This window comes from Pygmaiobacter massiliensis (assembly GCF_900199435.1).
GTDB lineage: Bacteria > Bacillota > Clostridia > Oscillospirales > Ruminococcaceae > Pygmaiobacter > Pygmaiobacter massiliensis.
Genome location: NZ_OAML01000003.1, coordinates 115,344 through 230,686, shown reverse-complemented (window position 1 = coordinate 230,686; position 115,343 = coordinate 115,344). Strand labels below are relative to the sequence as shown.

General features: G+C 49.5%; 107 protein-coding genes and 1 tRNA gene (1 of these 108 only partly in view). 51 read left to right on the top strand and 57 right to left on the bottom strand.

Features of this window, described 5'->3' with window-relative positions; genetic code table 11:
* Window positions 1-265: 265 nt before the first annotated feature.
* The 4 genes from C1A11_RS05600 to C1A11_RS05580 all read left to right on the top strand — a co-directional run bounded on the left by C1A11_RS05600 (window position 266) and on the right by C1A11_RS05580 (window position 4,404).
* Window positions 266-2,092, top strand: a complete 1,827-nt coding sequence (locus C1A11_RS05600; RefSeq protein WP_102049521.1) for a glycoside hydrolase family 13 protein — start codon at window positions 266-268, stop codon at window positions 2,090-2,092.
* A gap of 301 nt (window positions 2,093-2,393) precedes the next feature.
* On the top strand, window positions 2,394-2,843 hold the full coding sequence (locus tag C1A11_RS05595) for an NfeD family protein (RefSeq protein WP_102049520.1): 450 nt from the start codon (window positions 2,394-2,396) through the stop codon (window positions 2,841-2,843).
* Window positions 2,834-3,736: an SPFH domain-containing protein gene (locus tag C1A11_RS05590; protein WP_102049519.1), complete on the top strand. Its 903-nt coding sequence runs from the start codon at window positions 2,834-2,836 to the stop codon at window positions 3,734-3,736. The genes C1A11_RS05595 and C1A11_RS05590 overlap by 10 nt, the downstream gene beginning before the upstream one ends.
* A 209-nt stretch (window positions 3,737-3,945) precedes the next feature.
* Window positions 3,946-4,404 carry a nucleotidyltransferase domain-containing protein gene (locus tag C1A11_RS05580; protein ID WP_102049517.1) on the top strand — a complete coding sequence of 153 codons (459 nt, stop codon included), beginning with the start codon at window positions 3,946-3,948 and terminating at the stop codon, window positions 4,402-4,404.
* A 120-nt stretch (window positions 4,405-4,524) separates the two neighbouring features.
* Here the strand turns inward: C1A11_RS05580 and C1A11_RS05575 are convergent, their stop codons facing one another.
* Both C1A11_RS05575 and C1A11_RS05570 read right to left on the bottom strand, forming a co-directional pair.
* Window positions 4,525-4,959, bottom strand: a complete 435-nt coding sequence (locus tag C1A11_RS05575; protein WP_102049516.1) for a hypothetical protein — start codon at window positions 4,957-4,959, stop codon at window positions 4,525-4,527.
* Window positions 4,960-5,037: 78 nt separating this feature from the next.
* Window positions 5,038-7,002, bottom strand: a complete 1,965-nt coding sequence (locus C1A11_RS05570) for a fructose-1,6-bisphosphatase (protein ID WP_102051001.1) — start codon at window positions 7,000-7,002, stop codon at window positions 5,038-5,040.
* Between the two features lie 259 nt (window positions 7,003-7,261).
* Here C1A11_RS05570 and C1A11_RS05565 point away from each other — a divergent pair, with 259 nt between their 5' ends.
* Both C1A11_RS05565 and C1A11_RS05560 read left to right on the top strand, forming a co-directional pair.
* Entirely contained in the window at window positions 7,262-8,119 is an 858-nt protein-coding gene (locus tag C1A11_RS05565) for a YitT family protein (RefSeq protein ID WP_102051000.1), read from the top strand.
* A 44-nt stretch (window positions 8,120-8,163) separates the two neighbouring features.
* Entirely contained in the window at window positions 8,164-8,604 is a 441-nt protein-coding gene (locus tag C1A11_RS05560; RefSeq protein ID WP_102049515.1) for a phosphate-starvation-inducible PsiE family protein, read from the top strand.
* An 87-nt stretch (window positions 8,605-8,691) separates the two neighbouring features.
* Here the strand turns inward: C1A11_RS05560 and C1A11_RS05555 are convergent, their stop codons facing one another.
* Both C1A11_RS05555 and C1A11_RS05550 read right to left on the bottom strand, forming a co-directional pair.
* Window positions 8,692-8,961, bottom strand: a complete 270-nt coding sequence (locus C1A11_RS05555; protein ID WP_242965843.1) for a permease of phosphate ABC transporter — start codon at window positions 8,959-8,961, stop codon at window positions 8,692-8,694.
* 460 nt (window positions 8,962-9,421) lie between these two features.
* Window positions 9,422-10,180, bottom strand: coding sequence for a MerR family transcriptional regulator (locus tag C1A11_RS05550; protein ID WP_102049514.1), 759 nt, complete (start codon window positions 10,178-10,180; stop codon window positions 9,422-9,424).
* A gap of 224 nt (window positions 10,181-10,404) precedes the next feature.
* Between C1A11_RS05550 and C1A11_RS05545 the strand changes: the two genes are divergently transcribed.
* Entirely contained in the window at window positions 10,405-11,607 is a 1,203-nt protein-coding gene (locus C1A11_RS05545; protein ID WP_102049513.1) for an AI-2E family transporter, read from the top strand.
* Between the two features lie 62 nt (window positions 11,608-11,669).
* On the opposite strand, the gene C1A11_RS05540 is transcribed toward C1A11_RS05545, so the two are convergent.
* Window positions 11,670-12,872 (bottom strand): FprA family A-type flavoprotein, encoded by a 1,203-nt coding sequence (locus tag C1A11_RS05540; RefSeq protein WP_102049512.1) that lies wholly within the window; start codon window positions 12,870-12,872, stop codon window positions 11,670-11,672.
* Between the two features lie 125 nt (window positions 12,873-12,997).
* The gene (locus C1A11_RS05535; RefSeq protein ID WP_341458133.1) at window positions 12,998-14,368 is read right to left on the bottom strand and encodes an MATE family efflux transporter; all 1,371 of its coding nucleotides are present in this window, start codon (window positions 14,366-14,368) and stop codon (window positions 12,998-13,000) included.
* A gap of 281 nt (window positions 14,369-14,649) precedes the next feature.
* Between C1A11_RS05535 and C1A11_RS05530 the strand changes: the two genes are divergently transcribed.
* From C1A11_RS05530 to C1A11_RS05495, 8 genes are all read left to right on the top strand, one after another.
* Window positions 14,650-15,135, top strand: coding sequence for a DUF441 domain-containing protein (locus C1A11_RS05530; RefSeq protein ID WP_180950261.1), 486 nt, complete (start codon window positions 14,650-14,652; stop codon window positions 15,133-15,135).
* A gap of 184 nt (window positions 15,136-15,319) precedes the next feature.
* The gene (locus tag C1A11_RS05525; RefSeq protein ID WP_102049510.1) at window positions 15,320-16,063 is read left to right on the top strand and encodes an ABC transporter ATP-binding protein; all 744 of its coding nucleotides are present in this window, start codon (window positions 15,320-15,322) and stop codon (window positions 16,061-16,063) included.
* A 98-nt stretch (window positions 16,064-16,161) separates the two neighbouring features.
* Entirely contained in the window at window positions 16,162-17,082 is a 921-nt protein-coding gene (locus C1A11_RS05520; protein WP_102049509.1) for a SufB/SufD family protein, read from the top strand.
* Window positions 17,083-17,254: 172 nt separating this feature from the next.
* The gene (locus tag C1A11_RS05515) at window positions 17,255-18,466 is read left to right on the top strand and encodes a phosphoglycerate kinase (RefSeq protein WP_102049508.1); all 1,212 of its coding nucleotides are present in this window, start codon (window positions 17,255-17,257) and stop codon (window positions 18,464-18,466) included.
* Window positions 18,467-18,529: 63 nt separating this feature from the next.
* Window positions 18,530-19,297 (top strand): triose-phosphate isomerase, encoded by a 768-nt coding sequence (gene tpiA, locus C1A11_RS05510; RefSeq protein ID WP_102049507.1) that lies wholly within the window; start codon window positions 18,530-18,532, stop codon window positions 19,295-19,297.
* Window positions 19,298-19,471: 174 nt separating this feature from the next.
* The gene (gpmI, locus tag C1A11_RS05505; protein WP_102049506.1) at window positions 19,472-20,989 is read left to right on the top strand and encodes a 2,3-bisphosphoglycerate-independent phosphoglycerate mutase; all 1,518 of its coding nucleotides are present in this window, start codon (window positions 19,472-19,474) and stop codon (window positions 20,987-20,989) included.
* A 245-nt stretch (window positions 20,990-21,234) separates the two neighbouring features.
* A complete protein-coding gene (locus C1A11_RS05500) occupies window positions 21,235-22,239 on the top strand; it encodes a DUF2804 domain-containing protein (RefSeq protein ID WP_102049505.1) in 1,005 nt (334 codons plus the stop codon).
* 340 nt (window positions 22,240-22,579) lie between these two features.
* Window positions 22,580-22,670: transfer RNA gene (locus C1A11_RS05495), tRNA-Ser, on the top strand.
* Window positions 22,671-22,779: 109 nt separating this feature from the next.
* On the opposite strand, the gene C1A11_RS05490 is transcribed toward C1A11_RS05495, so the two are convergent.
* From C1A11_RS05490 to C1A11_RS05470, 5 genes are all read right to left on the bottom strand, one after another.
* Window positions 22,780-23,946, bottom strand: a complete 1,167-nt coding sequence (locus tag C1A11_RS05490) for a site-specific integrase (RefSeq protein WP_102049504.1) — start codon at window positions 23,944-23,946, stop codon at window positions 22,780-22,782.
* A 110-nt stretch (window positions 23,947-24,056) separates the two neighbouring features.
* Complete coding sequence (locus C1A11_RS05485) at window positions 24,057-24,263, bottom strand: helix-turn-helix domain-containing protein (protein ID WP_102049503.1); 207 nt, start codon at window positions 24,261-24,263, stop codon at window positions 24,057-24,059.
* A 26-nt stretch (window positions 24,264-24,289) separates the two neighbouring features.
* A complete protein-coding gene (locus tag C1A11_RS05480) occupies window positions 24,290-25,453 on the bottom strand; it encodes a relaxase/mobilization nuclease domain-containing protein (RefSeq protein WP_180950260.1) in 1,164 nt (387 codons plus the stop codon).
* Window positions 25,431-25,775 carry a plasmid mobilization protein gene (locus C1A11_RS05475; RefSeq protein WP_102049501.1) on the bottom strand — a complete coding sequence of 115 codons (345 nt, stop codon included), beginning with the start codon at window positions 25,773-25,775 and terminating at the stop codon, window positions 25,431-25,433. The genes C1A11_RS05480 and C1A11_RS05475 overlap by 23 nt, the downstream gene beginning before the upstream one ends.
* 196 nt (window positions 25,776-25,971) lie before the next feature.
* Window positions 25,972-26,934 carry an AAA family ATPase gene (locus C1A11_RS05470; protein WP_102049500.1) on the bottom strand — a complete coding sequence of 321 codons (963 nt, stop codon included), beginning with the start codon at window positions 26,932-26,934 and terminating at the stop codon, window positions 25,972-25,974.
* Window positions 26,935-27,067: 133 nt separating this feature from the next.
* Here C1A11_RS05470 and C1A11_RS05465 point away from each other — a divergent pair, with 133 nt between their 5' ends.
* The 13 genes from C1A11_RS05465 to C1A11_RS05405 all read left to right on the top strand — a co-directional run bounded on the left by C1A11_RS05465 (window position 27,068) and on the right by C1A11_RS05405 (window position 41,440).
* Entirely contained in the window at window positions 27,068-28,162 is a 1,095-nt protein-coding gene (locus C1A11_RS05465; RefSeq protein ID WP_102049499.1) for a DUF6076 domain-containing protein, read from the top strand.
* Window positions 28,163-28,308: 146 nt separating this feature from the next.
* Complete coding sequence (locus C1A11_RS05460; protein WP_102049498.1) at window positions 28,309-28,914, top strand: hypothetical protein; 606 nt, start codon at window positions 28,309-28,311, stop codon at window positions 28,912-28,914.
* Window positions 28,915-28,946: 32 nt separating this feature from the next.
* A complete protein-coding gene (gene hsdR, locus C1A11_RS05455; RefSeq protein ID WP_102049497.1) occupies window positions 28,947-32,192 on the top strand; it encodes a type I restriction-modification system endonuclease in 3,246 nt (1,081 codons plus the stop codon).
* Window positions 32,192-33,772 carry a class I SAM-dependent DNA methyltransferase gene (locus tag C1A11_RS05450; RefSeq protein ID WP_102049496.1) on the top strand — a complete coding sequence of 527 codons (1,581 nt, stop codon included), beginning with the start codon at window positions 32,192-32,194 and terminating at the stop codon, window positions 33,770-33,772. Before hsdR ends, C1A11_RS05450 begins: the two co-directional genes overlap by 1 nt.
* A complete protein-coding gene (locus tag C1A11_RS05445) occupies window positions 33,772-35,349 on the top strand; it encodes a restriction endonuclease subunit S (protein ID WP_102049495.1) in 1,578 nt (525 codons plus the stop codon). Before C1A11_RS05450 ends, C1A11_RS05445 begins: the two co-directional genes overlap by 1 nt.
* Complete coding sequence (locus C1A11_RS05440) at window positions 35,339-36,889, top strand: AAA family ATPase (RefSeq protein ID WP_180950259.1); 1,551 nt, start codon at window positions 35,339-35,341, stop codon at window positions 36,887-36,889. The genes C1A11_RS05445 and C1A11_RS05440 overlap by 11 nt, the downstream gene beginning before the upstream one ends.
* Window positions 36,886-37,704 (top strand): HNH endonuclease family protein, encoded by an 819-nt coding sequence (locus C1A11_RS05435; protein ID WP_102049493.1) that lies wholly within the window; start codon window positions 36,886-36,888, stop codon window positions 37,702-37,704. The genes C1A11_RS05440 and C1A11_RS05435 overlap by 4 nt, the downstream gene beginning before the upstream one ends.
* A 142-nt stretch (window positions 37,705-37,846) precedes the next feature.
* Entirely contained in the window at window positions 37,847-38,752 is a 906-nt protein-coding gene (locus C1A11_RS05430; RefSeq protein WP_102049492.1) for a helix-turn-helix transcriptional regulator, read from the top strand.
* Between the two features lie 61 nt (window positions 38,753-38,813).
* Entirely contained in the window at window positions 38,814-39,080 is a 267-nt protein-coding gene (locus C1A11_RS05425; protein WP_102049491.1) for a zinc ribbon domain-containing protein, read from the top strand.
* 15 nt (window positions 39,081-39,095) lie between these two features.
* Window positions 39,096-39,524, top strand: coding sequence for a DUF3795 domain-containing protein (locus C1A11_RS05420; protein WP_102049490.1), 429 nt, complete (start codon window positions 39,096-39,098; stop codon window positions 39,522-39,524).
* Window positions 39,521-39,952 carry a DUF3788 domain-containing protein gene (locus C1A11_RS05415; protein ID WP_102049489.1) on the top strand — a complete coding sequence of 144 codons (432 nt, stop codon included), beginning with the start codon at window positions 39,521-39,523 and terminating at the stop codon, window positions 39,950-39,952. Before C1A11_RS05420 ends, C1A11_RS05415 begins: the two co-directional genes overlap by 4 nt.
* Window positions 39,953-39,958: 6 nt before the next feature.
* A complete protein-coding gene (locus C1A11_RS05410; protein ID WP_102049488.1) occupies window positions 39,959-40,822 on the top strand; it encodes an SPL family radical SAM protein in 864 nt (287 codons plus the stop codon).
* 12 nt (window positions 40,823-40,834) lie between these two features.
* Window positions 40,835-41,440, top strand: coding sequence for a class I SAM-dependent methyltransferase (locus tag C1A11_RS05405; RefSeq protein ID WP_102049487.1), 606 nt, complete (start codon window positions 40,835-40,837; stop codon window positions 41,438-41,440).
* Window positions 41,441-41,613: 173 nt separating this feature from the next.
* Here C1A11_RS05405 and C1A11_RS05400 read toward each other — a convergent pair whose 3' ends face one another.
* The 6 genes from C1A11_RS05400 to C1A11_RS05375 are packed head-to-tail and all read right to left on the bottom strand — an operon-like array spanning window position 41,614 to window position 44,023.
* Entirely contained in the window at window positions 41,614-42,063 is a 450-nt protein-coding gene (locus C1A11_RS05400) for a DUF6550 family protein (protein WP_102049486.1), read from the bottom strand.
* Between the two features lie 13 nt (window positions 42,064-42,076).
* On the bottom strand, window positions 42,077-42,418 hold the full coding sequence (locus C1A11_RS05395; protein ID WP_102049485.1) for a TnpV protein: 342 nt from the start codon (window positions 42,416-42,418) through the stop codon (window positions 42,077-42,079).
* Complete coding sequence (locus tag C1A11_RS05390) at window positions 42,408-42,689, bottom strand: DUF6809 family protein (protein ID WP_102049484.1); 282 nt, start codon at window positions 42,687-42,689, stop codon at window positions 42,408-42,410. Before C1A11_RS05390 ends, C1A11_RS05395 begins: the two co-directional genes overlap by 11 nt.
* Before the next feature lie 9 nt (window positions 42,690-42,698).
* Window positions 42,699-43,274 (bottom strand): hypothetical protein, encoded by a 576-nt coding sequence (locus C1A11_RS05385; protein ID WP_102049483.1) that lies wholly within the window; start codon window positions 43,272-43,274, stop codon window positions 42,699-42,701.
* Window positions 43,267-43,812, bottom strand: coding sequence for a helix-turn-helix domain-containing protein (locus tag C1A11_RS05380; RefSeq protein WP_102049482.1), 546 nt, complete (start codon window positions 43,810-43,812; stop codon window positions 43,267-43,269). Before C1A11_RS05380 ends, C1A11_RS05385 begins: the two co-directional genes overlap by 8 nt.
* The gene (locus tag C1A11_RS05375) at window positions 43,790-44,023 is read right to left on the bottom strand and encodes a hypothetical protein (RefSeq protein WP_102049481.1); all 234 of its coding nucleotides are present in this window, start codon (window positions 44,021-44,023) and stop codon (window positions 43,790-43,792) included. The genes C1A11_RS05380 and C1A11_RS05375 overlap by 23 nt, the downstream gene beginning before the upstream one ends.
* Before the next feature lie 375 nt (window positions 44,024-44,398).
* On the opposite strand from C1A11_RS05375, the gene C1A11_RS05365 reads away from it, so the two are divergent.
* The 4 genes from C1A11_RS05365 to C1A11_RS05350 all read left to right on the top strand — a co-directional run bounded on the left by C1A11_RS05365 (window position 44,399) and on the right by C1A11_RS05350 (window position 48,195).
* On the top strand, window positions 44,399-45,544 hold the full coding sequence (locus tag C1A11_RS05365; protein WP_102049479.1) for a hypothetical protein: 1,146 nt from the start codon (window positions 44,399-44,401) through the stop codon (window positions 45,542-45,544).
* A gap of 244 nt (window positions 45,545-45,788) precedes the next feature.
* Window positions 45,789-47,174, top strand: coding sequence for an MATE family efflux transporter (locus C1A11_RS05360; protein WP_102049478.1), 1,386 nt, complete (start codon window positions 45,789-45,791; stop codon window positions 47,172-47,174).
* Complete coding sequence (locus C1A11_RS05355) at window positions 47,152-47,610, top strand: MarR family winged helix-turn-helix transcriptional regulator (RefSeq protein WP_102049477.1); 459 nt, start codon at window positions 47,152-47,154, stop codon at window positions 47,608-47,610. The genes C1A11_RS05360 and C1A11_RS05355 overlap by 23 nt, the downstream gene beginning before the upstream one ends.
* A 174-nt stretch (window positions 47,611-47,784) precedes the next feature.
* Window positions 47,785-48,195, top strand: a complete 411-nt coding sequence (locus C1A11_RS05350) for a peptide deformylase (protein ID WP_102049476.1) — start codon at window positions 47,785-47,787, stop codon at window positions 48,193-48,195.
* A gap of 108 nt (window positions 48,196-48,303) precedes the next feature.
* Here the strand turns inward: C1A11_RS05350 and C1A11_RS13770 are convergent, their stop codons facing one another.
* Both C1A11_RS13770 and C1A11_RS05340 read right to left on the bottom strand, forming a co-directional pair.
* Complete coding sequence (locus C1A11_RS13770) at window positions 48,304-49,398, bottom strand: anti-sigma-I factor RsgI family protein (RefSeq protein WP_180950258.1); 1,095 nt, start codon at window positions 49,396-49,398, stop codon at window positions 48,304-48,306.
* A gap of 11 nt (window positions 49,399-49,409) precedes the next feature.
* Window positions 49,410-49,961, bottom strand: coding sequence for an RNA polymerase sigma factor (locus tag C1A11_RS05340; RefSeq protein WP_102049475.1), 552 nt, complete (start codon window positions 49,959-49,961; stop codon window positions 49,410-49,412).
* Between the two features lie 434 nt (window positions 49,962-50,395).
* On the opposite strand from C1A11_RS05340, the gene C1A11_RS05330 reads away from it, so the two are divergent.
* The 4 genes from C1A11_RS05330 (at window position 50,396) to C1A11_RS05315 (ending at window position 55,724) form a co-directional block, all read left to right on the top strand.
* Window positions 50,396-52,417, top strand: a complete 2,022-nt coding sequence (locus C1A11_RS05330) for a methyl-accepting chemotaxis protein (RefSeq protein ID WP_180950257.1) — start codon at window positions 50,396-50,398, stop codon at window positions 52,415-52,417.
* A 172-nt stretch (window positions 52,418-52,589) separates the two neighbouring features.
* Window positions 52,590-53,252, top strand: coding sequence for a GNAT family N-acetyltransferase (locus tag C1A11_RS05325; protein WP_102049472.1), 663 nt, complete (start codon window positions 52,590-52,592; stop codon window positions 53,250-53,252).
* Between the two features lie 63 nt (window positions 53,253-53,315).
* Window positions 53,316-54,125, top strand: a complete 810-nt coding sequence (locus C1A11_RS05320; RefSeq protein ID WP_102049471.1) for a MerR family transcriptional regulator — start codon at window positions 53,316-53,318, stop codon at window positions 54,123-54,125.
* Between the two features lie 231 nt (window positions 54,126-54,356).
* On the top strand, window positions 54,357-55,724 hold the full coding sequence (locus C1A11_RS05315) for an MATE family efflux transporter (RefSeq protein WP_102049470.1): 1,368 nt from the start codon (window positions 54,357-54,359) through the stop codon (window positions 55,722-55,724).
* A 53-nt stretch (window positions 55,725-55,777) separates the two neighbouring features.
* Here C1A11_RS05315 and C1A11_RS05310 read toward each other — a convergent pair whose 3' ends face one another.
* Together C1A11_RS05310 and C1A11_RS05305 are read right to left on the bottom strand one after the other, a co-directional pair.
* A complete protein-coding gene (locus tag C1A11_RS05310) occupies window positions 55,778-56,239 on the bottom strand; it encodes a low molecular weight protein-tyrosine-phosphatase (RefSeq protein WP_102049469.1) in 462 nt (153 codons plus the stop codon).
* A gap of 40 nt (window positions 56,240-56,279) precedes the next feature.
* The gene (locus C1A11_RS05305; RefSeq protein ID WP_102049468.1) at window positions 56,280-56,999 is read right to left on the bottom strand and encodes a GntR family transcriptional regulator; all 720 of its coding nucleotides are present in this window, start codon (window positions 56,997-56,999) and stop codon (window positions 56,280-56,282) included.
* Between the two features lie 265 nt (window positions 57,000-57,264).
* Between C1A11_RS05305 and asnA the strand changes: the two genes are divergently transcribed.
* Entirely contained in the window at window positions 57,265-58,272 is a 1,008-nt protein-coding gene (asnA, locus tag C1A11_RS05300) for an aspartate--ammonia ligase (RefSeq protein ID WP_102050997.1), read from the top strand.
* A gap of 150 nt (window positions 58,273-58,422) precedes the next feature.
* Here the strand turns inward: asnA and C1A11_RS05295 are convergent, their stop codons facing one another.
* Together C1A11_RS05295 and C1A11_RS05290 are read right to left on the bottom strand one after the other, a co-directional pair.
* Window positions 58,423-59,199 carry a serine hydrolase gene (locus C1A11_RS05295; RefSeq protein ID WP_102049467.1) on the bottom strand — a complete coding sequence of 259 codons (777 nt, stop codon included), beginning with the start codon at window positions 59,197-59,199 and terminating at the stop codon, window positions 58,423-58,425.
* 337 nt (window positions 59,200-59,536) lie between these two features.
* A complete protein-coding gene (locus C1A11_RS05290; RefSeq protein ID WP_102049466.1) occupies window positions 59,537-60,364 on the bottom strand; it encodes an MBL fold metallo-hydrolase in 828 nt (275 codons plus the stop codon).
* Window positions 60,365-60,692: 328 nt separating this feature from the next.
* Between C1A11_RS05290 and C1A11_RS05285 the strand changes: the two genes are divergently transcribed.
* A complete protein-coding gene (locus tag C1A11_RS05285) occupies window positions 60,693-61,451 on the top strand; it encodes an IclR family transcriptional regulator (protein WP_102049465.1) in 759 nt (252 codons plus the stop codon).
* Window positions 61,452-61,555: 104 nt separating this feature from the next.
* Here C1A11_RS05285 and C1A11_RS05280 read toward each other — a convergent pair whose 3' ends face one another.
* The 13 genes from C1A11_RS05280 to C1A11_RS05220 form a co-directional block, all read right to left on the bottom strand.
* Complete coding sequence (locus C1A11_RS05280; protein ID WP_278335972.1) at window positions 61,556-62,314, bottom strand: amino acid ABC transporter ATP-binding protein; 759 nt, start codon at window positions 62,312-62,314, stop codon at window positions 61,556-61,558.
* 5 nt (window positions 62,315-62,319) lie between these two features.
* On the bottom strand, window positions 62,320-62,973 hold the full coding sequence (locus C1A11_RS05275; protein WP_207653953.1) for an amino acid ABC transporter permease: 654 nt from the start codon (window positions 62,971-62,973) through the stop codon (window positions 62,320-62,322).
* 242 nt (window positions 62,974-63,215) lie between these two features.
* Complete coding sequence (locus tag C1A11_RS05270; protein WP_102049463.1) at window positions 63,216-64,067, bottom strand: amino acid ABC transporter substrate-binding protein; 852 nt, start codon at window positions 64,065-64,067, stop codon at window positions 63,216-63,218.
* Between the two features lie 372 nt (window positions 64,068-64,439).
* Window positions 64,440-65,588: a (R)-2-hydroxyglutaryl-CoA dehydratase subunit beta gene (gene hgdB / locus C1A11_RS05265; protein WP_102049462.1), complete on the bottom strand. Its 1,149-nt coding sequence runs from the start codon at window positions 65,586-65,588 to the stop codon at window positions 64,440-64,442.
* A complete protein-coding gene (locus tag C1A11_RS05260; protein WP_102049461.1) occupies window positions 65,588-66,862 on the bottom strand; it encodes a 2-hydroxyacyl-CoA dehydratase subunit D in 1,275 nt (424 codons plus the stop codon). The genes hgdB and C1A11_RS05260 overlap by 1 nt, the downstream gene beginning before the upstream one ends.
* 92 nt (window positions 66,863-66,954) lie before the next feature.
* Window positions 66,955-67,746, bottom strand: a complete 792-nt coding sequence (gene hgdC / locus C1A11_RS05255; protein WP_102049460.1) for a (R)-2-hydroxyglutaryl-CoA dehydratase activase HgdC — start codon at window positions 67,744-67,746, stop codon at window positions 66,955-66,957.
* Between the two features lie 178 nt (window positions 67,747-67,924).
* Window positions 67,925-69,148, bottom strand: a complete 1,224-nt coding sequence (locus C1A11_RS05250; protein ID WP_207653946.1) for a sodium/glutamate symporter — start codon at window positions 69,146-69,148, stop codon at window positions 67,925-67,927.
* A 393-nt stretch (window positions 69,149-69,541) separates the two neighbouring features.
* Window positions 69,542-71,296, bottom strand: coding sequence for an acyl-CoA carboxylase subunit beta (locus tag C1A11_RS05245; RefSeq protein WP_341458131.1), 1,755 nt, complete (start codon window positions 71,294-71,296; stop codon window positions 69,542-69,544).
* A 73-nt stretch (window positions 71,297-71,369) separates the two neighbouring features.
* Window positions 71,370-72,170: a glutaconate CoA-transferase subunit B gene (gene gctB, locus C1A11_RS05240; protein WP_102049459.1), complete on the bottom strand. Its 801-nt coding sequence runs from the start codon at window positions 72,168-72,170 to the stop codon at window positions 71,370-71,372.
* 20 nt (window positions 72,171-72,190) lie between these two features.
* Window positions 72,191-73,147 carry a glutaconate CoA-transferase subunit A gene (gene gctA, locus C1A11_RS05235; RefSeq protein WP_341458130.1) on the bottom strand — a complete coding sequence of 319 codons (957 nt, stop codon included), beginning with the start codon at window positions 73,145-73,147 and terminating at the stop codon, window positions 72,191-72,193.
* A 228-nt stretch (window positions 73,148-73,375) separates the two neighbouring features.
* Window positions 73,376-74,527, bottom strand: a complete 1,152-nt coding sequence (locus tag C1A11_RS05230) for a sodium ion-translocating decarboxylase subunit beta (protein WP_102049457.1) — start codon at window positions 74,525-74,527, stop codon at window positions 73,376-73,378.
* A 15-nt stretch (window positions 74,528-74,542) separates the two neighbouring features.
* A complete protein-coding gene (locus tag C1A11_RS05225; RefSeq protein WP_102049456.1) occupies window positions 74,543-74,962 on the bottom strand; it encodes a biotin/lipoyl-containing protein in 420 nt (139 codons plus the stop codon).
* Between the two features lie 65 nt (window positions 74,963-75,027).
* Window positions 75,028-75,330 carry an OadG family transporter subunit gene (locus C1A11_RS05220; RefSeq protein WP_102049455.1) on the bottom strand — a complete coding sequence of 101 codons (303 nt, stop codon included), beginning with the start codon at window positions 75,328-75,330 and terminating at the stop codon, window positions 75,028-75,030.
* A gap of 658 nt (window positions 75,331-75,988) precedes the next feature.
* On the opposite strand from C1A11_RS05220, the gene C1A11_RS05215 reads away from it, so the two are divergent.
* Together C1A11_RS05215 and C1A11_RS13930 are read left to right on the top strand one after the other, a co-directional pair.
* Window positions 75,989-77,278, top strand: a complete 1,290-nt coding sequence (locus C1A11_RS05215; RefSeq protein ID WP_102049454.1) for an MFS transporter — start codon at window positions 75,989-75,991, stop codon at window positions 77,276-77,278.
* Window positions 77,279-77,284: 6 nt separating this feature from the next.
* Window positions 77,285-77,719: a DUF4177 domain-containing protein gene (locus tag C1A11_RS13930; RefSeq protein ID WP_242965841.1), complete on the top strand. Its 435-nt coding sequence runs from the start codon at window positions 77,285-77,287 to the stop codon at window positions 77,717-77,719.
* Window positions 77,720-77,826: 107 nt separating this feature from the next.
* Here C1A11_RS13930 and C1A11_RS05205 read toward each other — a convergent pair whose 3' ends face one another.
* The 19 genes from C1A11_RS05205 to C1A11_RS05115 form a co-directional block, all read right to left on the bottom strand.
* Window positions 77,827-78,255: a GNAT family N-acetyltransferase gene (locus C1A11_RS05205; protein WP_102049452.1), complete on the bottom strand. Its 429-nt coding sequence runs from the start codon at window positions 78,253-78,255 to the stop codon at window positions 77,827-77,829.
* A gap of 118 nt (window positions 78,256-78,373) precedes the next feature.
* A complete protein-coding gene (locus tag C1A11_RS05200; protein WP_102049451.1) occupies window positions 78,374-79,558 on the bottom strand; it encodes a putative glycoside hydrolase in 1,185 nt (394 codons plus the stop codon).
* Between the two features lie 23 nt (window positions 79,559-79,581).
* Complete coding sequence (locus C1A11_RS05195) at window positions 79,582-80,199, bottom strand: Rnf-Nqr domain containing protein (RefSeq protein ID WP_102049450.1); 618 nt, start codon at window positions 80,197-80,199, stop codon at window positions 79,582-79,584.
* Window positions 80,196-80,846, bottom strand: coding sequence for an Rnf-Nqr domain containing protein (locus C1A11_RS05190; protein WP_102049449.1), 651 nt, complete (start codon window positions 80,844-80,846; stop codon window positions 80,196-80,198). The genes C1A11_RS05195 and C1A11_RS05190 overlap by 4 nt, the downstream gene beginning before the upstream one ends.
* Entirely contained in the window at window positions 80,836-81,813 is a 978-nt protein-coding gene (locus C1A11_RS05185) for an RnfABCDGE type electron transport complex subunit D (RefSeq protein ID WP_102049448.1), read from the bottom strand. Before C1A11_RS05185 ends, C1A11_RS05190 begins: the two co-directional genes overlap by 11 nt.
* 54 nt (window positions 81,814-81,867) lie before the next feature.
* Window positions 81,868-82,518, bottom strand: a complete 651-nt coding sequence (rpe, locus tag C1A11_RS05180; protein ID WP_102049447.1) for a ribulose-phosphate 3-epimerase — start codon at window positions 82,516-82,518, stop codon at window positions 81,868-81,870.
* 616 nt (window positions 82,519-83,134) lie between these two features.
* Window positions 83,135-85,093: a TRAP transporter permease gene (locus tag C1A11_RS05175; protein ID WP_341458129.1), complete on the bottom strand. Its 1,959-nt coding sequence runs from the start codon at window positions 85,091-85,093 to the stop codon at window positions 83,135-83,137.
* Window positions 85,094-85,116: 23 nt separating this feature from the next.
* Complete coding sequence (locus tag C1A11_RS05170; RefSeq protein ID WP_145995721.1) at window positions 85,117-85,602, bottom strand: DUF1850 domain-containing protein; 486 nt, start codon at window positions 85,600-85,602, stop codon at window positions 85,117-85,119.
* Between the two features lie 9 nt (window positions 85,603-85,611).
* Window positions 85,612-86,646: a TAXI family TRAP transporter solute-binding subunit gene (locus C1A11_RS05165; RefSeq protein ID WP_102049444.1), complete on the bottom strand. Its 1,035-nt coding sequence runs from the start codon at window positions 86,644-86,646 to the stop codon at window positions 85,612-85,614.
* Between the two features lie 306 nt (window positions 86,647-86,952).
* On the bottom strand, window positions 86,953-88,302 hold the full coding sequence (gdhA, locus tag C1A11_RS05160) for an NADP-specific glutamate dehydrogenase (protein ID WP_102049443.1): 1,350 nt from the start codon (window positions 88,300-88,302) through the stop codon (window positions 86,953-86,955).
* 58 nt (window positions 88,303-88,360) lie between these two features.
* Window positions 88,361-89,563: a sodium/glutamate symporter gene (gltS, locus tag C1A11_RS05155; protein WP_102049442.1), complete on the bottom strand. Its 1,203-nt coding sequence runs from the start codon at window positions 89,561-89,563 to the stop codon at window positions 88,361-88,363.
* Between the two features lie 400 nt (window positions 89,564-89,963).
* Window positions 89,964-90,815: a response regulator gene (locus C1A11_RS05150; protein WP_102049441.1), complete on the bottom strand. Its 852-nt coding sequence runs from the start codon at window positions 90,813-90,815 to the stop codon at window positions 89,964-89,966.
* Window positions 90,812-92,092 (bottom strand): sensor histidine kinase, encoded by a 1,281-nt coding sequence (locus tag C1A11_RS05145; RefSeq protein ID WP_242965840.1) that lies wholly within the window; start codon window positions 92,090-92,092, stop codon window positions 90,812-90,814. Before C1A11_RS05145 ends, C1A11_RS05150 begins: the two co-directional genes overlap by 4 nt.
* A gap of 344 nt (window positions 92,093-92,436) precedes the next feature.
* Window positions 92,437-94,095, bottom strand: a complete 1,659-nt coding sequence (locus C1A11_RS05140; protein ID WP_102049439.1) for a peptide ABC transporter substrate-binding protein — start codon at window positions 94,093-94,095, stop codon at window positions 92,437-92,439.
* Between the two features lie 184 nt (window positions 94,096-94,279).
* Entirely contained in the window at window positions 94,280-95,338 is a 1,059-nt protein-coding gene (locus tag C1A11_RS05135; protein ID WP_102049438.1) for an ABC transporter ATP-binding protein, read from the bottom strand.
* Window positions 95,338-96,339, bottom strand: coding sequence for an ABC transporter ATP-binding protein (locus C1A11_RS05130; protein WP_102049437.1), 1,002 nt, complete (start codon window positions 96,337-96,339; stop codon window positions 95,338-95,340). Before C1A11_RS05130 ends, C1A11_RS05135 begins: the two co-directional genes overlap by 1 nt.
* A gap of 17 nt (window positions 96,340-96,356) precedes the next feature.
* Window positions 96,357-97,409: an ABC transporter permease gene (locus C1A11_RS05125; protein WP_341458128.1), complete on the bottom strand. Its 1,053-nt coding sequence runs from the start codon at window positions 97,407-97,409 to the stop codon at window positions 96,357-96,359.
* A 16-nt stretch (window positions 97,410-97,425) separates the two neighbouring features.
* On the bottom strand, window positions 97,426-98,343 hold the full coding sequence (locus C1A11_RS05120) for an ABC transporter permease (RefSeq protein WP_102049436.1): 918 nt from the start codon (window positions 98,341-98,343) through the stop codon (window positions 97,426-97,428).
* Between the two features lie 193 nt (window positions 98,344-98,536).
* Window positions 98,537-98,860: a hypothetical protein gene (locus C1A11_RS05115; protein ID WP_145995720.1), complete on the bottom strand. Its 324-nt coding sequence runs from the start codon at window positions 98,858-98,860 to the stop codon at window positions 98,537-98,539.
* A gap of 46 nt (window positions 98,861-98,906) precedes the next feature.
* Between C1A11_RS05115 and C1A11_RS05110 the strand changes: the two genes are divergently transcribed.
* From C1A11_RS05110 to C1A11_RS05065, 9 genes are all read left to right on the top strand, one after another.
* Complete coding sequence (locus tag C1A11_RS05110) at window positions 98,907-101,297, top strand: glycoside hydrolase family 94 protein (RefSeq protein WP_102049434.1); 2,391 nt, start codon at window positions 98,907-98,909, stop codon at window positions 101,295-101,297.
* A 65-nt stretch (window positions 101,298-101,362) separates the two neighbouring features.
* The gene (locus C1A11_RS05105; protein WP_102049433.1) at window positions 101,363-102,775 is read left to right on the top strand and encodes a phosphoglucomutase/phosphomannomutase family protein; all 1,413 of its coding nucleotides are present in this window, start codon (window positions 101,363-101,365) and stop codon (window positions 102,773-102,775) included.
* 198 nt (window positions 102,776-102,973) lie between these two features.
* Complete coding sequence (locus tag C1A11_RS05100; protein ID WP_102049432.1) at window positions 102,974-104,719, top strand: sensor histidine kinase; 1,746 nt, start codon at window positions 102,974-102,976, stop codon at window positions 104,717-104,719.
* Between the two features lie 159 nt (window positions 104,720-104,878).
* The gene (locus tag C1A11_RS05095) at window positions 104,879-106,219 is read left to right on the top strand and encodes an ABC transporter substrate-binding protein (protein ID WP_180950256.1); all 1,341 of its coding nucleotides are present in this window, start codon (window positions 104,879-104,881) and stop codon (window positions 106,217-106,219) included.
* A gap of 178 nt (window positions 106,220-106,397) precedes the next feature.
* A complete protein-coding gene (locus C1A11_RS05090) occupies window positions 106,398-107,288 on the top strand; it encodes a carbohydrate ABC transporter permease (protein WP_102049431.1) in 891 nt (296 codons plus the stop codon).
* Between the two features lie 13 nt (window positions 107,289-107,301).
* The gene (locus C1A11_RS05085; protein WP_180950255.1) at window positions 107,302-108,168 is read left to right on the top strand and encodes a carbohydrate ABC transporter permease; all 867 of its coding nucleotides are present in this window, start codon (window positions 107,302-107,304) and stop codon (window positions 108,166-108,168) included.
* Between the two features lie 408 nt (window positions 108,169-108,576).
* On the top strand, window positions 108,577-109,350 hold the full coding sequence (locus tag C1A11_RS05080) for a response regulator transcription factor (RefSeq protein WP_180950254.1): 774 nt from the start codon (window positions 108,577-108,579) through the stop codon (window positions 109,348-109,350).
* A gap of 490 nt (window positions 109,351-109,840) precedes the next feature.
* Entirely contained in the window at window positions 109,841-111,925 is a 2,085-nt protein-coding gene (locus tag C1A11_RS05070; protein WP_341458127.1) for a sodium-translocating pyrophosphatase, read from the top strand.
* 86 nt (window positions 111,926-112,011) lie between these two features.
* Window positions 112,012-112,275 (top strand): hypothetical protein, encoded by a 264-nt coding sequence (locus C1A11_RS05065; protein ID WP_102049429.1) that lies wholly within the window; start codon window positions 112,012-112,014, stop codon window positions 112,273-112,275.
* A gap of 37 nt (window positions 112,276-112,312) precedes the next feature.
* On the opposite strand, the gene C1A11_RS05060 is transcribed toward C1A11_RS05065, so the two are convergent.
* Entirely contained in the window at window positions 112,313-113,554 is a 1,242-nt protein-coding gene (locus C1A11_RS05060) for a pyridoxamine 5'-phosphate oxidase family protein (RefSeq protein WP_102049428.1), read from the bottom strand.
* Between the two features lie 197 nt (window positions 113,555-113,751).
* Between C1A11_RS05060 and C1A11_RS05055 the strand changes: the two genes are divergently transcribed.
* Window positions 113,752-114,060, top strand: coding sequence for a hypothetical protein (locus C1A11_RS05055; RefSeq protein WP_102049427.1), 309 nt, complete (start codon window positions 113,752-113,754; stop codon window positions 114,058-114,060).
* A gap of 83 nt (window positions 114,061-114,143) precedes the next feature.
* On the opposite strand, the gene C1A11_RS05050 is transcribed toward C1A11_RS05055, so the two are convergent.
* The gene (locus C1A11_RS05050; protein WP_102049426.1) at window positions 114,144-114,515 is read right to left on the bottom strand and encodes a desulfoferrodoxin family protein; all 372 of its coding nucleotides are present in this window, start codon (window positions 114,513-114,515) and stop codon (window positions 114,144-114,146) included.
* 178 nt (window positions 114,516-114,693) lie between these two features.
* Here C1A11_RS05050 and C1A11_RS05045 point away from each other — a divergent pair, with 178 nt between their 5' ends.
* Window positions 114,694-115,343, top strand: the 5' portion of a protein-coding gene (locus C1A11_RS05045) for a CorA family divalent cation transporter (protein ID WP_102049424.1). It continues 181 nt past the right edge of the window; the window shows 650 of its 831 coding nt (coding positions 1-650); the start codon lies at window positions 114,694-114,696; its stop codon lies beyond the right edge, outside the window.

Here is a 115,343-nt window from a genome sequence, read left to right as displayed (position 1 = left end):
TGAGCAGTGGTGCGCCGCCCCGTTTGGCGCAGTTGGGCTGGCATTTCACTATTTCTTCTTTTTCCCAGGTTTTCCTTACGGTTTACGGTGTTTTTTGCAGTTTGCACACTACTTTTATCAAAGGCAGTAAATTCTCCGGTCCGGCGCGTTGTGTGTTACGGGAGTTTTAAACTATCTTTGCGAAGCTGCGCTTGGGCTTTTGCTCGTAGTCTACCGTGCACCGTTCTTCAGTTTGCCGCCATTTTTTTGATTTGCAGGTGATGCTATGTCTTTTTATAACAGCTACCTTCCCCAGTTTAAAACGCCTTTCGGCGCCGTAAAAAGCGGTGAAGAAATGGTGTTCCAGCTTCGCATTCCCAAAAATATCGGCTGCACAGAGCCGCGCCTTTGCATTGCAAAGGCCGGTGAACAGCCGCAACATCTCCCCTTTGCTCGCAACGGAGAAACGGAAACGGACGCGCTGTTTTTGCTGCGCCGCCCCGCCCCGGCACCGGGAACCTATTTTTATTACTTTGACCTCTGGGTGAATTTCACCAAAATTTTTCGGGACGAGAACAACGAAGGAGTTCTCGGTTGGGAAGACGGAGCAAAATGGCAGCTTACCGTATATGACCCCGCCTTTACTACGCCTGCGCCGATGCGTGGCGGCGTGATGTATCAGATTTTCCCGGACCGTTTCGCCGAGGGACACAAAAACAAACTAATGCCGTTTGCCGACCGCTTTGCCCGTCCGGACAAGAATGGCGAGCCGTTCTTTTGGCCCAACGAGCAAAAAGACGGTTTGCTGAACATGGATTATTATGGCGGCGATTTTCTCGGCATCCAGCAAAAATTGCCCTATCTTGCAGAGCTTGGGGTTACCTGCATTTACCTCAATCCTATTTTTGAAGCGCACTCGAACCACCGCTACAATACCGCCGATTATCTTAAGCCGGATCCGCTGCTGGGCACTATAGAAGAATTTGAGCAGCTTTGCGCCGCGGCAAAAGCAAAGAACATCTCTATTATTCTGGATGGTGTCTTCAGCCACACCGGTTCGGACAGCGTATATTTTGACCGTGAGGGCCGCTACGGCTCTGACGGTGCTTATCACAACCCACTCAGCCGGTATCGCAGCTGGTATGATTTTAGCCCAAAATATCCTTCCGGTTACCGCTGTTGGTGGGGCTTTGAAACTCTGCCTGAAGTCAACGAGCGCGATTTGAGCTATCGCCGGTTTATTTGTGGCGAGGGTGGTGTGATTGACTATTGGCTAAAACATGGCGCCTCCGGTTTTCGACTGGACGTCGCCGACGAACTGCCGGATGATTTTATCGAAGAGATTCGGCGCACCATAAAGCGCCACGGCGAGGATAAACTGCTGCTGGGCGAAGTATGGGAGGATGCCACCAACAAAGAAAGCTATGGCCTTCATCGTACTTATTTGCTCGGCCGCGGCCTCGATACGGTAATGAATTATCCGTTTAAAGATGCGGTGCTGCGATTTTTGCGCAGCGGCAATGCGGGGGTATTACAGCGGGAGGTACTCTCTATTGTAGAGCACTACCCCAAGCCCGCCATGGATGTTGCCATGAACTTTATCTCTACGCATGATACCGTGCGCGCTGTAACGGCCCTTGCGGGCGAAGACTGCGCCGATCACGACCGTTATTGGCAGAGCGGGCGCATGCTCTCGGCCGGGGCACTTGCCTGGGGTAAAAAAATGATGGCACTTGCCTACTGCCTTATTTTCACTTTGCCGGGCGTGCCCTGCGTTTATTACGGTGACGAAATTGCAATGCAGGGCTACCGCGACCCTTTTAATCGTGCCTTTTTCAACTGGGACAGCCGAGACGAAAGCCTGCGCAATGTCATCCGCCGGCTTTCGGCACTGCGGCGCAGCTGCCCTGCGCTGGCAGATGGCACATTGCTGTTCCATGAAGCAGCCGGTGATGTGCTGTGTTATGAACGCCGCAGTGGCAGCAGCCGGGTGCTGGTGCTGGTCAATCGCTCACAGCGGCCTGTTACCCGTTCGATCGGTGGCATTTTAATTTCTGCCGGGCCTCAAAACTTTGCGTTTGAAGTAAAAAATCAAACCGACAACCCGGACTAGATTTAAAGTTGTCTGTTTACCTAGAGTGAGGAGATTTCGCGTATTCGCCTTTTTTGAGGATTTTTGCCCGAAAACAGCAAATTTTGAGCTTTGCGTTTTGTTCTGGGGTATTGTATCATAAGCTTAGTACAAAACAGAGTATCTGTACAGAAAATTACCGCCTGCTTTATGCTGCGTGGTGCAGCCCTACACAGAGGCACTGTTTATAACTGCTTTGCCGGGTTCGGCTTCGCGCGGCAAAGCGAAGAAGGGTTTATACCTTATTTAACGCCGACGCGAAGCGGCAGAATGGAGTTTCACAATGCAATTTTACCTCTCGATTCTGTGGGTCGTACTGATTGTGGTGTTTGCCGTAGTTGAGGTATCCACCGCCCAGCTGGTTTCCATCTGGTTCGTCGGCGGCAGCGTAGCGGCTTTGCTGCTCTCTTTCTTCAACAGCAGCCTCACGCTTCAAATCGTGGCATTTGTGGTGGTCAGCAGTGTGCTGCTTCTCTTTACCCGTCCGGTGCTGGCAAAAAAAGTCAGTCCTAAGCGCACCCCCACCAATGCGGATATGGTGATTGGCAAGGAGGCCACCGTGCTTTCTGCCATCTCTTCCACAGAGCATGGCCGCGTTAATGTGGCGGGCCAAACCTGGGCTGCACGCTGCGATGAGCCTGTCGCAGCCGGTACTGTGTGCCGTGTAGTCGCACTCGAAGGCGTCACCCTCACCATCGTACCTATTAAAGAGGAGGAAGTAGCATGGAATTAATTATTTTTCTGATTTTTGTAGTGCTGGTGCTTTTGCTTTTGGTTACCAACATTTGTGTGGTACCTCAGGCAACAGCATACGTTGTAGAGCGCCTTGGCATCTATCACGACACATGGAACGCCGGCCTTCACTTCAAAATTCCGTTTTTGGAGAGAGTTGCCAAAAAAGTCAGCCTGAAAGAGCAGGTTGTCGATTTTAAACCGCAGCCGGTAATTACCCGCGACAACGTCACTATGCAGATTGACACCGTTGTTTTCTTCCAGGTTACCGATTCGAAGCTGTATACTTACGGCGTCGAGCGTCCGCTTTCTGCCATTGAAAACCTTTCTGCAACCACCCTGCGTAACATCATTGGCGATATGGAGCTGGACCACACCCTTACCAGCCGCGACGTTATCAATACCAAAATCACCACCACACTGGACGAAGCTACCGATAAATGGGGCATCAAAGTCAACCGTGTTGAGGTGAAAAACATCATTCCGCCGCCGGAAATTCAGGACGCAATGGAGAAACAGATGAAAGCGGAGCGTCTGCGTCGTGAAAGCATTCTGCGTGCAGAAGGCGAAAAACGCAGCGCCGTGCTGGTAGCAGAAGGCGAAAAAGAAAGTGCCATCTTGCGTGCTGACGCTGTGCGCGAGCAGCGCATCCGTGAGGCACAGGGCGAGGCACAGGCGATGATGACCGTGCAGCAGGCACTTGCCGATTCCATTAAGCTGCTGAACGAAGCAGCCCCGAACGATAAGGTGCTGACCCTGAAAAGCCTGGAAGCGCTTGCAAAAGTCGCAGACGGCAAAGCAACCAAAATCATCATCCCCAGCGAGCTGCAAAACCTTGGCAGCCTGGTAACCAGCATCAAAGAAATCGCAACCGATCCGAAACCGGAACAATAACGCAGATATTTGCCCCTTGGGCAAGCACTGCAACCCGTTTTATCTGGCAGCGGCAGAATTTTCTGCCGCTGCTTTTGTTTTGCACCCGCTTGCTTGCAGCGTTTGCAGGCAAATGCTATACTGGCAGAAAAGCTGTAGCAAAGCAGCGCCCGGTGCTTACTTTTTTCAGCCCGCAACCCGGGTATTTTTAAGAAATGAGGTGTGCTGATATGAACGAGCAGGAACGTAAACTTTCGGTGCTGGCAGAGATTGCGAAGATTTTAAACGATGCCGGGGTCACGTGGGCAGTAGGCGGTTCGCTGCTGCTCTATCTGCACCAAAAGACGATCACCTTTCACGATATCGATATTATGGTTTGCGAAAAAGACGCAGAAAAGCTAAAAAAGGCTTTGCTTGCTATCGGCACGCTGGCACCACCAAACACGAACGCACAATATAAAACCCGCTGCTTTTATGAATTTACGATTCGCGGTGTCGAAGTAGATGTGATTGCTGGTTTTGTTATTATGCATGACGGGCAGGCGCATAACTGCCCGTTTGGCCCAGCGCAAATTGCGGAATATCGAATCGTGGATGGGGCGCGTGTTCCTCTGCAATACCTTGCAGATTGGAAGCGCTATTACACCCTGATGGGCCGCACCGAAAAAGTAAAAATGATAGAAAGCTAAGGGCTCTTAAAAGGAAAACACAACCACCTTACGGGACGAAATCACCAGATAAATGCATAAACAAAAAAGAAAGGCCGCCGCTATCACTTTCGCGTAGCGGCGGCGCAGAACAGCTTCCTGTTACAAATATTGAGTCAAATCGCCCATCAGCTGCTGCTCCAGATCGATTAACTCTCCGGAGATGTTCTTGGCCTGACTGGAAGCACCCTCATATTTGTTGAGGTACTCATTTACCGATTTAATACCCATATTGCAGCCATCGGTAAGAATGCTGGCAATCTCTTTGTCGTTGGGGTGCATAATCAGTTTGGCACCGATGCTGACATCACTCATCACCTTGGCCATCAGCGGCGGGTCTTCTTCTCGTGCGCCTTCCGCTTCAATCAGGTCATGCAGCTTATTGCCAAGCTCGGAATGGTGCGCTTTGTTGTCGCGCAGCAAATCACGCATTTTGGCACTGTCTACCATCGGCAGCACCTCATCAAGGGCGTTTACTGCCATTTTAGAACCAGAATTGCATTGTTTCAGCAGTTCTACAGTATCGCTACTATTCATAGTTTCACCTCATTTATTTCAGTCCTGTGGCTTACACTATGGATAGTATTTCGCAAAAACAGGCAGCTATGCGCAGGCTTAGCCTTCCTTGATGAGCCCTTGGCGATAAGCGGCAAGCAGCAATTTCAAATCTGCAATCTGCGTTTTCAGCTTGCGGCCCTCATCGGTATCGCCTACCAGCAAACGCATCTGCACCGTTTCAAAAATATCGACGGTAGAAACAATGTCACGGTTTTCGGTAATTGCTTTTTGTGTGGTTTCAAACGGCTCATGTGCACGCAGCGAAAGCCCATGGCTATTGAAGACAAGAGTATAGCCGGCAATGCCGGTTTTTTCGTGGTACGCACGGCAAAACCCGCCGTCAATTACGATAATCTTGCCGTTTGCTTTGACCGGGTGCTCACCGTTGGCCGCCCGCACCGGCACATGTCCATTGATGATATGGCCCTCTTCCGGGTCGCGCACCTCAAACTCTTTTAAAATGGCATTGGCGGTGGCTTCATCGTTCATAAAGTGGTAGTACGGATCTTTTTTCTCTTCGTATACTGCGGGGTTATTTACAAACAGCCGCTCAAAGGTGGTCATGCGGTCACGCCCAAACAAGGGGGAAGACCGCCCGCACCATAAGTACCAGAGAAAATCGCCGCCGCTTTGGCGTTCGGGGCTGCCTTCGGGGGCAAAGTAACCGCGTCGGGCGCGTGCTTCGCAGTAATCCATCAGCGCACGCCCGCTGTAATTTCGGCCCTCAAATTCCATAACTGCAAAGGTACCCTGTTCGGTCATCGGCACTGCGCCATGGAACATCAAGTTGCCGTTTTCGATGCGGTAGATGCTGCCTTTGGCATACAAAAAGCGGATATGTCTGCCCAGTCGCTCGCTTTCGGAGAAGCTTTGGCAAAGTTTTTCCATCACCTGCCGCTCTTCTGCTGTAAGCACAGCACGTGCGCGCGGATCTACGGTGGGTAAGTACGCATCGGCAAGCGGATAAGTTTTGCCCTCGAGCTCGATGGTACCGGTGGAGAAATCAATAAATTTAATCAGAGCCCGGTCACCCATATGAAACTCCGGATTGCGTAAAATGACCTGATACTCAAGCTTTGCAAGAATTACAGCAATGGCTTTGTGCATTCGGGCTGTGCGCAGCAGACCCTCGCGCTCATAAGGCAGAGCCGGACGTCCAAGTTTGGGCAAAAAGCGCGAAACGTCGGAGTTTCCGTAAATCTTCTCTGCAAAGATGGCCAGCGGGCGCAGGTTAATGCCATAGCTGTCTTCCAGCGCCTCGAGGTTGTTGTAGGCGAGGGTCGTATTGATTACCGTTGCAATGCAGACGGGGCTGCCGGCTGCTGCACCCATCCACGCCACATCGTGGTTGCCCCACTGGATATCAACCGAATGGTGCACCATCAATTTGTCGATGATAATATCGGGGCGGGGGCCGCGATCGAATAAATCGCCGACGATATGTAGTTTAAAGACTGCAAGCCGTTTGATCAGACCACACAGCGCAATGATAAACGCATCCGCACGGCCGATATCGATAATTGAGGAAAGGATACGCCCATAGTAAAACTCTTTGTCATGGTCCTCAAAATGGGCGTGGAGCAACTCGTCGATAATATACTCAAAACCTTCCGGCAAGCGTTTACGCACAAAGCTGCGGGTATGCTTGGACGAAACCACGCGGCAGACGTCAATGAGCCGATAAAGCGTTTGCAGGTAAAATGCCGAAAGGTCACTTTGCCGCTGTTTCATCTGGGGCAACTTTTTTTCGGGATAATAAATCAGCGTTGCAAACTCTGCGCGCTGTGCTTCAGACACGCTGTCGCCCAACACTCGGTCTACCTTGTTGCGGATAACCCCCGACGCGTTATTAAGAATATGAGTGAATGCCTCGTATTCTCCGTGCAGGTCACTCATAAAATGTTCTGTTGGTTTTGGCAGCTTTAAAATTGCCTCCAGGTTGATAATCTCACTGGATGCTTTTGCCACTGTCGGATATTCCCGCGCAAGCAGCGTGAGAAACTTCAGATTACTTTGCACCATTTCAGTTTCAGTTGGCACAAGCCCACCGCCTTTTCTCTTTTTGTTTTCTCTATCGGTTGTTTTTTGCTTTGTCTTATTATATCATAGTTATGGACAAAAAGAACGCCACTTCGTGTAGTTTTCTGTTTTATCCAAATACCTTATTGCAACATTGTAAATATAGAGTAAAATAGTAAAATAATGGTTATTTAAGGATGCGTTTTTACGCTTGATTCAGCTTTTATTGCCGCAGCTGCGGCAGAACGGGAGGCCGCTCGGCATGAAAAAAGTTTATAACAAAGATTCCGCCATTTCCTTTCTTTTAATTACTTTCAGCACTTTGCTCACTGCGGTGGGTATCTATTTTTTCAAATTTCCCAACCACTTTTCGTTCGGTGGCGTTTCCAGCCTGGCAATTGTGCTGGCAACAGTGATGCCTGTTTCGGCAGCTACGCTTAACTTTGTCATTAGCATGATCCTGCTTGTGGTTGGCTTTTTTGTCCTGGGCAAGGGATTCGGTGTAAAAACAGCCTACGCCAGCATTTTGCTTTCGGTTTCCATCTCGGTTTTGCAGGAGCTGATTCCGCTGAATGCCCCACTGACTGACCAACCCATGTTGGAACTTTGCTTTGCCATTGCGCTGCCCAGCATCGGCTCGGCCATTCTTTTCACGCAGGAGGCTTCCAGCGGCGGCACCGACGTCATCGCGATGATTCTTAAAAAGTACACCAAAATCAGCAATATTGGCACCGCGCTGCTTTTGACCGACTGTGCCATTGCAGTTTCGGCATTTTTCCTGTTCGATATCAAAACCGGTCTGTTTGCACTGCTTGGCCTGTGCGTCAAAGGACTTGTTATCGACAACGCAATCGAAAGTATCAATCTGTGCAAGTATTTTTCGATTGTCTGCAACAATCCGGCACCCATCTGCGATTATATTTTCAACCATCTGCACCGCGGTGCTTCGGTCTGCAAGGCAGAGGGTGCGTACACCCACGAAGAAAAATATATTATTTTTACCGCGCTGCGCCGCCAACAGGCAATTGAGCTGCGCAAATTTATCCGTACTGTAGAACCGAATGCTTTTATTACTGTTACAAACACCAGCGAAATCATCGGCAATGGCTTTATGAAGTAGACCACTACCCCGGTCTTTTTTGAAAACATCAGGAGATATTGCGAATGCACAATTTTAAATTCAACTCGGCTCGCGCACTCGCGCGCATCACGGTACTGCTTGAAAATCTGCTTGCCTGGTGTGTGCTCATCACCCTGCTCATCTACGGTGCCAATCTGCTTTACAAATACATCACCCACCCCGCGCTGCTCTGGTCAGACGAGGGGCTGCGCTCACTGCTGGCAGATGCCCTTTTGGTGGCGATGGGGGCGGAGTTTGTACGCACTTTTTTGCAGCACACCCCGCAGACCATCATCGAAATTTTATCCTTCGCGATTGCCCGGCATATTGTGCTGGATCCTGGCAGCATGTTAGAAGTGCTGGCTGGTTCCGGTGCCGTTTTTATTTTAATGCTCGGCTATTTTTTCATCAACCGCCAGCGCGCGGTACAGCAAGCGGCAGCCACCGGTCCTGCCGCCATGCCCCCGCCCCCGGCAGAACTTTAGAATTACAGTTTGGTTTACAAAAAAAGAGTACCGTCATAAAGCGGTACTCTTTTTTAATGTGAGCAGATAGCAGGGCAATGCCCTTGCTTATTCTGCCATTTCTCTTTCCAGCAGCTGCGCCTCTGCACGGCGCTCGCCAATAATGCCCACAACTTTTTTCATCAGTGGGATATAGGTCGCAATAAATACAGCCCCAGCACAAAGGGCAGCGCCTTTGTGCTTTTCTTTCGGCAGCGAAATGCCAATCAGCACACCGAGGGCCGCCAGGCAGAATTTGAGCAATGCAATATCACGCCAGTCCGCACGGGCCAAATAATCATCTGCGAGTTCAAAAAGAGAGTGGATACGGCAAGCCATAGCATTTCCTCCTTTGTACGGCACAAGGCCGCTTTTTCAGTATAGCGTCGCACAATTTCGTCTGCGGAAGTGCTAACAGATTTTCAGCTACTTGCCGGGCTGCTTGCTCTTTTCCCCATGCACCGAAAGCATTGTAACACAGCGCCAGCTTCTAGATGCTGACGCTTGGCTTTTGACTGCCGGTAGAATTTGCGACGCTTTGTTAGCTTTATTGTAGCAGAAAAGCTTCCTCCGTGTTCGCCAAAATTCTACTGTTTGTTTTGTGCAGTTTCACTCTGCCAGCATTTTCAGCTCTGCGTCTTGGCATAAAGAGAAAACCCAAAAGTTTTCATCAATTTTTTGATTTCACCAAGGTTTTGCTGATATTTTGCGCACAATAGCGCTTCTGACAGCTCTTCACCACACCGCACTCTTGGCCCGCACTATGGTTTTCTTGCTTAGCGGATGTTAAGAAACGTTGCTAGGCAAGAAACGCACAGACAGCATCATGCAAAAACTGTGCAGCGCCGGGGGCTGCTTTTTCGTAAAATGCGGTAAAGCGCTCATCCAGCAAATACATTTGCACCAGCCCTCTGTGTGCCTCTTTGGTATATTTCGGCCAGGTGAAGCTAAGCCACTCTTTGTGCAGCTGGGCAATTTCGCGTCCCTCTTCTCCGGCGGGGTCTTTTTTCGCTTTTACGGCATCCGCCAGCTTTTCAAGAATCTCATTGCCTACCTGCTCGAATCGATCGTACTCTTGCTGGGTTAAGTTCATCATTTTTTTGTTGCTTTCCTTAATGGTTTCTTCCCCATATTTCTGGCGCAGCTCGTCGCCATAGGCTTGCTCATTTTTCTGCACCAGATTGGCTTTAAAGCCTTCAAATTTTTCTTTATCAGACATGGTTTTATCTCCCTCCAATGTTTGTATGGTGTTGTTTAGGTTGCACAGCAGCGCTTGGGTTTGGCGCAGCCGCTCAGTAAGTGCGGTTTTGTGCGCTCGCAGCGCGCAAAGCCTATCATAATCGGGGGCAGTCAACAGCCGGCTAATCTCTGCCAGCTCAAAACCCAGTGCCCGGTAAAAAAGAATTTGCTGTAGTTGGTCCACCTCGGCGGTGCCGTACTTGCGGTAGCCGCTTGCCTGCCCACGCGCCGGGCAGAGCAGCCCGATATTGTCATAATAGCGAAGGGTCCGCGCGCTGACCCCCGCCAGCTCTGCGAGCTGCTGTACAGTGTATTCCATCTGCTGTGGTCCTTTCTTACCTTGCCGCATTGGGGCGGCGTTTTTACCGATGGCTTTAGTATAAGCCTTGACGCAACGTCAAGGTCAAGTGTTTTTTATAAAAATTTTACAATACCCTTCCGGTTCGTTCATTGACGCGCCCTTCAGGATAAGGTATAGTAAATGTTACTTATTACTATAATAAAAACAAAGCCGTCGTAATACGGCAAAAGGGAGCGGCATTCGTGCAATTTGATAAAAAAACAGTAAAAACAATCTTGGGCATTCTGTGTGGGGCAATTTTGTTTGCCTGGTGCCTTGTAAATAACCAGGTCTTTTTCGGGCTACTGCATTCGCTGGTCCGTCTGCTTTCGCCATTTCTTATCGGCCTTGCCATTGCGTTTGTGCTTAATGTGCCAACACGGGCAATTGAGGGCTGGCTGTTTCGCGGCACAAGGTGGAAGCAGCGCCCCGCCATTCCTCGCATCCTGAGCTTAGTGCTTGCAATTCTGTTTGTCTTGCTGATCTTTGTACTCGTGATTTTTATTGTGGTGCCTGAGGTGGCTTCTACCTTCCGTCTTATCGGCGAAGGCTTCCCCTCTTTTTTAGCCAGACTGCAAGTTTGGGCGGATCAGCTGATTGTTAGCTTCCCCACGCTGGGTGAATATCTTTCAGATTTTGCCAGTGGCAGCTGGGAAAAGATGCTGACCAGTATAAAGACCTTCATTACCAGCGGTGCCGCCGGCAACCTGCTCGGTTCCACTGTTAATATTGCCAGCTCTGTGGTAGGCGGTGTTTTCAATTTCTTTATCGGGTTCATTTTTGCGGTTTATATTTTGCTGCAAAAAGAAAAACTTGCAGTACAGGGCAAGAAGCTTTTCTATGCATGGATGGGCGTTCGCCACACCGACCGTGCGCTTTATATCTTAGCGCTTTCCAATAAAGTGTTTTCAAACTTCCTCACCGGCCAGTGCCTAGAGGCGGTTATTCTGGGCGCTATGTTCTTTGTCAGCATGACGATTCTGCGCTTCCCCTACGCGATGCTCGTGGCGGTGCTTATCTCGGTGACCGCGTTGATTCCAATTTTCGGTGCTTTTATCGGCTGCTTTGTTGGTGGTTTTCTCATGATGGTGCAAAACCCGATGCAAGCCGTTTGGTTTGTGGTTCTGTTTTTGGTCTTACAGCAGATTGAAGGCAACCTGATTTATCCGAAAGTGGTAGGCAGTTCGATTGGTCTGCCCGCGATGTGGGTTATGGTGGCTGTTACCGTAGGCGGCAGCACTTTAGGCATCCTCGGTATGCTGTTAATGGTGCCGATTGCTTCGGTAATTTATGCCCTGCTGCGGGAGAACACTGACCGCAAACTGGCAGAGCGAGCAATACCGAAAGAGAAATATCTGCCGAAAGCACAGGCTCCGGCCGGCAAACCAGCTGCAAAAAAGAAATAACATTTTAATTTTATAAAAAACAAACGCACAGCAGAAAACCTCTGCTGTGCGCTTTTTTTATTTTATGCCTGTTCGATGATTTGTTTTGCAAAGTTAGTACCAAACTGCTGTGCCGCCGCAGACTCTTCTTCACTGGGGCGGAACCGAACCCTGAAGCCTTCAGTTACCTTGCATTTTAAGTGGCAAAGCCGATCAGTTAAGGTCGGCACTGCCTCGCCGCTCCAGCCGTAGCTGCCAAATGCGGCGGCGTATTTGCCCTTCATCATCGGGGGATGCAGGTGCAGGGTCAGCCCGAACACCGGCTCCACGGGGTCGCCCAACAGCGTCGGCGAGCCGAGCAAAAAGCCGTCTGCTTCCACAATCCGCTGTGCCACGGTTTCTGCATCGCTTTTTTCCATATCATAAAGTTCTACTTCCACTTCAGGGAAGCTGCGTAGCCCTTCACAGATGCGGGTCGCAAGCTCTTTGGTATAGCCATAAGCACTGGCGTAGGCCACCACTACCTGCTTTTTATTGCGGGATTCCGGCGTTACCCAGGCGCGGTACTGTTCCACCAGCTCAGAAATCCCGGTGTCGTGTACCGGGCCGTGGCCAGTGAGGATCCAGCGCAGCGACAGCGGAGAGATGCGGTCCAGCGCTGTCTGCAAAAACGGGCGCTTGAACGGTCCAAGAATATTATCAAAATAATATTTAAGTGCTTTCTGGTAATCGGCCTCGTCTGGAACGGTACTGCGCAGAATGCCTTCGCAGCAATAGTGGGCACCAAAGCTGTCGCAGGTAACCAACGCTTCCAGCTCTTCAATATAGGTATACATTGTATCCGGCCAGTGCAGATTAGGCAGCACATAAAATTGCAGCGTTTTGTTGCCAATTTCAATCACTTCGCCGTCTTTTACCGCATGGCTCCGGAAATCGCGGTTCAGAATCAGCTTTAAAAAGCCGATAGCACCCACTGTTCCAATAACCTCAATATTCGGGTTGACATCCAGCAAACTGGCTAGGCTGCCGACATGATCCGGCTCGGTATGGCTTACGACGATGGCGTCGATTTTAGCAGGGTCAGTAAGGGTGCGCAGCTCGCTTAAATACTCCCCACAAAAACATTCTTTGGCGGTTTCAAACAGCACTGTTTTATCCCCTGCACGCAGCAGGTAAGAGTTGTAGGTGGTACCGAACTCGGTGTGCATTACAATATCGAAGGTGCGCAGGCCGGGGTCTGCTACACCACAATAGTAAAGGTCCGGGGTGAGTTCCAGCGTTTTCATAAAAGGCCTCCTTTTTTATTACTGCATCCCAATCTTTAAAACTATACTTATCAAGTGTAATTAATATTATATGCCTCGTCATTATTTTGTCAATGTTTTCCGCTCCGGATTTTATAAAATTTATGTTATGTTTGCGCAGCATCCATTTGTTCTAGTAATTTCATCTGCCGCAGCGTGCTGATGCCGAGCGGAACAGCGATGATAAACGAGCCAACATCTGCGCAAAGCTGGCTGATTTGCAGCCCCGGTAGACCAAACGCAGCCGAGAGCAAAAACAGTGCTGGTAAAAAGCAAAGCCCTTGCCGCGCCAATGCCACAATAGAAGCAGAGAACGATTTGCCGATGGTTTGCAGCATCATGTTGCAAAGTACAACCCAGCTCCAAAGTGGCAGACCAAGGCATTGATAGCGCAGCACCACCGTGCCAATCTCAAGTACGGCGGCATCCCCTTTACGGAACACGGCTACCACCTGCGGCGCAAAGGCATAGCCCAGCACCGAAACCGCAATCAAAAATACCAGTGCCACTTTTACGCAAAACCAGAAAGCTTCGCGTACCCTAGAGTAAAGTTTTGCCCCATAATTGAAGCCGCATACAGGCTGAAAGCCCTGGCCAAACCCAATAAGTGCCGAAGAGGCAAACTGCGCCACCCGATTGACGATGGAAAAGGCGGCGATGGCAGCATCACCATACCCGCCGGCGATAAAGTTAAGGCAGATGGTGGCAACACTTGCGATGCTTTGGCGGCAAAAGGACGGGAACCCACCTTTTAGTATTTGTGTAAAATACGCAGCAGTGGGGGTAAAGTTGCCCAGTTTGATGCGCAGGTTACCGCCCCGCTTGCAGCCCACCCATAGCAGGCAAAAACTTACGAACTGGCTGAGAATTGTTGCAAGTGCGGCACCGCCAATGCCCATATCCAGCACAAAAATAAACAGCGGATCCAGCGCAATATTCAGCACTGCGCCCGAGGCAATGCCTATCATAGCGTAGAAGGCACTACCCTGAAAACGAAGCTGATTGTTAAGCACCAGCGATGCTGTCATATACGGCGCACCAAGCAAAATAAAGCCTGCGTACTGCTTGGCATATGGCAAAATGGTTTCGGTTGCTCCAAGCAGCCGGGTCAGCGGCTCTAAAAACAGCAGACCGACCACGGCCAAAACGCCGCCCGCAATTAATGCCGAAAAGAACCCGGTTGCTGCCATTTTTTCAGCATCTTCAAATTCCTGGCTGCCCAGCTTGCGCGAAATATAATTGCCGCTGCCATGCCCAAAGGTAAAACCGAGTGCCTGGATAATCGCCATCAGCGAGAACACGACACCTACGGCGGCAGTGGCGCTGGTGTTTATTTTGCCCACAAAAAAAGTATCTGCCATATTGTAAAAAGAGGTAATCAGCATGCTGATAATCGTCGGGCCCGAAAGCTCACATACCAGTCGCGGCACCGGCGTTTGCGTCATATGCTGAAACTTTTCGTTCTGCTGTTCTTCCAAAAAAATCTCCCCACTTTCGGCACTTTACCTTCCAATTTTTTCGCAGCGCCTATTTTATTTCTTTCATCTCCTTATTTTACCACTTTATCACATAATGCATAACAGTTTTTTACTAGGAGGTACCTCTGCAAAAAACTGTAACCCCAAGGGTAGCCTAATTACCTTAGTTTATGATAAACTGAAAATAGAAATCGTTTTGCAAGTTGTTGGTATAGGGTCTGGGCAAGCATTTGCTCGCTGAAAGTGAAATTATTATGACGGCAAAACCAAGGGAGAATTATATGCAATTTTTTAAAACCTATTGGATTGAAACTCTGCTTTGCAGCGGTTTTTTGCTTTCTGTTATCACCCGCAACAAAACCATGTGGATTTCTATTTTAATTGTGCTTTTGCTGCGCATCTTTCGCACCTGGCCAGTGCTGGAGCTGCTTTCGGCCAAAGGGGTCAACTGGGGAATTATTTTACTTACGGTCGGCTTTCTCGCGCCAATCGCTTCGGGCAAATACTCGCTGGAGCAATTAAAAGCAGTATTTCTTACGCCGGAAGGCTTCATCGCCATCGGCTGCGGCATTCTTGTAGCGCTGCTCGGTGCAAAAGGCATTGCCATGGGCCAAACCGATATGCTCGTTATTGTCGGTGTTATGGTGGGCACTTTTCTCGGCGTGGCACTGCTTAAAGGCAGCCCTATGGGTCCGCTGATTGGCTCGGGCATGGCCTTCGTCGTCATCTCGGTGTACCACTGGGTCATAGGCTTTTTTATGAAATAGCAAACTTTTATTTTTCAGCGCAGCGCGGTAGCGTCTGCGCTGTTTTTTTGCCCATACTTTATTGCAAACGGGATTTTTGTCTCATTTTTGTGCAGAACTCTTTCTATGTATATGAAATTAGTAGACATTGGTTTTTGCGCGGGGTATAATGAGGACGTATTGAATAGTAAATGGAGGCAGTTTCATGCTGGAACTCAAAAATATCACCTTTTCTGCTGAAAACGGTGTGCAGGATACCAAAGACATTTTAAACGGTGTCAGCCTGACCGCAGAGGACGGCAAGTTCATCGTTATCACCGGCCCCAACGGCGGTGGCAAATCTACCCTTGCGAAAATCATCGCAGGCATCGAGCAGCCCACGGGCGGCAGCATTCTTTTTAACGGCACCGATATTACCAATCTTTCGATTACTGAGCGTGCGCGCATGGGCGTGGCTTTCGCTTTCCAGCAGCCGGTGCGCTTTAAAGGCCTTACCGTCAGCGATCTCGTCAGCCTTGCAGCGGGCCACCCACTCGAGCGCGGAGAGCTTTGCGAGCATCTTACCGAGGTGGGGCTTTGCGCACGCGACTATATTGACCGCGACGTAAACGCCAGCCTTTCGGGCGGCGAAATTAAGCGCATTGAAATCGCGATGGCAATGGTGCGCAAAGCGCCGCTCACCATCTTTGATGAGCCGGAAGCCGGCATCGACCTGTGGAGCTTCAATCACCTCATCGAGGTGTTCCAGAAGCTGCGCCGAGAAACCCATGGCAGCATCGTCATCATCTCGCACCAAGAGCGTATTCTTGATATTGCAGATGAGATTATCGTGCTGGCACAGGGACGTATTGCCGCACAGGGCACCAAAGAAGAGGTGCTCCCCACCCTGCTGGCCACCGGCAGCAGCTGTGCGTTTTGCACCGGGCATGATAAAGCGCCCGAAAACTGAGTGAAAGAGGGATCGCTGTGCCACGGGGGGGCAACTGCCCTGCGCATTTTGATAAAACAAAGTCCGGCACAGCTCCCAAGAAAGGAAACGTCATCATTATGAAAAGCATTACGGAACAGCTGCTCTCCATCATTTCAGACTGGAAGGGCATCCCCGATAAATCGGCCTACAACATCCGCGAAGACTCGGGTTGTGCAGGCCGCCAGAGCACTGCAAACATCGAAATTATAAGCAAAATCGACCGTCCTGGCATTGACATTCGTGTCAAGGCCGGCACCAAAGGTGAAACCGTTTATATCCCCGCCTGCATTACCCACAGCAATGTGGACGACCTGGTGTACAATGATTTTTACATTGGTGAAGATGCGGATGTTACAGTGGTCGCCGGCTGCGGCGTGCATGTGGAAGGCGAGGAAGAATCGAAGCACAACGGCGTACACCGCTTTTACCTCGAGAAAAATTCTCGTGTAGTCTACCTTGAAAAACACGTTGGCACCGGTGAGGGCAATGGCAACCGCGCCATCAACCCTGTCACCTGGGCGACCCTTGGCGAAGGCAGCTATATGGAAATGGATACTTCCCAGCTCGGCGGCGTGGATACCACGGTTCGCGACACTAAGGCAACCCTGCTGAAAGATGCCAAGCTGGTGGTCAAAGAAAAACTGATGACCGACGGTAGTGATACCGCCGAAAGCAAATTTGAGGTTACCCTTGCGGGCGATGGCAGCGGCGTACAGCTGACCAGCCGCAGCGTAGCAAAGGGCAAATCAGAGCAGACCTTCCGCAGCCGCATCATCGGCAATGCCGTCTGCACCGGCCATTCGGAGTGCGATGCCATCATTATGGATGAGGGCGTTGTGCATGCCATCCCAGAGCTGACCGCCCGCTCGGTAGATGCAGCACTGATTCACGAAGCTGCCATTGGCAAAATTGCAGGCGAACAGCTGACCAAACTGATGACGCTGGGCCTTTCTGAAAAAGAAGCAGAGCAGAAAATCATCGAAGGATTTTTGAAATAACGGTTCGCTTTTTCGGGTATCCTGTTTTCGTCTTTGTTTTCTGCTACTGCGAATGCAGTTTTTGTTAAATAATTAACGTTATCTCTTGCGTATGTTTCCTGGCCTTATTATAATAGTAAGGGTATGAAATAAAAAATCATCATTACAGATTTATAGAAAGGGAGTAACCACCATGAGCAATCTCGGCAAAAAAACAGTCGAAAATCTTGATGTGCGCGGCAAGCGCGTTCTTGTGCGCGTCGATTTCAACGTCCCTCTGAAAGACGGTGTCATCACGAATGACAACCGCATCGTCGCTGCGCTTCCCACCATCAAAAAACTGATTGAAAACGGGGGCCGCGTTATTTTGTGTAGCCATCTTGGCAAGCCTAAGAACGGACCGGAAGAGAAGTTCAGCCTTGCCCCCTGCGCTGTGCGCCTTGCAGAGCTGTTGGGCCGCCCGGTGGTATTTGCCAACGACGATGCCGTAGTGGGCGAAAACGCGAAAGCTGCGGTTGCTGCAATGAAAGATGGCGACGTGGTGTTGCTCCAGAATACTCGCTTCCGTAAAGAAGAAACCAAAAACGAGCCTGCCTTCAGCAAAGACCTTGCCTCTCTTGCAGACGTTTATGTCAACGATGCGTTCGGCTCTGCACACCGTGCACACTGCTCCACCGCCGGCGTAACCGAGTTTATCAAAGATACTGCTGTGGGCTACCTGATGGGCAAAGAGATTGAATATCTCGGCAATGCGGTCAATGCACCGGTTCGTCCGTTTGTCGCCATTCTCGGCGGCGCAAAAGTTGCTGATAAACTTACCGTTATCGATAACCTGCTGAGCAAAGTGGACACCCTTATCATCGGCGGCGGCATGGCTTATACCTTCCTTGTGGCACAGGGCTACGAAGTAGGCACCTCGCTGGTCGACCTTGAGAAGGTAGACTACTGCCGTGACATGCTGAAAAAAGCAGAAGAGAAGGGCGTAAAACTGCTGCTGCCGACCGACGCAGTTGTGGCTGCGAGTTTCCCCGATCCCATTGATGCCCCCATCGCTGTGGAAACTGTTGATGCGAATGCCATTCCCGCTGACAAAATGGGCCTCGACATCGGCCCCAAAACCCGCGAGCTGTTTGCCAATGCAGTAAAAGCAGCCAAAACAGTGGTATGGAACGGCCCCATGGGCGTATTCGAGAACCCGGTTCTTGCAGAGGGCACCAAAGCAGTTGCTGCTGCCATGGCCGAAACCGATGCAACCACCGTTATCGGCGGCGGCGATTCCGCGGCGGCTGTTATTCAGCTGGGTTATGCCGATAAGATGACTCACATCTCCACCGGCGGCGGTGCTTCACTCGAGTATCTCGAGGGCAAGGTTCTGCCCGGCATCGACTGCATCCAGAATTCTTAATCGAAGCGAACTTTTTCGTTTGCACCTGTCCGCTTCACCAATCTGCATAAAGGAGCGATCTTCATGAATAAAGCAAAACGTCAGGCTGTTATCGCCGGCAACTGGAAAATGAATAAAACTGCGGCTGAGGCTGCGGAGCTCATCAACGAGCTCATCCCCGAGGTTTCGGGCGCGGATTGCGGTGTCGTTATCTGCACCCCGTTTACCGATTTGCCGGTTGCCGTTTCTAAAACTGCGGGCACCAATATCAAAGTGGGCGCACAGAACGTTCATTTTGAAAAAAGCGGTGCTTTCACCGGCGAAATTTCCGCAGATATGCTCACCGAGCTGGGTGTCGAGTATGTCGTCATCGGCCACAGCGAGCGCCGCCAGTATTTTGGCGAAACCGACGTGACGGTGAACAAGCGCGTCACCGCTGCACTGGCCGCAGGGCTGAAAGTAATTCTTTGCGTAGGCGAAAGCAAAACCGAGCGCGAGCAGGGCATTACCGCCGAGCTGGTTGCACTGCAGACCAAGATTGCACTGATAGGCGTTTCTGAAGCAGACCTTGCAAACGTCATTATCGCTTATGAGCCCGTATGGGCCATCGGCACCGGCCTTACCGCCACCGCCGAGCAGGCAGAGGACGTCTGCAAAGGCATCCGCGAAGTGATTGCCAGCCTGTACAGCAATTCTGCTGCTGAGGCATTGACCATCCAGTACGGCGGCAGCATGAATGCGAAAAACGCTGACGAGCTGCTTGCAATGCCCAACATTGATGGCGGCTTAATCGGCGGCGCTTCGCTGAAAGCCCCTGACTTTGGCGCAATTGTCAAAGCAGCAAGCAAATAAATCACCCGCAATTCTATCAGCGGCGGCCTGCGCCGCCGCTGAATTTTGTTTTTACGGCAATGTTACACACTTTTCGCTGCCGCAGCGCTTACGGTGCCAGCAGTAAACTATGCCGTGCCGCTTAGGCCTTTTGCAGGCCATTTACAACGATTTTCTAAAGAGAGGTACCCTTTTATGAAGCCTTTACTGCTCTGTATTCTCGACGGCTTTGGATATAACCCCGATTGCTTCGGCAATGCCATTTGCGCCGCCAACACTCCCAACCTTGATAAACTGTTTGACACCTGCCCCCACACCCTTATTGGTGCTTCGGGCATGGATGTTGGCCTGCCAGACGGACAGATGGGCAACAGCGAAGTTGGCCACACCAATATCGGCGCTGGCCGTGTGGTTTATCAAGAGCTTACCCGCATCACCAAAAGCATTGACGATGGCGATTTTTTTGCCAATGAAGCACTTTGCAACGCCATTGATAACGCAAAAAAACCGGGCCGCGCCCTGCACCTGATGGGTCTGCTCTCGGATGGCGGTGTGCATAGCCACATCGACCACCTGTACGGCCTGCTGATGCTCGCCAAACTGAACAATATTGAAAACGTTTATGTACACTGCTTCATGGACGGCCGCGATGTGCCCCCGATGTCCGGCAAGGATTTTATTGCCGCGCTGGATGCAAAGATGGCAGAACTCGGCATTGGCAAAATTGCCACTGTTATGGGCCGCTATTATGCGATGGACCGCGACAACCGCTGGGAGCGTGTCTGTAAAGCATATGACGCAATGGTGCTTGGTGTCGGCGAGCATAACCCCTCGGCTGTTGATGCCATGGAGAAAAGCTACGCAGCCCAAGTTACGGATGAATTCGTGGTGCCGGTCGTAGTTACCGAAGGCGCTACCATCAAAGAGGATGACAGCGTCATCTTCTTCAACTTCCGCCCTGACCGTGCGCGAGAGATTACCCGCACCATGGTAGACCCTGCCTTCACCGGCTTCTCCCGTGAAAAGGGAGCTTTCCCGCTCACTTTCGTCTGCATGACTCAGTATGACGCTACCATGCCGAACGTACAAGTCGCTTTCCGCCCCGAAGGGCTGAAAAACACCTTTGGCGCCTATATGGCATCGCTGGGCAAGCACCAGCTGCGTATTGCTGAAACAGAAAAGTATGCGCATGTTACCTTCTTCTTCAACGGCGGCGTGGAGGCCCCGTTTGAGAATGAGGATCGTGCGCTCATCAACAGCCCGAAAGTTGCAACTTACGATATGCAGCCGGAGATGAGCGCTTATCTGGTATGTGACGAGCTGCTGAAACGCATTGCCTCGGACAAATATGATGTCATGATTCTAAACTTTGCCAACTGTGACATGGTGGGCCATACCGGTGTATTTGAGGCCGCTGTAAAAGCCGTAGAAGCCGTCGATGTCTGCTTAGGCAAAATCATGGCTGCCCTCGAAGAAAAAGGCGGCGTGATGCTGCTGACGGCTGACCACGGTAACGCTGACCAGATGTATGACGGCGATGCGGAACATCCGTTCACTGCGCACACCACCAACCCTGTGCCGTTCCTGGTATTCGGCATGCCCCAAGCAAAGCTGCGCGAAGGTGGCAGGTTGGCAGACATTGCCCCGACCATGCTGCACCTGCTTGATTTGCCCCAGCCCAACGAAATGACTGGCAAGAGCATCGTGCTGTAAGCCGCTGCCCAGAATATTATCAATAAAAAAAGAGCGGCAATCTGCCGCTCTTTTTTTATTATTCGGCCTTGTATTTCTTTTTTATCGTTCCGATTTCTTCGTGTGACAGCTTACTACCAACATTTTGCGGCAGCAATTTAGAATTGCTGTGGGGCCTTCCAAAAACATCTTGCTTTTCTTGTCCAATCTCGCACTTGCACTGGCATTGGCAATCCTTTAGAATATAACAAAAGGGAGGCCCGCAAATGGAACAACAACGCTTTACCGAACCCGGCCCGGTGCTGGATGCCAAAGGCCGGCCGATTCCGGGGTATTCCACCCGCAGCATGCGCAGTTATGACCGCCGGGCGATTCACGCTGCGCCCTGGCGTATTAAAGAATGGGATTTTTACCAGGTTTCTGACCGCACGAAATGTTTGCAGTTCACCTTAGGGCACGCAAGCTATGCCGGGCAGGTCGGCATTATGTTTTTTGACTTTGCAGAAGGCCGATGGATTGCAAGGTTTGATAAACTGTTGGCGCTGCCATTTGGCAGCCTACATATGCCTGCCGATGCCGAAACGGACGGTACTTTAACCTACGACAAAGGTGGCCTTTTTATGCAGTATGAAACCCGCGGAAATATGCGGATTCTGCGCTGCAAAAAAGATGACTTTGAAACAGAGATTGTGTTGCGTCGAAAAAACCCGCATGCTATGGTGATTAACGTGCCGTTTGATGAAAGCCCCACCCGTTTTTACTACAACCATAAAATTAACTGTATGCCAGCAGAGGGCTTTGTGCGCACCGGCGGCGAAACTTATCATTTTGACCCCTCTGACAGCTTTGGACTACTCGATTGGGGCCGCGGCGTTTGGCCATTTCATAACGAGTGGTTCTGGTCTAACGGCACCGGCGAAGTCGACGGTAGCATCCTCGGGTTTAACCTCGGTTGCGGTTTTGGCAACACGGATGCCGCAACAGAGAATATTCTTTTTTACGAAGGCAATGCACACAAGCTTGGCAAACTGCAAATCACCCATGAGCCAGATTTTATGAAACCCTGGCAGCTGGTCGACGATGCTGGACGCGTAAAACTGACCATGACCCCCAGTTTTGACCGCACGACCACCACCAAAGTGCTTTTTATCAACAATGTCTGCCATCAGGTTTTTGGGCGTTTTGATGGGTTTGTAGTGTTGGATGATGGTCGGCAACTAGAAATTAAAGAGCTGTACGCTTTTGCGGAACACGCAGTAAATAATTGGTAGCTTTTACACGGGCAGGCCTTTTGGCCGCCCGTGTTTTCTGCTTGACGAATCCTTTTTTGTTTGATATACTATTATAGCGTTTTAATGCGAAATTGCAGCTGCGCGAACGAATATTTTGTGTGTGCTTTTTGCATTTTAACAACAGTATACGGACAGGTATCGAAGTGGTCGTAACGAGCCGCACTCGAAATGGAGTCACCTTAACGGTAGCTGGTACTTGCAAACCCCTGTAATGATGCGGTTTTTCATAGGTTCAAATACAATAAAATATATGTTATCTCTCTCCTGCATCTCTCCAAAATCTCTCGATTCTGACCGATGTGTGAGTGGATATAGATTGGGAAGCGTATCGAAGTGGTCATAACGGCCCTGACTCGAAATCAGGTAGTCCAGCAATGGGCTCGTGGGTTCGAATCCCACCGCTTCCGCCATCGAGAAAGCCTGTAGCCATGCGGTTTACAGGCTTTCTCATTTTTTCTGACTGTCTTTCTATTTGGCGTTTTGACCGTCCATCTCTCCTGTTTTATAGGAGAGATGCTGCTACGGCGTTTCCTCCGAAAATCCCAACCCTGCCATGAGTGCGGATGCACTGGACAGCTTGGAATTGTAGTCCAGATGAGCATAGATATTGGCTGTCGTGCTAAAGTCTGAATGCCCCAACCATTCTTGAGTCTGCTTCATAGGTACATTGTTGGCAAGCAATAGCGAAGCACAAGAGTGTCTGAGATCATGAAAGCGAATTCTGCGCAGCCCGTGCTTCTCTAAAAACTTTGGAAAAGCCGACGTGATGTAAAACGGTTCAATCAAATGCCCCAGCTCATCCACATACAGATAGTCCAGATAGTCCTTGCAGTAGGAGTTTCCACAAAGCCTGCGGTATTCCTCCTGCTTTTGCTTTTTCTCCAGCAGATATGTCCGAAAGATAGGCACAAGCGGCAATGTTCGCATACTGGACTTGGTTTTTGCTCTGTCCTTCGCTTCAATTACCTTTTTGCCGTCCAACTTGTAGCTGTTGACTGTATGTCGGATGGAGATGGTGTTTTGCCGAAAGTCGATTGCCGACCACCGCAGCCCCACAATTTCCGCTCTGCGCAGCCCATAAAAAGCACCGAACAGAATGGGCAGCTCCAGCCGTGTCCCCTTGGACAGCTCAAACAGCTGGTTAATCTCCTCGCTGTCATAGAAGCTGCCGACAAACTTTGTTGCCTTGGGGCGAGTGACCTTTTCAGCCGGATTGCTGATGATAATGTCCATACGGACGGCATCCTTTAGGGCTTTGTGAATATTGGCGTGATACCTCTGTACTGTCTTTGCGGAAACCGTCTGCAACTCGTGGTTGTAAAACCGCTGAATATCGCTGGCTTTCAAATCCTTGAGTGGGATGGCGAGCGGCTCAAAATACGGCACAATCACATTTTTTACGGAACGAGTGTAGCCTGCAAAGGTCACATTCTCAATATTGGGCTTCATAGATTGCAGCCATTCCAGCATATAGTCCGAGAACATTTGCTGGGCATCTCGTGTCAACTGCTTGGGCGGAACAAAGGTTTTGCGGATTTCCGCAAGCTTCTGTTCTGCCTTTTTCTTATTTCCTTTGGTGGGTAATTCGGTGGAAACCCACTTTGTTTTGCGTTTGCCGTGCTCATCCTTAAAACTGAGCACAGCATGATATATGCCATTTTTCTCTTGAAGGTGTCCCGATACCATGATTCTCTCCTTTCCTGCCGGGAGCTCACCTACCGCTGATGGTTACAGTATAACATCGAGGTAAGTGAGCGTCCAGACAATTCAGCACTTTAATGTGATAATATTTTTGCCTACACGATACCGAAATAGGTCAGCAGGTGCGCCTTGGCGATGCGGTATTCCCGCCCCACCTTGATGCAGCCGATTTCACCCTCTTTAAGAAGTTTGTAGGCTGTCTTTTTACTCACTGCCAGCAAGCGGCACAGTTCGTCGATGTTCAGTACATCGGGATAATCCTGAAGCATCACCCGATAAGCGTCTTTTTGTGTTAAACCCATTGAATAAAACCTCCATTTTCAGGCGGTTAATACAATTCCCAATCGTTTTCTTCCTCATAAATTTTAGCCTCCATTGTATCACCAAATTGTTGTGTGTTGTGTTTGTTCTCCTGCTCCCAAAGCCAGTGGGAGAACTCCTCTATTAGACTGGCGATGGAGCTGTGCAGAAGTGCCGACTGTGCCTGCTCTGCGGCAATGCGCTCCCGTATTTCCCTCGTCTGCATAGCAATCAGCTCTTGGTGCTTTCGCTCGGAAAGCATCTGCTCGATTTGCAGCTTGGTTTTGCCCTTAAAGTCCTCCGGACAAAGATTTCCGAGGAATGTGCGCTCGTAAATGCTTGGGTCGTCCGGGTGGTTCGCAGCTCCCAACAGCCCCAGCACCTCGGACACCAGCGGAAAATCATGCCACGCTTCCTCCAGCACAAATTTGTTGTACTGAATGCTTTGCAGAATATTTTCACTGGTAAAGTCGCCGTAGGATCGCAGTTTCCAGTTTGAGCATTTGCGTTCCTCAGCCAAGCCGTAAGTCCCAGCCTGCACCGTAAACAAAATGCTTTTGGTAGCAATGTCGCAGTCAATGCCCCGCTCCCATAAAAGCAGCTTGAAGTCGGCGGGATTACTGCTGTCCTTTACGCACTGCGCCACGTCCCTTGCCAGCTGCTCCTTCCAGCTTTGCTTGGTACGGTATTCACCGTGGGAGCGATGCCCTCTGCGTGGCTTTTCGTAGACATTTAGACCATATTCACGGCAGAGCGCATCATTGATGCTGCGCATCTGCTTCAAATCCTCTCGGGAGGACTGCCATTTGTGACCGTCTACATGGCTGACGGTGTTGACCACATAGTGAATATGCAGCTGCGGGCCGTTGGTGTGAACGGCGGCACAGACCTGAAAATCCTTGAATCGCTGATACCGCTCCATAAACTTCTGTCCGATTTCCATTGCCTGCACCGGGGTGAGGTCGTCATAGCGATAGAAGCTCTGGACAAAGTGGGCGTATTGGCGGCCGGTGTCCTTGTGAAACGCCTTTTTGGTAATGAGCATCTGCTCAAAGGATTTTTCGGGGATGCAATCCTTGCCAAATACCAATGCGCCGTCTTGGGTTTTGAAGTCTGCTTTGATGTAATCCAGAACCCCTCGCAGCCCTGCCAGATTACCGACACGGACTTTAATTGGTTTGATTATCGCCATCCTCGGCATCGTCCTCCTCACCGTAGTAGAGCTTTTCGGCGATGCTCTCCAGCACGGCGCACAGCTGACCGTGCATATTCCGCAGGTCGGGATTGTCAATCCGACGCTGGTGGCAGAGCACCGTGAGCTGGTTAAGATTGTTGCCGATTTTATTCAGCTCATAGTTACACTCGTTCAGCCCTTCAATGTAAACGACCTCTTTGCCCAGCGCAGCACAGCGGCAAAAATCCGAGGTGGTAAACCGTGCCGTCAGTGCCTTGGCTGCAATTCGCTTTTTCTCGTGTTCGCTGACACGAAAGGTAATGCTGCTGTTTCGCTTCATAGAAAACTCCCTTCATTTTTTGTTTTTAAGGGTGCAAACCCTTTCTGCATTTATGGCTCTGCGCCAGCAGGAAACTATCCACAAGATGCCGTAGGCGTCTTACGGATAGGACGCTTGCCACACCCTTCGGGTGTGAAACGTACCCCCTGCGTCTTACCGTACCTTGGGGGTAAGGGTGCAAACGGTGGTATATAGGTTATTTTGCACTCTTGACCTTTTTCGGCGGATAAAAGTACCACTTCACGCCATCACGAAAAGACTTAATTCCCAGTTCGTTTTTGGCGGTTTTGATAGTTCGCTCCGAAATGCCTCGCTGCTGAGCCTCCTCGAAAATTACTTTGCTTTCCTGCCTGCCATCCGAAAGCATCGACAACAAAAGCGACTTGGCTTCCTCCATTGGGTTTCGCTTGACCTGCTCAAAGCCCAGCAGCTCATCCACCGTGATGGAGCTTGTCCCTAAAAAGCGAAAGGTATCTCCCAACTCAAAAGCGATGGACGCACCTGCCGGGGCAAGGTTGCTTTTGCTGTGCGCCATGATGCGGGTGTTCGGGTCTTGGGGCGATTTGCCCACCACCAGCACGCTGCGGGCAGCAGCGGTGATGTCGATGGAACCCAGCCCACGGTATCCGCTTTTCGTCCCACCCTTGTTCATGTGCCCGATGATAACCACGGCGCAGCCGGTTTCCTCTGCTACCTGTCCCAGCTTGTGAAATACCGGACGTATCTCGTTGGCACGGTGCATATCCACGTTAGCACCCAGATACGCTTGCAAGGGGTCGAGGATAAGCAGTTTGGCATCGGTCTGCTCAATAGCTTCACGGATGCGCTCATCGCTCAGGGATAGAGTTTCCTTGCTCTCATCAATGACCAGCACCCGGCTGCAATCTGCACCCACCATCTCCAGTCGTGGTTTGATGGTGTCGGATAAGCCGTCCTCCGCTGTCTGGTAAATCACATTGGCTGGTGGCATGGGCTCTGCCTGTGGCAGCGCTTCACCCTTGGTCAGCCTTGCGGTAACAGCGAGAATTAGGTGTGTTTTCCCCTCGCCGGGGTCGCCCTGCATGATGGTGAGCTTGCCAAAGGGTATGTAGGGATACCAGAGCCACTGTACCGCTGTTACTTCCACATCCGACATATTGATTAGCTGTAAATCACTCATACTTCCTCCTTCGGGAATTATATTCTCAAAAATCAATTCCCTATGATATAATGGTAGCAAGAGTAAGACAAGTTTGAAATAAAGAACCATAAATAATTTTTTCTCGCAAAATTCATTCCATACGGAGGTCGTTATGTTTTATGTACCGCAGTTGCCATGCTACAAAATTTATAAGCAGTCCAATCACGCCCTGCGCATTATCTGGTTTGAGAATGAAACCAGCAAGAGTCATTTTCAGCAGGACTGTGTGGGTGATTTTCTGATTCAGTTTTTAGAGATGGATTTATCTGCCTTTCAGAAAGTAATGGGCGGATTTATAAAGGGCAATGAGTTCAACTTTCGTTTGCAGGCTGATATTGGGTATCGCGGTGTCTGTGACAAGATGCGAGACGCTGCCGATTTGCTTTCTGACAACATCCATTTGCATCGTTTCTTGCTGGGGGAGCTCGAGCGCTGCTTTGATAACGAAGAATGGTCTGATCCTGAACAGCTGAAGCGCGGGTTTATGGCACTTGCAAATATTCTGTTGCTGCGCGAGGATTTTGAAAATGGCATAGCTTTTTGTTTGGACGATAGCCTTCACCCCGAAATCTCGACTGCTCGTAAATTTCTTGGCTTTCTGCAAAGTGATGCGAAATTCAGGGACTATACTTTTCAGACCGGTTATGCGATGGCTCCGGTGGATAAGAACGGCAATCTGGACTATGCCACGGTACGCAGCGTGAACGATAATGAGCTGGATATTGAAGCCCAGCTCGCAACCATGTATAACGGCAGGGGCGGCATTAGCTTACTGCCGTTTACATGGATACTATCCTTTGATGATTTGCTGTTTTACGATTTTCTGGAGCTGATGAGCCGAGGATTAAAGGTCAAGCGGTGTAAGCTGTGCGGGAGATATTTCGTGCTCAAAAACAAACGCAATGCCGAATATTGCGACCGAAAAACAGAAAACGGCCGCACCTGCAAGCAAGTGGGGCCGAAAATGATATTCAATGCACAGCTGGACAAGACGGAGAATGCTCCGCTGAAAGAATACGAGCGTATTCGCCGGATGAAGCAGCAACAGCTGGAGCGTGACCGCAATAAGGAAACGGCGGAAACTAAGGGACAAGCGCAGGCGGCGTTTGATGCATGGTCGGTGCCTGCTATGGCGGCAAGGGAACAGTTTGTGGCTGGGGAGATTTCGGGGGAGACGTTTTTGGAAAAGATAACCGCTAAACATTGAGTTACATCCAAACTCAATTTGTTTTTTAGTGAAATGTGCATATTGTGTAATTTTAAAATTCAAAAGTTAAGTTACACTATTGACAACGGTACACCGGTGTGTAATACTATAATTACATTTTATTATTACACACTGGAGGAGTTGTAATGAGCAGGTTAAATTCGCTTATTGAAAGCAAGATAGAAAAACCGAAAGAAGAGCCGAAAAAGCAAGTTGCTCTTTCTATTAAGGTATCCGACTTAGAAAAACTGCAATTACTTTCCACCGCTCTATCGAAGCAAAGCGGAGAGTGCATTACACGAAATCAATTAATCTATGATGCCATCGAAGTTTTTATTGAAGATGCTACGAATCTTCTGATAGAAAAAGGAATTGAAATTGACAGTAGCTTACTGGATGTCGATTATGATACGGTTGTTTTTCCAGCTCACAAAGATGGGTTTGAGGAGACATTTTTAGGAGAAGAGGAGTGGAGATATGTTAGAGTAAGCAAGCATAAGATTCCCCACATTAAATATGTTGCGATTTATGTCGGTGCCCCTATATCAGCCATTACACATTATGCGAAAGTAGCAGCTAACGGTTTTTGCTATGATGAGACTGAAAATAAATATATTATTAAATTTGAGAGCTCTCCTGTTCCACTTGAAAACCCTGTTGTTTTAGGGAACAGTTCCCCCGCTTCGGTGCGTTCCCCAAAGTATACTACGCTAAACAAACTGATTCACGCTGAAAAATTTGCAGATTTATAAAAGCACTGTAATAGATGACATGGAGGTGTGACATGAAATCAAACTTTGACTTTTTACACAACAAATTTGCTGTCCTCTATGAAATTGGACAGTTGGCAGAAAAATATCTTTATTCTGATTCCAATTCTTGCCTCATTAAATTGGGTATGATGGGTGAAACTGTTGTCAATTTGATGCTTAAGCTGGACGGGATTGCTCCGCCCAATGTGGATAACACCCATGCGAATCGTATTCGCCTTCTGAAACGAGAAGGCCTATTGCCTCGCGACATTGATGATATTTTATATGCCCTTAGGACTACAAGAAATGATGCAATCCATCAAAATTTTGCAGATGCTGAAAAATGCAAAACCCTGCTGGAAATGGCCTATACCCTTTCTGTTTGGTTTATGCAGACCTATGGCGACTGGAATTTTAACGCAGGTACATTTATTCTTCCTTCTAATGATATGATGGATTTTGATGCTATCATTCTTGAAAAAGAGACTATGATTGAGAAGCTGACACAGAAAATTGATCGTATTGAGCCGCAAAATATTAGCAACAACGATCGACAAAAACAAGCAAATAAAGCTGCTTCGCTCATCAATCTTTCCGAAAAAGAAACTCGCTATTTAATCGATGAACAGCTACGCTTAGTGGGGTGGGAAGCAGATACAGACACTCTTCGCTATGCAAAAGGAGCTCGCCCACAAAAAGGAAGAAATATTGCGATTGCCGAATGGCCAACCAATTCGCAACTTGGTAGCCGTGGATTTGCGGACTACGCCTTATTTGTTGGAACCCAACTCGTTGCGATTGTAGAAGCTAAGAAAGCCCTGATTGATGTGCCAAATATTATTGATGTGCAATGTAAAGACTACGCACGAAATATCAAAGATGATGACTCGAATTATATTATCGGGCAATGGCAAGGGTATAAAGTGCCATTTGTGTTCGCAACCAATGGAAGAAAATATTTAGAGCAGTATAAAGAAAAATCGGGTATTTGGTTTCTTGATTTAAGGAATGAAACCAATATTTCTAAGTCCTTGCGAGGCTGGGTAAGCCCCCAAGGTATTTTGGAATGGCTGGAAAAAGATATTGCTGCTACAAACAGCACACTGCAAAATATATCTAAAGATTTATTGACTGACAAAGACGGCCTTAACTTGAGAGAATATCAGGTTGAGGCAATTAGTGCCGTTGAAAACACCATTGTGAGCGGTGCTCAAACCGCTCTGCTATCCATGGCAACCGGAACTGGTAAAACCAGAACCATATTAGGTATGGTTTATCGCTTTTTGAAATCCAAGCGATTTAATCGGATTCTTTTTCTGATTGATCGTACCGCATTGGGAGAGCAGGCTCAAGATGTATTCAAGGAAGTAAAGCTCGAAGATGTCATGACCCTTGATAAAATTTACAATATCAAAAACTTAGAGGAAAAGGAAATTGATCCTGAAACAAAAATCCAAGTGGCAACGGTACAAAGCCTTGTAAAACGCATTATATATAACACCGGTGAAGCTATGCCTGCTGTTTCTGATTATGATTTGATTATTATAGATGAAGCGCACAGAGGCTATATTCTGGACAAAGAGGCTGGTGAAGACGAACTGTTATATCGAAATCAAGATGACTTCGTCAGCAAGTATCGTACTGTGATTGAGTATTTTGATGCGGTCAAAGTCGGTTTAACGGCGACTCCTGCACTGCACACCACGGAGATTTTCGGCAAGCCTGTTTTTGAATATAGCTACCGCCGAGCAGTTGTGGAAGGCTTTTTGGTCGATCATGATGCGCCCCACAACTTGACAACAAAGCTGAGTGAAGATGGAATTACCTACGAAAAAGGTGATATTGTCCCTGTCTATGACCCGAATACTGGTGAAATTACAAACAGTGCCGAGCTTGCAGATGAGCTTAAATTCGATGTGGAGCAGTTTAATCGGAGAGTCATAACTGAAAACTTTAACCGTGCTGTTTTAGAAGAAATTGCAAATGATATTAACCCAACCGGTATGGGTAAAACGCTGATTTATGCGGTCGACGATAACCATGCTGATATGATTGTAGATATCTTACGTGAAATTTACGAACCTTACGGCATTAGCAACAATGCCATTATGAAAATTACCAGCAAATCCGGCGATAAGAAGCGAGTATTGGAGCTCATTCGTGCTTATAAAAACGAGCAATATCCCAATATTGCGGTTACCGTAGATTTGCTCACCACCGGCATTGATGTGCCTGAAATTACTACGCTTGTTTTTATGCGCCGGGTGAAATCTCGTATTTTATACGAGCAGATGTTGGGACGTGCTACCCGCCTGTGTGACAAAATTGGGAAAACCCATTTTGAAATTTATGATCCCGTAGGTGTGTATGAATCCTTGCAGGATGTCAGCACGATGAAGCCTGTTGTAGCCAATGCCAACGCAACCTTTATCGACTTGCTAAATGGGCTAGAGGAACTCCAAACCGATGCACAAATTCAAAACCAAATCGATATGATTATTGCGAAAATCCGCAGAAAGCAAAAGCGGATGACCACAGCACAAAAAGAGCGGTTTGAGCACTTCGCAGATGGTAAAACCCCGACTGAATTTATCGAGCAGGTTAAGGCGCTCCCTGCGTCTGAAAGTAGGGATCTTTTGCTCAGCAAGCAAGACCTATTCTATGTGCTTAACGAAGGTGGCATTGATGCACGGCGTGCCGTTGTGATTTCCGACAAGGAAGATGAGCTTCGAACTCATACCAGAGGATATGGCAAAGGGCAAAAGCCTCAAGACTACTTAGAGGAGTTTAGAACTTTTATTTCCGAAAATGCAGATAAAATAGAAGCGCTGAAACTCGTCTGTACCCGACCGGCGGAGCTTACCCGTTCGGCACTAAAGTCTCTGCGTATCGAGCTGGACAGCAAAGGCTTTACCGAAACCCAATTGAACAGTGCGTGGAAACAAACAACAAACGAGGACATTACCGCCGATATTATCAGCTTCATTCGCTCACAAGCAATCGGTTCACAGCTGTTAAGTCATAGCGAGCGAATTCAAAAAGCTGTGGAAAAGCTGAAATCAGCACACCGTTTTTCTAAAATGGAGCTGGACTGGCTTGATCGCATTGAAAAGTTTTTACTTACCGAAACGGTACTGAATGAAGAAACCTTTAATCTGGGTGCTTTCCGAGATTTTGGCGGATTTAACCGCATTGACAAGCTGTTCAAAAACAAACTAAATGAATACATTATAGAGCTAAATCAATACCTCTATGATGATGGAGGCAAAGTAGCATAATGAGCAATCAAGAAATTGTTTCGAAACTATGGAATCTTTGTAATGTACTGCGTGATGATGGTATCACTTATCATCAGTATGTTACCGAGCTGACCTATATCCTTTTCCTAAAAATGATGCAGGAAACGGATACTGAAAAAGATATTTTAAAAAATCTTATTGACTTGGTGGACATCATTAAAATCGATGATAAAACCACCCCACAAGAGATTATTGAAGCCATTGACCAAGAATTAAATAAAATCAGTCAATCCAAGTCTGTAAACACCAAGGCCAGCAAAAAAGAAATTTCCCTTGTTGAAAAAAAGGAGCTTGCTGATTACTCTTGGGAAAGCCTTGTTACAAAAGATGGCATTGAACTGAAAAAATATTATAATACCCTGCTTCGGTTGCTTGGTGAGCATTGTAAAGGCCATATCCGTGATATTTACCGTGATGCAAGAAGCAATATTGATGAGCCGAAAAACCTTAAAAAAATTATTGCAAACATCAATGCACTTGACTGGTACAGTGTGGATAAAGATGGGTTTGGCGACCTCTACGAAGGGCTTTTGGAAAAAAACGCCAACGAAAAGAAATCTGGTGCAGGGCAATATTTTACACCTCGTGTGCTGATTGATGTGATGGTGAAATTGGTAAAGCCAAGGCTTGGCGAGCGTTGCAATGACCCCGCCTGCGGAACCTTTGGATTTATGATTGCGGCCAATCGATATGTACGGGAGCATAACGACATCTTCAGCATGTCACCGGAACAATACACCAAATTCAAAACCAAGGATTTCACAGGCTGCGAGCTGGTTGCCGATACCCATAAGCTTGCCCTCATGAATGCTATGCTCCATGGTCTGGAAAGCGACATTCTTCTTGCGGACACGCTCTCGAACCAAGGAAAGAGCATGAACAGCTTTGATGTGGTGCTGACCAACCCGCCCTTTGGCACAAAGCAAGGGGGCGAGCGCGCCACGCGCGATGATTTAACCTATCCAAGTTCCAATAAGCAGTTAAACTTTTTACAGCACATTTACCGTAGCTTAAAGCAAGACGGTAAAGCCCGTGCTGCTGTCGTGCTACCCGATAATGTGCTTTTTGCTGACGGCGACGGTGCAAAAATTCGTGAGGACCTCATGAACAAATGCAACTTGCATACCGTTCTGAGGTTACCCACAGGTATTTTCTATGCACAAGGCGTCAAAACCAATGTGCTGTTTTTCACCCGTGGTAAAACCAATGAGAACAACACCAAAGAAGTGTGGTTTTACGATATGCGCACCAATATGCCTTCCTTTGGCAAGACCACGCCTCTAAAACCGGAGCATTTTGCGGATTTTATCAAAGCTTATGAGGCAACCGACAGAACCGCAATAAAGGATGAACGTTTCTCAGTTTTCACTCGTGAGGAGATAGAAAAGAAAAACAATAGCCTCGATTTGGGCTTAATTCGTAATGACAGTGTGTTAGATTACAACGACCTTGCTGACCCTATTGAAAGTGGCGAAGAAGTGATTGCACAGCTTGAAGAAGCTGTTGATTTAATTATGAGCGTTGTGAAAGAGCTGAAAAGTTTAGGCGGTGAACGCTGATGGCAAAGAAAAAAGAAAGCCTTTCTTTTGAAAAAAGACTGGAAAAAGCATTGGTGCCAGACTGGAAACAGCCTTATAAAGTGCCGAATAACTGGGTTTGGACGAGTGTTGGTATTGTATGTAAGCTTCAAAATGGGGAGAAGCAAAGCGAGAATGCATTGCCATATCTTGAAGCAAAATATTTGAGGGGAAAAATTGAAGCAACTATTAAAACAAGCGGTCATTTTATTGCTAAAAATTCTAAGGTAATCTTAGTAGATGGGGAAAATTCAGGAGAAGTATTTAGCATTGGTGAAGATGGCTATATGGGCAGTACTTTTAAAAAAATGGAAACTACCGAGCTAATCAATAGTAGTCTTTTTGAGTATTTTATTTGCATATATCAAGATTACTTTCGAAATTCTAAAACAGGCTCAGCAATACCACACTTAAACAAAGAGTTGTTTTACAATTTGTCCTTTCCACTGCCTCCTCTTGCCGAGCAACAAAGAATTATTGACCGCATTGGCATTCTGTTTGCAAAATTAGATGAGGCGAAAGAAAAGGCGCAATTCGCCCTTAATAGCTTTGAAACCCACAAAGCAGCTGTCCTGCATAAGGCTTTCAAAGGGGAACTAACCGCAAAATGGAGAAAAGAAAATGGTGTTGGGTCGGATAGCTGGGTAAGTACTCCATCCAATAGTGTTTTTTCATATATTACAAGTGGATCAAGAGGCTGGGCACAGTATTATAGTGATTCAGGAGCCATATTTATTCGCATGGGAAATCTGGATCATGGAACCATAAAAATTGATTATTCCGATATTCAATATGTAGATTTACCAGATAGAGCAGAAGGACAGAGGAGCCTTGTACGGCGGAATGATATTTTGGTATCTATTACAGCAGATGTTGGAATGATAGGAATTGTTGAGGATGACTCAACCGAGGCTTACATTAACCAACATGTTGCTCTAGCAAGACCGGTGCCAACAGTTAACGCACGTTTTATTGCATGGTTTTTTGTTTCCGATTTAGGCTTAGGGCAATTGCAAAATTTAGAGCGTGGGGCAACCAAAAAAGGGCTTTCACTTCAAGACCTTAAGTCATTGCGAATTACGCTTCCTACTCTACGCGAGCAGAGTGAAATTGTCCGAATCCTCGACAGTATTTTTGAAAAAGAAGAACAAGCCAAAGATCTTGCAAGCGTTATTGAAAAAATCGACTTGATGAAAAAGGCAATCCTCGCTCGTGCCTTCCGTGGTGAACTCGGCACCAATAATCCGGCGGAGGAAAGCGCAATTGAGCTACTAAAAGCTGTAATTCAGGAAAAAATAAATGGTAGCTTCAAAAATTCAGATACTAAAAATATGATTAAAAAAGTTAAACTCAAGGAATCGGAGGGCAAAGAAGTGGCAAAGACGATTTTAGAAGCGTTGCAAGAGAATAAAGAATTAACACCAGAAAAACTGAAGGCACTAACCGGATTAGAAATCGATGATTTTTATGAAAAACTCAAAGAATTAGTGAATGATGGAAAAGTCATAGAGCGTCGTGAAAATGGCGAGTCATTTTTGGAGGTTGTCCATGCGAGTTGATAAACTTGATATAGATAATTTTAAGAATCTGAAAAACTTTCACATTGACATAGATGAAACACAATTGACCTCTGTCTTTATTGGACGCAATGGTGCGGGCAAATCCAATTTGATAGAGGCTTTGGTCATTATTTTTCGTGACTTGGATTTGAATGTGCCTACCACTAATTTCTCCTATACCGTAACTTATCGATGCTCTAGTCATATTATTACTGTTGACAACTCCAAGCTTGATGGAAAAAAGGGCTTTAATGTAGATGGCGAATCCATAAGTAAAAGTGCCTTTTACAAGGAACGGGAGAACTATCTTCCTGCCCATGTATTTGCATATTATTCGGGGCCTAGCAATCGTTTAGAAAGCCACTTTTCAAAGCATCAGCGTAAGTTCTACAATGCATTGTTAAACGGAAAAGATGAAGTTATCCGCCCACTCTTTTACGCCAGACTTATCCACAGTAATTTTGTCCTACTTGCGTTCTTCTCTTTTTTTGAAGAAACAAACAGCCAATTCCTAAGAGAATATCTGGATATTATTTCTGTTGAGTCCATTCTGTTTGTTCTTAAAAAAGCGAGCTGGGTAAAAGAGAAAAGTGGGCTTAAATATGCAAAATCTGAACTTTGGGGTGCCCGAGGAGTTGTGCGTGAGTTTTTAAATGATCTTTACAGGTTATCCCTTGCTCCATTAAAGGAAACAACATCTTTTGATGAGGGGTTCAAGCCCGTAAAAAAAGAGGTAACATACCTCTTTTTGAAGGATCAGAAAAAACTTATGGAATTTTCTGAAAGGTACAAAAACAATGTTGAATTCTTCAAGCATCTTGAGAGTATGTACCTCTCAGATTTAATTGAGGAAATACGGATTAAGGTCAGAAAATCTGATGGAACAGTAATAACTTTTAATGAATTGAGTGAAGGTGAGCAACAACTACTAACAGTACTTGGCCTTTTAAAATTTACGAAATCAAAGGAATCTTTATTCCTTTTGGACGAGCCGGACACGCATTTAAACCCTGCATGGAAATTTGATTATCTGAAACTAATACAAGATGTAGTGGAACCATCGGAAAATAGCCAGGTAATATTATCAACACATGACCCCATTGTGATAGGTGGATTGAAAAAAGAAGCTGTAACAATTTTCGACCGTTGTAATAATCAGACTGTTATCAAAACACCCGAAGTAGATCCAAAAGGTATGGGTGTTGCTGGATTACTGACCAGTGATTTATTTGGGTTGCCGTCTACACTTGACCCTGACACGCAAAAGGATTTGGATAGGAAACGCCAACTACTATATAAGGAAAATAAAACAGTTGCCGAACAGGATGAATTACGCCACCTTGAGCGTGAATTGGAAAATTTGGGATTTACTCGCACAACTCGTGATCCGCTATATGACAAATTTATTGAACGACTATTTGCGCGACCTGAATTCCAATCTAAACCAATTACTGATGTTGAGAGAAAACAGATGGCAGCTTTAACCGATGATATTTTAGCTGAGATATTGGAAGAGGAAAAGATGGAGGGCAAGGGATGATATATATTGATTTAAAACACAACCCTCCATCAGCGGATCTGATTAATGAGGGCAAAAAATTAACAGCGGAGCTCATGCTGCTCCCACCATCTGAACGCAACGATTTTATTGATAAAAATAGTGCTTATTGGGGCAAGCTTAAAGATTATCTAAGTAAGCTTTCTGATGGAAAGTGTTGGTACACAGAAGCAAATGACATAGCCTCTATTTATCATGTGGATCATTTTCGACCTAAAAAAGCAACACTAAAACTTACACGAAATTGTGAAATCAAGACCAACAATAATACAGAGGGATATTGGTGGCTTGCGTTTGACTGGAGGAACTATAGGTATGCTGCTTCCATCCCGAATACAAGTAAAAATGCCTACTTTCCGCTAAAAGACGGAACAGATGCTGCAAGTGATCAAGATGGCATTCCAAATGAGTGGCCAGGATTAATAGATCCAACAGAATTAGACGATATTATCCTTATCGCTTTTAACAACGATGGGCAAGTGTATCCAGCATGTTCTGATGATGATTGTTGGGATGCAACACGTGTGAAGCTTTCCGTGCGTGTATATGATTTGAACCACATTACTTTGGTAGATGCACGCAAGGAAATTCAAAATAAATGCAGACGAAAGATCGAGGAAATACTTGAAACACAGAAGAATTATGCTAAACACGGAGATCCAACTTACCGAAAAGTTCTAAAAGACCGCATGACGGAATTGCGAGATTTTGTAAGTCCACACGCCGAAATGTCGGCCGTGGCTCGCAATTACATACGTAGCCATCCGGAGGAGTTTATAAGAAACATTGCAAGTTAGTAGAGTATTCCGATTCCCTTCTAAGCTCACTTTTCTAATGACAGTTATACGAAAAGGTCAATATCAGCACACAACCCTGACATGACAGTGTCAGGGTTGTGTGCTATACTAGAGACACTAACCGCCGAGGGGGGGTGTAACCATGAAAAATGACCGCTTATTTCAATTTATATATCTGCTGCTTGAGCGTGGGAGCATGACCGCTCCAGAACTGGCAGAGGCTCTTGAGGTGTCTGTACGCACGGTTTATCGTGATATGGAGACGCTCTCCATGGCGGGTGTTCCGGTCTATGCCACGGCGGGCAAGCATGGTGGCATTTCGCTTTCCGAGGGCTACCGATTTGACAAGACACTGCTCTCCGATGCGGAGCAAAACCAGCTGCTTTTTGCGGTGCAAAGTCTCAAGGCTGCTGATCAGCAGGTGGACGATCTGCTCTCAAAGCTTGGCGGTGCCTTTCGCAAGCCACCTCGTGACTGGATTACCGTGGACTTTTCCCGATGGGGACTTCAGCGTGTAGATAGCCAGCGCTTTGAACTGCTGAAAAATGCCATTCTTGACCGTCAGGTGTTGCGGCTGACCTATTGCGGTACTTCCGGCGAGACAACAGGACGCAGCATTCATCCCCTGCGGCTTATCTACAAGGACAAGCATTGGTACTTACAGGCTTTTTGCCTGAAAGCCGAGGACTTTCGGCTGTTTAAGGTCAGCCGTATTTTGGAGCTGATGCCCACAGGCGAACAGTTTGACCATGACTATGAGGGGGAAATACCGCCCATCGAACTGGATACGCCATCCAATGCAAACACCTATTTCAAACTGAAAATTTCCGGACGGCTGGCGTTTCGAGTATATGACGAATTCGACCGAGGAAGCATCACCCCCCTGCCGGATGGCAGCTTGCTGGTGGAGGCTCATTTCCCCATGGATTCTTGGGTGGTCGGGTATCTGTTTTCCTTTGGAACTGATGTGGAGATTTTGGAGCCACCTGAGCTGCGGCGAGAGCTTGCAGAATATGCAGAAAAAATTGCAGTGCATCACAAACCCTGACAGACAGTTGTCAGCTTTTGTTTGGTATGATAAAACCACCAAAACAAAGGAGGTCAACAAAATGGACCTGAAAAATCAGAAGTTTTGTCAAAGCTGCGGAATGCCGATGGAGGGTGCGCAGTATGGAACGGAGGCTGACGGCAGCAAAAGTGCCGATTATTGCAACTATTGTTACGAGGGTGGCAAGTTTTGCGTGGATGTAACCATGGAGCAGATGATTGACTTTTGCACAAAGCCCATGGCGGATGCCACCGGCATGACCGCCGCTGATGCCAAGGCACAGATGGCTGCATTTTTCCCGCAGCTAAAACGCTGGAACACAAAGTAAAGGGAGGTGCAATTCATGTCACAATCTGATTTTACAGAAGCACTGCTTGCACCCTGTGGCATGAATTGTGCCGTTTGCTACAAGCACCTTGGCAAAAAGCTCTGCTTGGGGTGCGGTAAGGAAAGCGCGGCAAAACCAGAACATTGCAGAAAATGTCCCATCAAGGATTGTACGAGGCAGCAAAGCATCCGCTTTTGCTGGGAATGTAATGATTTTCCCTGCAAGCGTGTGGGGGCTCTGGATAAAAGCTATCGCCTGCGGTATGGGGTCAGCTTAATTGAATACGGGCAGATCATGCAGTCGCAGGGCACAAAAGCTTTTTTGCAAAAGCAGCAGGAGCAATACACCTGCCCTGCTTGTGACGGTATAATCTCTCTGCATGATGGAATTTGTAGCAGCTGCAAGGCAGAGTATCCCTTGGGAAGGAGTCGTGTATCCAAATGAACTGGAATCAGCTTTATCCCAAGGCTTGCCCACCGGACATCACTGCCATTTCCGATTATATCAGAAGTCCTCTATGGAATGCACTCTGCGCTCATTTAGAGTCCTGCTATGGTGTTTTGCCCAAGGTGGCGCACAGCATTTGTTCTGGTGCCCCCGGCTGGAATGTCAAATACAAAAAAAGCGGGCGTGCCCTTTGTACCCTCTACCCCGCAGAGGGCTTTTTCACCTGCCTTGTGTCGGTGGGCAGCCGTGAAGCGATGGAAGCGGAGCTGCTGTTATCGGGCTGTACCGAAGCAGTGCGCAGCCTGTATTGGAGCACAAAACCGTTTAATGGTGGGCGCTGGCTGATGATTCCTGTCACATCTCCCGAAATTTTGGAGGATGCGAAACAGCTCATTGCCCTGCGCATACAGAAGAAACGAGGGTGATACAGGATGCACTACACCGATGCAAAATCCATCCTTTCCCCGAAAAACGGCATGAACCTTTATCGGGGCTGCACCCACGGCTGCATCTACTGCGACAGCCGCAGTGAGTGCTACGGCATGACCTACACCTTTGAGGACATCGAGGCGAAACGCAATGCGCCCCGGCTTTTGGAGGAAGCCCTCCGAAGGAAGCGCAGCCGCTGCATGATTGGCACTGGTGCTATGAGCGACCCATACCTACCCCTCGAGCAAACCGAGGGTCTGACACGGCGTGCGCTGGAAATCATTGACCGCTACGGCTTTGGTGTTACGCTGCTGACCAAAAGTGATTTGGTGCTGCGGGATCTGGATTTGCTGCAAAGCATTCACCGCAAGGCGAAATGCGTGGTGCAGATGACCCTGACCACCTATGACGAGAACTTGTGCCGCATTGTAGAGCCGAATGTTGCCACCACCCACCGGCGCTTTGAGGTACTGATGGAGCTGAAAAAGGCGGGTATTCCCACGGTGGTATGGATGACCCCAATTTTGCCCTTTATCAACGACACCGAGGAAAATATCCGAGGTCTACTGGAATATTGCAAAGAGGCCGAGGTTAAAGGAATCCTTACCTTTGGCATCGGCATGACATTGCGTAGCGGCAACCGGGAGTATTTTTATAAAAAGCTGGACGAGCACTTCCCGGAGATGAAACGGCAGTATATGCGCACCTTTGGTTCGTCCTACGGCATTCATAGTCTAAACGGTAAGGTGCTGGGCAAGCTGGTAAAGGATTTTTGCAAAGAAAACAGCATTCTGTATGGTACTGATGCTATTTTCACCTATTTGAACACGCTCAACGAACCACAAACACAGCTTTCGCTGTTTTAGGGAGGGACACATTTGAACCGATATGAACAGCGCTCACGGGATACCTATAACAAAATGGCGGTGGAGTATGATACTTCTCGTGAGGGAGTTTACACCCGTGCGTTCAAGCAAAAGCTGATAGAAACGGTGCATATCCGTGAGCGTGACAAGTTGCTGGACGTTGCCTGTGGCAATGGTGCGCTGCTTGCGATGCTTTCAAAAACCGTACACTTCGACGGATACGGTGTGGATATTGCGGAGAATATGATTTGTGAGGCACGAAAGCGGCTGCCGGATATGCGGTTTTCTGTAGCAGGCTGTGACAACCTCCCCTTTGGGGACGGCTCCTTTAATGTGATGACGGTGAGCGCAGCCTTCCACCACTTTCCTGATGCCTCAAAATTTGCAGAGGAGGCGTTTCGGACATTAAAACCAGGTGGTGTCCTCTACATTGCCGATGTGTTTTGGCCTGCACCGCTCCGAGTCCTTTGCAACCCATTTTTGCGTTTTGCAAAAACAGGGGATGTAAAGATCTATGCACCCAGCGAAATCAAAACGTTATTTGAGCAAAGGGGCTTTGTCTGCAAAGGGTTGCAGGTGCAAACACCCATGCAGATCATTACACTGGAAAAAACATAATCAGTAAGAGAACTCGCAAAGTAGTTTTATAGCTTTCTCAAAGGTGTTGCCGTGAATGCAACTATCTATACGGTTATCACCGCACACCGCAGCCTTTGATGGGGTAAAAAGCAAGCAAACAGGCTTCCGGCTAAATTGTCGGGAGCCTGTTTGCCTATGTCGCTTAGCTTATATCACATTTCGCCCACAATTTTACCAGTCCCTGCATGGGGAGCAATAATGCAGACGTTCTCCTCGCCACTATCAGGTATCCAGCCAAAGCCCGGGACATAAATTGCACCGTCTTGCCGGATTGCACCATCCTCCGGCTGGATTGGCTCTGAATGTGGCGTCTGAACTGGTTCTGGAGTCGTGGCGGGCACGGCGACTTCTTCTGGCAAAGACGGCTCCGACGATTGCGATGCTTCCTCTGGGACTTGCTCAGACGCATCTGGGAACTCCTTTTTTGGCAGCTCTGTGACACGTTCTACGGAGACTTCGGTATCCGCTGAAACATCTTCCTCAATCGGCACTTGTACAGTCTGTACAGAGCTTCTAATGGGCGAGTTGTTTGTCAAAACAGCCTGATAGCTGGCAAAGGTCAGGAACAATAAAATAAGTGCAAATGTCCATAGTTTTCTCATAGTAGAATCCCCCTTACACACAAATGAGCTCAAGGCAAACCACTTCATTGGCGACCATTTGTGCCATCGTACGGATGGCAAGCCGTTCACAGAAATCATCCTCGGGCAGGGGATGACGATTGATGTAGCTTTCCTGTATCGTTTCAGACAGGCGGTTTGCCTGCTCTTCAATTTCTCCGCAATGGGTTGCCAACTGCCCGGTTATCACCATTTCACGGAAAACCCACGGCTTTTGTAGTTTTAGATATTGCAGTCGCATCTGTCCGTATTTTCCCAAGTCATTCAGCTTTTCAGGGGCGTCAATGGCGATGTTTGGGTACAACAGTCCGTCAATTTCGATGTAATCAAAGGTCATGGTTCCAGTCCTCCTTTGTGGCTTCTAAGGCAAATTGCGTACCCAGCTTAAAGCCTGTGATAAACTTATTCACAGCAGTTGCGCCATTAATCTCGGACCAGGCGTTGCAGAAATCTAAAAACAGCTGCTTTTCCTTGCCCTCCAACAATTCCGTGAGTTTGGCTTCGCAGTCTGAAATACGCTGCATTGCCTTGCCATAGCTGCTCCTGTGGTCAAACCCCTGTGTATTGGGGTCAATATTACCGAAATAAAACTCTTCTAAAATGCTCATTACTCTGCCTCACTTTCTATGTTGGAGCTTCCATGTCAGAAAGCCATTGATTAAATCGTTAAACACCGTTGTCTTGTTTTTGCGGTTTAGCCCATCCTTTGATGCCAGAAAATCCAGCAAATATTCTTTTGGGATGATTTTGGATGAGCCATAGGGAATGTGCTTGAGTTTTCCGTTATTCACCCATGTACAAATGCTGCATGAACGATAGCCGGTGTACTTTGCCACGTCCTCCAGAAGCATCGCATCTGGATAATCGACCAAGGTGGCAGCGAGGTATTCACGTAGCTGCTTGTATTCCTTTTCGTCCACAGCAAGCCGCATCCCCGAGGAATACTGTTTGAAAAGCGGATAGTTTGCGGGGCTGTATAGTGCCGGTGCTTGCTCACGGTTTTCCAAATAGGCAATCACATCGGTCATTTTGATTTGATAGCAGCGGGTTTTCTTGCCGGTGCACTTACAGGGCACCAAACCGCACTTGAGCAGGCACCGTGCCGTTTGCTTGCTGATGTGTGCGATGATGCGAAAATCCTCTTTGCTGACATACTCAGGATAAAGCTTCAGCAAATACTTATACTCACTCATCCACACCACCTGCCTTTTCGGTCAAGCGATAGACGCGCTCAATTTCAGCCATATCCGCCTTTTGCTTTGGGGATTTATTCTTGATGGTGCGATAGTAGGGTGAACACAGGAAGTCCAGCAGATAACGCTTTGGCACCAAGTAGAAACGCCCACTGCGGATGGATGGCAAATCGCCGTGCAGAAGCCAGTTTAGTACGCCGGATTTTGAAAATCCGGTCATCCGGATAATGTCATTCAGTTCCAAGACATCCGGTTCTTTTTGCAGCATTCGCTTGTAGTAATGGGTCATGATTTTAATGTACAAGCTTCGGCTGCTCTGCTTACAATGACGCTCTTTCAACATGGCAAGGACATCAGTGGTTTTAATGACATGAGTGTGAATCAATCGGTCAACCTGCTCCTCATAAGGGAGTACCCCGGAGCGCTCCAGCTTGTAGATTGTCTTTTTGCTCAGGTGGCAGAGTGCCGCCACCTCCTGCTGGGTCAGCTTCTTTTTGCCTGTAGCTTTGATTTCTTTACATATGGTTTCGTAGTCCATTTTTAGCCTCAATATCTCTCCAAAATTTCAGCAGTAGGCGGCAAACATTGATGGCAACAGGGCTCAGCATCTCTCCTACATCTCTCCAACGTGCAAAAAAGAGGGTCAAAATGGGGTGTTTTGCGTAACCCCGCACCGTTACTTGAGTTAAGAGGAAAAGCACTGCAAAAACCCTAAAATTCAGAGGTTTTGCAATGCTTTCATCTACCATTAAATTCTTCCATTTTCAGCCGTCTACTTGAAATATCAAGTCGCTCGAAATGCGGTTGTCCGCAAGGGCACGTGGGTTCGAATCCCACCCTGTCCGCCAAAAAAGTCGTGTATGGATTTTAATCCATACACGACTTTTTATTTGTTTCCATAAAAACATAGGAACAGCTCCTATTATACGAAACACGCAAAAACGGATGAGCTTTAAATTAAAATCCATTCGCTTTCTTTTTGTTAGTCTCCATGTTATGATGAAAACAAATAAATTTGGGTTTGCGGCAATCATTTTGCTAGCAATCTTTTATCTAAGTTGCGTGACTCTTTGTGATTGTTCCCTTCTGTGATTCTCGCTTACATATTTGTAGGGAGGTTAAACATGAAACACCAATTTCCTGCAGCAATCTTAGTCCTTATATTTGTCTTGGTCATGCTGTGCAGCTGTACCTCTGCATCTCATATAAGCAGCACCCCTGTGCCGGAGCCCTCAAATACTCCATCATTGCCTTATCAAGCGGGCGGCATCTCTGCTGATGCCTTGCATGAGGCCTGCCAACGCAAATCTGTCGGCAGTTATCTCTGGATTTCTGAAGAGGAACTGATTTTGGAAAGCGCCGTTTATCCTTCTGAGAGCACGGCAGAAAAGTATGATGTGAGCTGGTTTTTGTGGAATATTTCTACTGGTGAAATAAAATCTATTTATCACGGACGGCCGAGCACGTATAATTCCATTGCAAAGGTTAGTACAACGTCAACCGGCATGCTAGAAATCAAGCTGTTTGGCTGCGAGATTGTAAAAATAAACCGAGACGCAAAAACTGGAGAACGCATAGCAGGTACAAATTATAATGCTTCAGATCCCCTCACCACTTGTTTTGATTCGGAATTACAAGCACTTTTTTTCTGCGAAAACCAGCAGATGAAAATGCTAAAAGACAACAATCTTACAGTTCTTTACACACTCAGCAGCAATAGCTATCCTCGGTGTCTATCTGTTTCACCGGACAAATCCACCTTCTCTTTTGCGGTCGCCAAGGGAGATGCTTGGGTATCGGAAACCATTTTAATAGATTTGAATTCCCTGTCAGTTTCTTCTGTTCAAAAAGACTTTGTAGCGCCTTATTACTGCTGGCTGGAAAACCGTTTATGCGCTATAGAAAACAGAGATGAGGGCACTACTAAAATTTATTATGGCGATAACTTGGAACAAGAAATTTTAATAGAATACCCGGTGCCTAGCTCTGGCTTTTTCTATTTTGAAGCTGGGCAGGATAATTTAGGCGCGCAAAATGATCTGATTCCGTTTGCGAAGGAATACCAAACTTCCAATGGTGAATGGATTAGCGAGGTTAATCTCCTCTTTTTAGACAATGGAACACCGAAAATACAAACCGTTGCCGTTTTTGATAACGAAAATATATTCAATCTTACACTTTCGCCTAAGGGCGATAAGTTGTTTTTTTCTCACTTTGAGGCTTTTACGGGAAAAAATCCGTGGCTAACTATTACTACTGTGCCAAAATAAATGCTGCCAATCTCAAACTTACCATAAACCTCACATAAAAAGCCCGCCTTTTCTTTTAGATGTCACTTCAACAGTTAATGTATAAAGACCTGTTTATATAAATAAAACGATTTTAGTGAAAATTCGGCTGTAAATAAAGCCATTATTTTTTATTTTTATTTACGTTATTGCATCTCTAGGTCTTGTTGTGTTATAATCCTTTCTATTCGTTGCGTGCGCAACAATAAGAAAGGATTTATATTCAATGAGCACAATATCACCCAACGCTTCTCTCGGAGAAGAAAAAATCAGCCGATTGATTTTTCGTTATTCTGTACCTGCAATTATCGGACAAATCGTAAATATGCTTTACAGCGTCGTCGATAGGATATATATTGGTAATATCCCTCACGTTGGCGGCTTTGCTATTACCGGCGTGGGGATTACCATGCCCATCACCATGATTGTTACCGGCTTTGGCATGCTGGTTGGCATTGGTGCCGCTGCCAACATCTCGCTTTCTTTCGGGCGAGGCGACCAGTCTCGCGCAAAGAAATACCTTGCGAATGGCATTTTAGGTATTGGCGTCATCAGCGTGCTGATTGCCGTGCTGGGCAACCTTTTTGCACCGCAAATCATGCGGATTTTTGGTGCTACCGATACCACACTTCCTTTTGCGCTCACTTATTTGCGACCGATTCTCTTTGGCACCCTTTTCAATCTTACCGCATTTGGGCTAAACGGCTGCATCAGCAGCGACGGCAACCCGCGCCGCGGTATGATGACAATGATTATCGGTGCGACCATCAATATCATTCTGGACCCGATTTTCATTTTCGTTTTGGACTTGGGCATTGCCGGTGCGGCTTATGCCACTGTGCTCTCGCAAATCGCTGCTTCTTGCTGGCTGCTGTTCTACTTTTTTGGCAGCAAAAAAGCCAATATGCGCCTGCATTTTTCCGATTTGAAAGTTGATTTTGGCATTGTAAAAGAGATTTTGGCCATCGGCTCTGCACCGTTTTTGATGCAGGTTGCGAGCAGTATGGTGCAGCTGCTTTCCAACAACGCGCTGCTCACCTACGGCGGCGACCTTGCCATTGGCGCAATGGCAGTAATCACTTCTATCTGCTCGGTATTTATTATGCCTATTTTCGGCCTTACCCACGGCACTCAGCCCATTCTCGGCTACAACTTCGGTGCAGGTAATTACGACCGAGTCCGGCAAATTTACCGTCAGGTGCTTCTCTGGGTTACCGGCATTCTGTTGGTCGGCTATGCCGGCATCATGCTGTTTCCAAACGCATTGGTGCGCTGCTTCTCTTCCGACCCGGCACTTTCTGAAATTGCAGTGCAGGGCATGAGAACCTATCTGTTTTTGCTGCCGCTCATTGGCGTGCAGATGGTTTCCAGCAGCTATTACCAATCGGTCGGCAAGCCGGTGTTTGCAATGGTCATCGGCCTCACCCGCCAGGCTTTGTTCCTCGTTCCTGCTTTTCTCATTTTGCCCCGTTTCTACGGGCTTTCCGGCGTGTGGTACGCAGGACCGGTTGCCGACTTCCTCTCGGTGGCACTTTCGGCAACCTTAATTTCGTTTGAGTTTAAAAAAATACGTAAACTGGAGGTAACATATGAACCAGCCAGGGCGGCATAGCCCCGATCCGGTAAGCTACTATATCGGTCACCTTTACCGGCTGGGCAGCATGCAGCTATCTAAAGAATTGTCCCATTTTTCTCTCGGCTATGGGCAGTATCTGTTCCTTATCAACCTTTATGGGCAGGACGGGTTGAAACACGAAGACCTTACCGCTCGCCTTCATGTGGACAAATCTACAACAACCCGCGCTATCACCAAGCTTTACGAAACAGGTTATGTTACAATAAAGCCGGATGCTGACAAGCGCAAATACACCATCCACCTAACCGAAAAGGCAATGCAAGATAAAGAAAAGATTCTTGCTATCGGAAACCGTTGGGAAGACACGCTTGCCGAGGGCTTAAGCACAGAAGAGCGTGACGAGCTGTTTCGCCTGCTGAAAAAAATCTCTGCTTATCACTACGCCAACAACAAAAATGGTGCTGACCGGTAGCCCCATGGCAACTTTCTTGCCGAAGCTTATAACCAGATTGGCGTAAGCCGGAGATTTGTGTTCTTTTTGCTTCGCCTGGTGCTTTTATCTCTGTCTTTGTTTTGGTGCCCTTTTCATTCAAGGCAATCGGGTGGATAGCTGCCGCACACTGCTTACCGAAAGGATTTTTGCAAAATGATACGACCTATTATTCACGATGAGGCTTTTTTGCAGCTTCCCTCTGAAACTGCTCTGCCCCAAGATCTTTCTGTGGCGCAGGACCTGCTGGACACCCTTGCCGCCAATACCGAACGCTGCGTCGGGCTTGCCGCAAACATGATTGGTGTTTCTAAGCGAATTATTGCCATAGATAATGACGGTAACTTTTTGGCGATGCTAAACCCTGAAATTTTGCGCCGCAGTGACCCATATGAAGCAGAAGAAGCCTGCCTTTCGCTGGAAGGTACCCGCAAAACCAAGCGTTATCGCAGTATTAAGGTGCAGTACCAAACCACGGCAATGCAAACTCGCATTAAAACGTTTACGGATTTCACCGCACAGATTATTCAGCATGAGATTGACCACTGTAACGGCATTGTAATTTGATGCCGTTCTCGCAATAAAAAAGTAGCCCCGCTTTTCCGGTTCAGGCAAGATCTGAGCGGATCGGCGGGGCTGCTTTATTATGGGGTGCAAAAAAATTGAAAGTACGGCTTAGTCGTCGTCTTCGTCGTCATCATCGTCCAGCTCGACGTGTTGCTGCGTATGCGAAGATGCGGCGACATTGCTGCGCGAAGATGCAGGTTTTTCCTGCACAACGACGGGGCCAGGCTTGCTGGAAGAGGCCGGTGCAGTAGTGGGTGCGGGCTTGCTGCTGGTGGCACCAGATACACGGTCATCATCGTCATCGTCATCGTCGTCTTCGTCATCATCGTCATCGGGCAGCCGGTCGTCATCGTCATCATCGTCGATATCACTGGCATCTTCTATGGCATCGTTTTTATCGTCGATTGCATCTTCAATGGCGTCTTCAAGATCATCGTCGTCGTCCATATCACTGGTATTGACAAGGTCGGCAATGGGAATCTGCTTTTCTGCAACCAGTGCAGAGAGCTCTTTCAGCGACATTTTTGCAAGCTCATCGGCTTTCAGGGTATTGTCTTTGGCAAGCAGCTTCATTACAAAATCCGCTTTACCCAAAGAGATACCATGTTGGTCAGCAAATGCCTGTAGCTCTTTGGAAACAGCTTCTTTCTGGGTAAAGATGGTGGCATGGGTGTTGTTCTCTTTAAGGATGCCGCTTACACTCTGGCTCATCTCTTTTTCCAGTTTTTCTGCCTTGGCCTGGTCTTTGTTTGCTACCGAAATCAAAACCGTATTGTCGGGGTTTTCAGCGCTCAGGTAGCCGTTTTTGAGCAGTGCACCTAAGATGGCGTTGGTGGCAACATCGAGATCCACATTTTTCAAATCCATACCATCTAGCACGCGCAGGGCATCCTCATTCATTGCAGTAATCTTAAGCACTTTGTCGTTGCTGCGGGTCGCGATTTGGATGCTGGGGTTTACGTCTACGCTAATGATAGAATCCACACGCGGAACAAGGGTGCTGGCGAGAAAAGAGCAGCCAAATACAAAAAGTATACTTGCTGCGACAATCAGTTTAGGGAAGGAGCGGGTATTCTGTTTTTTCTGCGTTTGCATTGTCATATTCTCCTTTGTTAGGTCGGGGGCCGTGCCCTGTTCGAAAACTTCAGGAGCAGTCATAATAACAGCACGCTTCAATGACTTTTTCAGCTCTTTGCGGTTCATATTATGGCCTCCTATCTTTCGATTGCTTTCTGTAGTTTTTTGAGTGATCTGTTGTATTTGGATAGCACCGAGCCGAGTGGCTGGTGGAGTGTAGTTGCAATTTCTCTAAATTTCATGCCGGATACTACGTGGAGCAAAACAATTTCGCGCCCCTGCTCATCCAGCACCTGCATTGCTTTTTCAAGTACCATTCTGTCGAGCGCCTGACTTTCTTGCTCTTCTTCACAAGGAACTTCGAGCAGCACCTCTTCATCAAGCAGGGTGTACCGTTTACTGCGCAGCTCCATATAACAAAGGTTGCGTGCAATCGTGTATAGCCATGCCATGGGTTTTTGCTGCGGCTCGTAGTTTTCCACCGATTTTTTTACAATCATATAGGTGTCCTGCATCAGGTCCTCTGCGATGGAGGGGTTTTTCACAATAGACAAGATCATACAGTACACCGCTGGACGGGTAGAAACGTAAAGGTCTTCAAACGCTTTATCATCTTTCTCGGCAACTCTGCGCATCAAGTCGTCAGAAAGAAGAATTGCGCCCTGCTTGTTTTTCGAATTTTCAATCATCGTTCTTCCCCTCCGCCAACTTAATGCACTAGCAATGCGTTTTATTGCAAACAAAATAGTTTTTATTTTTTACAGGCTTTACGGCCTGCTTTTCTGTTTCGTCTTTTCATTTTACTATAGGATTGTTTCAAAAAGATACTGGGAAAACCTTTTTTACTGCTCACAAATAGTTACACATTTAGAAAGCGGAAAATCTAATACCCTATATAAAATTATTTATAAAATGTAAAAACAGCCTATTCATGCCACTTTTTATCGGCTTTCTACTTAATACAACGAAATACATCAAAATGTAACAAATCGACGAGCTTCGCGCTTTATTGACAGTCATTTGTTACCATGCTAAAATAAAGAAAATACCATATTATGGTATAAAATAAGTGTGGTGTGAAGGAATTTTTATGAAAAGTGTACAAAAAAGAGGAAAGGTTCTAATGGGGACCAAACGCGGCAGCATAAAGACAAAAATCGTAGCGATTACACTTGCAATGGTCATTTTTGCGCTCGTGGTTTCCAACATCATCAGCGCCAGCATTTCTACCAAGGCGGGGCAGGTAACGGTAGAATCTGAAATGAAAAGCACGGCACACAGCATTGCGGCTCAAGTTTCGGAGTATGTGAACAAGGCATATGGTATTACCCAAACCGTAGCCTCCACAAGTGACATTCAGTCTGCTGATATGGCGGTACAGCAGGCCCTTGTTAACAAGGTGGCGAAAGACAACCCCTTCTTTATTCTGGTTTACAACCAAAATGCAAATGGTGACCAGACTGCGCGCGATAACGGCGACCTCGGCAACCGTGCCGACCGCTGGTGGTTTATCAAGGCAATGCAGGACAAAACCGCCTTTGTTTCCAAGTCTTACTTCAGCTTATCCGGCAACGTTGCAGTCACTTCGATTGTTTGCCCCGTGTTTGATGCGGCAAATAACATTAGCTATGTGTTTGCGACCGATTTGAGCCTGGAAAAGCTGCAGGAGATTGTAAACGCTTACAACACAGAAACGCGCTATTCCATTATCATTGACGGGGAAGGCAATGTTATCGCTCACCCCAACAGCGAGAGCGTTTCTAAAATGCACAACTATTTAAAAGGTACTTATGTGGAGGGCGAAGCGGAGCAGCAGCTTACACTGCCGCCCGAGCTGACCGAGATTTCCACTCAGGCATTAAGCGGTGAATCCGGCGTACGTGAATTCTCGGACGAGAACGGTGTGCCTTGCATCTATTCTTACGAACCAATTCAGCTGCCGGGCGAGTCCGACCCTTGGGCGGTCATTACCGTAGAGCAGCACGCGGCGGCATTTGCCACCACCACGGATATGATTAAGACGAATATTGCATTTATGGTTGGCACTATCGTTGTTGCAATATTCTTGGTGCTGGCGTTTGCTTCCCGCCTAACCAATCCGCTCAAAAAACTTACCCATGCCGCAACACAAATCGGCTCGGGTGATTTGGACGTTGCACTTGAGGTGCGGTCTAAAGATGAGATTGGTGAGGTTGCAGATGCACTGCGCCAGACAGTAGACCAGCTCAAAAAATATATGGGCTATATTAATGAGGTCACCAGCGTCATGCAGGCGGTAGCGCATGGCAACCTTGCGTTTGAGTTGCAGCAGGACTATGCCGGCCAGTTTGCACCCATTAAAGTGGCGATGAACGACCTTGCTACCGCGCTGAGCCAGACAATGCTGAGCATTAAGCAGGCCTCGGGTGAAGTAGCAACCGGTTCTGACCAGGTAGCCTCTGGCGCACAGGCACTCAGTCAGGGCGCTGCTGAACAGGCTTCCTCTGTAGAAGAGCTTTCTGCCGCCATTATGCAAATCTCTTCTCAGATTGAAGCAAATGCGAAAACTGCTGAGCACGCAAACCAGCTTGCGCAGGATGTGGGCCAAGGCATTACGGACAGCAACGAGCACATGCATGACATGATTACAGCCATGCAGGAAATTCGAGAGAAATCCAATGAGATTGGCAAAATCATCAAGACAATTGACGATATTGCCTTCCAGACCAATATTCTCGCGTTGAATGCTGCTGTAGAAGCCGCCCGTGCTGGCACTGCTGGCAAAGGCTTCGCCGTAGTTGCAGATGAGGTGCGAAATCTCGCTCAGAAATCCGCCGAGGCTGCAAAAGTCACAACCTCTCTCATTGAAGGCACCGTGCAGGCTGTGCTGAACGGTACCAAGATTGCGGACGAAACCGCTCAGTCGCTGGTAACCGTGGTAGAGAGCACGCGCCAGGTGAGCAGCATGGTAGACGAGATTACGGTTGCCAGCCGCCAGCAGGCAGAGGGCGCTAACCAGATTTCGATTGGCGTGGAGCAGATTTCGGCTGTGGTACAGACAACAAGCGCCACCGCAGAAGAATCCGCCGCGACAAGTGAAGAGCTTTCTGCACAGGCAGAGATGCTCCGCTCGCTCGTAAACCAATTCCATTTAAAACAAGACTAAGCAATGTATCAAAAGTGACGGCGTTTTGCGCCGTCACTTTTTCTTTTGCCGCGCGCGGAGCAACTTGCACTTTATCGGCAGCAGGGCTAAAATAAAAGCAAAGATTTCACTGATATCTTGGCTCTGCCCTTATAGATTTTTTCGATACTTATCACCAGAAAGCGAGGATCCCATGAATCCATTAAAAGCAAAGCGGCTTTTTCTCGTGCCCATGACGGATGAAGATCTGCTCTCTTTATCTGAAAACCACCCCGACCCAGAGTTGCGACAGGCTTACCGCGAGATGCTGGATGGCTGTCGCAAAGGCCCCAAAACCCGGCTTTGGTATACCGCCTGGAAGATTTGCCTGTTGGGCGGCGTATGCATTGGCGATGTAGGCTTTAAGGGGCCCCCGCAAAACGGCACCGTAGAGATCGGCTATGGCATTGACGAAGCTTACCGCAACCAAGGTTACACAACCGAGGCAGTGGAGCGGTTGATGCGTTGGGCCTTTGCCCAAAAAGACGTTTATTTTATTGAAGCTGAAACGGAGCCCAACAATGCAGCTTCGCAGCGAGTACTGCAAAAATTGGGCTTTACTCCTTTTGGGCAAGGTGAAGAAGGGCCTCGTTTTGAAAAAGAACGGCCTGACAAGAGCGAAGACCGCTCTTCTTTTTTCTGCATCGGCACTGGGTTAGGTGTCGCTGTTGGTGTTTCTACAGGCAACCTGGGCCTTTGGCTGCCGATTGGCGTGGCCATAGGGCTTTGCCTGGGCAGCACTGACCATGCCGAAAACGCTAAAAAAAGAAAAACTTTTCGCGCGGCACGCATCGCAGCGCAAAAACACAGTGATTAAAAAATTTTGCTTGACTCTCCCGCTGGGGGAGGCTCTAAGATAAATCCGAGAGGAGGTGTGCGCATGTTTCGCATCGGCCAATTTTCTGAAATGAGCAAAACTACCATTAAGGCCTTACGCTATTATGACGAGGTAAATCTGCTAAAACCCGAGCAGGTAGACACTGAAACAGGGTATCGGCTTTATACTACCCGCCAGCTCGTAACACTGCATCGCATTCGTGGATTGCGGCAGGCCGGGCTTTCGCTGGATGAAGTGCGCTGTATTTTGCAGGGCACTGACCCCAAAGCAATTTTGCAGGGCCGAAAAAACGAGCTTCTGGTAGGCTTGCGCGAAATTCAGTCACAGCTCTCTCAGATCGATTTTATACTGCAAACACAGGAGGGCCTTTCTATGAATTACAGCGCTAACCTCAAGCAATTACCTGCGTGCATCGTCTACTCGCAGAAACTTACTGTGCCAAATTATGATGCGTACTTTGAATGCATCCCGGCCATCGGTGCTAAAATAGCCGCGCGCTATCCGGACTTAAAATGTGCAAGCCCCGAGTACTGCTTTATCGTCTACCTTGATGGCGAATATCGGGAGAGCGACATTCACGTAGAATTCTGCGAGGCAGTAACCGAGCAAAAGCCGGACTTTGACGATATCTATTTTCAAAAGATGGATGCCGTTACTGCGGTTTGTGTATTGCACAAAGGCCCTTACTCTGGCCTTGCCAGCGCCTACGCGTTTGCGTTTCAGTGGATTGAAAGCAATGGCTATCTTCCGGTAGGTGCGCCGAGAGAAAGCTATATCGACGGCATCTGGAACAAAGAAGATAGTGCCGACTGGTTGACCGAGCTGCAAATTCCCGTTGCGAAAAAAGAGTAGATTCCGCTTTTTTGCCCGCATCTGTTTTTCAGGTGCGGGCAGTTTTATTGCGGCGTTCCGCTACGTTATTGCCAAATGGTTACAAACGATTAAAAAGTGCTGTAAACAGTTGCCCCTGGCGATTTTTTATGCTACAATTACCTTCGTTTCACGCTTCAAACTTCTTCGTTCGCGTTGTTCCGCGTCCGGCTTTTCCGGGCGCTTTATTTTTAGCAAGGGGTGGCATATTTAATGAAAAAGATCAACGACCTTGGACGGGACAGCATGCTTGGCCTGGTACTTCGGCTTGCTATTCCTTCCATGATCGCTCAACTCGTCAACGTATTGTACTGCATCATCGACCGCATGTATATTGGCAACATTCCCGAAATTGGCACGCTTGCGCTTGCCGGAGTTGGGGTATGCGGTCCCATCGTCACATTGCTCTCTTCGTTTGGCACACTTGTCGGAATCGGCGGCTCGATTCTTATGGCAATGAAGCTGGGCGAGGGCGATGAGAAAACGGCAAAACAGGTACTTTCCAACAGCTTCTTGCTGCTGCTGATTTTTTCCGGTCTTCTCACCGTCAGCTTTCTGCTGCTGAAAGACTATCTGCTTACCTGGTTTGGCGCAAGCGATGTCACCTTTATTTACGCGGATACTTACATGACCATCTATACCCTGGGCACCTTTTTCGCGTTGCTTGCCATCGGGCTTGGCAGCTTTATCACTTGCCAGGGCTTTGCAAATATCTCGATGACCGCAGTGCTGATTGGTGCGGGCGGTAATATCTTGCTGGACACCGTGTTTGTGCTGGTGCTTAACTGGGGCGTTGCGGGCGCAGCTTGGGCCACAGTGCTCTCTCAGATGGCCTCTTGCCTGTTCTCCGTCCTCTTTCTATTCCGCAGCCGGCGCATTCGGGTGCGCATCTCGTTTGGCGGGTATTCCAGCGCACTGATTAAGCGCATTCTTTCGATTGGCGTTTCTCCGTTTCTTATCCTCGCAACCGACAGTGTTTTGCTGATTGCAATGAATGCCATGCTCAAAAAATATGGCGGCCCGACAGAGGGCGACCTGTTGATTACCGCTGTGACGATTGTGCAAAGCTTTATGATGCTCGTCACCGGGCCGATGATTGGCGCGACCGGCGGCACCCAGGCCATCATCAGCTACAACTACGGTGCGCGGCAAACGGGGCGGGTGCGCCAGGCCGAGCGGTATATCCTTAGCCTTTGCCTCATCTTCACCAGTCTTATGTTTTTGGTTTCGCGCACGGCCTCTCAATATTTTGTTGGCATCTTCACACAAGACCCGGAAACCGTTGCATTGGCCGTCTGGGGTATTCGTGTCTTTACGCTTGCAATTGTTCCGCTCAGCTTGCAGTATACTTTTGTAGACGGGCTTACGGCTTTGGGATGCACCCGCGTTTCGCTGTTTCTTTCGCTTAGCCGTAAAACTATTTTTCTGCTCTGCGTTATCTTGCTGCCGCCGTTTTTCTCCGCCCGGGCTGCATTTTATGCAGAACCCATTTGTGACATCATCGGCGCCATCAACTCTTCCATTTTGTTTCTTATCACCTTCCGTCCGCATCTTGTGCGCCGGGAAACCGCTTCTGTTTAAATAAAAAAGCTCTCTGCTTTGCGCGTTTGCACTGACAGAGAGCTTTTTTATATTTATTCTGTTATTATGCCAAGTGCTTGCAGCAAGCCGTGGCAGCCTGCCAGAATATCTTCGTATGTTTCATCAAAATTGCCAGTGTACCACGGGTCCGCAATATCTCCGGGGCGCGCTGTAAAATCCAGCAAGCGGCAAAGCTTTGCTTTTGGGTCTTTGCCAAATATCCGCTGCATATTACGTAAATTGGCAGCATCCATACCGATGAGCAAATCATATGCCTCGTAATCCGCAGGGCAGATTTGCCGCGCGCGGTGAGCGCCGCAGTAAACACCCTGCTGTTGCAGTTTGCTTCGTGTGCCGGGGTGCACAGAGTTTCCAATTTCTTCGGTACTGGTCGCCGCAGAGTCAATGACGAAGCTTTCGGCACATCCCAATGCTTTCACCATGTGCCGAAGCAGATATTCTGCCATAGGTGAGCGACAAATATTGCCGTGGCAGATGAACAAGATACGATGCAATTATCTTTCTCTCCCTTTGTAACCTGATGCAAAAATCAGCCTAGCGGACGATAAAGGGACTTCCTTCCGGGTAGCCCACCTGATCGCATATATGCAAAACACTGCCATCAGAACCATAGTTGCGAAAGGTTACGTGCAATAAAGGAGTGTTTTGTTCCAGCTCCAACAGCTGTGCAACCTCTTCATTCGCACGGGTCAGTTCAATTTCCATCTCCCCTGCAATAACACCGATGCACTTTTCTTTTTTGAGCATCTCGTAAATGGACCGGCGCTCGAGGTCTTCCCCGATTAAAAAGCAGTATTCGGTGGGGTAATAGCTTTTTTCTACCACACAGGGCTTACCATCAATATAGCGCAGCCGGTAAATGGCAACTACCGGCGTACCCTCAGCCAAGCCCAGTGCCTTATTGATTTCCGGGTGAGAAACTACAACTACACCCGCATGCAACAGCTTTGCATGCGTTGCTTGGCCTCGCTGCCGGCACACCTCGCACAGACTAAAGCAATCCTGATATTTCTGCCGGCCTGACCGGCAGGATTTCACGAAGGTTCCCTTGCCCTGCCATTTTTCTACAAGGCCCTCCTCCACCAATTCCGATACCGCACGCCGAACGGTAATGCGGCTTACCCGGTATTCCTTTGCAAGTTCTTCTTCCGTGGGTATTCGTTTATCCACTTGATATTTACCGACAAGAATCGCTTCGCGGAGCTGCATGGCTACTTGTTCATACAGCGGAACGATACTTTCGTAATCCAGCACTTTAAACTCCCCTCTGGCCTTTACAACCGGATATTTGCGGTTTGTTTACCATCTTTTACGGTTGTAAAAAGAATGACTTTTAAAATTTAAACCGATGTTTTTTCATTTTACCATACTTTTTTACATCCAGCAATCTTATAGCTGGCTTTTATCTTAGGTTCTCGCGGCTTTGCTCTGTTGACATTGCCCCCCATCACTTCTATAATAGATATATTATGGATTTATTACCCTGACTTTAAAATGTAAAGAGGAAAGAGGAAATATGATGAGCAACACAATCATCCCGAAAGATTATTCTCCCACTTTGGGGCTGTACGAGACCCAAAACGCAATCGGGCTCATCCATAATATTTTCTTCCGCAAACTTTGCGGGACCCTGCACTTAAAGCGGGTTACTGCACCCTTATTTGTAGACCCCGCCTCGGGGCTTAACGACGACTTGAACGGCGTAGAGCGCCCTGTGCGCTTTGATGTGCCTGCTACCCGTGGTGACGCTGTGGTGGTGCACTCGCTCGCCAAATGGAAGCGGCTTGCGCTTTATAAATACGACTTTCACATCGGCAACGGCCTGATTACCAACATGAATGCAATTCGCCGTGACGAAGAGATGGACAACCTTCACTCTATTTACGTCGACCAGTGGGACTGGGAAAAAGTAATCACCGCAGAGCAGCGCTCGATTGAATACTTGCAGGACACTGTAAACCGCATCGCTTGGGCCATTTGCGACACGATGGAGGAGCTGCGCTGGAAGTTCCCCGAGCTTGGCACCAGCCTCTGCCGCGAAGTTTCTTTTGTTACCTCGCAGGAGCTGGAAGACCTTTACCCCGGCCTCTCTTCGAAAGAGCGGGAAAACGCATATGTAAAAGAGCATCCCACCACCTTTATCATGCAAATTGGGGGAGCGCTGCGCTCTGGCAAGCCGCACGATGGCCGTGCACCGGACTATGATGACTGGACGCTGAACGGCGATTTGCTGTTCTGGCACGAGCCGCTGAACATGGCACTCGAAATCAGCTCAATGGGTATTCGTGTCGACGCTGCTGCGCTGGACCGTCAGCTGCACCTTGCTGGCTGCGATGACCGCCGCGAGCTTTCGTTCCACAAGCTGCTGCTGGAAGGCAAGCTTCCGCTGACCATTGGCGGCGGCATTGGCCAGAGCCGCCTGTGCATGCTTTTGCTGGGCAAGGCCCACGTTGGCGAGGTACAGGTTTCTCTGTGGGATGACGAAACCCTTGCCATCTGCAAAGAAGGCGGCATTCCTCTGCTGTAAATAAATAAAAAAGCGCTCTGCTGATGATTTTGGCAGGGCGCTTTTTCTCCTTCTTTTTGTTCTCTTTTGTGGGGCTCAAGTTTTCCACAGAACTCTTTTTGAGTGTGGAAAACTCACGGCCTGCTGCAACGCGCTGTATTTCTTATGGCTCTAGCGGGCAAGCATCGCATCATACACCATTTTAGAAATGGTTCCTATTGTTTCACGCCCTTCTCGATTGCTGGGGTTCTGCTCGGTGAGTACCACGAGCAAGTAAGGATGCCCTTCCACCAAAATCAGTCCGCCATCATGCTCCAGGCAATCAAGGTCTCCACATTTGTGGGCGACGGGGATTTCTTCGGGTAAATACAGCTGCAACCGGCCTGTTTGCTGTTGGCGCAGCAAAATTTCCAACGCGGTGCGACTCATTTTTTCGTCGACCAAGGTACCGCGGTAAATCAACTCTAGCATCTTTGCCATGTCCTCGGCACAGATATAATTTTCGCGGCCTTGCCGCTTCGCCTCAGTATCCATCATTTTGCGGCCAAGCTGTGCTTCCCGCAATCTCAGCTTTCTTGCTTGCGCGTTAATCGCATCCATCCCCAGTAAGTCTATCAGCAGGTTGGTAGCGGTATTGTCACTGACAATAATCATCAGCGTCAAAATTTCTTCCAGTGCAAAGCTGTGGCCTGGTCTTAGCTCTTTCAAAATACCGTCACCGCCCGTAACCCGGGCCTGTGTAAGTAAAATGTGGTCGCTGAGCGAGCGCCGTCCGGCGGCAATCTGGTCCAGCAGCTCTGCCATAATCAGCAGTTTAATTGTACTTGCCGAAACAAACCGCGTTTTTCCTGCAATTGAAAAGTCTCCTCCGCTTATCAGGTCGCGCCAGACCACCGCCACTTTGCCGGGGCGCGTTGCAAGATAGCTTTCTATTTCATTTTTGAGCATCGATTTTCCCTCTCTTTCTATTTTAAAAAGTTGCGTCAAATATTTGGCTTTTCGCACGGATTAGAACAAAAAGTCTGTTCTTTTACTGCGTTCAGTTCCCTTGCACGCCTGCATTTTTTCAAAATAAAAACCCAGCACAAAGCATACCCTTAAATCAGGGGCTTTGGCTGGGTTTCTTGCGCGCTCTGCTGCCGGCAAAGGCAGCCTGTGCATAAAGAAGCAGCGATAATAATTCAAAAGTTTTGCGGCTGCCTTGTTAAGGAGCCTTACTTAAAATTCACCTTAATTATACGAGCATCGCTCCGGCCTGTCAATCCGAGCACCGCTCTTTGTTTTTTCAGCATTCAAACTCCCACACATCTCCGGTGTGGTTCTCTCCATACGGTACCTTGTTTTGGTTGCGCAGATAATCCGCCGCGGCGGCGCCTGTGCAATGGGACAAGAGGCATCTCTCGATTCCCATTTCCTCCAGCGCCTGCGCCGTTTTTTGGATGCGATTTTCATCTGCTTCAACCAGATGCGAGCCGCCGATAACCGCATAGATGGGCTGTGCAAAACGGGTTTGTACTGTGCGCAGCAGATTAACTACCCCCACATGCGAACAGCCTGCCAGCACCACAAGGCCTTTGCGGCACTCTGCCACCAGTGCGATTTCGTCTGCAAACGGGTCTGGCTGCGTCCCCTGCTCTCCCAGTACAAAGGCAGGGTTGAGTGCTTCAAAATCATTGGTTCTCTCAAACCCACCGACCGCCCAAAGGTGGTCTGACAGCTGCTGTTTGCCCTCTACCCAAACCAGCTCTGCACCTGCCAGCTCTAGCTGCTGGCGGGTAAAATGTGTGCCGATGTAGCGGGTCTGTTCCGGCGTGCGTTTATATTTTTCTTCAAAGTAGCCCTTGCCCAGTACAAAGCGCCGCGCCGCAGGGCACTCTTGCAGCAGCCGGGCCACACCGCCGCTATGGTCAAAATGCCCGTGGCTGATGATGACAGCATCCAGCGGTGCCAGTGATACGCCAAGCGTGTTTGCATTGTCTAAAAAGGCACCACTTGCCCCCGTATCAAATAAAAAGCGCTGGTCATCTATTTCTACCAGCATCGATAAGCCGTGTTCTGCACAAAGCTGTCCGCTTTCAGGGGCCTCGTTTTCGATTAGCGTTGTAATTTTCATTTTTGTGCCCTTACCTTTCTGAAAAACCGCAATATTTCCGCTTGCTCAAACCTGGATTTTTGCAGCGCACTCGAAGCGAATGGAAAACAAAAAGCAATTCTTATTAAAATTGGCTCTTGCGCTTTTTGTTGATTGTGTTATGCTGATTTTAACAAATTTTTCTAAGAAAAGCAAAGTTAAACATTTTAGAATGCGAAAGCTATTGCACATTATGGAATTTAGTTGTATGCTATAAGAGGCTTAAAATCAACTATTTTCTCAGCTTGGCGCAGCAAAATTTATGCTTGCAGCCTACTGAGAATTGATAATACGCAAAGGAGCTTTTTCCATGATCCAAAGTTTGATGCGCGCGATTGACCTGCTTGAAATGCTAAAAGATTCTGATAAATCTTTCTCTATTTCAGAGCTGTCTGATCGGCTTGCACTTCCTCCCAGCACTGTTCACCGTATTTTACAAACCTTCTGTGCCCGAAAGTACGTCACCAAGGACGAGACCAGCCATCTTTATCGGCTTGGGCCAGCCCTAATTTCTCTGGGCTCTTCCGCCTCACATAACCTGCGGCTGCAAGATCTTGCAAAGCCTGTCTTGCTGGATTTGTCGCAGTCTACCGGCGAAGACGCTTTTCTTATTGTTCGGGCGGGCAACAAAGGGCTTGTGCTGGACAAAGTGGAAGGCGCTAACATTCTTAAAGTCGTCGAAAAGTTTGGCACGGCGGTGGATTTACACTGTGGTGCAATCCGCAAAGCCCTGCTGGCTTATCAGGACGAAGAATTTATCCAAAACTATATCAATGTGAAGCTGGCCCCTGCTACTGATGTCACCTCCCCCACACCGGAGGAGCTGTTGCAAAGCTTGGACCGTATTCGCCGCAACGGTGTTTCCTTTTCTTACGGAGATTACATACAAGACGCAGTGGGCGTTGGCGCACCGATTTTCTCCTCAGACGGCAAGGTGATTGCCTCTATCGGCATCATTGCCCCCGCTGCCCGTATTGACAACGAGCACGGTGCGCAAATCAGCACAATAGTAAAACAGCACGCCGATGAACTTTCTTACAACATGGGATATTCTTCAGTGAACACCTGATGCGTGGCCGCTTTTAAGCTGCCTTTTTGAAGCTTCTGGCTAATACATAATACAAAACGAGCTGGTGCTTGCCAAACGGCAGGCCACCGGCTCGTTTTTTTGTGTTATTTCTGAAATCCGTTTAAGAAACGACAGATGCGCTCGTTTTTTTGGTTCGAGAAAAATTCTTCGGCACTGTCTTCTGCGATGATTTCGCCGTCTTCAAAAAATAAAATGCGGTCTGCTACCGAGCGCGCAAACTCCATTTCATGAGTGACAATCAGCATCGTTATGTTCTGCTGTGCCAACTTTGCAATGACAGCGGTAACCTCGGCAGTCAATTCTGGATCCAGTGCACTGGTCGGCTCATCAAACAGCAAAATTTCGGGGTCAATTGCAAGTGCGCGCGCAATCGCAATGCGCTGCTGCTGCCCACCCGAGAGCATCGCCGGGTAGCTGTCAGCCTTATTCTCGAGCCCCACCAGTTGCAACAGTCGCTTCGCATCTGCCTCTGCGTCAACTCGGTTCTTTTTCAGAATTTGAATCGGCGCAATCGTGATATTTTCAAGGCAGGTCAGGTGCGGAAAAAGATTAAACTGCTGAAATACCATGCCGGTTTTCATACAAAGGCGGCGCAGCTCCCGCTCGGGCGGATAGACCGCTTTTCCGTCCACCGTATCCGCCAGAGGTTCTCCGTCAATCAAAATGCGCCCGCTTGTAATTTTCTCAAGGTCGTTTACGCAGCGCAGCAGAGTGGATTTACCACTGCCCGACGAACCAATAATGGCGACTGCTTCGCCTTTTTCCACGGTCAGAGAAACGCCGCGCAGCGCCTCAAAGGCACCAAACTTTTTCGTAACATTTTCTACTGTTAAAATGGGCACAGCGCTCACGCCTCCTTTTTCTCATGCCGGCTAAATCGTTTTTCCAGCCGCTCATACATAACCGTCAGTACAAAGGTCAGCAGCAGGTAAATCAGCGCCGCCAGAACATACCCCGTAATGTTAACATCGCGGTTTACCGCGCCCTGTGCGGCCTTTAACAGCTCGCCTACGCCAATTGCGGTAACAAGAGCAGTATCTTTCACCAGCGTGATGGTTTCGTTGCAAACAGGCGGTATTACCCGGCTGACCGTTTGCGGGATAATGATAAACCGCATCGTTTGCCAATGGGTAAAACCAAGCGTTCTTGCCGCTTCATGCTGCCCACGGTCAATCGATTGAATGCCTGCACGGTAAATCTCGGCAAAGTAAGCGGCATAGTTAAGTACAAAAGTCAGCACTGCCGCTGGGAAGCGCTCGAACCGCAGTCCCAGAAAAGGCAAGCCATAATACACAAAAAATAGCTGCAGCATCAGCGGCGTACCACGAAACACCCAGATATACAGGCGACTGAGCCAGCGCAGCGGCGGCACCCGGGAAATATTGCCGAGCGTAACCATCATCCCCAGCGGCAATGCAAACACCAGCGTAAGCAAAAAGAGTTTGAGGGTTTCGCCAAGCCCCTGCATGAGTGCTGGCATGATTCTTAAAATATAGGAGATATCCATCTGTTTCCTCCGCGGCCTTGCCGCTCTTCTATAATTTGAAAATGCATTTCAGCCAATTAGACGCACGGTCATTTTTTCAACTGTGTCGAGTTCCTCGTGCGCTTGTTCTGGCTTCAGCGGTTGTTGCGCTCATCCTTCTACAGACAGCAAAGGCGGCGGAAGTTTTCCTCCGCCGCTCTGCCTATCCACAGAAACAAAATATTGATTTTGGGGACTGTTGCGCCCCTTGGCGTCTTTTACTCTTTTACAAGAATATCGGTGCCAAACCATTTTTCAGAAATTTCAGCCGCAGTGCCGTTGTCGATGCAGGCTTTGATTGCGACATTCACTGCCTCAGTCAGCTCGGTATCTCCTTTGCGGAAGCCGATCGCATACAGGTCCTCGCCAAAGTCAACTTCCGACACGCCAAACACATTTTCGAGCTGTGCATTTTTATACTGACCCAGCACTTCGTCCACAATCATGGCATCCAATCGGCCGGTCTGCATATCCATAATGACCTGGTCGTAGGTTTTATACTCGGTAAGCTTGCTTTCGATTTTTGCATAAATCGGGTCTGCTTTCAGGGTTTCGAGTGCAGAAGAATCTGCCTGTGTGCCAAGGTTATAATTGGCGAGCTCTTCTTTTGAAGAGATAGTAACACCCTTATTCGTCATAATAATAATCTTATTGTTGAGGTACGGCTTGGAAAGGCTCATGTCCGCCTCGCGCTCCGGTGTAATCGACATGCCGTTCCAGATGCAGTCAATTTTGCCTGTGGAAAGTTCCAGCTCTTTTGCGTCCCAGTCAATTGGCTGAAAAACCGGCTCTACCCCAAGCTCTTTGCAAACAGCAGTGGCAAGGTCGATGTCGAAACCGACAATGTTGTTGCTTTCATCGCGGAAGCCCATTGGTGCAAAGGTATCGTCCAGGCCTACAATCAGCTGGCCCTTTTCCTTAATATCCGCAAGCGTGGTTGCGTAGCTGGAGGCGGAGGAAGCGGATGAAGCAGATTCTGCACCAGGAGCAGCAGATGAAGCGGAAGAACCGCAGGCGGTGAAGCTTAGCGCCAGTGCGGCAGCAAGCAGAACGGATAATGTTTTTTTCATCTTAAATATCTCCCCTATTTCTCTCTTTATGGCACATTTAAGCGCTTTTTATCGTCTGGCATTATTATACTTTATTGTGATAAAGTTGTAAAGCACGAATGTGCCAAAAAACAGTTTTTCAGACATACGCACACATCTTGCTGTACTATGCGACCTCTTTGTTGTGCAACCTGCCTGGTGTTTCAGCTTACAGGGTACTTATACCACCAACTTTGCCTATGATACTGATTATAAAAAGACAGCTAATCTAGCGCGGCCTACGAGTAAACAAAAAAATATCCCGCAGGGAGACATAGTGTCTACCTGCGGGATAATTAGGGAGGTGTATTCAAGCGATACGGCTATGCGCTTTCACCGGCAAAATTGCCAGAATTATTTGCGCATCTCCAGCACGTCGCCAAAGGCCTGAATCGCGGTGCGAGCCTGACCAAAGTCACGCATCTGCTGGTCAACACCCAGTTTGATGTGGGCAACGCCTGCATCATCAAGCGCTTTTTTGAGGGAGGGATACTCCATCTCTTCGGGGTCGCAGAACTGCTGCATGAACAGTACGAGGCCCTGAGCGCCGCTCTCTTTAACGAGGTTGGCAACAAATTCGCCACGGCGGTTCTGGCTGGAGAATTTGTCGTACAGCAGAACTTCGTAGTCCTGTGCAGCAAACTGCAGAGCCAGAGACATCATTGCGTCTGCATTTTCCGGTGCGTCTACACGGAAAGCACGGGTCTCCTGTGCAACGTCGTCAGCAGCAATTGCAATGTTGTTTTCTTCGAAGATAGCGAGCAGTTTCGGGTTGTCGCAAACGATACCGGAAGTAACAACTTTGGTGCCCTTCCAATCGCATACCGGCAGTTTCTCGAGCTCTGCATTGAGGGCTTCGAGTTTCTCAGTGTACTCGTCTTTCAGCATGAACCAAGAAGCTTTCAGCACAGCGCTGCGCTTGGTTGCAGTGATTACGTCGCAGTGATCGCTTGCCAGTTTGACAAACTTACGGCGAGCAGCACGGCTTGCGTTGTAAACGCGGATTGCGTTCTGGATGTCTTCGTTGGTCATCTCTTTGCCAGCGATTTTCTCCAGCTCTTTGCGAACGTTGCCATACTGATCCATGGTGAATTTCAGGCCATAATCAGCAAAGCGGTTCTGCGGGTGAGCCAAGAAGATAACCGGTAGTTTGTGGCTCAGTGCAACACGGAAGTTCTGGCTCATGGGGCGCAGGGTGTCGCAGATGGTCGGGGTGATAACGCCGTCCAGCTGGTCCATGGTGCCGTCAAGCAGCATCTCGAGTGCCAGCTGTGCAATGGTGCAGTAGAAGGTGGCGCAATACTCTTTTGCCATGCTGATGGTTTTGGTGTTGCTACCCCAGATGCCCATCGGCACCATGCCTGCAGCGTACACCAGCTCTTCAGGTGCATAGTAGGGCAGAACGCCGATAACTTTTTTGCCAGCTGCTTTAAAGTCAGCCAGCTGCTTTGCCGGATTTTCGGCTACGGTTTTAAACTCGTTCAGCAAAATTTCGATGCTCATTATGCCTTGCCCTCCTCTTTTGCAGCTTTGCGTGCTTCCATAGCTTCTACGAGGCCCTGAACGCGGGTCTCATATTGTGCTTCGTTGAAGTTACGCGGGTCAGCCTGGTCACCATCGAAGCCAGCGCAGGGAATGCCCAGATCGTTGGTGAAGCGGCGCTGCATCTCTGCCATGTAACCGCTCCAGGGTTTGCAGCTGCGGTTGTAATGAACCAGCACGCCGTCAACTTTATTGTCGCGGCAGATGCCTTCACGCCAATCAACGCCCTGCTCAATGCAAACGCTGTTCGGTGCTTTGCAGTATGCGCGCATCATTTCGTCCATGTTGTTGTAAACAAAGCCGAATGCCGGTGCGTAAACAACAGCAGTAACGTTAAGGCCATTTGCTTTGAGGGGTTTGAAGAGAGCCTTCAGCTCCGGCCAGCAGGGAATGCCTTCGAACATGATACGGTATTTTTCGGGGAACGGAAGGGTGGATTCACCGCTCTTAACGTTCTCTTCGAGCTCTTTTGCAAGCAGCTCAAATGCTTCTGCTGCTGCAACCTTGCCGCGTGCGGTAACAACGTCAGCCATGTGGTTGAACAGGTCGAAACCGGACATCGGGGAGGGTTTATACTGCAGGAAATCGCAAACTTTCAGCCATGCTTTTGCAGTGCGGTTAGCGTTTGCACAAACCTGCTCAAATTTCTTCTCGTCAAATTTGCGGCCGGAGATTTCTTCCAGCTGTTTGATAGCATCATCAAACTGGCCGCGGATGTACGCAACATAAGTGTCGTCTACTTCAACGCTGTTGTTGTAGGGGACGTCGATCATGATAAGGGGGATATTGTGCATACGCGCAATATTCTCATACCATTTGGTCATGCAGTTGCAGATGTTGTTGCAGCAAAGTACGAAGTCCGGCTGGGGCATACGGCGAGACTCGTTGGTGGTCTCAACGCCTGCAGCATAAGCCAGGCTGATACGTGCGTAACCGCAGATGTCAGCGTCAAAGCCCATCTCTTCTGCAGCCTGGCACATACGCTCGCCGTCATGCTGTGCAGCAATACCAGCAGCCTGGTTTTCCGGGTAAACAACGGCCAGACCCAAAGTCTCTGCGATTTCGCAAGGGAATTTGGAAGAAGACCAGCCTACCGGCTCGCCACGTTTTTTTGCTTCCCATGCAGCTGCATAAACATCAGTAACAACCTGACGCAGGGCAGTAGCACCGAGGCTGGTTTTTTTTGCCGGTTTTGCAGCGGGAGCTGCTGCGGCATTGTTTTCGATTTCAGCCATTTGTTTCAATCCTCCATCGTAAAATATATAAAATAAATTGGACAACAGAATTCACTGCGCGTGCACGGAAACCCGCGTGCACGCACCATTATTTACTGTTCGCGGCTGCACTTTTCCCAGCCAAACAGGGCTGCGCCAAGTGCACCGTTGTACTGGGTAAGCGGAGAGGTGTGGACAGTATGTCCCAGCTCTTCTTCCAGCGCATGGACAATGCCGGTGTTCTGTGCAACACCGCCGGTCATAACTACCTGGTCCTGCACACCGACGCGGCGGGCAAGGCCCACTACACGGCTTGCCACCGAGCGGTGGATGCCGTTGATGATATCGCATTTGTCGGTCGCCATTGCCAACTGGCTGATGACTTCGCTCTCTGCAAACACAGTGCAGGTAGAGCTGATGCCGACTTCTTTGGTGGATTTTGCGCCCAGCTCGGCAAGGTCGCTGACCTTAACTTCGAGCACGCGTGCCATGACGTCAAGAAAACGCCCGGTACCAGCAGCACATTTATCATTCATCTGGAAATTGGTCATCATCCCCTGATCTATGTGCAACACTTTTACGTCTTGGCCGCCAATGTCGATAACGGTGTGAACTTCCGGAAAAAGGAAGTATGCGCCGCGTGCATGGCAAGACAGCTCGCTCATCTGTTTATCAGCGATTTCAAGCAGCGAGTTGCGGCCATAGCCGGTTGCAAGAATATAATCCATCTCTTCTTTGGTTTTGCCTGCTGCTGCAAGCACCTCGTCGATGGCGCGCTGCGGACCGCTGGTGCCGGCGCCAACGCCGATAAGAGATTTTGCAACGATTTCTGTGCCGTTTTTCAGCATCACGCATTTGGATGCTGTGGAGCCGACATCAATACCGAGAGTATAAATATCTTTCATAATTTACCGTTTCCTTACTTTATGGCAAAATAAATTTTCTAAACAGGTTGAAAGGACCTGCCAAAAACCAAAAAGGCCTTTCGCCCCAAAATCCCCGGCTGTACAAAGACAGCCGAGGTTAGGGCTATGCCAAAACAGACGGGGAGACCCCTGTGTATGGCATCATAATTCAATTAGATTATAACATACCTTGCGCGATGTTCAAGAAGGTAGTGATAATCGCAGAGTTGGTAAGGTTGCTAATAAAGCCACCGATGAGGGGTACTACAAAGAATGCCAGCTTGGAATAGTGGTATTCGTTGCAGACCGAAGTCATGGTTGCCATCGAAACGGGCACTGCGCCCAGGCCGAAGCCGGAGTGACCAGTTGCGATGATTGCTGCATCGTAGTTCTTGCCGCATGCACGATAGGTGATAATAGTGCAGAAGAAGTAGATGAGGATAAGCTGAAGCACCAGGATGGTGATGAGAGGCAGAGCCAGCTCAGCCAGCTGCCACAGCTTCATGGTGATGATGGACAGCGACACGAAGATAGCAAGAGAAATCTCGCCGATGATGTCGATGGTCTCATAAAGAGCATCGTCACCTTTTTTGGTGCCGTCCAGGATCATACGAGCGATGATGCCGCCCAGCATACACATAACGTGGATGGGGAGGTTGACGCTCGGCAGAAGGATCTTAGCGATTTTGAAAAGGGTCTGGCCCAGGCCGCAAGCGAGAAGCAAAATGTAAACTGCTTTAAAAGCGCGCTCGCTGCTTACGAAAGCTTTGATGCTGCTGACTTCTTCCAGTTCATTTCCGTCAGTGCCTTTGTAGTTCTTGTCGAGCTGGTTTTTACGAATCAAGCGGCGACCCATCGGGCCACCGAGCATGCAACCGGCAATCAGGCCAAAGGTTGCAGCAGCAACTGCAACTTCAACTGCGCCAGTGCCACCCATCGCCTCTGCGATGGGGCCGAAGGAAGCAGCATTGCCGTGGCCGCCGGTCAGCGGGGTAGAACCTGCCATCAGTGCGACGAGAGGGTTCATGCCCATTGCGGTGCCAACGCCCAGTGCAAGGGCATTCTGCAATGCTGCAAGCACAGCAGCCAGCACCGAGAAGATAACGACCAACTTGCCGCCTTTTTTCAGCAAAGCAAGACTTGCAGCACAACCGCTTGCCGCGAAGAACACATTGTAGAAGAAGGTGTTCATTGTGTTGTAATCAAAAGAGAATGCAACCACGTTGGTCACATACAGAATGCAGGTGACGATTGCGAAAATGGTGCCGCCTACAACTGCCGCGGGGATGCAATACTTCTTGATTGCAGGAATTTTTTTGCGCAGAAATTCGCCCAAATAGATGGCCAGAATTGCAATGGCCAAAGTTTGGAACATACCGATTTCAATAGTAGTAATTTCCAAAAATTTTCACTCCACTCACATTTTGTCGTTCGCAGAGAAAATTACAGTAGTTTCTCACAAAATCTGATGCGACCGACTACATCTACTCCCAACACAGAAAAACTTTCCCCTTTTCTGCGCAGCTCCCATGGAATGGATGTATGTAAAGGTATTCAGTTGTCACATAAAGCTGTGCTACTATAACCTTCTCGCTATTCAAACCGAACACTGCTCGGCTTGATTCATTATAAGGCTGCCGTGCAGCCATACAGCAATAGAAACAGCAAGGGCAGAGCCGCTGGCACACCGCCTATCCCTGACAGTGTGCTGCCGGTGCTCTGCCCGGCTGCTTTCTCGTCACGTGAAGCTTCCCAACATCACGCAACTGCCGTTTTTACATAAAACTGCGTTTGCTTATTTGCCGAAAGTCTGGAACTCGCGGATAGCACGCGGCAACAGCATCTGGTGGAATGCGCAGATAGCCTGCGGATTCTGGTATGCTGCGTCGGTGAATGCACGCATATAGGTGCGGAGTACGGGCAGATCGACGATTTCGTCAACGAGGCCGATCTCTGCGCAGAACTTCGGACGAGATTTTTTGTAGTATTCCTGGATCATGTCGTTCATCTTGTCGATGGTCGGCTGCAGGTCTTTGCCAGCAGCGTCGTCTTTTGCAAGGCGGCGGCTGTACATAGCAGAAGCAGCGGTCTCACCGTGCATAACGTAGATCTCAGTTGCAGCGGTGCCGATGGAGAACGCGTTGGTGTTGTTGCCCTGCGGGCCGCCCAGCACGTAGTGTGCAGCAGCGGAACCTTTGCGGAGGGTGATTTCCATCTGGGGAACTTTAGAGTTCTCGATGGAGTAGATGAGGGACTGGCCGAGGCCGAGAAGCTCTGCGCACTCTGCCTCGTCGCCAACATCGATACCGGTGGTATCCTGAACCCAGATGATGGGCAGTTTATCACGGCTGCACATATTGACGAACTCGCTCATCTTGATGAGGCCCTGGCGATACAGTTTGCCGCCGATGCCGATTGCGCCCTGTTTGTACTCGGGGTAGTTCATCAGAATGCCCTGAGCGTTCATAACGATACCAACGAGCAGGCCGTCGATTTTAGCAAGGCCGGTGATCATCTCGGGGCCATAGCCCTTTTTGTACTCGCTGAACTCGGAGTTATCGATCAGACGAGCGAGAATCTCGTAAGAGTTGTAAACCTTTTTCTGGTTCATCGGGACGATGCTGTACAGGTCCTCAGCGTTGAACTGGGGCTCACGCGGGTCATCGACACGGAAGAACTCGAGGTTGTAAGCGGGCAGGTAGCTCATATATTTCTTCAGAGCTTCGATTACGCCCATTTCTTCTGCATAAACTTCACGGAAGAAGCCAGTCTCGTTGAAGTGCACGCCGATGGAGCCCGGAGCTGCAACTTTAACTTTGGTACCTTCGATGATCTGTTTTGCGCCCTCAAGGTCGACATAGCCCTTCGGGCTCATGCCGGAGAGGATGCCAGCGCCACCGACTGCCATGTTCGCATCTTTGTGAGCGATCAGGATGGTCGGGCTGATGGAGTGGTAGCCGCCGCCTGCCGGGTTGGTGCCCCAGATGCCGACGAGGATGGGCACACCAAGCTGTGCCAGCTCTGCTGCGCGGAAGAACGGAGTACCACCGGTGCGGCGGCCTGCGTATACCTTCTCCTGCTCGTCAAGCTTAACGCCAGAGCAGTTCAGCAGGTAGATAACGGGGATGTGCAGGGTTTTTGCAGTGTCGGTGCCGCGGAGGATGTCCTCTGCCTGGCCGCCGATCCATGCACCTGCGAGCTTCTTGTTGTCAGAAGCAATGATAAGAGCCCATTTGCCCTCAACGCGGCCGAGGCCTTTAACGATACCGGTGGTGCCGTGATCGTTGTGCTCGGGGTTGTAAAGGGTGTTCAGGGGGCAGAAGGTGCCTTCGTCGACGAGGGCCTCAATGCGCTGCATTGCGGTCCACTGGCCGGAAGCGTTCAGAGACTCGGTGCTGCGACCTGCGTCGAGAGCAGCTTCAGAGAGTTCGTGGATTTCCTGCTCTACAGCGCGCAGCTCAGTTTCGTTCTCAGCATTGGGCGCAACAGGAGTGCCGATGACGGGCATATTCTGGAAATAGCCGGGCATCGAATATTCGTTCATGCTCATTTGCGTTTCTCCTTTTGATAAAGTGCAAAGTCCGTCCGGAGCATTGTCCGGGCGGACCCTGCCTTATATGCTATTATTTCTCTTCAACCGGCACTTTAATAAATGCCTGGCCCGGATCAATCTCTTCGCGAATCATGCGGATAACTTCCTCAGAGGGAGCCTCCAGCTGAATTGCTTTGGAAACATCGATATCGAAACCGGTGTTCTCTTTGACCATTTCGGGGGAAGAAGTCGGATAGTATGCATACAGGTACATACGTTTGGTCTCTTCATCAAATTTCATGATGCCGAGGTCGGTAACGACCATCTGAGGACCACGGTTGGTCGGCAGGCCTTTTTTGGCACGGCCGTCCGGGCCATCGATGTAGCCGGGGCTGGTGACGTAGTCGATGTGGTCGATGAAACGACGTTTCTCGTGCTGCATCATGATAACGGTGTTTGCAAAGGTTGCAATGCCGTTAGCACCGCCGGAACCCGTGAAGCGGGTTTTCGGGTGGTGGTAGTCACCGATGGAGGTGGAGTTCACGTTGCCGTACGGATCGATCTGAGCACCGCCGATGAAAGCGATGAGACGCTCGTTGTTGTGCAACCACTCGTTTGCCTCAAAGCCGATGAAGCGAACGTTCGGCCACTGTACTGCGCAGTGAGCCATGAAGCGGTTGTCACCGACAGAACGGGGAACCTCGATGGGGGAGCAGTCCATCAGACCGCTCTCGACGATCAGCTGGCACTCCGGTGCGAACACGCGTTTTGCCAGAGAAGCGCCGATCAGGGGAAGACCGGTGCCGACAATAACAATCTGGCCGTTCTGGATCAGCTGAGCAATCGCGACAGCCTGCATTTCTTTGTTGGTGTAATTCTTATAGTTTGCCATTGTGTTTACCCTCCTTCTCCTTATTTCACCTGGGTGGCATAGCCAAACCCGGGCACGTTCTTCAGCTTGACCAGGCGAGATGCGCCAACGATGTTGAGCAGCTCGTAGTGATCTTTAACGCCGTAGACGTATTTGTCGAGGAATGCTTTGAAGTTTTCTTCAGTTTTGCTTGCCTCGCCGTACTCTTTGAGCATTGCGTTGTCGTAGTCGTAGTAGTTGTAGCACTGTGCAGGCCATGCACCATAGGGAACGTGGCAGACAGCTGCAACGCAGAACGGAGCAATAGAGTTGGTGGAAGGATCATGACGGATCTCTTCGTTGGAAACCAGCTCTTCGCAGGTTACGATTACGTTTTTCGCTGCAACAGCGATGTCAACGTCGTGGAACTCGTCGCCTTCAATCTGGCAGGTGCCGTCCGGAGAAGCTTTCTGCACGTGGATGATCGCGGTGTCGAGCTGCGGAACCGGCAGTGCGACAACTTTCTCGCCCGGGTTGAAGGGGTTGTCAATGTACACGAATTTATCGTTGGGAAGTTTGTCGATGGTCTCGCGGGTCTCTTTGCTGATGCCCCACTCGTCCACGAGGGAGGAGCCCATCATCAGACGAACCGGCAGGAACGGCAGACCGAGAGAAGCTGCATGCAGCATCATCATCAGTGCGTCCTGAGAGTAGTCTTCCAAGGTCAGCTCGCCGGCCTCGTAAGCTGCACGATAGCGGCGGGAAACGTTGGTGACACCGGAGTCAGCAGTGTAGCAGTTGATGTAAGCTTTAACGCGCTTTTCGCCGATCAGCATGTCCCAGTCGCCGCCAGCAGGGCCAGCTTCGACAATGAACTCGCCCTGACCCTGACGCAGGATCTCACGAACAGCCGCATAGGGCTTTCTGTTGGTGGTAAAACCGCCAAGGCAGATGTGGTCGCCGTTGTGCACATATTTTGCAACGGCATCATGCAGAGACATTACTTTAGACTCAGACAAAATGAAAACCTCCTAAAATAATTTTCAAATTTATAAGGGAAACAATTTTATGAAGCAACGGGCAAAAAAGCTTTGCAGCAAATATATCTGCAATAAGTCGCTTCTGTGCATGAAACTGTTTTTGCGGACCATACTTTTTATTGAAACTCACACCCAAGCTGTAGGTTAAATACGCCTAGGCAGCTCAGGTGTGTGTTTCTCTTTTGTATAGTTACTGCGGGTAGCTCATTAGAATACGGTCAGGAAGAAACCTGCCGCAACTGCGGAGCCGATAACACCTGCAACGTTCGGGCCCATAGCGTGCATGAGCAGGAAGTTGGTGGGGTTAGCTTTTGCGCCCTCAAGCTGAGCAACGCGGGCTGCCATCGGAACTGCGGAAACACCTGCGGAACCGATAAGCGGGTTGATTTTACCCTTGGTGACAATGCAGAGCACTTTGCCGAGCAGCAGGCCACCAACGGTGGAGAAGCAGAATGCGGCAAGGCCCATTGCGATGATCGCGAGGGTCTGAGGTTTCAAGAAGATGGCGCCCTGTGCGGTAGCACCGACAGAGAGGCCAAGCATGATGGTGATGATGTTGCAGAGTGCATTCTGTGCGGTATCGGACAGACGCTCAACAACGCCACACTCGCGCATCAGGTTGCCGAGCATCAGCATACCGAGCAGCGGAGCAACGGAAGGAAGCAGGAGGCTGCAGAAAGCTGCAACGAAAACCGGGAAGATAACTTTTTCAGTTTTGGAAACCTTGCGAAGCTGTGCCATTTTGATGACGCGCTCTTTTTTAGTGGTAAGGGCACGCATGATGGGGGGCTGAATCATCGGAATCAGCGCCATGTACGAATACGCGGCGACCGCGATAGGTGCGACTAGCTCAGGAGCCAGGTTGTTCGCAACATAGATAGCGGTCGGGCCGTCTGCACCGCCGATGATGCCGATAGCAGCTGCCTGCTGCGGGGTGAACATGCCGGTAGCATTTGCGAAGATAAATGCGCAGTAGATACCAAGCTGTGCAGCAGCGCCGAGCAGCAAGCTGATCGGGTTTGCCATCAGGGGGCCAAAGTCGGTCATAGCGCCGACTGCGAGGAACATCAAGCAGGGGAAGAGGCTGGATTTAACACCGGCATACATGACGCCGATAACGCCCGCATCGTACCAATGCTCGATTTCGTAGAAGTAAGAGAAAACGCCGGACATCGGCAGGTTGGCGAGGAACATACCGAAAGCGATCGGTAAAAGCAGGAGCGGCTCAAATTTCTTTACAATTGCGAGATAGATAAGAACAAAAGAAATCAGGATCATCACACCGCTCTGCCAGTTCGTCGCCAGCGCGGCAAAACCGGATTCGGCCGCGATCTGAGACAGAATAGCAGAAAAGCTCATGTTGATTTATCCTCCTTATTTCAGCACAACGAGGACAGCGTCGGTTTCAACGATGTCGCCTTTTTTGACGTTCACGGAATCAACAGTGCCGTCAACCGGAGCAACGATTTCGTTTTCCATTTTCATTGCTTCGAGGACAACCAGAACCTGGCCAGCTTTTACTGCAGTGCCTGCTGCAACTTTAACATCGAGGATGTTGCCGGGCATCGGGCTGTTAACGGTGGTTGCGCCTGCTGCGGGTGCTGCTGCGGGAGCGGGTGCTGCTGCGGGAGCCGGAGCTGCCACGGGAGCGGGTGCTGCTACGGGAGCGGGTGCTGCTACGGGAGCCGGAGCAACGGGTGCTGCTGCACCGCGGGTGAAGGACTGGTAGCCGCCGCTAACCTTCTCGATTTCGACTTCGTATTTTTTACCATTCAGAGTTGCAACGTATTTCATGATTCATTCTCCTTAAAATTAATGTAATTTTAATTGTTAATTCGCTCTGGATTTTTGTGTTCCAATCAACCGATCTCTTTGATCTCTGTGATCTGGAAAGATGTGAGCGGCATATGAGTTTCCTCGCTGACCGCTGCAATGAGAACGGCATAAGCCTCCTCATCAAGATTGTTCACCGGAGCAGCCGGAGCCGCTGCGGGTGCAGGGGCTGCAGCCGCTTTTTTCTCGCCGCCTGTCAAAACACCTACGATTTTAGACAGAACGATGATGGCAATTGCAAGCAGAGCCAGCGCGGCGACGACGATCAGTATTCCCATGCCTGAAATGACCAGCGACTGACCCAAGCTCATTGTTGTTTCCTTCCACATAAAAGCACCTCCTTATAGTATTCATCCATTCCGTATTGCGGAAAGCATTCCACTAATGCTTTGTCCTCACCTCTGCCATGCTTTATGTAAAAAAAATAAAAATTTTGAATTTTTTTCGTGTTAAAGCAAGAAAAACGCGCCGACAGGGGTCTTTTTTGAGATCTCTTCCGCGCGACTTGAGCAGTTTGCACAAACCACACAATTTATTTTGTGCAGCATGGCTATTTAGAGGCCGAAATAAATACTGAATTTGCCTTCATTATATCATAAAAACAGCAGAGTTCAACTCTTCTGTTTATAAAATATCGAATATAACAAAACTTGCCTTTTCTTCTTTAAAAAGATTTCATTTTGGGTGTGAAACCCCGCTCGTAAGAATAGAAAGCAAAGAAATCTTTAATCTTTTCGGCTTTTTGCCCAAAATCCTCAAAATTTTGTTTTATCTGGTAATCCTTCCCTCTTCTTGACAGGTTGAGCACTTACATATTATTAGAGGGCATCTAGGGCGCTGGCCTGCAAATGCTTACTGCTTTTTGTGCAAACTTCCTTCTTTTTTCAGTTCTTTTCCAATTGCTCTAGCCCTGCGGGAATGTTACAATAAATAAGAGCGCGTATATCGCACTTGAAACACCCCGCCCAGCGGGAAAGGAGTCTCTTTATGAAACTGAATAACAAACGCACCGTCACGGTCGGTCTGGCGTTTATGTCGATCTGCGCTTTTTGGCAGGTTTACGACGGCATTGTGCCACTGATCTTGAAAAACACATTCGGGGTCAGCGATACGGCTGCCGGTGTAGTCATGGCGATGGACAATGTGCTTGCGCTGTTCATGCTTCCTCTGTTTGGCACTTTGTCAGACAAAACGAGCACCCGCTGGGGACGCAGAATGCCGTTTATCGTTATCGGCACCTTGCTTGCCTCTACCGCGATGCTGTTAATCCCGCTGGGCGACCATTTCAATAACCTACCGCTCTTCATCATTGGCCTCGGCCTTGTGCTGGTGGCAATGGCTACTTACCGCAGCCCCGCGGTTGCTTTAATGCCGGACGTTACCCCGAAGCCGCTGCGCAGTAAGGCAAACGCGATTATTAACCTGATGGGTGCCGTTGGCGGCATTATTATGTTGCTTGCCATCAAGCTGATGGTGCCCAAAACCGATCATCCCGATTATATCCCCCTCTTTGCGCTAACCATCGCAATTATGGTCCTCTGTGTTGCCTATCTGTTCTTTAAAATCAACGAGCCCAAAACTGTTGCGCTGATGGAAGAAGAAAGCCGCGCAATGGGTGTTGAGGAAGAAATCGTCAACGAGGCAGACGGTGCCGCGAGCGAAAAAATGCCAAAAGACGTATTCCGCTCGCTTTGCTTTATCCTCGCCAGCGTCTTTCTGTGGTTTATGGGTTACAATGCAGTTACCACCGCATTTAGCAAGTACGCCTCCTTTCGCTGGGGCATGCAGGGCGGCGATTACGCCCTGGTGTTGATGATTGCACAGGCTGCTGCTATTGTTACCTATATTCCTGTCGGCATTATCGCCAGCAAAATCGGCCGCAAAAGAACGATTCTCATCGGTGTTGCCATGCTGGGTGTTGCGTTTGGCGCCGGTGCTATCTTCACCAGCTTCTCCGGGCTTATTTTCTTGTTCTTCTCTCTTGCCGGCATAGGCTGGGCTTTCATCAATGTAAACAGCTACCCGATGGTGGTTGAAATGAGCCGCGGTGCCGACGTTGGCAAATACACCGGCTACTATTACACTTTCTCGATGACGGCACAAATTATCACACCGATCCTTTCGGGTGCTGTAATGCAGTTCCTCGGCTATGAGTATCTCTTCCCCTACGGCGCGCTGTTTGTGCTTGCCAGCTTCGTCACGATGCTCTTTGTCCACCACGGTGACAGCCGCCCTGAAGCAAAGAAAGGCATCGAAGCCCTTGACGTGGATGACTAACGACTAATGCTCCAGCACATTTTGTGCAATAGCCTTTTATCAAAAAAGAAAACCTCGCCAGATTATATATTAGGCGAGGTTTTTTATATTGAACAATTAATTTTTGAGAGATTTTTACCAGCCCATGGAGTTTTGGCCCTGCGCATACACACTGGTTTTAAAGACCATAAACTATGTCCAATTATCTTCTTTGATATTAGCAGAAAGACGAGAAATGAGGAAATACTGATGAAAAAATATGAATACAAATTTGTTGAGGTTACAGTAAAAAGCGGATTAAAGACGAAGGGCGGAGATGCTTTCGATGAGTGCAAAAAAATCATTCTGCAAGAAGCAGAAAACGGCTGGCGGTTAAACCAGGTTGTAGCGCCATTCAATGAGAAAATGGGCATGTATGCCGCTACCGGCTACCAAATTATTTTTGAAAGAGTAGCGGAGTAGCCGCCCACTAATCTAAACACAGATAAACTTTGGGGAAAATCAAAGGGCATCGGTTTTACCGATGCCCTTTTCTGTTTCAATTAATCTGGTATAGACCAGCCTTCTTTTTATTTCAGCGGCTTTGAAAAAAGATGCTGCATCTTTACAAATCCATGTCGTTCCAAAAAGCTTTGTGCCTTTAAATTAACGCGAGAAGTATTTGCCCGCATTTCAGTACAACCAAGTGTTTTCGCCTGGCCGGAAAGTGCAATCAGCATTCCTGTCCCGATATTTTTGCCTCGCACCGCTTCCTCTACGTAAAGCTCCTGCAAAAGCCCGGCAAAGGTGCAGCTCGAAAGCAGCAGCTCCACCTGTAAGTCGCCGTATCCCACCGCGCGCTCACCTTCAAATGCAATGACCACCCGGCGACGCTTATCCGAAAGTACCGCCCGGAGAACCCCTGCAAACAGTTGCTGAGGCATGGCGGTGCCGGACGCTGCAGCGCAAAGCTCATAGAGGGCGGGCAAATCTTCTTCGGTTATGGCGCGTACGTACATGGCGAGTCGTCTCCTGTTTTTTGTAATTGCCAAGGTTTGCGTTTGCCATGGCTCAAAAAACGCCTCTGCCGGGACAGCGCTGTCCGCCGCAGAGGCGTTTGCATTTTTATCGAATGAATTACGGGATAAGCTGCACTTCGTATCCAGCTGCTTTGGCCGTTTCGTTTGCCGCACTCAGCTCATTGCCGGAGATGCCAGCAAGATAAAATCCCACCTGTTTTGTGCCGCCTTTTTCAAGTGCCGCTTTCAGACCTTCTAACGTTTCTTCCGCTGTATCCGGCAGCGTGTTTACCGTTTCGCCTGCCTCATTGACAGTGGTTACATTGGTGCTGCGTACCAGTACATTGGCAAGGCCAAAACCGGCCGGCGATGCGCCATAGCTTGCAAACGATTCACCCGAAACAGCCGCCTGCGGGAATTCAAACCAAACTTCTGCCTCTCCGGCCGCCGTTTGCAAGTCTGTACCCACTTTTGCAAGCAACTGCTCTTTGCTTCCGCTTAAGGTTCCAAAATCGCACGCCTGCAGGCTGTACCCTTCTGGGAACTGCAACCCGCTCACCAGAATTTTCTGATAACCCATCGCGCTGATTTCTTTGACCAGCTCGTTAAGGTAGGTCTGTGCAGCTGCACTGTTGGGGTTCATCCAGGGCTTACCGCCAAGCTCTTTGGCATTGTCAAGCCAGTTATAATCTGTGCCTTGATATTTCACCGCTGTTGCACGATCCAAATAAGGCATTGTCGAATCGCGGAAGGCCCAAACGGCCGCAATTGGTGTTACCCCCTGCTCAGTAAAGGCTTTGGCTACCGCTGCGGCATCAATGGCCGATGGCGAGATAGCACTTTTTGCAGCATCCACTGCACTATTGTAATATAGATTACCTGTTTCATCTTTGAGCGTAAGCACTGCGCCCGAAACACCGTTTTCTGCAAGCTGTTTCGCCACCTGTGCCGCCTGCTCCGGTGTTGCGACGGAAGAAAGCGCAACAAACTTCCAAGTTCCCTTGCCCGTGGCAGCAGATGGTGTTTCCGGCTCGGTAATTTCAGAAGGAGCGGTCACTGCGCCGCTCTGTGCTTCACTGGGGGCTGATGTACTGGAAGACGGCGGAGTGGTTCCGCCGTTTTTATGCTGGTACCAAAGCTTGGAGGCCAGGTCCAGACCAGGCTTTGCAAGCAGCCAACCGAGGGCAAACAGCACCAGCGCTGCCACAATCCACATCAGCACCTTGCGCAGCGTATTCTGACGATCTGCAGAACCGGAAAAGCTGCGTTTGTAGCGTTTGACCTTCATCCGTTTCTTTTTCATTTGCAAAGCCTCCTTCGAGCAACTTAAATTGCCGGCATGTGTCCTGTAAAGCCATAAATCGCAAGTGCCACGATGCCGATATAAATCAATGTAATCGGCAGCCCTCGGAAGGTAGAGGGCACATTGCGGTTACGAATTTTACGCTGGCCCTCGTTTACGACGAGGATAGCCAAAGCATACCCGACTGCGCTGCCCAGCGCAAAGCCCATCGTCTCCAGCAAAGTGTAGCCCGAGGTAGTCGTCAGCAACAGTGCGCCCAATACGCAGCAGTTAAAGGTAGCGGACGGCAGAAGGGCCACATAGTCTTTGATGTCTTTTATCTGGGTTTTCTGGGCCAGCAGTGCCAGCGCAAGCAGAATAACAAAATAGGCAATACTGGTGCAAAGCACATAGATCAGCGGGCGCACGGCGCCGCGCCAGGTAAGGTCTTGAATCAATCGGCCTGAAAAATAGGCCATCGGGGCACTCAGTAGCTGTACTGCTGCAAGCATAACAGTGAATTTGCCAAGCGAAACAATGCCGTCATCCACCATTTTGACAACTCGGGAAACACCAAGTGCCCGGCTAAACACGGCATTTTGTGCCGCAATTGCAACAACTGCGTACACAAAAAAGGTCAAGACGGATTTTAATACGATCATATCTCTCGTTTCGCCTCCATGTTGACATATTTCTTAAACAGGTTGCGAAGCCAGCGCCAAAAAGCAGCCATTAAGCCTACCAAAATAAACCCGCCCGCAGTAGAGCCTGCCAGAGGGAACGGCGCCGCTTTTACCAGCATATGTCCAAACAGGCTGCCTGCGCCTAAAAACTCGCGCAATGTTGCTACGAGGAACAGCGCCAGCAAAAAGCCGCCGGTGGTGGCAATGCCTTTGCGCAGTGCCATACCCATCGGCTCCAGCTGTGGCCGCTCGTACCGTTTAATGATAATCGGCTCCACAACAAGCAGCGGCAGATAGAGCCCTACCATACTGAGGCCTACGCCAAAAACAGCCCGCTCGATGAGATAGACCGGAATATAAAGGAGTGCTGCCGACAACGTGTAGACCACGCCACGAAAACGCATATAAGAGTAGCGAGAAAGGAAAGCCGCGAGCAGCCGGGTTGGGGTGAGCAATAGCAACACCGCAAGGCCGAGAATTAGCGCATTGTTTAGGCTGGTGGCCGCTACCACAATGGGTGCAAGGCCAAGCCCGGTGATGAGCACAGGGTTGTTTAAAAACAAACGCTCGGTGCGCATCAATCTTTCCATATTTTCTTTATAGTAAAGAGCGCGTTCAAGATTCATTCTGTTTTCCTCCGTTCAGTTTTTTATGGAGGGTTCGCGCACTGCAAATGCGATCAAGGTATCCGCTAAAGGCATTCGCGAGCAGCACTGCAAAACAGACGCCCAGCTCATACGCTCCATAACAACGGAACATCATGGTCAAAAACCCGCACAAAATGCCATATAGCACCCGTGCTAATTTATTTTTCGGTGCCGTGGTAGCATTGCAGACCAAAAAGATGCTGCCAAACAGCAATGCGCCCGAAAGCAGCTCGTATTTTACCACATCAAGTCGCGCCGCCATGGTAATACGGGGCATCAGCAAGCTGATAACCACGCAGGTAGCAAGAAAAGATACTGGAAGCTCCAGTGTAATGCGCCGGCGTACCAGCAGGTAAATCGCCGACGCTGCAATTACGATGCAGAAGGTGGTCCCCATCGGGCCAGCATAGCTGCCCAAAATCAAATCTAATGTTGGGATGTTCGGCACGCCGCCATTTTTTAAGGTATGTGCAGAAGCTTCAATCAGCGGCACATCCGAAGCGCCAAACAGGCTGAGTGTGCTGAACGGCTGCGGATATTTAAACAGCATCTCCGGCCAGCTGATGGTAACTACTGCATAGCCTACCGCAGCAGGATTAAACGGATAGCTGCCCCAGCCGCCAAAAATATGCTTGCCAATCAGCACCGCAATTGCGACGCCAACTACAATCATATAATAAGGTGCCGTTGCAGGAAGCATCAGCGTAAAAATTGCAGCATAAACAAACGAAGAGTTCTCGGTGTTATCGTGCGGGTAATGCCGCAGCAAGGCTACCAAAAAATCGCAGATAAATGCGGTCAGCAATGCTACGCCGAGCATCAGTGCCGGGCGCGGGCCATACAGATATACCGCCATAAATGCAAGCGGAAACAGTGCGAACAGCACATCGCATCCAGTTGCATAACCCTCATGTCGGGGGCGAATGGTTTCGGTTACATTATTCATATACAAAAGAACCTTTCCGGCCGCAAAGCAGCCTTCTTGGGGTTAACTTTATGCCTAAAGGCTTTTCAGCCAGCGGGTTTCGGCAACAGGGTCAGCTGCACTGAACACAGCCGAGCCCGCGACCAGCACATTCGCACCTGCCTGCGCGCACTGCTCCGCAGTATCACGTCCCACGCCGCCGTCCACCTCAATCCAGAGGTCGCTGCGGCCAATGCGCTCAGCCTCCGCTTTGATGGCCTGCAGCTTAGGCAGTGCAGACGGCATAAAACTCTGGCCACCAAAACCAGGCTCTACGCTCATCACCAGCACCAGCTCCACCTTGTCCAGATACGGAAACAATGCCTCTGCTGGGGTGGCAGGTTTAATTACAAGACCTGCTTTGCAACCAACAGCGTGGATGGCATCAATGGTTTCCTGCACAGGGCTGTCCGCTTCCAGATGGAACGAAATGAGACTTGCACCCGCTTTTGCAAAGCTTTCAATATAGCTTAGCGGGTCAGTAATCATCAAATGGACATCATAAAAAGCATCCAGCTCTTTTGCAAGGCTTTTCAGCACTGGGGCCCCAAAGCTAATGTTTGGCACAAAATGGCCATCCATAACATCAAAATGTAAAAATTCCGCACCTGCTTCTAAAACCATGCGGCAGTCCTGCTCCAGATGGGCAAAACTTGCAGAAAGCAGTGAGGGAGAAACGATAGACATAAATAGCTCCTTCCCGACAGAAATCGAGTTTCTGCCGAAGCAAATAGGTAGTATTACTATACACTAAAATCGTGAAAAAATCAACCAAATACACCTGCCCCTGCGTGGCATGCTCTTGTGATGCCACCGCAGCTTGCCATGCCTTTTTGCATCAAAGCCCCGTATCAAACGGGTGCATAAAAAATCACTACAGATCTTGCAGTAGGCAGCATAAACTCAGCCCGTTATGCGAGATTTTTTATTTTAAATAAGCCAAAAAAGCAATTCGCTATTAGCATTTTTCGATTGGTTTTCTATAAAACGTGATTTATTGCCAATATCAAAAATGCTATTTTTGCAGATCCATTTGAAATTATCTCGCAATACACAATAATTTCCAAAAAAGTGTGGCTTTTATCCAGGCAAAAGCAAACCTTTCTAATTATAGCCGAGGCTGATTTATTCTACTGCTTCTTTCATTCATAAGCGTCCTCAATTTTTCGCATCCACTCCCCCTGCTTTTGATGCTTTCTTCTCTAAAATTTCATTTTACCTGCAAGTTGTGAAAATTCTGTCTACGCAGAACAAAAAAAATCTGCTGCCCCGAAGGACAGCAGATTTGATAGAAGCGATGCTTTTAGGCAGCCGCTTTTGTTTTGTTTTTCTCCATTATGAACTGAAGTGCAATAATAACTGCGATCAGCCCAAAGCCAATTGCGTCGGTGATGATGCCCGGTTTGATGAGCATCAGACCAGCCGCAGCGGAGACAAGACGCATCGGCATATTCATGTGACGGAACATGAAGCCCTCAAGGCCGGCGGCAATTGCTGCCATGCCAACGATCGAGGTAATAACGATGAGAATGACATCGAACGCGTTGGTATCGATGAAAAGCATCGCATTATTGTAAGCAAACATGTAGGGCACGATGAACGCTGCGATTGCCAGACGGGTTGCATTGAACGCCGTCTTCATGGGGTTTGCCTTCGCGATTGCTGCACCTGCATAAGCAGCCAGCGCAACCGGCGGGGTGATGTCTGCAACGATACCGAAGTAGAATACGAACATGTTCGCCGCAATTGGGTTCATGCCCATACCGGTAATCAGAATCGGCGCGCAGGTGGTTGCCATGATAACATAGTTTGCGGTGGTCGGAACACCCATGCCGAGCAGAATGCAGCAGAGCATGGTGAGGATCAGCGCAACCAGCAAACGGCCGTTTGCCAAACCAACAATAGCCGAGATGAAAATCTGGCCGAGGCCCGTCATCGTAACAACGCCTGCAATGATACCTGCCATAGCGCAAGCAACTGCAACAGACAGAGTGTTTTTGCCGCCGTTTTCGAGTGCATTTACAAAGCCGGTCAAAGTCATGCGATTGTCTTTGTTCAGCAAGCTAACCACAACAGCAAGGCCGGTAGCGATAATTGCGGAACGGGACATCGTGTAGCCTTGGATAATCATGTAAACCAGCACGACCAACGGAACCAGCAAAAAGCCTTTGGTCAAAATCAGTTTGCCAAGTTTGGGCAGCTGATCTTTGGGAATGCCTTTCAGTCCCAGCTTTTTTGCACGGAAGTGAACCATAAGGAAGATGCCCATAAAGTACAGGAATGCCGGCAGAATAGCACGTACTACGATGTTGGAATACGGAACACCGCAGAACTCTGCCATCAAGAAGGCCGCTGCGCCCATGATGGGGGGCATAATCTGGCCGCCGGTAGAAGATGCCGCTTCAACAGCACCTGCAAACTCGCCGGGATAGCCGGTTTTTTTCATCATCGGGATGGTGATGGAACCAGTGGTAACAGTGTTACCAACCGAAGAACCGGAAACCATGCCGCAGAGTGCAGAAGAGATAACCGAAACTTTTGCCGGGCCGCCAACGGCAGCGCCTGCTACAGAGTTTGCGCACTGGATAAAGAAATCCGAAATGCCGGTCGCCTCAAGGAATGCACCAAAGACGATGAACAGAACAATGTAAGTAGAGCAAACGCCAATCGGTGTGCCGATGACACCTGTGGTGGTGTAGAACAGATTGTAGATGACCTTTTTCAAGCTGGAGCCCGAGGCGAAAGCATAGATGACAAACACCGATGCTACGCAGATAATGGGGATACCTACCACGCGGCGGCAAGCTTCTACCAGCACGATAATACCGATGACACCGAGCACAATCTCCAGCGTATTAATGCGGGTTGCACGGCGGACGATGGAATCAAAGTTGAATACATAGTAGAAAAAGCTGCCCGCGCCTACAACACCCAAAAAGATGTCGTAGATGGGGATATGGTTTTCGCGCATTTTTCCTTTTTTGATCGGGAACAATGCGAAGACCAAAAGGAAAACAAATCCCAAGAAGAGGCAGCGGCGAATACGTTCGTCCCAAGTGGAGAAAAGGTTCATCCACATCATAAACAGGGTGAACGCGGACAAGGCATAGCGCACAATTTTTTGCGGTACGCCGGTGTACACACGGGTGTTTGACTCTCGGTCAAACTTTTTCATCATCTCTTCAACGTCCGCCGCAGTACCAACTTCTACATCGGCAACCGGGGCGGTGTTTTCTTGGATGTCATTGACTTCGTTAGACAAATTGATGTCCTCCTTCATTGAAGCTAGTGTGGCTCATAGACAAAAGTGACCAAGCTGTTCCTGCCGCACAGGTCCCGTAAGCTGATCTCTTTGCCGCCGATTGTTAAAATGTGGTCTGAAACAGTACCTACAAAATAAGAGAGCGGCTGAATTTCTTTGTCAAAGCCAGAAATGATCATAGAGCCATCCTCACCATAGGTGAGTGTTTGTCCCGGGCCAAGCTCGGTCTGAACCCCGGCACCGAATCCATAGTAGATCGTTTGTTCCACATAGATGCTACCGTTTTTAATTTCGTAAATATCGGTTACCGGGCTTTTGTTTACGGAATGTACAAAGCCCACTGAAAAGCGGTGGTCTTTCGGCAGCGAGTACCGCGCATAAATCTGTCCGGTATTGCCGTTCCGTAAGGTGAGATACCCCTCGCCAGAGGTTCTGAATAAAAGTGCCGCCGCAATCATCATTAAAAACAATGCTGCGGCGACAACTCCTATTTTATGTTTTCTTTGCAAAGAGTTCCCTTATTTCAGAGCGCCGATTTCTTTGAAATACTTCTCAGCGCCCGGGTGGAACGGAGTGGACGCGCCAGCGACGGCATCTTCCGGGTTCAGCTCTTTGAATTTATCATGACCAGACTGCAGGGCATCCAGATTGTCAAACATGGTCTTGCAAAGATCATAGATAACATCCTCGGGAACGTCCATGGAAGCAATCAGAGTTGCCTGCACAGAAATGGTCTTGACGTCTGCATCCTGGCCGGTGTAGGTGCCGGAGGGGATGGTAGCTTTGGTGTAGAACGGATACTCTTTCATGAGCTTATCTGCATGCTCATCGTCGATTTCGAGAATCTTGATGGATTTTGCAGTGGAAAGGTCAACAACTGCGGTGGTCGGTGCGCCTGCGGTAACGAAAGCTGCATCGATCTTGCCGTCTTTCATCGACTCAGCAGAGTCGCCGAAGCTGGCGTTGACTTTTTTGATGTCTTTTTCAATGTCGAGGCCGTAAGCAGCGAGAATCTGGCGAGCGTTGAACTCAACGCCGGAGCCTGCGTCACCAACGGAAACGGATTTGCCTTTCAGGTCTGCGATGCTGTTGATGCCTTTGTCGGCAAGTGCAACTACCTGGCAGGTTTCGTCATACAGGCAAGCAACGGTGCCGAAAGAATCGTAAGCGCCTTCTTCAGCAAACAGGTCGGTGCCTTTGTATGCATAGTACATAACGTCGTTCTGTACAGTTGCAAGCTGTGCTTCGCCGTCATCAACCAGCTGAATGTTTGCTTTAGAAGCGCCGGTAGAGGTAACGGTGAGGTTGGACAGACCCAGCTTGTCATTAAGCACGGTAGCCATAACGCCGCCAACGGCATAATAGGTACCGGTAGTGCCGCCAGTGCCCAAGGTCAGTTTGGTTTTGTCGCCAGTTGCCGCTGCGGGTGCAGACGCCGCGGTAGAGCCGGCTGCCGAAGCTGCAGGTGCGCTGGAAGCGGAGCCCCCACAAGCACTGAGCGCCAGGCTGAGCGCAAGTGCGCCACAGAGAAGTGCTGACAATTTTCTTTTCATGTGTTTTCCTCCTGATTGTTGTTGTTGGAACTTTTGGAACAAGTTTCCAGTTCCCATTATATAATACATTGCATAATAAAACAATAGCATGTACAATATTTTTGGGTATTTACACAACAAACCCAATTGGCTTTTGTGCTTTATTAATCATTTGTTAATAAAGCGTTCACTTAATATTTACATCGTAATTTGCGAAAAAAGATAAAAAAAAGAGGCACACCTGCTCGGGAAAAAGCAGGTGTGCCTGATAGGCAGGAATCTACACGGGAGTGAAATATGCAGATTGCTGTCAGTTTTGGGAGCTAATTAGATGAGGCCCTGTGCGGTCATAGCATCAGCGACTTTCTTGAAGCCAGCGATGTTTGCACCTGCAACCAGGTTGTAGCCGAAGCCAAACTCTTCTGCAGCAGCAACGGAAGAATCATAGATGTTCTTCATGATCTGGTGCAGTTTTGCATCAACTTCTTCTGCAGTCCAGGAGATACGCTCGCTGTTCTGGCTCTGCTCGAGACCAGAAACTGCAACGCCGCCTGCGTTAACTGCTTTAGAAGGAGCAACGATCATGTTCTTCTGCTCAAGCAGGAACATGAGAGCTTCGTTGGTGGTGGGCATGTTTGCAACTTCGATGTAGTATTTTACGCCGTTTGCAACAATTTTCTTAGCTTCGTCCATGTTAACGTCGTTCTGGGTTGCGCAGGGCATAACAATGTCAACTTTGCGCTCCCAGGGTTTCTTGCCAGCAACGAACTCGCAGCCAAATTTGTCTGCATAGTCTTTAACGGAGTCGCGGCCGGAAGAACGCATCTCGAGCATGTATTTGATTTTCTCTTCGGTGACAACGCCGTCTGCATCGTAGATGTAGCCGTCGGGACCAGAAAGAGTAACAACTTTGCCGCCGAGCTCAGCAATTTTCATTGCAGCGCCCCAAGCAACGTTGCCGAAGCCGGACAGAGCAACGGTTTTGCCCTTGAAGTCAGTGCCTTCGTGAGCGAGAACTTCTGCGGTGTAGTAAACAGCGCCGAAGCCGGTTGCTTCCGGACGAACTACGCTGCCGCCGAAGGACAGGCCTTTGCCGGTGATAACGCCGTTCTGGTATGCACCGCGAACACGACGCCACTGGCCAAACAGGTAGCCGATTTCACGAGCGCCAACGCCCATATCGCCAGCCGGAACGTCGACATCGGGGCCGACATGACGCTGCAGCTCGGTCATAAATGCCTGGCAGAAACGCATGATTTCAGCATCGCTCTTGTGGCGCGGGTCGAAGTCAGAACCGCCTTTTGCACCGCCCATGGGCAGGGTGGTCAGGCTGTTTTTTAAGGTCTGCTCAAAGCCGAGGAACTTCATAACAGACAGGTTAACGGAGGGGTGGAAACGCAGGCCGCCCTTGTAGGGGCCGATTGCGCCGTTGTACTGTACGCGGTAGCCGCGGTTAACATGTACAGCGCCAGCGTCGTCGGTCCAGGTAACACGGAACTCGATGGTGCGCTCCGGCTCGACCATACGCTCAAGAAGAGCTGCTTTCTCGTATTCCGGGTGCTGGTCAAAGACGGGTGCAAGAGAAGTCAAAACTTCCTCCACGGTCTGCAGGAACTCGGGTTCGTTTGCGTTTTTAGCGCGGGTTTCTTCGAGAACTCTTGCTACATACTGGTTCATAATAACTTAACCTCCAAAATTTATACCAAGTTTAGTATATTTCTTAATTGAGGCACCGTCACAGTACACTCAAGAAAGTCGTAATGATAAGGCTGTTAAAGAAGTCAATGAACAAACTTCCTACGAGGGGCACAACAAAGAATGCGCGGGGTGCCGGGCCGTAGTTTTTGGTAACTGCCTGCATATTAGCCATTGCATTGGGGGTAGCACCCATACCAAAGCCGCAGAAAGCGGTGGTCATAACGGCTGCCTCGTAGTCGCGGCCCATGATGTTGAAAACAACAAAGTAAGCGAAGAGGCCCATCATAGTGGTCTGTGCCAGCAGCATGACGATCATCGGCAGTGCGAGGTCCGCCAGCTCCCAAAGGCGCAGGCCCATGAGTGCGAAGGAAAGGAACAGCGAGAGAGATACGCCACCAGTGGTTTCGATCTCAGAAGACGGAAGCTCTTTGTGGAAAGCATCCCAGATGTTGCGAATGATAACTGCTGCGAGCATTGCACCAATGTACGAGGGGAAGGTCATCGGGCGGCCCATGATGGTGATTTTGCTGAGCAGCGCCGAGATGGGAATGCCGAGACCCATGGCAACGCTCATGAAGATAGCGCCCTGGGTGAAGCGAGCAGTGTTGGTCGTAAAGTTGTGATCGCTCTCGTCCACACCCTCTTCGATCTGTGCGATCTCTTCAGAGTGAAGACCGTGTTTGTTGATGCGGCGGCGAGCAATAGGGCCGCCCAGCATGCTGCCTGCAACCAGGCCAAAGGTAGCCGATGCAATTGCAACAGTAGAAGCACCGGTAACGCCCATGCCGTCAAGCAGCTGGCCAAAGGAACCGGAGGTGCCGTGGCCGCCAACCATCGGGATAGAACCGACACAGAGGCCAAGGCGCGGGTCAAGGCCGAATGCGCCTGCCAGGCCGGAGCCGACGAGGTTCTGCAAAACGACCATGCCGATTGCAACAGCGAGGAACACCAAAACCTGCTTGCCGCCTTTTTTGAGCAGACGGAAAGAAGCAGTGAAACCAACGCTGGTGAAGAAGACTGTCATAAAGAAAGTCTGCAGGGTGGTGTCGAAAGAGATAGAGACGATACCTGCACTACGCAGGATAACGTGCACGATTGCAAAAACCAGACCGCCAACGACGGGAGCCGGAATGCAATACTTGCCGAGGATGGCAATCTTTTTTACAAGAAAGCTGCCGAGGCAATAGACCAAAGCGGCGACCGCAAGCGCCTGAAACATATTGAGCTGAAGTTCGAGCATACAAGTTCCTCCATTTATTGTTGATGAAACAAGTATGTCTTTCTAGTTACATTTTTCTACAAAAAACTACATGTTGAAGAAATTTATTTCAAAATGCAACAAACGCGGTTCTAAGTAATTGTGCACTTTCACCATGTTTTTGTTTAGCAAAACCATCGTTTTACTTTTAACAATATGGCTACTTCTCTCTTGCACCTTTATTATACAACTTTACCTTGCAATTGCAAGTGTTCCGGTGAGGTTATTTGTAAAACGTATCAGACTGTTCATTTCACAATTTTTTCGATAGTATTTGTTTGCTGGTGAAAGATATATTTACATAAAAAAAGCAAAGGCCCTGCCTAAGCAGAGCCTCTTTTTTTAAAGCTTCAATAATCTTCACTTTACTACCGAAAAAATCTCAATCCTCAGTAAAAACTAATAGGCTATCAATGAACTTTTTTATCGTCACCTTGCCTCCACGGTCGCGTTTACCACGGATGAAGTCCATCTCTGCGCGAATTTCCTCAAACGGAAAGAGCGTGCCAGAATAACGGGTAAACGTCTCGTTCATAAAATCCTCAATGCCGAGGTGCGCAAGGTTTGCCATGCCTACGGCAATTGCACGGCGGATGCGCTGCTCCATATTCTTCGGCGTATCCGAAAGCCGTTCACACAGCGTGGTGATGCTCGTGCGGGATGCCGGCAGGTTCTGATCCAGCAAATAGCGGCAGATTCCCATAATGTCCTCTGCACCTTTTTCTCCCGACATGCCAAGCTGGTTGAGGATATTCTGTATCTTGCGCAACGTAGGGGTATCCTGCGGCTTTGCCGCGGTTGGCGCGGGCACCGCCGTTGCTGAGGCCTCGCCAAACATGCTGCGAATGCCTGCCAGCGTTCGCTCGTTGTTCAGCTGATTGATGACGTTGGACAGTACCGCACGCACTTCGATGACGTTAATCGGCTTGCTGATAAAGAAATCGACGCCTGCATCGTATGCTTTGGCAATCAGTGCTTTGGTCGAAAGCTGAGAAAGCATCACGCATTTTGCGTTGTAGCCGGCCTCTCGCAGTTCACGGACCACCTGAATGCCATCCTTGTCCGGCATTAAAAAGTCCACGAGCAGAATATCCGGGTGCGCTGCAATAATTTCTCTCACGTCAATAAGGGCGTCGCCCGCCTCGCCACACACTGTGCCAAGGTTGTTGGTGCTGATGATGTCCTCGAGGTTGCTTACCACCGACGGATCATCTTCTACGATAAAGAATCTCATCTGTATTCCTCCAACTTCTGCCGCGGAATTTCGACGGTGAATGTCGTATATTCGCCGAGGCTCGACTGCACCGTTACGGTGCCACCCAGCTGTTCTTCCAATGTCATTTTTACGCCGGAAAGCCCTACCCCACGGTAGATATTGCCGGTTTTATAATCAAACTTGGTAGAAAAGCCCATCTGAAAAATACGCTTTTGATCTTGTTCTTTGATGCCGCAGCCGGTATCGGTAATCGTGAAAAAGTAGGTATTGTTTTGCACCCACTGATCCACTGTAATCTTGCCCCGGTCCTTGCCGGATGCTTCAATCGCCTCCAGCGCATTGCCAACAAGATTCTTTAAAATAGCCATAAGGGCATAATGCTTTTTCGTTTGAAAATCGTGGTTAATTCGAAATTCCAGCTGAACTTGCAGCTTTTTCTCCTCGATGCTGCGCCAGGTAGCATCTTCGAGAATACGCAGAATATCTTTACAGCTCATGGTGTTTTCATCGTACTGTTCCACCACTTCTTGCTCAAGACCTTGAATGATACGGATATAATCTTTCTTAATTTCGTGCACGTCACGGGCAATGCTCAATGCCACTTTCTGTGTTTCGGGTGGAAGCTCCAGCTCACTGAGCTTTTCGTAGAGCGTATAAGCATTGCTCATTACGGATTCGATTTCTTCGGAGTTTTTGCGCATAAAATAGATTTCGTTTTTGAGCCCGGTGGTCATCAAAAACAGTTTTTGGTAGCGGGCTTCGTGCTCGGCACGAGTGAGCAGCGAACGGTAATGCCGTTCACCCGCAAGACAAAGCACCGCCAGCGCCGCACGTACCAAAGCGATAGCCACCAGATACAGCACTGTGCGTTCGGTGATGCCTGCAAACCGCAGATGCGTTTTGACTGAAAGCTCGACCATGTTTGAAGCAAAGTCGCAGATACTGATGAGCATGCCGATGCGCGTCAGCGAAAACAAATGTCGGCGGCGCAGCAGCAGCCCAAATAAAAAGCAGTAGAACAGATAGAATACCGTGCCTGGGAAAGCATCTAGCATGGCACGCAGCAATGCTGTGCCACTCAGCAGCTCGGTACAGGTGCGAAAGCAAAAAACTGCAAGACCAATCCATCCGCCCACTTGAACAGGGCGCTGCTGCTTTGCCAATGTCATCAGCAAAACGGGAAGCAGAATAACGGCTGTCGAAACGCGAAATCCCTCGACAAAAAAGTTCCAGTAGACCTGCGAGGTCAAACAGATGATAATGCCAATCAAAACATTCTGCCGGGTTGCGCTCAACAGGTCCTCTCCCCTTTCCGCGGTTGGGTGCTACCCCACCTTTCCAAAAATCACGTATACCAATTTCTCTGCTTACAATGCAGTCAGAATCATTGTGTCGTTTTTGCGCCCAAGGCACACGGAGTTAAATTGTAGTTTGAATAAAAAATGGCGTTTTATGAAACAACAGGCAAATTATAGCACATACAGAAATATTTGTCGATTTCGATTTTTAGTGTATGTTTTTACTATATAGATCTCTTTTTTTAGCTCTTTTACGCTATTTTAAAATCTATCCCCCTTATTTTAACCTTTGAAAAACAAAAAAGGGCCGCCTCCGAAGAAGCGGTCCTTTTGGTTTGCAATTACTCTGCGATGGTGCCGTACATGAAGTACCAGTAGCCGAGCGGAGAGTGCCAGGTGCCCTGGAGTTTCTCGCTCTGCAGGTAGAAGTCATTGTAGTATGCAACAGGGATCATTGCTGCATCTTCCATCAATACGTCTTCTGCCTGGTGCAGGTAGTCAAAATACTCCTCAACATTGCTGGTAGCGTGTGCCTTGTTGATAAGCTCATCGTACTTAGCGTTGGTGTATTTACCGTCGTTATTGCCGTTGCCGGTGGTGAAGAGGTCGAGCAGGGAGGATGCGTCATTATAGTCGCAAACCCAGCCGTTGCGAGCCATCTGGAAGTCGCCAGCGCGGCGAGTCGGGGTGAAGGAAGACCACTCAAGAACGTTGATCTCCATGTTTACGCCGATCTCTTTGTACATCTGCTGCAGTGCCTCAGCAAGTGCAACATGGTAGCCTGCATCGTTGGTGGAGTACTCGAGGGTGGGCAGGCCAGCGCCGTTTTCGTAGCCAGCTTCTTTGAGCAGCTCTTTTGCTTTCGCAACGTTGCCCTCGTGGTCCTCAAGGTCGATATAGGTTTTGCCGCCGTTGCGCTCGATAGCAGTATCCATGAAGGAAGAGCCTGCTGCTGCGTCTGCCAGGCCGGTGCCAACAAAGTTGCCAGCAGCGGTGTAGGTGCCCTGCATAACGGTCTCAGCGATATATTTGCGGTCGATAGCGAGGCTCAGAGCCTGGCGAACTTTTGCATCGTTGAAGGGAGCCTTCTCGGTCTGCATAGAGATGTAGTAGGTGCCGAGGATCGGATCGAGATGGAAGTCTTCACGTTTGGAGAGGTTGGTTACCTCTGCGCCCGGAATGTCTTTAACCATCAGGATTTCGCCATTTTCATAAGCAGAGAGAGATGCGTTAGCGTCCTCCATCAGAACAAACTTAATGCTGTCGAGTTTGATTGCCTCAGCATTCCAGTAGTTGGCGTTCTTGCTCATGAGGATGTACTCGCCGGGAACCCAATCGGTAACGGTGAAAGAACCGTTGCTGACATAGGTCGAGGGGCTGGTTGCCCACGCGTCGCCGTTTGCTTCAATGGTAGCTTTCTGTACCGGAGAATAGGTGGTGAAAGCAGCCAGCTGATCGAAGTATGCGCAGGGTTTGGCCAGCGTAACTTTCAAAGTGGTAGCATCGGTAGCCTCAACAGCCAGTGCGTCGAAATCGCCAGCAGCTGCCTCGTCGAAGCCTTTGATCATGTTAAACAGGTCTGCATAAGGAGCAGCGGTGTCGGGGGAAACAGCACGTTTCCAGCTCCACTCAAAGTCCTCAGCGGTCAGGTCAGAGCCGTCAGACCATTTCAGGCCGCTACGCAGGTGGAAGGTGTACTCCATGCCGTCTTCAGAAACTTCCCAGGATTCTGCCTGGCCGGGAGCAACTTTGCCGTCTTTGTCGATGATCAGCAGCGTCTCAAACGCATGGATAATCATGTTTGCGCCATCGATTGCGCTGTTCAGAGCAGGGTCGATGGTCTCAGGGTCGGGTCCGATCTGGACTGCAAGCTGCTGAGCAGTTGCGCCGGTACCGGTCGAAGCGGATGTAGCAGGTGCGCTGGAAGATGCGCCGCCGCAAGCGGTAAACGCCAGGCTGCACGTCAAAGCGACTGCCATCAAAAGTGCCAGTTTCTTCATTTGTGGTTCCTCCATACTATTTTTTCTGTTTCCCACCATATAGGCAGCGATGCTACTGTACACCGCCACCCCCATTACTGCAATGCAGTAAAGTGATGATTTGTTGTACATTATAAAGACAGACGGCCTGTCTCTACAATGCTTTCTGGGGTTTTGTCACCAATTTGAAACAACTGTCCGTGAGCTATACACGGTCGAGGTGGTGACACGCCGCATAATGCCCCGGAGACACCTCACGCCACTCGGGCTCTGCCTCGGCACAAACGCTATCCGCATACGGGCAGCGGGTGCGGAAGCGGCAGCCGCTCGGCGGGTTTACCGGGCTGGGAACATCACCCTCCAGCACAATACGCTGAGACTGACGGCTGGTTTCGGGGTCAGCAATGGGGATAGCGGAAATCAGGCTGCGGGTGTACGGATGCACACTGTGGAAGGTCAGCTCATAGCTGTCCGCCAGCTCCACCATCTTGCCCAGATACATAACGCCGATACGATTAGAGATATGTTTCACGACCGAAAGGTCATGTGCGATAAACAGATAGGTCAGGCCCAGCTCTTCCTGCAGGTCCTCAAACATATTGACAACCTGTGCCTGAATCGAAACGTCGAGCGCAGAAATCGGCTCGTCGCAAACGATGAATTCCGGGTCTACTGCCAATGCGCGGGCAATGCCGACACGCTGGCGCTGGCCGCCGGAAAATTCGTGCGGGTAACGGTTGGCGTGCTCAGAGTTCAGACCAACGCGCTCGAGCATCTGGATGATGCGATCGTGGCGCTCGCCTTTGTTTGCTGCAAGCTTATGAATATCGATGGCTTCGCCCACGATATCCCCGACCGTCATACGCGGGTCAAGCGAAGCATACGGATCCTGAAAAACAATCTGCATTTTGCGGCGGTAAGGCAGCATATTGACAGAGGTTTTCTGCCCCATCATAGGTTTGCCGTCCTGGCCAATCATCGGCTTGCCGTCAGGCCCCATCAGCGGGGTTTTGCCGGAATCATAGATGATGTTGCCATCATAGATGATACGGCCATCGGTCGGCTCGTGCAGGCGCAGCAGGGTGCGGCCGGTGGTGGTTTTGCCACAGCCGGACTCGCCTACCAGGCCGAGCGTCTCGCCCTTATTAATATAGAAAGAAACGTCGTCGACTGCTTTAACGACCTTTTTCTCAAACATTTTGCCGCCAGCTACCGGGAAATACTGCTGAAGGTGCTGGACTTCTACAAGGCGCTTGTCTTCCATTACGCGTTTCCTCCCTTGGCTTCAAACTCTTTCTTTTGCAGCAGCCAGCAGGCGCTGTAATGGACTTCGTCGAGGTCGGTGTAAGGGGGCATTTCGCGCAGGCAGACCTTCATGCAGGCTTTGCAGCGCGGTGCGAAGGGACAGCCCTTGGGCGGGTTGAGCAAATCGATGGGGGTACCCTCGATGGGCACCAGCTTCTGGTGCTCTTTTTCGCTGAGTTTCGGGATACTGCGCAACAGGCCCTTGGTGTACTCGTGCTCCGGGCGATAGAAGATATCGTCCACGGTGCCGTACTCGACGATGCGGCCTGCATACATAACTGCAATGCGGTCACACATGCTGGAAACCACGCCAAGGTCATGGGTAATCATAATAATTGCCATGCCAAGCTTTTGTTTCAGCTCCATCATCAGCTCCAGAATCTGGGCCTGGATGGTCACGTCCAGCGCGGTGGTCGGTTCGTCAGCAATCAACAGCTTCGGCTCGCAAGCAAGCGCAATTGCAATCATAACACGCTGACGCATACCGCCCGAAAGCTCGTGCGGGTACTGCTTGAGGCGCTTTTCGGGCTCGTTGATGCCAACGAGGGTCAGCAGCTCTACTGCGCGGGCAGTTGCTTCTGCTTTTGTTTTGCTTGTATGCAGGCGGATGACTTCGCAAATCTGGTTGCCGATGGTATAAACCGGATTAAGGCTGGTCATCGGGTCCTGGAAGATAATCGAGATTTCACTGCCGCGAATTTTGCGGAAGTCTCTCTCTGTTAAATCATTAATGTGGTGACCGTTAAAATCCAGCTCGCCGCCAATCAGTTTGCCGGGATAAGCCGTAAGGCCCATCAGGCTGTATGCGGTAACCGATTTACCGGAGCCGGACTCGCCGACGATGCCGAGGACTTCGCCCTCGTTCAGGTGCAGCGAAACGTCATTCAGCGCTTTTACCTCGCCCGCAGGCGTAAAGAAAGAAAGACGCTCGTTTTTTACTTCTACTAAGTACTCACTCATGGCGCGTTTCCTCCTTTTTAGTTTTTCAGTTTCGGGTCAAACGCATCGCGCAGGCCGTCGCCGAAGAGGTTGAAGCTAAGAATAATGATAGAAATTACAATCGCGGGAGCAAACAGCTGGTACGGGAAGGAGCGCATGCCTTTGATGGCGTCCGCAGCCAGCGAACCCAAGCTGGGCATCGGCTTTGCAACGCCGATACCGAGGAAGGACAAGAAGCTCTCGGTAAAAATTGCAGAAGGAATCTGCAAAGTAGTGGTAACAATCAGTGTGCCGATGCAGTTGGTGAGAATATGTTTTTTGATGATGCGGCCGTTGGAAGCACCGAGTGCGCGGGCAGCGGTAACATATTCGTTTTCTTTCAGGCTCATAACCTGGCCGCGCACGATACGCGCCATGCCGACCCAGTAAAGCAGCGCAAACACGATGAAAATACTAATCATGTTAACGCCGACCACGCTGATCCAGCCGAAGCCGGGCTGCATGGCAAGGTTGCCGAGGGGGTATTTAAGTACCGTGGCAAGCAAAATAATAATCAATATATCTGGTACAGTGTAGATGATATCGACGATACGCATCATCATGAGGTCAACCCATCCGCCGAAGAAACCGGCAATGGAACCGTAGAGCGAGCCAATCAGCAAAATCAGCGCCGAAGCCACAAGGCCAACGGTAAGCGAGATACGGCTGCCCATCATCACGCGGATGGCGTAATCGCGGCCGAGACCGTCGGTGCCAAGCACGTGCGGGAACACTTTTTCACCTGCCGCCATGGCCGCCTGCTCTTTTTCAGAATAGGTCATCGGTGAGAGGTTCTCTGCGCCGCGAATCTGCTGCTCGTAGCTGTACGGGTAAAAGCTGGGAACGATAAAAGAGAAGATCATAACCAGCACGATGATGCACAGGCTGATCATTGCAACTGCATTTTTACGCAGGCGGCGCATGCCGTCTTTCCAGAAGCCGACCGACTCCCGCATGATAACAAGACTTTGCTTTTCATTTTCGTCCGCCGGCAGGAAATCTTCAACATTAAGCTGAAGGCTGAGCGGATTTTTCTTAATGGGTTCAGACATAGGTTCGGCTTCCTCCTTACTTCAGTTTAATGCGCGGGTCGATTACTTTGTAAGCAATATCGACGATGACGTTCATAACGATGATGAGCATGGCCAAAAAGATGGTGGTGCCCATAATCAGCGGGTAGTCACGGCCTGTGATAGAGCCGATAAACTCGCTGCCAAGACCCGGGATGGTGAAGATTTTTTCCACCACGAAGCTGCCTGTCAGGGTATAGGCCAGCATGGGTCCCAGGTAGGTAACGACCGGCAGAATTGCATTGCGCAGTGCGTGTTTAAACAGGCTTTTGCTCTGCGAAAGGCCTTTTGCACGAGCGGTACGCATGTAATCCTGGCCCAGCACGTCCAGCATCGACGAGCGCATGAGACGCGCGATATAGGAAGTTGGATAGAAAGCCAACGCCATAACCGGCATAATGTAGTTCTGCCAACTGGATAGGCCGTACGTTGGTAACAACCCCCATTGCAGACTTAGGAAGTACATAAGTAAGGTACATACCACGAAACTGGGCACCGCAATGCCGCAGGTGGCAAAAAACATAATCAGGTTATCCAGCCAGCTGCCGCGTTTCAGTGCTGCCACACTGCCCAGCGGAATACCGACCGCCAATGCTACCAGCACCGAAATGCCGCCCACTTTTGCAGATACGGGGAATTTGGTAGCGATAATCTGGTTAACGGTGCGTCCACGCTGTTTGACCGAAACACCCAGGTCGCCATGCAGCAAACGCTCCATATAGTTTACATACTGTTCTGTCAGCGGTTTATCTAAACCGTATTTTTCGTTCATTGCGGCCTGCGCTTGGGCACTAATGGCCTTTTCTGCCATAAACGGCCCGCCAGGCACGAGGTTCATCAGAAAGAAAGTCAGCGTGCAAACCAAAAACAGTGTAAGCACGGCAAGAGCAATTCTTTTGAGAATGTACTTCCCCATAAAAAAGTCAACTCCTAAAGATTGATTACGGCACACTTTACACCAGGTGCCGCTATGTACACAGTTCCAAGGGAGATGGCGATACCGCAAAAGACAAACTGCACTAAAAATACCCAATCAACGCTGTGCAAACCGCCATTTTTCCATTAGTCTATATTTTAGTATTGTACTGGATTAACGCACGCTTGTCAATTTAAAACAGACGGTTTTTAGCGGCTTCGGCTGACAGTTTTTGCATTTTTTCACAATATGTATTTGTATCACGTACACTTTTAATCACGCTTGGTTTGTATTGCGCCCGCACAGCAAAATAGATAAAGACACCAGAATACACAAAATCGGCAAAGATATGACAACCCGCACACTGTTTTTGGCTCTTTAAAAGCAATACAATGAAACTAGGCAACACCGTATCTTTCTGCCTGCCGCCCTGTACAGCAAATCTTAGCGCTACATATACAAAATTTGCAAGCGGCACCGCACTTTTTGCCTTGCGGACAGCGCACGGTGCTGCCATAAAGTTCCCGCACCGGTTTGGTGCGGCAAAAAAGGAGACCGCGACCATGCAATACGGACATTTTGATGAAAGCCGCCGTGAATACGTCATAGACCGGGTAGACCTGCCCACCAGCTGGACAAACTACCTTGGCACAGAACGCATGTGCGCCGTGGTAAACCATACCGCCGGCGGGTATTTGTTCTGCAACAGCGCAGAGTACCACCGCATCACCCGTTTTCGCGCAAATGCCGTGCCGATGGACCGCCCGGGACATTATATTTACCTGCGTGACGACGAAACCGGCGAGTATTGGTCGGTTTCGTGGCAGCCGGTGGGCAAGCCGCTGGATGAAGCCGTCTACCGCTGCCGCCACGGCTTTTCTTATACCGCTTACGAGTGTGAGTACAACGGCATCAAAGCAGTGCAGACGCTGTTTATTCCCCGGGGCGAAGATGTGGAGATTTGGGACCTTGCCATTGAAAACCAAAGCGGGCGCCCACGCAAGCTGAGTGTTTTCTCTTACGCCGAGCTTTCGTTCCACCACATTGATATGGATAACCGAAATTTTCAGATGAGCCTTTATGCTGCGGGCAGCAGCTACGAAAATGGCATCATTGAGCAAGATCTTTTTTACGAGGAAGATGGCTACCAGTATTTCGCCGCTTCGTTTGAGCCGGATAGCTTCGACGCTGTGCGTGAAGCCTTTATCGGCGATTATCGCACCGAAACGAATCCCATCGGCGTAGAGCGCGGCGTTCTCTCTGGTTCTACCGAGCTTGGCGGCAACCAGTGCTGCGGGCTGCATAAACAGCTTTCGCTCGCAGTTGCCGACACCGCCAATTGTGCCTTCTTTTTGGGTGAGGGACGCCGCAGAGAAGGCGTTCGCATCCGCGAAAAATATCGGCACGTCGCCGCAAGAGAAGCGGCGCTCGCCGAGCTGCGGAGTTTCTGGGACGAACGCTGCTCTGCACTCGTCATTGATACCCCGAACCCCGCAATGAATACGATGATCAACCAGTGGACGCTTTACCAAAGCGAAATCAACGTTATGTTCAGCCGGTTTGCCAGCTTCATTGAAGTGGGCGGACGCACCGGGCTTGGTTACCGCGACACCGCCCAGGATGCAATGACTGTGCTGCACTCAGACCCGGAGCGCTGCCGTGTTCGGCTGATGCAGCTGCTGCGCGGGCTGGTAAGTGAAGGATACGGCCTGCATCTCTTCTCCCCCGAGTGGTTTGAAGCGGACGGCAAAAAGCAAAGCTTTAAAAGCCCCACTGTGGTGCCCACACCGGACAAAAGCAGTATGATTCACGGGCTTGCCGATGCCTGCAGCGATGACGCACTCTGGCTGGTTTCTTCCATTACAGATTACATCCGCGAAACCGGAGATTTGAATTTTGCAGATCTTACCGTTACTTATGCCGACGGCGGCAGCGATACCGTTTACGACCACATGAAAACTATTTTGGATTTCTCTGCCCGCATGGTGGGGGCGCATGGCATTTGCCAGGGCCTGCGGGCCGACTGGAATGATTGCCTGAACCTTGGTGGCGGCGAAAGTGCCATGGTCAGCTTTTTGCATGTGTTCGCGCTGGGCAATTTTGTAGCATTGGCACGTGCATTAGGGCGAGAAGATGACGCGGCCCACTACGAAGCAATGCGCACTGCCGTAATTGCGGCCTGTGAAACGCAGCTTTGGGACGGCAAATGGTACCTGCGCGGTTTTACTGCAAAGGGCCGCCCGATTGGTACCGATGCAGACCCCGAAGGCAAGGTGCATATGGAAAGCAACACCTGGGCCGTGCTTTCGGGCGCAGCTTCTGCCGAGCGCGGCAAACAGGCGATGGATTCCGTGGACGAATGGCTGTTTACGCCCTATGGTTTGATGCTCAACGCGCCTGCCTACTCAAAGCCGGACGATGATGTGGGTTTTGTTACCCGAGTTTATAAAGGGCTCAAAGAAAACGGCTCAATTTTCAGTCATCCTAATCCCTGGGCATGGGCTGCGGAGTGCGTGCTGGGCCGCGGCGAGCGTGCGATGAAGTTTTATGATGCTCTTTGCCCCTACAACCAGAACGATTTGATTGAGGTGCGCAAGGCCGAGCCGTACTCCTACTGCCAATTCATCTCCGGGCAAGACCACACAAAATTTGGCGAGGCCCATCACCCGTTTATGACCGGCTCCGGCGGCTGGAGCTATGTTGCCGCGACCCGCTATATGCTGGGCATTCGACCCGAGTTTGACCGGCTTGAAATCGACCCCTGCATTCCGCAAAGCTGGGATGGCTTTACCGTTACCCGGCGCTGGCGTGGGGCTACCTACCACATCCAGGTAGAAAACCCGCACCATATCAGCAAGGGTGTTGCCGCACTATATGTAAATGGGGTTAAAACAGCGTCTCTCGCGCCGCTGCCTGCTGGCAGCACTGCTCAGGCACGGGTAGTCATGGGCTAACCGCTTCGCATTTTTAACGCTTGAAAATGGCGTTCCCCTATTTTTCACGAGAAAGAGTGAGTGTTATGATTAAATTTGGTACCGGCGGTTGGCGTGCCATCATTGGCGATGAGTTCACCAAGGCCAACGTGCAGCTTCTCGCCCTGGCGCTGGCCACCAAAATGAAAAACGAAGGGCTGGCAGGGCAAGATTTCGTTATCGGCTATGACCGGCGCTTTCTCAGCCGCGAAGCCGCCCACTGGGCCGGTGAAGTATTTGCTGCGGCAGGCATCCGCGCGCTGGTTATTGACCGCGAAAGCCCCACCCCGTTGATTATGTATACCGCCGCACACCGCGGCCTGCCCTATGGCATGGCGGTCACCGCCAGCCACAACCCGGCCATCTACAACGGCGTAAAAGTTTTTATGGAAGGCGGGCGTGATGCAAACGAAGCACTGACTGCCTCGTTCGAGGAGTATCTCGAAACGCTGGAGGGCAGCTTTATTCCCACCATTCCGTTTGACGAAGCTTGTGCCATGGGGCGCATTCTGCTCATTGACCCAATGAACGAGTATATTGATAATATCCTTGCTGCGGTAGACACCGATGCTATCCGCGCCTGCGGACTGAAAGTCGCACTCGACCCAATGTATGGCGTAAGCAAAACCGCATTGCAAACCATTCTGCTTACCACCCGCTGCGAAGTGGATGTTATCCACGAGCGGCACGACACTCTGTTTGGCGGCAGGCTGCCGGCACCCAATGTGAAAACGCTTGCAAGCCTTGTTAATTTTGTAGAAGAGAACGGCTGCGACATCGGCATTGCCACCGACGGCGACGCCGACCGGTTGGGTGTCATCGATGATAAAGCCGAATTTTTGCACCCGAACAAGATCTTGGTGCTCCTTTATTATTACCTTATTAAATATAAGGGCTGGCATGGGGCTGCCGTGCGCAATATTGCCACAACCCATCTGCTCGATGCCATTGCCGAAAGCTTTGGCGAGACCTGTTACGAGGTGCCGGTTGGCTTTAAGTACGTTTCCTCCCGCATGCTCGAAACCGGCGCCATCATTGGCGGCGAAAGCAGCGGCGGCTTAACAGTGCGCGGGCATATTCAGGGCAAAGACGGCATTTATGCCGCAGCGTTGCTGGTGGAGATGATTGCAAAAACCGGCAAGCCACTTTCTGCACTGTGGCAGGAAATTGTCGACACCTATGGCAGTTTTGAGATGACCGAGGATGATTTCCGTTTTTCGGAAGCAAAAAAAGCGGAGATTTATGCCACGCTGATGGAAAAAAAGCTTCTCCCCGCTTTCCCCTGCGAAATCTCTCGCGTAAGTTATCTCGACGGCTGCAAGGTTTACTTTAAAAACGGTGGCTGGGTTATCGCTCGTTTTTCGGGCACGGAACCTTTGCTGCGCATTTTCTGTGAGATGGATTCGGTGGCCCATGCGCGCCAGGTGGCTGATCTTTTCATTAACTTTTTAGAGCTTTAATGTTTTCTCTCCGACCGTTCGGCAGCGCAATGCGCTTGCCGGGCGGTTTCTTTTTCCTAAGTGAAAAATTTTTTGCTTTAGAATAGGGCATTTTGCCGTTTGCCGCAACGCTGCCGCCGCTTTATAATAAAAGTGTACAACCAAAATAAAACCGCTCGCCTGCCGCTGTGCCGGGCTGCGGACCGGAAGGATGGTTTCATGAATTGGCCAAAGCGAAAAAAATCCCGCACCAGCTTAAAACAGGGCATGGTGGGGGTCATTCTGCTTTGCTGGGCACTGCCGCTGCTGCTGACACTCGGCATTGCTGGCAGTTTTATGCTGCGCAACACAACCGAGCGCGCCTACTCGGACTTGCGCCTTTCTGCTGAGAATGCTGTAACCGCAACCCGCCGCCGCATTGATTCTGCCATTGTATCGAGCCGCAATGCCAGCTACAACCCTACAATTGGCGATGCCTGGGCTGCTTACAAAAAAGACGGCAACTATCTACAAATGTACACCGCCATCTCGTCCTACCTGACCAATCAGTACCGGTATGACGAAAAATTCCTCAACACCATCCTCACCTTTGTTTCTGATCCGGACACGCCTATCTACACTTCCAACACCTCTTACTCGGTAATTCGCGCCTACCAGAATAATGTGCGAGACCAAGTGCTTGCGCGCAGCCCGGAGCTTGGCACCGGCATCGGCTTCCTTGCTGAAGGGGGCCGGCTTTATATGATGCGCAACATGGTTGACAGCAACTACCGCACCTATGCCGTTCTGGTGATGGAGCTGGATTCTTCCGTGCTGTTTGAGAGCATGCGCAATATCATCTGGTGTACAGATGCCGCTGTGTGGATAGACGGTGCCGAGGCAGATATTTGCGGCGCACCCGAAAAGATTGCCGCACAGCGCCCCGGCAGCAACCCGCTGCCGTTACAGCTAACGCCAGAAAATGCGGGAGCTGTGGTAAGGGGCAGCGAAAAAATGGGCGGCTACACCTTTGAGTATCTGCTGCAAGCAGACCTTGAAACGCTGAGCGGCCAGCTGGTAACGATTAAAATTGTTCTGACGATTGCCTGCCTGCTTTTGGTGCCGCTTATCGGCGCTGTTATCGCGTTTTTGTACCGCAAAGTAAACCGGCCTGTGGACGTGCTTTCACAGGCGGCTGCCAAAATAGAAACCGGCGAATTCGGCTTGCAGGTAGCTGCGGACGATTTGGGAAGTGCCGAGTTCGGCTACCTTGGCGACAGTTTTAATGCAATGAGCGACAAACTGCAAAACCAGTTTGAGCGCATTTACAAAGAAGAGCTTGCGTTGCGCGACGCGCGCATTATGGCACTGCAAAGCCAGATTAACCCGCATTTTCTCAACAACACGCTGGAGATTATCAACTGGGAAGCCCGGCTTGCGGGAGATATTAAAGTCTGCCAGATGCTGGAGTCACTTTCCACCATGCTTTCTGCGGCGATGGACCGCAAAAATCGTCCGCTTGTCCACCTTTCGGAAGAGATGATGTATGTGGACGCCTACCTTTATATTATCCGCGAGCGGCTCGGCTGCCGGCTGGAGGTAAAAAAAGAGGTTGACCCCGCCCTATTGGACTGCTATGTGCCGCGGCTGGTGTTGCAGCCCATTTTAGAAAACGCAGTTGAACATGGTATTACTCCCACCCAGCAGGGCACCATTACCATCCGCGCCTACCGGCTGGGCAATTGGCTGCGGCTGGAGGTAGAAAATGACGGTGTGACCACATACGACGACTTGATGAAAATCAAAGCGCTGCTTTCGGATGAAGGCCCCGATGAACAGCTGGGCAGCACTTCACTGGGCATTCGCAACGTACACCAGCGGCTGCGCATTTTGTATGGGCCAGAGAGCGGACTCGCCATCTCGATTACGGAAAAAGGCTGCACACTTTGCCGCATGAACCTGGAAATCACAACAGACGCGCAATAATATGCAATAAAAAGCAATTCCAATCATTAAATTTTTGTGCAAAACGTTCTATCATTAGAGTGTAAGGTATGGGGAGCGCTACCCTCATACGGCGGTGCCGGTTCCCATCGGCATCAGGACGATACTTATGTATCAGAAATCTTTGTGGAGGTTAGAATTATGAAAAAGTTTTTGTCATTGACACTTGCTCTGGCCTGCTGTGCTTCGGTGTTTGCAGGCTGCGGCGGTGCTAGCTCTTCGGCGCCGGCGGCCTCGTCTGCGGCTTCGTCTGGCAGCGCCCCGGCAGAAATTCGCGTTGTTACTTCTTACGGCGGCGACGACGGCAACCGCGTAAACTTTGAAAATGCGGTAAAAGCCTATGAAGAAGCCACCGGCAACACGGTTGTGGACGAATCCGCCACTTCTAACGAGCAGTGGAAAGCACAGGTCAAAGCTGATTTCCAGACCGGCAGCGAGCCGGATGTTCTGTTCTTCTTCACTGGCGTAGATGCCAACGAATTCATCAAAAACAATAAAGTTGTCTCCATCGAGGAGATTCGCAAAGAGTACCCGGAGTATGCTTCCAACATGAAAGACGGCATGCTGCCCGCTTCCCCCGCTGACCTCAAACAGTATGCTGTTCCTGTTAACGGCTACTGGGAGGGCATGTTTGTCAACAAAACTGTGCTGAAAGATTGCGGTCTTGAGCCCCCCACCGCTGAAACCACCTGGGAAGAGTTCATGGCAATGTGCAAAACCATCAAAGAGAAGGGCTACACCCCCATCGCCTGCTCTCTCGCTGAGGTTCCTCACTACTGGTTCGAGTTCTGCATTCTGAACCAGGGCGACCCTTCCCAACATGTTGAAGTGCCGGCTTCTGCTACCGATGCTGCCGGCCAACGCTGGGCTGCAGGCCTCAACCAGATTAAAGAGATGTACGAGGCTGGCTGCTTCCCCACAAACACCCTCACCGCTACCGATGCTGACACCTTCCAGCTGATGGCAGACAACAAAGCTGCTTTCGCTATCGACGGTTCCTGGAAAGTGGGCTGGTTCGCAGGTTCTGACGACGCTGCTGGCGCTGTTGAAAACCTCGATGATTACACTGTAACTTATGTTCCCGGTATGGGCGAGCGCAAATCCACCGATATCGTTGCCGGCCTTTCCATGGGCTACTATATCACCCGCTCCGCTTGGGAAGATCCCGCTCGTCGTGACGCCGCTGTTGCTTTTGTCGAAGCTATGACCACCGATGAGGTTGTCAACACCTTCGCAGGCGGCACCCCGACCGCACTCAAATCCGGCATGACCAAGCCCGAAAATCCGAACTCGATGCAGCTCGCTGCGATCGATATGGTAAACGGCGCAACCGGCAGCGCACCCGCAGTGCAGGATTCTTTGAATGCAACTGCCCGTAAACAGCTGTTTGCTTCCATCAAAGACATCGTTACCGGCAGCGTGAAAGCGGAAGATGCAATCCAGACTGCTCTGGATACCCCGCTGGCTGACGAAGACAAATAATTATCTTTGTGCAACTACCCTCTTTGTAAGCTGCAAAAGGCCGGAGAAGCCGTGTGGTTCTCCGGCCTTTTAAGGCGGCAGGAAGTGACAGATTTTGCGGCGCTTCCTGCCGCCTTAAAAGGCTACCGCCTTCGTGGCCCCCTACTTTGCCCCTGCAGTGAAAGGAGTCCTGTGAGCAATGAACGCAATGATTTACAAGAAAAAGTGGCCGTTGATTTTATTTTTAACCCCCACCTTTTTGTTTTTAACTGTGTACTTATACTATCCGTTTTTGATGAACGTCTGGAACAGCTTTAACCGTATCGGCGGTATGGGCGAGGCCAGCCGCGGGCTGAATAATCCGCCTTATGAAAACTACGTTAAGATGTTCAAAGATCCCTTGATGTCGACTGCCATTAAGAACACCTTGATTTTAATGGCACTCACCGTGGTAATTCAGGTAGGGCTTGCGCTCATTCTTGCGCTTTTGGTAGACCAAATCAAATTCGGGTCACAGTTCTTCCGCACGGTTTACTTTTTCCCCATTGTCATCAGTGCTACAGCGCTGGGCCTGCTGTTCAACCTTATCTTTTTGTATGACGGCGGCATGCTCAACCAGCTGCTCACCAACATTGGGCTGATCACCGAAAATATAGACTGGAAAGACCCATCGCACTTTTTTGGCACCTTGATGATGCCGGTTATCTGGCAATATGTCGGCTTCTATTTTGTCATCATCGTCACCGGCCTCAACAATATTTCTACAGATATTTATGAGGCCGCGGAAATTGACGGTGCTTCCGGCCTGGGTCGCATTCGCTATATCACACTGCCGCTGCTGCACAACACGCTTTGCACCTGCCTGATACTTGCGATTACCGGCGCACTCAAGGTATTCGACCTGCCGTGGACAATGTTCCCCGGCGGCATGCCGCTGGACGGCTCCTGGCTGACCGGCACCTATATGTACTACCAGACCATGGAGATGGCCGATGTCGATTACGGCTCTGCCATTGCGGTTATGATTGTAGTGCTGGGCGTGGTAATCAGCCAGCTTGCCAACTATATCTTCAAAGAAAAAGACTACTAAGGGAGGGCTAGTAATGAATAAAATCAAACGCAAAAAGCTCTCTCTGGGCCAGTTCTTCATCTACCTGGTTCTCTCGCTTTGGGCATTAACCACAATTTACCCGTTCGTATGGGTCGTGCTCAACTCGTTTAAACCGAAAGGACTCATCCGCAAAGAGGCGTTCTCTTTGCCAATTGGGGATAAGTTTACACTCGAAAACTACGTTACGGCATTCCGCCGCGTTGATATCGGCGCAGCTTACGTCAACAGCCTCGTCATCAGCGGTGTTGTTACCGCAGTGGTTATCGTGCTTGCGGGGCTTGCCGCCTATGCGATGGTGCGCTATCAGTTCCGCGGCCGTACCTTCCTGTACTCGATGATTATTGCAAGCTCGATGTTCCCCATCTTCTCCACTATTATCCCGGTTTTCCGGATGGAAAACGCTTGGGGCATCGTCAACACCGGCAACATCTGGCTTACCCGCCTTTCGGTGATTCTGCCGCAGATTGCAGGCAATCTTTCCTTTGCCATCATCGTACTGATGGGCTTTATCCGAAGCCTGCCCATCGACCTGGAAGAAGCGGCGTACTTAGAGGGTTACAGCGTATTCCGGATTTTCTTTAAAATCATCATGCCGCTTGCCCGTCCCAGCTTTGCTACCGTCGGCATCTTCACCTTTTTGTGGAGCTACAACGACCTGTTTACACAGATGTTCTTTTTGCGAAGCAAAAAATTCTTCACCATCACTCGTCTGCTGAACGAAATTTCAAGCCAGGCAGGCACGAACTACGGCTTGATGGTAGCAGCGGTCGTTATGGTCGTTATCCCTGTGCTTGTGGTTTACGTCTTCTTGCAGAAAAACATCATCAAAGGGCTTACCGCTGGTGCCGTAAAAGGGTAATTGCTCTTTAAGGTACGCCGTTTTTCTAAGCGTGCTACTTTTCGAGATATCGCTACACACTTTTTCATGCTCTCCTATTTTCTTTTTTCTCCTGAAGCAACGCACACCCTTCACAGGGTGTGCGTTGTTTCATCTTATCTTTCGGCTTTGCGCTGCTTCCAGCAAAAGGAAGCCTTTTCGCTAGTTTTTCTGCCCGTTTGCGCAAGACGCCGAAAGATTGAGTATGTTATACTTAAATCAGGACATTCGGCACACATACAGCCGCTGGCCGCAACTCGAATTGATATCCATAAGGCTTCCTGGGGTTTAATCGTGCAGTATTCTGTACTTTTAGCACCCTTGGCTAACGCCGTTGGCGGGAAGGCACCTCGCCGCCGCAAAGCAACAAGTATGAAAGGTTGGATTACTATGTACAAAGTCATGATTGTAGACGACGAGGATATCATTGTAAACGGGCTAAGCCGGGCAATGCCTTGGGCGCAGTATCACTGCGAGGTAATTGCCACCGCTTCGGACGGCATTTCTGCGCAGGCGAAGATTCGCGAGCTGCATCCTGACATTCTGTTTACCGATATCTGCATGCCCGGTGCAGACGGACTTGCCATGCTGGCAGCGGTGCGCAGTGAGTTCCCCGCCATGCAGGTGACGATTCTTTCCGGCTACCCAGATTTTGAATATGCACAGAAAGCCATTCAACTGGGTGTGGTGCGGTATGTGCTCAAGCCCAGCAAATTCAGCGAACTGGAAGCAGCTCTCGCCGCCATGACCGAAAACCTGCGCAGCCTTGGCACAGCGGAGCCAGAAGAGGTGCCCTCTGCGGCGCAGAATTTTATTTTGCAAAACGCAATGGCCTACATAGGCGAACATTACGCCGAAAAACTGACGCTCACCGAGGTGGCCGAAAAAGTCTACGTCAGCCAGTGGCATCTTTCTAAGCTCATCTCTAAAAATACCAATCAGGGCTTTTCTGACCTGCTCAACGGGGTACGCATCCACCATGCCAAAGAGCTGCTGCGCGACCCTGCGATGAAGATTTGGGAAATCAGCGAGGCAGTAGGCTTTGCCGATGTCACTCACTTCTCACGCATTTTCAAAAAGGTGGAGGGAATGTCCGCCAATGAGTATCGGCACCGGGTGCTGAGCATTGCCATCAGCAAATCTGAGGAGCCTGCACTGGTGTAATGTGAGCTTTTTTGTAAGCTAAAAAGCGCCCATTCCAAATCGTGAAAATTTTATCAGTCATATTTGACAAAAAATTGTCAAATATTGCAGCATTTTTTCCATTTAACAGGCTACAAAAGTTCATATTTTGAACACATAATGCATATTTAAGTATTTACGTCTCTGTTTCAATATGTTATACTGAAAATGTAACTAAATCTTTGGTAATATGCACAGAAACAGGGATTCCCCCAGTTTTGTGACAAGTTAAGTGGTCTTTTTTGCATACCTCATGCGGAACGGATTTCGCAATGCAAAAAGAGCGCTTTGCTTTTTGTCGCAACTTTTGGAATACACGGAGCTTTTTTGCCGTGCTGCGTCAACACAGGCGGCGGTTTGCTCTTTTGTTTCTGTTTGATGTTGCCAGGAACTTTTAGGTACAACACGCCTAAAAGTTCTTTTTGTTTTTGCGGCTTTCGCAAAAGCAGAATCATCGAAAGGACTGTTTATTATGATGGTAGAAAACTATCTGTGGATCGGCCTTGCCGGTTCCGCCATTGCGTTGCTCTTCGCTTATATGCAGAGCCGCAAAGTCCTCAGCTATTCTGAGGGCACCGATCTGATGAAGAAAATCGCAGGCTTCATCCGCGAAGGTGCAAACGCTTACCTGAAACGCCAGTATGCCACCGTTGCAAAATTCTTTGCAGTGATGGTCGTTATCTTCGCAGTGCTGGCCTACTTCGGCATGGTTTCCCCGTTTGTGCCGTTCGCATTTGTCACCGGTGGCTGTTACTCGGCACTGGCTGGCTTTGTCGGCATGAAAATTGCAACTGCTTCTAACGCACGTACCGCACATGCTGCACACGAGAGCCTCAACCGCGGCCTCAACGTGGCATTCTCTTCCGGTGCTGTTATGGGCTTTACCGTAGTCGGCCTTGGCCTGCTAGACATCTCTGTCTGGTTCTGCATCCTGAAGTATGGCTTCCACGCAGACTACGCAACCATTGCACAGACCATGGTTATGTTTGGCATGGGCGCTTCCTCGATGGCTCTGTTTGCTCGCGTCGGCGGCGGTATCTTTACCAAAGCAGCAGACGTCGGCGCTGACCTCGTAGGTAAAGTCGAAGCTGGCATTCCTGAAGATGACCCGCGCAACCCCGCTGTTATCGCTGACAACGTTGGCGACAACGTTGGCGACGTTGCTGGCATGGGTGCTGACCTTTACGAATCCTATGTTGGTTCTATCCTCGCAACTTTCGCACTCGGCGCAACCGCTTACGGTGCTTCCGGCCTCGGTTGGAACGCAATGTTCCTGCCCCTGTGCATCGCAGTTTGCGGCGTTATTTGCTCCATCATCGGTACCTTCTTCATCCGTACCGGCGAAAATGCAACCCAGCGCAGCCTGCTGAAAACCCTGCGTACCGGTACTTACATCGCAGCAGCACTTTCTGCTATCGTCGCTGCTCCGCTGACCTACTTCATCCTCGGCAACATGGGCGTTTATGTCGCCATTCTCTGCGGCCTCGTTGCTGGCTGCGCTATCGGTTACTTCACCGAGTACTACACTTCTGACACCTATAAGCCCACCCAGGAGCTCGCCGCTTCTACCGAAACCGGCGCTGCAACCACCATCATCGGCGGTCTTTCCCTGGGCATGCGTTCCACCTGTGCTCCGATTCTCATCGTTGGCGCAGCTGTTATGGTCAGCTATGTAGCTGCTGGCGGCATGTCTGCCGGCTTTGAGCAGGGCCTTTACGGCATCGGCATTGCTGCTGTCGGCATGCTCTCCACCCTCGGCATCACCCTCGCAACCGACGCTTACGGCCCCGTTGCCGATAATGCTGGCGGTATTGCTGAAATGGCCGGCCTCGGCGAAGAAGTTCGCGAGCGCACCGATGCTCTCGACTCTCTGGGCAACACCACCGCTGCAACCGGCAAAGGCTTTGCAATCGGCTCTGCTGCACTCACCGCACTTGCACTTCTCGTTTCCTATGTTGACGTTGTGAAGTCCAAAGGCGCCGTGCTCGACCTTTCTCTGACCAATCCCCCGGTTCTCATCGGTCTGTTCCTCGGCGCAATGCTCACCTTCTTGTTTGCAGCGCTCACCATGACCGCTGTACAGCGTGCTGCTCAGTCCATCGTGCTGGAAGTTCGCCGTCAGTTTAAAGAGATTACCGGCCTGATGGAAGGCAAAGCTGACCCGGATTACAAGTCCTGCGTTGACCTTTGCACCCGCGGCGCTCTGAAAGAGATGGTCGCTCCTTCTGTTCTGGCAGTTGTTGTTCCCATCGCTACCGGCCTTCTGCTCGGCGCTTCCGGCGTAGTTGGCCTGCTTGGCGGCGTTACCGTTACCGGCTTTGTTATGGCAGTCTTTATGTCTAACGCTGGCGGCGCATGGGACAATGCTAAGAAATACATCGAAAGTGGCGTTCACGGCGGCAAAGGCTCTGATTGCCACAAAGCAGCTGTTATCGGCGATACCGTTGGCGATCCGTTTAAGGATACCTCCGGCCCCGCACTGAACATCCTGATCAAACTGGTTTCCACCGTTTCTATCGTGTTCAGCGGCTTTATCGTAACTTTCCACCTGCTGTAATTTAAATTAAGCAAAAGGCACCGTCCCTAAAACGGTGCCTTTTGTATACTCTTTTATTGCTTTATTGTTGATTGCAAGGAGATCTTATGTCCAGATACACTGTGAAACAGGCCGACGGCAGTTACACCGTCGCCGATACCGCGGAAGCGATTGAACAACTGGGGCGTGTAGAAGACCTTTGCGAACTGCTCGCGCAAGAGCAAGTGCAGGTTGCCAGCCAATTGGAAAAAATGCGGTATGAAAACAAGACCCACTCTGTAAAATTTAAAGAGCTGATTGTCAAAAAACTAAATACCTCAAATATTCTTACGCTGTTTAAAGTGCACGGCATTTACGACGCGGAAGCATAAAAAGTCCCCGGCAGCGTGTTCTGCCGGGGCTTTTTTCTTATTTGAGTTTTTCTACGAGAAAACTGGCTTTCGCGTTCAAGGTATCGGTAGAAGCATTTTTAAGCACAAATGCAAACATCTTATCGGTTACTTCAAAGATGACTCTCGCATCCAGCTGGTACTCGACATCTCCTGCCGGTTTAAAAGCAAGCCGTTCTACCAGGCAGTTCTCATTCAGGCACCACAGCGCAACGCGCAGGCGGTCGCCGTCCTGCTCCGGGTGCTCGGCACCCGCAATGGCGGTAAGCCGATAAATGCCGTTTTTACGGAATTTCAGCGCACCGCTCTTTTCATTGAACGAAGCAACATCACTGGTGCGTACACGGTCAAACTCGCGCAGACGGTCACCTTTTTCTACGGTGCGCATGTTGGTCTGCTCCAAACGCAAGGCAACGGATTCTCGGCGAGCATCTTCGTAGCGCCGCCACAGCCGATCGGCTTTATTCTCGCTGACACAGCGGGTGTAACGCTCCGGACGGGGCTGTTTTGCCGGTACGGGTGCCGGCTCCCGCACAACGTCCCATTCGGGCTGCACGCGCGGCTGTTGTCGCTCGCGGTCATAGCGGACGTCGCGGGAATAACGCAGTTCCTCGCGAGCTTCCTCTGCGCGGTTTTTCGCCGCCGGTTCTTCTCGCGGGGTAGAGGTGCGAGAGTCATAATAGCGAGGCTCCTGACGAGACTCTTGGCGGGGCTTCTCATAGCGGTCACTGCGCCCAGCAGGGCGAGCTTCGGGCCTTGCATAGTCATCGTCTCTGGTAGTCGGGGCGGTGTCGTAACGGGGGGTGCGTTCTCTGCGGGGCAGCGGGGTATCATAGTAGAGCCCATCTTCGCGGGCAGAACTAGACGCGGCGGATCTCGGGGCTGCATCGCAAACCGGCTTTTGATAAATGCGCCCGCTGATTTCTGTCACCGTTACTTCAATATCCATTTTTCTTTGGCAGTGGCAGGATGGCGGGAGCAGTTTTGCCCGACCTTCCGCCAACACGGTGGCGACGCTTCCTTCATCGTCTTCGGTTACCGAAAGCATTACCTGCGGGTTTTCTGCAAGGCAATCTGCTTTTTTGCCCTGGGTACTACTTTGAAGCAAAAATGTGAACTCTCCGTCCTGCCATCTGAATGTAAAGCACATGGGCACCAGATAAGGGGAGGAATTGTTCAAAGTGCTGAGCCAGCAGAACTTGGCTGCATTCAGCGCCGCGATAATTTCCTGGGTTGTCATTTCTCGATAGGTTCTGTTCATAGCAAAGCCATTCCTTTCTCGGAGAGGTATGTTCCTGAGTCAGTATATTCCACTGGGTCGGTTTTTGCGAAAAAAACTCGCATAATTTGTCGGTGTGCGTTATACTAATGAAAAGCCAATCTCGGTAAAAAGGTAAGTTTTGCACCCAATTTCGGGCGGCTTTGCATCATCACCTCACAAAACAGGAGATTTAAAAAATGGCAGATACGTTAGAACTGGCCTTTGAGAAAGAATTGAAACAGCGCATTGAAAAGGCAAACACCGTTTGCGGCAAGCAACCTGACCGCTTTTTAGCACAGGCCGAAAAAAGCGGGACGGTAAACGCAGTACATCAGTTGGTGCGTCGTGGCCAGCTTTCTGAAACCTTTGGCCCGCTGGCAGATTGCGGCCGCCTTGATTTATCGATAGAGGCGGCGGTCACACAAGGACGCTTTGGGGCGCTTTTTTCAGACGATGAAGTAAACGCCTGCTTTGATTTGCTGTGCGAATACGGTTACTTTAAATAAGACGCAGCCTCTGCGGCAGAACTTGCACAAAACAAAAAGCCAGAGCGCCGTGCGCTCTGGCTTTTATTTTATGGATTTGTAGCTTACAGCTCTTTTTTCCACAGGCCGTGGATATTGCAGTAAGCATAAGCAGCGATTGCTTTTTCGCCTGCCAGGTGGAAGGTTACTGCAGGTGCATCGCCGGGTTTAAAGTTGTGACGATAGCTGCCGTTTTCGGTTTCCAGCACAACCCACTCGATATAATGCTCGGGAATCATCGGATGCTCCACTTCACCGATCTTAATAGCGACTTCGTCGCCAGAAACGGTGACAGCAGGGATATGCTTCTCAACGCTTGCATCAACGGTATTAGCGTGCAGCTCAACCATTTTTTCGCCGCAGCATACCGGTACCACACCGGCATCGCGAATCATTTCTACTTCATTGCCACAATGTTTGCAAAGATAAAATTTCATTTTAGTCACCTCATGATTTCGTTTTAATCAGGTTGGTTCCTGTAAGCCTATTATATCACATTTTAGCGACTCGTCTAGTAACCCGGTCACAAAACATTACTTTTTGTCTCTTTATTTCCTCCCAGTATCCCAACCCTTTGGTTATTATAATTTCGTACAGGTAAAGGATGTGTCAGTTATGCGCAAAATATATGCCCAAAAAGAAATCTCAGCGCTGCGCCCCGTTTTGGGAGATGACCTTTTTGGGCGCATTTACGCCAGCCCTCATCTTTTTGTCTCGGTGGGCAATGACGGCTGCTTCTTTTCGTTTTTGTTCTGCGACATTCGGCAACCGCAGCTGCCGGGCATGCGTATGTCGGCCTATTGTAGCCGGGAAGCGCTGCTTTTCGTCAGTGACAGCGCGCTTTGCAGAGAAGAACTCGCAAAAATCAGCGAAGATCAGTTACCATGCAAACAAATTCTGGATCTTTTTCTTGCATTGAGCGGCTCGGATGTAGATTTTCTCGAGCACCTGGAAGATGATATTACTGCGCTGGAGGACGAAATGCTGCTGAGCAAGCGGCCGTTGCGTGGTGCGGAGGGGCGCATTATTCGTATGCGCCGGCTGCTGCTGCGCTTCAAACGCTATTACGAGCAATTTTCTCTGATTACAAGCGGCTTTGCCGAAAATGAAAACAGCCTGCTCGATGATGCATTGCAAAAGCGGTTTAGCTCGCTGGATCGGCGGCTGGATCATCTGCTCAATTCGGTGCTTCATCTGCGTGAATATATCACCCAGGTGCGCGAAGCATATCAAGCGCAGATTGATATTGAGCAAAATCAGATTAT

What these genes read in the sequence shown, in the direction of transcription:
- C1A11_RS05600 (WP_102049521.1), top strand. Translation starts at nt 266, where the DNA reads ATGTCTTTTTATAACAGCTACCTTCCCCAGTTTAAAACGCCTTTCGGC.
- C1A11_RS05595 (WP_102049520.1), top strand. Translation starts at nt 2,394, where the DNA reads ATGCAATTTTACCTCTCGATTCTGTGGGTCGTACTGATTGTGGTGTTT.
- C1A11_RS05590 (WP_102049519.1), top strand. Translation starts at nt 2,834, where the DNA reads ATGGAATTAATTATTTTTCTGATTTTTGTAGTGCTGGTGCTTTTGCTT.
- C1A11_RS05580 (WP_102049517.1), top strand. Translation starts at nt 3,946, where the DNA reads ATGAACGAGCAGGAACGTAAACTTTCGGTGCTGGCAGAGATTGCGAAG.
- C1A11_RS05575 (WP_102049516.1), bottom strand. Translation starts at nt 4,959, where the DNA reads ATGAATAGTAGCGATACTGTAGAACTGCTGAAACAATGCAATTCTGGT.
- C1A11_RS05570 (WP_102051001.1), bottom strand. Translation starts at nt 7,002, where the DNA reads ATGGTGCAAAGTAATCTGAAGTTTCTCACGCTGCTTGCGCGGGAATAT.
- C1A11_RS05565 (WP_102051000.1), top strand. Translation starts at nt 7,262, where the DNA reads ATGAAAAAAGTTTATAACAAAGATTCCGCCATTTCCTTTCTTTTAATT.
- C1A11_RS05560 (WP_102049515.1), top strand. Translation starts at nt 8,164, where the DNA reads ATGCACAATTTTAAATTCAACTCGGCTCGCGCACTCGCGCGCATCACG.
- C1A11_RS05555 (WP_242965843.1), bottom strand. Translation starts at nt 8,961, where the DNA reads ATGGCTTGCCGTATCCACTCTCTTTTTGAACTCGCAGATGATTATTTG.
- C1A11_RS05550 (WP_102049514.1), bottom strand. Translation starts at nt 10,180, where the DNA reads ATGGAATACACTGTACAGCAGCTCGCAGAGCTGGCGGGGGTCAGCGCG.
- C1A11_RS05540 (WP_102049512.1), bottom strand. Translation starts at nt 12,872, where the DNA reads ATGAAAACGCTGGAACTCACCCCGGACCTTTACTATTGTGGTGTAGCA.
- C1A11_RS05530 (WP_180950261.1), top strand. Translation starts at nt 14,650, where the DNA reads ATGCAATTTTTTAAAACCTATTGGATTGAAACTCTGCTTTGCAGCGGT.
- C1A11_RS05525 (WP_102049510.1), top strand. Translation starts at nt 15,320, where the DNA reads ATGCTGGAACTCAAAAATATCACCTTTTCTGCTGAAAACGGTGTGCAG.
- C1A11_RS05520 (WP_102049509.1), top strand. Translation starts at nt 16,162, where the DNA reads ATGAAAAGCATTACGGAACAGCTGCTCTCCATCATTTCAGACTGGAAG.
- C1A11_RS05515 (WP_102049508.1), top strand. Translation starts at nt 17,255, where the DNA reads ATGAGCAATCTCGGCAAAAAAACAGTCGAAAATCTTGATGTGCGCGGC.
- tpiA (WP_102049507.1), top strand. Translation starts at nt 18,530, where the DNA reads ATGAATAAAGCAAAACGTCAGGCTGTTATCGCCGGCAACTGGAAAATG.
- gpmI (WP_102049506.1), top strand. Translation starts at nt 19,472, where the DNA reads ATGAAGCCTTTACTGCTCTGTATTCTCGACGGCTTTGGATATAACCCC.
- C1A11_RS05500 (WP_102049505.1), top strand. Translation starts at nt 21,235, where the DNA reads ATGGAACAACAACGCTTTACCGAACCCGGCCCGGTGCTGGATGCCAAA.
- C1A11_RS05490 (WP_102049504.1), bottom strand. Translation starts at nt 23,946, where the DNA reads ATGGTATCGGGACACCTTCAAGAGAAAAATGGCATATATCATGCTGTG.
- C1A11_RS05485 (WP_102049503.1), bottom strand. Translation starts at nt 24,263, where the DNA reads ATGGGTTTAACACAAAAAGACGCTTATCGGGTGATGCTTCAGGATTAT.
- C1A11_RS05480 (WP_180950260.1), bottom strand. Translation starts at nt 25,453, where the DNA reads ATGGCGATAATCAAACCAATTAAAGTCCGTGTCGGTAATCTGGCAGGG.
- C1A11_RS05475 (WP_102049501.1), bottom strand. Translation starts at nt 25,775, where the DNA reads ATGAAGCGAAACAGCAGCATTACCTTTCGTGTCAGCGAACACGAGAAA.
- C1A11_RS05470 (WP_102049500.1), bottom strand. Translation starts at nt 26,934, where the DNA reads ATGAGTGATTTACAGCTAATCAATATGTCGGATGTGGAAGTAACAGCG.
- C1A11_RS05465 (WP_102049499.1), top strand. Translation starts at nt 27,068, where the DNA reads ATGTTTTATGTACCGCAGTTGCCATGCTACAAAATTTATAAGCAGTCC.
- C1A11_RS05460 (WP_102049498.1), top strand. Translation starts at nt 28,309, where the DNA reads ATGAGCAGGTTAAATTCGCTTATTGAAAGCAAGATAGAAAAACCGAAA.
- hsdR (WP_102049497.1), top strand. Translation starts at nt 28,947, where the DNA reads ATGAAATCAAACTTTGACTTTTTACACAACAAATTTGCTGTCCTCTAT.
- C1A11_RS05450 (WP_102049496.1), top strand. Translation starts at nt 32,192, where the DNA reads ATGAGCAATCAAGAAATTGTTTCGAAACTATGGAATCTTTGTAATGTA.
- C1A11_RS05445 (WP_102049495.1), top strand. Translation starts at nt 33,772, where the DNA reads ATGGCAAAGAAAAAAGAAAGCCTTTCTTTTGAAAAAAGACTGGAAAAA.
- C1A11_RS05440 (WP_180950259.1), top strand. Translation starts at nt 35,339, where the DNA reads ATGCGAGTTGATAAACTTGATATAGATAATTTTAAGAATCTGAAAAAC.
- C1A11_RS05435 (WP_102049493.1), top strand. Translation starts at nt 36,886, where the DNA reads ATGATATATATTGATTTAAAACACAACCCTCCATCAGCGGATCTGATT.
- C1A11_RS05430 (WP_102049492.1), top strand. Translation starts at nt 37,847, where the DNA reads ATGAAAAATGACCGCTTATTTCAATTTATATATCTGCTGCTTGAGCGT.
- C1A11_RS05425 (WP_102049491.1), top strand. Translation starts at nt 38,814, where the DNA reads ATGGACCTGAAAAATCAGAAGTTTTGTCAAAGCTGCGGAATGCCGATG.
- C1A11_RS05420 (WP_102049490.1), top strand. Translation starts at nt 39,096, where the DNA reads ATGTCACAATCTGATTTTACAGAAGCACTGCTTGCACCCTGTGGCATG.
- C1A11_RS05415 (WP_102049489.1), top strand. Translation starts at nt 39,521, where the DNA reads ATGAACTGGAATCAGCTTTATCCCAAGGCTTGCCCACCGGACATCACT.
- C1A11_RS05410 (WP_102049488.1), top strand. Translation starts at nt 39,959, where the DNA reads ATGCACTACACCGATGCAAAATCCATCCTTTCCCCGAAAAACGGCATG.
- C1A11_RS05400 (WP_102049486.1), bottom strand. Translation starts at nt 42,063, where the DNA reads ATGAGAAAACTATGGACATTTGCACTTATTTTATTGTTCCTGACCTTT.
- C1A11_RS05395 (WP_102049485.1), bottom strand. Translation starts at nt 42,418, where the DNA reads ATGACCTTTGATTACATCGAAATTGACGGACTGTTGTACCCAAACATC.
- C1A11_RS05390 (WP_102049484.1), bottom strand. Translation starts at nt 42,689, where the DNA reads ATGAGCATTTTAGAAGAGTTTTATTTCGGTAATATTGACCCCAATACA.
- C1A11_RS05385 (WP_102049483.1), bottom strand. Translation starts at nt 43,274, where the DNA reads ATGAGTGAGTATAAGTATTTGCTGAAGCTTTATCCTGAGTATGTCAGC.
- C1A11_RS05380 (WP_102049482.1), bottom strand. Translation starts at nt 43,812, where the DNA reads ATGGACTACGAAACCATATGTAAAGAAATCAAAGCTACAGGCAAAAAG.
- C1A11_RS05375 (WP_102049481.1), bottom strand. Translation starts at nt 44,023, where the DNA reads ATGGTAGATGAAAGCATTGCAAAACCTCTGAATTTTAGGGTTTTTGCA.
- C1A11_RS05365 (WP_102049479.1), top strand. Translation starts at nt 44,399, where the DNA reads ATGAAACACCAATTTCCTGCAGCAATCTTAGTCCTTATATTTGTCTTG.
- C1A11_RS05360 (WP_102049478.1), top strand. Translation starts at nt 45,789, where the DNA reads ATGAGCACAATATCACCCAACGCTTCTCTCGGAGAAGAAAAAATCAGC.
- C1A11_RS05355 (WP_102049477.1), top strand. Translation starts at nt 47,152, where the DNA reads ATGAACCAGCCAGGGCGGCATAGCCCCGATCCGGTAAGCTACTATATC.
- C1A11_RS05350 (WP_102049476.1), top strand. Translation starts at nt 47,785, where the DNA reads ATGATACGACCTATTATTCACGATGAGGCTTTTTTGCAGCTTCCCTCT.
- C1A11_RS13770 (WP_180950258.1), bottom strand. Translation starts at nt 49,398, where the DNA reads ATGAACCGCAAAGAGCTGAAAAAGTCATTGAAGCGTGCTGTTATTATG.
- C1A11_RS05340 (WP_102049475.1), bottom strand. Translation starts at nt 49,961, where the DNA reads ATGATTGAAAATTCGAAAAACAAGCAGGGCGCAATTCTTCTTTCTGAC.
- C1A11_RS05330 (WP_180950257.1), top strand. Translation starts at nt 50,396, where the DNA reads ATGGGGACCAAACGCGGCAGCATAAAGACAAAAATCGTAGCGATTACA.
- C1A11_RS05325 (WP_102049472.1), top strand. Translation starts at nt 52,590, where the DNA reads ATGAATCCATTAAAAGCAAAGCGGCTTTTTCTCGTGCCCATGACGGAT.
- C1A11_RS05320 (WP_102049471.1), top strand. Translation starts at nt 53,316, where the DNA reads ATGTTTCGCATCGGCCAATTTTCTGAAATGAGCAAAACTACCATTAAG.
- C1A11_RS05315 (WP_102049470.1), top strand. Translation starts at nt 54,357, where the DNA reads ATGAAAAAGATCAACGACCTTGGACGGGACAGCATGCTTGGCCTGGTA.
- asnA (WP_102050997.1), top strand. Translation starts at nt 57,265, where the DNA reads ATGAGCAACACAATCATCCCGAAAGATTATTCTCCCACTTTGGGGCTG.
- C1A11_RS05295 (WP_102049467.1), bottom strand. Translation starts at nt 59,199, where the DNA reads ATGCTCAAAAATGAAATAGAAAGCTATCTTGCAACGCGCCCCGGCAAA.
- C1A11_RS05290 (WP_102049466.1), bottom strand. Translation starts at nt 60,364, where the DNA reads ATGAAAATTACAACGCTAATCGAAAACGAGGCCCCTGAAAGCGGACAG.
- C1A11_RS05285 (WP_102049465.1), top strand. Translation starts at nt 60,693, where the DNA reads ATGATCCAAAGTTTGATGCGCGCGATTGACCTGCTTGAAATGCTAAAA.
- C1A11_RS05270 (WP_102049463.1), bottom strand. Translation starts at nt 64,067, where the DNA reads ATGAAAAAAACATTATCCGTTCTGCTTGCTGCCGCACTGGCGCTAAGC.
- hgdB (WP_102049462.1), bottom strand. Translation starts at nt 65,588, where the DNA reads ATGAGCATCGAAATTTTGCTGAACGAGTTTAAAACCGTAGCCGAAAAT.
- C1A11_RS05260 (WP_102049461.1), bottom strand. Translation starts at nt 66,862, where the DNA reads ATGGCTGAAATCGAAAACAATGCCGCAGCAGCTCCCGCTGCAAAACCG.
- hgdC (WP_102049460.1), bottom strand. Translation starts at nt 67,746, where the DNA reads ATGAAAGATATTTATACTCTCGGTATTGATGTCGGCTCCACAGCATCC.
- C1A11_RS05245 (WP_341458131.1), bottom strand. Translation starts at nt 71,296, where the DNA reads ATGAGCATGAACGAATATTCGATGCCCGGCTATTTCCAGAATATGCCC.
- gctB (WP_102049459.1), bottom strand. Translation starts at nt 72,170, where the DNA reads ATGGCAAACTATAAGAATTACACCAACAAAGAAATGCAGGCTGTCGCG.
- C1A11_RS05230 (WP_102049457.1), bottom strand. Translation starts at nt 74,527, where the DNA reads ATGAGCTTTTCTGCTATTCTGTCTCAGATCGCGGCCGAATCCGGTTTT.
- C1A11_RS05225 (WP_102049456.1), bottom strand. Translation starts at nt 74,962, where the DNA reads ATGAAATACGTTGCAACTCTGAATGGTAAAAAATACGAAGTCGAAATC.
- C1A11_RS05220 (WP_102049455.1), bottom strand. Translation starts at nt 75,330, where the DNA reads ATGTGGAAGGAAACAACAATGAGCTTGGGTCAGTCGCTGGTCATTTCA.
- C1A11_RS05215 (WP_102049454.1), top strand. Translation starts at nt 75,989, where the DNA reads ATGAAACTGAATAACAAACGCACCGTCACGGTCGGTCTGGCGTTTATG.
- C1A11_RS13930 (WP_242965841.1), top strand. Translation starts at nt 77,285, where the DNA reads ATGCTCCAGCACATTTTGTGCAATAGCCTTTTATCAAAAAAGAAAACC.
- C1A11_RS05205 (WP_102049452.1), bottom strand. Translation starts at nt 78,255, where the DNA reads ATGTACGTACGCGCCATAACCGAAGAAGATTTGCCCGCCCTCTATGAG.
- C1A11_RS05200 (WP_102049451.1), bottom strand. Translation starts at nt 79,558, where the DNA reads ATGAAAAAGAAACGGATGAAGGTCAAACGCTACAAACGCAGCTTTTCC.
- C1A11_RS05195 (WP_102049450.1), bottom strand. Translation starts at nt 80,199, where the DNA reads ATGATCGTATTAAAATCCGTCTTGACCTTTTTTGTGTACGCAGTTGTT.
- C1A11_RS05190 (WP_102049449.1), bottom strand. Translation starts at nt 80,846, where the DNA reads ATGAATCTTGAACGCGCTCTTTACTATAAAGAAAATATGGAAAGATTG.
- C1A11_RS05185 (WP_102049448.1), bottom strand. Translation starts at nt 81,813, where the DNA reads ATGAATAATGTAACCGAAACCATTCGCCCCCGACATGAGGGTTATGCA.
- rpe (WP_102049447.1), bottom strand. Translation starts at nt 82,518, where the DNA reads ATGTCTATCGTTTCTCCCTCACTGCTTTCTGCAAGTTTTGCCCATCTG.
- C1A11_RS05165 (WP_102049444.1), bottom strand. Translation starts at nt 86,646, where the DNA reads ATGAAAAGAAAATTGTCAGCACTTCTCTGTGGCGCACTTGCGCTCAGC.
- gdhA (WP_102049443.1), bottom strand. Translation starts at nt 88,302, where the DNA reads ATGAACCAGTATGTAGCAAGAGTTCTCGAAGAAACCCGCGCTAAAAAC.
- gltS (WP_102049442.1), bottom strand. Translation starts at nt 89,563, where the DNA reads ATGCTCGAACTTCAGCTCAATATGTTTCAGGCGCTTGCGGTCGCCGCT.
- C1A11_RS05150 (WP_102049441.1), bottom strand. Translation starts at nt 90,815, where the DNA reads ATGAGATTCTTTATCGTAGAAGATGATCCGTCGGTGGTAAGCAACCTC.
- C1A11_RS05140 (WP_102049439.1), bottom strand. Translation starts at nt 94,095, where the DNA reads ATGAAGAAACTGGCACTTTTGATGGCAGTCGCTTTGACGTGCAGCCTG.
- C1A11_RS05135 (WP_102049438.1), bottom strand. Translation starts at nt 95,338, where the DNA reads ATGGAAGACAAGCGCCTTGTAGAAGTCCAGCACCTTCAGCAGTATTTC.
- C1A11_RS05130 (WP_102049437.1), bottom strand. Translation starts at nt 96,339, where the DNA reads ATGAGTGAGTACTTAGTAGAAGTAAAAAACGAGCGTCTTTCTTTCTTT.
- C1A11_RS05125 (WP_341458128.1), bottom strand. Translation starts at nt 97,409, where the DNA reads ATGTCTGAACCCATTAAGAAAAATCCGCTCAGCCTTCAGCTTAATGTT.
- C1A11_RS05120 (WP_102049436.1), bottom strand. Translation starts at nt 98,343, where the DNA reads ATGGGGAAGTACATTCTCAAAAGAATTGCTCTTGCCGTGCTTACACTG.
- C1A11_RS05115 (WP_145995720.1), bottom strand. Translation starts at nt 98,860, where the DNA reads ATGGCAGCACCGTGCGCTGTCCGCAAGGCAAAAAGTGCGGTGCCGCTT.
- C1A11_RS05110 (WP_102049434.1), top strand. Translation starts at nt 98,907, where the DNA reads ATGCAATACGGACATTTTGATGAAAGCCGCCGTGAATACGTCATAGAC.
- C1A11_RS05105 (WP_102049433.1), top strand. Translation starts at nt 101,363, where the DNA reads ATGATTAAATTTGGTACCGGCGGTTGGCGTGCCATCATTGGCGATGAG.
- C1A11_RS05100 (WP_102049432.1), top strand. Translation starts at nt 102,974, where the DNA reads ATGAATTGGCCAAAGCGAAAAAAATCCCGCACCAGCTTAAAACAGGGC.
- C1A11_RS05095 (WP_180950256.1), top strand. Translation starts at nt 104,879, where the DNA reads ATGAAAAAGTTTTTGTCATTGACACTTGCTCTGGCCTGCTGTGCTTCG.
- C1A11_RS05090 (WP_102049431.1), top strand. Translation starts at nt 106,398, where the DNA reads ATGAACGCAATGATTTACAAGAAAAAGTGGCCGTTGATTTTATTTTTA.
- C1A11_RS05085 (WP_180950255.1), top strand. Translation starts at nt 107,302, where the DNA reads ATGAATAAAATCAAACGCAAAAAGCTCTCTCTGGGCCAGTTCTTCATC.
- C1A11_RS05080 (WP_180950254.1), top strand. Translation starts at nt 108,577, where the DNA reads ATGTACAAAGTCATGATTGTAGACGACGAGGATATCATTGTAAACGGG.
- C1A11_RS05070 (WP_341458127.1), top strand. Translation starts at nt 109,841, where the DNA reads ATGATGGTAGAAAACTATCTGTGGATCGGCCTTGCCGGTTCCGCCATT.
- C1A11_RS05065 (WP_102049429.1), top strand. Translation starts at nt 112,012, where the DNA reads ATGTCCAGATACACTGTGAAACAGGCCGACGGCAGTTACACCGTCGCC.
- C1A11_RS05060 (WP_102049428.1), bottom strand. Translation starts at nt 113,554, where the DNA reads ATGAACAGAACCTATCGAGAAATGACAACCCAGGAAATTATCGCGGCG.
- C1A11_RS05055 (WP_102049427.1), top strand. Translation starts at nt 113,752, where the DNA reads ATGGCAGATACGTTAGAACTGGCCTTTGAGAAAGAATTGAAACAGCGC.
- C1A11_RS05050 (WP_102049426.1), bottom strand. Translation starts at nt 114,515, where the DNA reads ATGAAATTTTATCTTTGCAAACATTGTGGCAATGAAGTAGAAATGATT.